Annotated in this window: 104 protein-coding genes, 2 tRNA genes and 4 pseudogenes (2 of these 110 cut by a window edge); 56 read left to right on the forward strand and 54 right to left on the reverse strand. The window is 59.6% G+C overall.

The genetic code is table 11. The features are described 5' to 3' along the window. The 4 genes from C7U61_RS09290 to C7U61_RS09305 form a co-directional block, all read left to right on the forward strand. On the forward strand, positions 1-116 hold the 3' end of the coding sequence (locus tag C7U61_RS09290) for a DUF2849 domain-containing protein (RefSeq protein WP_106997815.1). Its footprint begins 199 nt before the window's first position; the window shows 116 of its 315 coding nt (coding positions 200-315); its start codon lies beyond the left edge, outside the window; the stop codon is at positions 114-116. Between the two features lie 17 nt (positions 117-133). Continuing rightward, a complete protein-coding gene (locus C7U61_RS09295) occupies positions 134-1,813 on the forward strand; it encodes a nitrite/sulfite reductase (protein ID WP_106997816.1) in 1,680 nt (559 codons plus the stop codon). Between the two features lie 11 nt (positions 1,814-1,824). Beyond that, complete coding sequence (locus tag C7U61_RS09300; protein WP_106997817.1) at positions 1,825-2,337, forward strand: DUF934 domain-containing protein; 513 nt, start codon at positions 1,825-1,827, stop codon at positions 2,335-2,337. 245 nt (positions 2,338-2,582) lie between these two features. Next, complete coding sequence (locus C7U61_RS09305) at positions 2,583-3,395, forward strand: ferredoxin--NADP reductase (RefSeq protein ID WP_106997818.1); 813 nt, start codon at positions 2,583-2,585, stop codon at positions 3,393-3,395. 54 nt (positions 3,396-3,449) lie between these two features. Here C7U61_RS09305 and C7U61_RS09310 read toward each other — a convergent pair. From C7U61_RS09310 to C7U61_RS09320, 3 genes and pseudogenes are all read right to left on the reverse strand, one after another. Continuing rightward, positions 3,450-4,065, reverse strand: a pseudogene (locus C7U61_RS09310) (GntR family transcriptional regulator). Between the two features lie 191 nt (positions 4,066-4,256). Then, complete coding sequence (locus C7U61_RS09315) at positions 4,257-4,463, reverse strand: hypothetical protein (protein WP_106997819.1); 207 nt, start codon at positions 4,461-4,463, stop codon at positions 4,257-4,259. A 258-nt stretch (positions 4,464-4,721) separates the two neighbouring features. Then, positions 4,722-4,979 carry a GlsB/YeaQ/YmgE family stress response membrane protein gene (locus tag C7U61_RS09320; protein WP_106997820.1) on the reverse strand — a complete coding sequence of 86 codons (258 nt, stop codon included), beginning with the start codon at positions 4,977-4,979 and terminating at the stop codon, positions 4,722-4,724. 372 nt (positions 4,980-5,351) lie between these two features. On the opposite strand from C7U61_RS09320, the gene C7U61_RS09325 reads away from it, so the two are divergent. Further along, a tRNA-Lys gene (locus C7U61_RS09325) sits at positions 5,352-5,427 on the forward strand. A gap of 43 nt (positions 5,428-5,470) precedes the next feature. On the opposite strand, the gene C7U61_RS09330 is transcribed toward C7U61_RS09325, so the two are convergent. Then, entirely contained in the window at positions 5,471-6,658 is a 1,188-nt protein-coding gene (locus C7U61_RS09330) for an IS481 family transposase (RefSeq protein WP_106997723.1), read from the reverse strand. Positions 6,659-7,578: 920 nt separating this feature from the next. On the opposite strand from C7U61_RS09330, the gene C7U61_RS09335 reads away from it, so the two are divergent. Together C7U61_RS09335 and C7U61_RS09340 are read left to right on the forward strand one after the other, a co-directional pair. Further along, positions 7,579-8,055, forward strand: a complete 477-nt coding sequence (locus tag C7U61_RS09335; protein WP_106997821.1) for a hypothetical protein — start codon at positions 7,579-7,581, stop codon at positions 8,053-8,055. A 426-nt stretch (positions 8,056-8,481) separates the two neighbouring features. Then, the gene (locus C7U61_RS09340; protein WP_106997822.1) at positions 8,482-8,685 is read left to right on the forward strand and encodes a hypothetical protein; all 204 of its coding nucleotides are present in this window, start codon (positions 8,482-8,484) and stop codon (positions 8,683-8,685) included. Between the two features lie 409 nt (positions 8,686-9,094). Here C7U61_RS09340 and C7U61_RS09345 read toward each other — a convergent pair whose 3' ends face one another. Beyond that, positions 9,095-9,376, reverse strand: a complete 282-nt coding sequence (locus C7U61_RS09345) for a PsiF family protein (RefSeq protein ID WP_106997823.1) — start codon at positions 9,374-9,376, stop codon at positions 9,095-9,097. 281 nt (positions 9,377-9,657) lie between these two features. Between C7U61_RS09345 and C7U61_RS09350 the strand changes: the two genes are divergently transcribed. Both C7U61_RS09350 and C7U61_RS09355 read left to right on the forward strand, forming a co-directional pair. Beyond that, a complete protein-coding gene (locus C7U61_RS09350) occupies positions 9,658-10,410 on the forward strand; it encodes a cytochrome c biogenesis CcdA family protein (RefSeq protein WP_106997824.1) in 753 nt (250 codons plus the stop codon). A 64-nt stretch (positions 10,411-10,474) separates the two neighbouring features. Then, positions 10,475-11,436, forward strand: a pseudogene (locus C7U61_RS09355) (AEC family transporter). On the opposite strand, the gene C7U61_RS09360 reads toward C7U61_RS09355, so the two are convergent. Together C7U61_RS09360 and C7U61_RS19365 are read right to left on the reverse strand one after the other, a co-directional pair. Next, positions 11,413-12,615 (reverse strand): UbiH/UbiF family hydroxylase, encoded by a 1,203-nt coding sequence (locus tag C7U61_RS09360; protein WP_106997825.1) that lies wholly within the window; start codon positions 12,613-12,615, stop codon positions 11,413-11,415. The pseudogene C7U61_RS09355 and the gene C7U61_RS09360 overlap by 24 nt on opposite strands. Further along, complete coding sequence (locus C7U61_RS19365; protein WP_146143949.1) at positions 12,602-12,841, reverse strand: hypothetical protein; 240 nt, start codon at positions 12,839-12,841, stop codon at positions 12,602-12,604. Before C7U61_RS19365 ends, C7U61_RS09360 begins: the two co-directional genes overlap by 14 nt. Here C7U61_RS19365 and pcsA point away from each other — a divergent pair. The 15 genes from pcsA to C7U61_RS09435 all read left to right on the forward strand — a co-directional run bounded on the left by pcsA (position 12,828) and on the right by C7U61_RS09435 (position 30,829). Then, entirely contained in the window at positions 12,828-13,553 is a 726-nt protein-coding gene (gene pcsA, locus C7U61_RS09365) for a phosphatidylcholine synthase (protein WP_106997826.1), read from the forward strand. The two genes, C7U61_RS19365 and pcsA, sit on opposite strands and share 14 nt — an antisense overlap. A 36-nt stretch (positions 13,554-13,589) precedes the next feature. Next, positions 13,590-14,573 carry a quinone oxidoreductase gene (locus C7U61_RS09370; protein WP_106997827.1) on the forward strand — a complete coding sequence of 328 codons (984 nt, stop codon included), beginning with the start codon at positions 13,590-13,592 and terminating at the stop codon, positions 14,571-14,573. A gap of 41 nt (positions 14,574-14,614) precedes the next feature. Then, positions 14,615-16,189 (forward strand): ABC transporter ATP-binding protein, encoded by a 1,575-nt coding sequence (locus tag C7U61_RS09375; protein ID WP_106997828.1) that lies wholly within the window; start codon positions 14,615-14,617, stop codon positions 16,187-16,189. Next, positions 16,179-17,264: an ABC transporter permease gene (locus C7U61_RS09380; protein WP_106997829.1), complete on the forward strand. Its 1,086-nt coding sequence runs from the start codon at positions 16,179-16,181 to the stop codon at positions 17,262-17,264. Before C7U61_RS09375 ends, C7U61_RS09380 begins: the two co-directional genes overlap by 11 nt. Continuing rightward, positions 17,261-18,181, forward strand: a complete 921-nt coding sequence (locus tag C7U61_RS09385; protein WP_106997830.1) for an ABC transporter permease — start codon at positions 17,261-17,263, stop codon at positions 18,179-18,181. The genes C7U61_RS09380 and C7U61_RS09385 overlap by 4 nt, the downstream gene beginning before the upstream one ends. A gap of 53 nt (positions 18,182-18,234) precedes the next feature. Next, the gene (locus tag C7U61_RS09390) at positions 18,235-19,311 is read left to right on the forward strand and encodes a BMP family ABC transporter substrate-binding protein (RefSeq protein WP_106997831.1); all 1,077 of its coding nucleotides are present in this window, start codon (positions 18,235-18,237) and stop codon (positions 19,309-19,311) included. A 142-nt stretch (positions 19,312-19,453) separates the two neighbouring features. Then, positions 19,454-20,416: a galactofuranose ABC transporter, galactofuranose-binding protein YtfQ gene (gene ytfQ / locus C7U61_RS09395; RefSeq protein ID WP_106997832.1), complete on the forward strand. Its 963-nt coding sequence runs from the start codon at positions 19,454-19,456 to the stop codon at positions 20,414-20,416. 130 nt (positions 20,417-20,546) lie between these two features. Further along, entirely contained in the window at positions 20,547-22,070 is a 1,524-nt protein-coding gene (ytfR, locus tag C7U61_RS09400; protein ID WP_106997833.1) for a galactofuranose ABC transporter, ATP-binding protein YtfR, read from the forward strand. Further along, on the forward strand, positions 22,067-23,095 hold the full coding sequence (locus C7U61_RS09405) for an ABC transporter permease (protein ID WP_106997834.1): 1,029 nt from the start codon (positions 22,067-22,069) through the stop codon (positions 23,093-23,095). Before ytfR ends, C7U61_RS09405 begins: the two co-directional genes overlap by 4 nt. After that, positions 23,092-24,060: a galactofuranose ABC transporter, permease protein YjfF gene (yjfF, locus tag C7U61_RS09410; RefSeq protein ID WP_106997835.1), complete on the forward strand. Its 969-nt coding sequence runs from the start codon at positions 23,092-23,094 to the stop codon at positions 24,058-24,060. The genes C7U61_RS09405 and yjfF overlap by 4 nt, the downstream gene beginning before the upstream one ends. A gap of 16 nt (positions 24,061-24,076) precedes the next feature. Next, positions 24,077-24,823: a FadR/GntR family transcriptional regulator gene (locus C7U61_RS09415; RefSeq protein ID WP_106997836.1), complete on the forward strand. Its 747-nt coding sequence runs from the start codon at positions 24,077-24,079 to the stop codon at positions 24,821-24,823. Positions 24,824-24,926: 103 nt separating this feature from the next. After that, positions 24,927-26,288 carry a bifunctional UDP-N-acetylglucosamine diphosphorylase/glucosamine-1-phosphate N-acetyltransferase GlmU gene (gene glmU, locus C7U61_RS09420; protein WP_106997837.1) on the forward strand — a complete coding sequence of 454 codons (1,362 nt, stop codon included), beginning with the start codon at positions 24,927-24,929 and terminating at the stop codon, positions 26,286-26,288. A 114-nt stretch (positions 26,289-26,402) separates the two neighbouring features. After that, positions 26,403-28,229, forward strand: coding sequence for a glutamine--fructose-6-phosphate transaminase (isomerizing) (gene glmS, locus C7U61_RS09425; protein ID WP_106997838.1), 1,827 nt, complete (start codon positions 26,403-26,405; stop codon positions 28,227-28,229). Positions 28,230-28,405: 176 nt separating this feature from the next. Then, positions 28,406-29,104 (forward strand): DUF502 domain-containing protein, encoded by a 699-nt coding sequence (locus C7U61_RS09430; RefSeq protein ID WP_106997839.1) that lies wholly within the window; start codon positions 28,406-28,408, stop codon positions 29,102-29,104. A 237-nt stretch (positions 29,105-29,341) separates the two neighbouring features. Continuing rightward, the gene (locus tag C7U61_RS09435; protein WP_181315830.1) at positions 29,342-30,829 is read left to right on the forward strand and encodes an esterase-like activity of phytase family protein; all 1,488 of its coding nucleotides are present in this window, start codon (positions 29,342-29,344) and stop codon (positions 30,827-30,829) included. Between the two features lie 40 nt (positions 30,830-30,869). Here C7U61_RS09435 and recG read toward each other — a convergent pair whose 3' ends face one another. Continuing rightward, on the reverse strand, positions 30,870-32,975 hold the full coding sequence (gene recG / locus C7U61_RS09440) for an ATP-dependent DNA helicase RecG (RefSeq protein ID WP_106997944.1): 2,106 nt from the start codon (positions 32,973-32,975) through the stop codon (positions 30,870-30,872). 173 nt (positions 32,976-33,148) lie between these two features. Between recG and C7U61_RS09445 the strand changes: the two genes are divergently transcribed. Continuing rightward, a complete protein-coding gene (locus tag C7U61_RS09445; protein WP_106997841.1) occupies positions 33,149-33,463 on the forward strand; it encodes a succinate dehydrogenase assembly factor 2 in 315 nt (104 codons plus the stop codon). Then, a complete protein-coding gene (gene mfd / locus C7U61_RS09450; protein ID WP_106997842.1) occupies positions 33,460-36,960 on the forward strand; it encodes a transcription-repair coupling factor in 3,501 nt (1,166 codons plus the stop codon). The genes C7U61_RS09445 and mfd overlap by 4 nt, the downstream gene beginning before the upstream one ends. Before the next feature lie 48 nt (positions 36,961-37,008). Here mfd and ubiA read toward each other — a convergent pair whose 3' ends face one another. Both ubiA and C7U61_RS09460 read right to left on the reverse strand, forming a co-directional pair. Further along, a complete protein-coding gene (gene ubiA, locus C7U61_RS09455) occupies positions 37,009-37,923 on the reverse strand; it encodes a 4-hydroxybenzoate octaprenyltransferase (protein WP_106997843.1) in 915 nt (304 codons plus the stop codon). A gap of 147 nt (positions 37,924-38,070) precedes the next feature. Beyond that, on the reverse strand, positions 38,071-38,493 hold the full coding sequence (locus C7U61_RS09460) for a RidA family protein (protein WP_106997844.1): 423 nt from the start codon (positions 38,491-38,493) through the stop codon (positions 38,071-38,073). A 171-nt stretch (positions 38,494-38,664) separates the two neighbouring features. On the opposite strand from C7U61_RS09460, the pseudogene C7U61_RS19640 reads away from it, so the two are divergent. After that, positions 38,665-38,849, forward strand: a pseudogene (locus C7U61_RS19640) (TetR/AcrR family transcriptional regulator); the annotation flags it as partial. A 97-nt stretch (positions 38,850-38,946) separates the two neighbouring features. Here C7U61_RS19640 and C7U61_RS09470 read toward each other — a convergent pair. Both C7U61_RS09470 and C7U61_RS09475 read right to left on the reverse strand, forming a co-directional pair. Further along, positions 38,947-39,618: a DsbA family oxidoreductase gene (locus C7U61_RS09470; protein ID WP_106997845.1), complete on the reverse strand. Its 672-nt coding sequence runs from the start codon at positions 39,616-39,618 to the stop codon at positions 38,947-38,949. Positions 39,619-39,711: 93 nt separating this feature from the next. Next, complete coding sequence (locus C7U61_RS09475; protein ID WP_106997846.1) at positions 39,712-41,523, reverse strand: extracellular solute-binding protein; 1,812 nt, start codon at positions 41,521-41,523, stop codon at positions 39,712-39,714. 264 nt (positions 41,524-41,787) lie between these two features. Here C7U61_RS09475 and C7U61_RS09480 point away from each other — a divergent pair, with 264 nt between their 5' ends. Beyond that, positions 41,788-42,447 (forward strand): invasion associated locus B family protein, encoded by a 660-nt coding sequence (locus C7U61_RS09480; RefSeq protein WP_069612158.1) that lies wholly within the window; start codon positions 41,788-41,790, stop codon positions 42,445-42,447. 148 nt (positions 42,448-42,595) lie between these two features. Here the strand turns inward: C7U61_RS09480 and hspQ are convergent, their stop codons facing one another. The 3 genes from hspQ to C7U61_RS09495 form a co-directional block, all read right to left on the reverse strand. Next, on the reverse strand, positions 42,596-42,925 hold the full coding sequence (gene hspQ / locus C7U61_RS09485) for a heat shock protein HspQ (protein WP_106997847.1): 330 nt from the start codon (positions 42,923-42,925) through the stop codon (positions 42,596-42,598). A 201-nt stretch (positions 42,926-43,126) separates the two neighbouring features. After that, positions 43,127-44,536, reverse strand: coding sequence for a type I glutamate--ammonia ligase (gene glnA / locus C7U61_RS09490; protein WP_106997848.1), 1,410 nt, complete (start codon positions 44,534-44,536; stop codon positions 43,127-43,129). Positions 44,537-44,598: 62 nt separating this feature from the next. Next, entirely contained in the window at positions 44,599-44,937 is a 339-nt protein-coding gene (locus C7U61_RS09495; RefSeq protein WP_015339877.1) for a P-II family nitrogen regulator, read from the reverse strand. 347 nt (positions 44,938-45,284) lie between these two features. Here C7U61_RS09495 and C7U61_RS09500 point away from each other — a divergent pair, with 347 nt between their 5' ends. Next, positions 45,285-46,760, forward strand: coding sequence for an NAD(P)H-hydrate dehydratase (locus C7U61_RS09500; protein ID WP_106997849.1), 1,476 nt, complete (start codon positions 45,285-45,287; stop codon positions 46,758-46,760). A gap of 2 nt (positions 46,761-46,762) precedes the next feature. On the opposite strand, the gene C7U61_RS09505 is transcribed toward C7U61_RS09500, so the two are convergent. Both C7U61_RS09505 and uvrA read right to left on the reverse strand, forming a co-directional pair. Continuing rightward, complete coding sequence (locus tag C7U61_RS09505; RefSeq protein WP_106997850.1) at positions 46,763-47,569, reverse strand: DUF72 domain-containing protein; 807 nt, start codon at positions 47,567-47,569, stop codon at positions 46,763-46,765. 33 nt (positions 47,570-47,602) lie between these two features. Continuing rightward, a complete protein-coding gene (gene uvrA, locus C7U61_RS09510) occupies positions 47,603-50,524 on the reverse strand; it encodes an excinuclease ABC subunit UvrA (RefSeq protein ID WP_106997851.1) in 2,922 nt (973 codons plus the stop codon). A 271-nt stretch (positions 50,525-50,795) separates the two neighbouring features. Here uvrA and C7U61_RS09515 point away from each other — a divergent pair, with 271 nt between their 5' ends. After that, complete coding sequence (locus C7U61_RS09515; RefSeq protein WP_106997945.1) at positions 50,796-51,362, forward strand: single-stranded DNA-binding protein; 567 nt, start codon at positions 50,796-50,798, stop codon at positions 51,360-51,362. Positions 51,363-51,398: 36 nt separating this feature from the next. Here the strand turns inward: C7U61_RS09515 and C7U61_RS09520 are convergent, their stop codons facing one another. Continuing rightward, positions 51,399-52,031: a MarC family protein gene (locus C7U61_RS09520; RefSeq protein ID WP_106997852.1), complete on the reverse strand. Its 633-nt coding sequence runs from the start codon at positions 52,029-52,031 to the stop codon at positions 51,399-51,401. 224 nt (positions 52,032-52,255) lie between these two features. Here C7U61_RS09520 and gyrA point away from each other — a divergent pair, with 224 nt between their 5' ends. Next, positions 52,256-55,051, forward strand: a complete 2,796-nt coding sequence (gyrA, locus tag C7U61_RS09525) for a DNA gyrase subunit A (RefSeq protein ID WP_106997853.1) — start codon at positions 52,256-52,258, stop codon at positions 55,049-55,051. A gap of 146 nt (positions 55,052-55,197) precedes the next feature. Here gyrA and C7U61_RS09530 read toward each other — a convergent pair whose 3' ends face one another. The 3 genes from C7U61_RS09530 to C7U61_RS09535 form a co-directional block, all read right to left on the reverse strand. Beyond that, on the reverse strand, positions 55,198-56,091 hold the full coding sequence (locus tag C7U61_RS09530) for an NAD(P)-dependent oxidoreductase (protein WP_106997854.1): 894 nt from the start codon (positions 56,089-56,091) through the stop codon (positions 55,198-55,200). Between the two features lie 357 nt (positions 56,092-56,448). Then, entirely contained in the window at positions 56,449-56,607 is a 159-nt protein-coding gene (locus tag C7U61_RS19505) for a hypothetical protein (RefSeq protein WP_181315826.1), read from the reverse strand. 91 nt (positions 56,608-56,698) lie between these two features. Next, positions 56,699-57,088 carry a hypothetical protein gene (locus tag C7U61_RS09535; RefSeq protein WP_245410778.1) on the reverse strand — a complete coding sequence of 130 codons (390 nt, stop codon included), beginning with the start codon at positions 57,086-57,088 and terminating at the stop codon, positions 56,699-56,701. Positions 57,089-57,122: 34 nt separating this feature from the next. Here C7U61_RS09535 and coaD point away from each other — a divergent pair, with 34 nt between their 5' ends. The 7 genes from coaD (at position 57,123) to C7U61_RS09570 (ending at position 62,977) form a co-directional block, all read left to right on the forward strand. Continuing rightward, complete coding sequence (gene coaD, locus C7U61_RS09540) at positions 57,123-57,635, forward strand: pantetheine-phosphate adenylyltransferase (protein WP_106997946.1); 513 nt, start codon at positions 57,123-57,125, stop codon at positions 57,633-57,635. A gap of 29 nt (positions 57,636-57,664) precedes the next feature. Beyond that, positions 57,665-58,237, forward strand: coding sequence for a peptidylprolyl isomerase (locus C7U61_RS09545; protein WP_106997855.1), 573 nt, complete (start codon positions 57,665-57,667; stop codon positions 58,235-58,237). 114 nt (positions 58,238-58,351) lie between these two features. Then, entirely contained in the window at positions 58,352-58,852 is a 501-nt protein-coding gene (locus C7U61_RS09550; RefSeq protein WP_106997856.1) for a peptidylprolyl isomerase, read from the forward strand. A gap of 88 nt (positions 58,853-58,940) precedes the next feature. Next, complete coding sequence (gene queA, locus C7U61_RS09555; RefSeq protein WP_106997857.1) at positions 58,941-60,026, forward strand: tRNA preQ1(34) S-adenosylmethionine ribosyltransferase-isomerase QueA; 1,086 nt, start codon at positions 58,941-58,943, stop codon at positions 60,024-60,026. Between the two features lie 6 nt (positions 60,027-60,032). Beyond that, a complete protein-coding gene (gene tgt / locus C7U61_RS09560) occupies positions 60,033-61,163 on the forward strand; it encodes a tRNA guanosine(34) transglycosylase Tgt (protein WP_106997858.1) in 1,131 nt (376 codons plus the stop codon). A gap of 244 nt (positions 61,164-61,407) precedes the next feature. Continuing rightward, on the forward strand, positions 61,408-61,833 hold the full coding sequence (locus C7U61_RS09565; RefSeq protein WP_106997859.1) for a VOC family protein: 426 nt from the start codon (positions 61,408-61,410) through the stop codon (positions 61,831-61,833). A gap of 253 nt (positions 61,834-62,086) precedes the next feature. Next, on the forward strand, positions 62,087-62,977 hold the full coding sequence (locus C7U61_RS09570; protein WP_106997860.1) for a cell wall hydrolase: 891 nt from the start codon (positions 62,087-62,089) through the stop codon (positions 62,975-62,977). Positions 62,978-63,076: 99 nt separating this feature from the next. Here the strand turns inward: C7U61_RS09570 and C7U61_RS09575 are convergent. The 6 genes and pseudogenes from C7U61_RS09575 to C7U61_RS09600 form a co-directional block, all read right to left on the reverse strand. Beyond that, positions 63,077-63,472: pseudogene (locus tag C7U61_RS09575) on the reverse strand (DUF4864 domain-containing protein); the annotation flags it as partial. A 56-nt stretch (positions 63,473-63,528) separates the two neighbouring features. Next, the gene (fabF, locus tag C7U61_RS09580) at positions 63,529-64,794 is read right to left on the reverse strand and encodes a beta-ketoacyl-ACP synthase II (protein ID WP_106997861.1); all 1,266 of its coding nucleotides are present in this window, start codon (positions 64,792-64,794) and stop codon (positions 63,529-63,531) included. Positions 64,795-64,811: 17 nt separating this feature from the next. Next, positions 64,812-65,318: a helix-turn-helix domain-containing protein gene (locus C7U61_RS09585; protein ID WP_106997862.1), complete on the reverse strand. Its 507-nt coding sequence runs from the start codon at positions 65,316-65,318 to the stop codon at positions 64,812-64,814. Between the two features lie 184 nt (positions 65,319-65,502). Then, positions 65,503-66,093, reverse strand: coding sequence for an NADPH-dependent FMN reductase (locus C7U61_RS09590; protein ID WP_106997863.1), 591 nt, complete (start codon positions 66,091-66,093; stop codon positions 65,503-65,505). A gap of 35 nt (positions 66,094-66,128) precedes the next feature. Further along, complete coding sequence (locus C7U61_RS09595; RefSeq protein ID WP_106997864.1) at positions 66,129-68,030, reverse strand: ABC transporter ATP-binding protein; 1,902 nt, start codon at positions 68,028-68,030, stop codon at positions 66,129-66,131. A gap of 3 nt (positions 68,031-68,033) precedes the next feature. Continuing rightward, positions 68,034-69,923 carry an ABC transporter ATP-binding protein gene (locus tag C7U61_RS09600; RefSeq protein ID WP_106997865.1) on the reverse strand — a complete coding sequence of 630 codons (1,890 nt, stop codon included), beginning with the start codon at positions 69,921-69,923 and terminating at the stop codon, positions 68,034-68,036. 228 nt (positions 69,924-70,151) lie between these two features. Here C7U61_RS09600 and C7U61_RS09605 point away from each other — a divergent pair, with 228 nt between their 5' ends. Then, positions 70,152-70,808 (forward strand): dihydrofolate reductase family protein, encoded by a 657-nt coding sequence (locus tag C7U61_RS09605; RefSeq protein WP_106997947.1) that lies wholly within the window; start codon positions 70,152-70,154, stop codon positions 70,806-70,808. A 47-nt stretch (positions 70,809-70,855) separates the two neighbouring features. On the opposite strand, the gene C7U61_RS09610 is transcribed toward C7U61_RS09605, so the two are convergent. Next, positions 70,856-71,749, reverse strand: coding sequence for a LysR family transcriptional regulator (locus C7U61_RS09610; RefSeq protein WP_106997866.1), 894 nt, complete (start codon positions 71,747-71,749; stop codon positions 70,856-70,858). A gap of 99 nt (positions 71,750-71,848) precedes the next feature. Here C7U61_RS09610 and C7U61_RS09615 point away from each other — a divergent pair, with 99 nt between their 5' ends. Together C7U61_RS09615 and C7U61_RS09620 are read left to right on the forward strand one after the other, a co-directional pair. Then, positions 71,849-72,076, forward strand: a complete 228-nt coding sequence (locus C7U61_RS09615) for a DUF1127 domain-containing protein (protein ID WP_181315827.1) — start codon at positions 71,849-71,851, stop codon at positions 72,074-72,076. Positions 72,077-72,343: 267 nt separating this feature from the next. Continuing rightward, entirely contained in the window at positions 72,344-73,183 is an 840-nt protein-coding gene (locus tag C7U61_RS09620; RefSeq protein WP_106997867.1) for a D-alanyl-D-alanine carboxypeptidase family protein, read from the forward strand. 220 nt (positions 73,184-73,403) lie between these two features. Here the strand turns inward: C7U61_RS09620 and C7U61_RS09625 are convergent, their stop codons facing one another. The 4 genes from C7U61_RS09625 to metG are packed head-to-tail and all read right to left on the reverse strand — an operon-like array spanning position 73,404 to position 77,068. Then, a complete protein-coding gene (locus tag C7U61_RS09625) occupies positions 73,404-73,895 on the reverse strand; it encodes a YbaK/EbsC family protein (RefSeq protein WP_106997868.1) in 492 nt (163 codons plus the stop codon). Next, positions 73,892-74,719 carry an MBL fold metallo-hydrolase gene (locus C7U61_RS09630; RefSeq protein WP_106997869.1) on the reverse strand — a complete coding sequence of 276 codons (828 nt, stop codon included), beginning with the start codon at positions 74,717-74,719 and terminating at the stop codon, positions 73,892-73,894. Before C7U61_RS09630 ends, C7U61_RS09625 begins: the two co-directional genes overlap by 4 nt. Positions 74,720-74,723: 4 nt before the next feature. Further along, the gene (locus C7U61_RS09635) at positions 74,724-75,506 is read right to left on the reverse strand and encodes a TatD family hydrolase (RefSeq protein ID WP_106997870.1); all 783 of its coding nucleotides are present in this window, start codon (positions 75,504-75,506) and stop codon (positions 74,724-74,726) included. Between the two features lie 8 nt (positions 75,507-75,514). Beyond that, positions 75,515-77,068, reverse strand: coding sequence for a methionine--tRNA ligase (gene metG, locus C7U61_RS09640; protein ID WP_106997871.1), 1,554 nt, complete (start codon positions 77,066-77,068; stop codon positions 75,515-75,517). Between the two features lie 249 nt (positions 77,069-77,317). Here metG and C7U61_RS09645 point away from each other — a divergent pair, with 249 nt between their 5' ends. After that, complete coding sequence (locus tag C7U61_RS09645) at positions 77,318-78,118, forward strand: sulfite exporter TauE/SafE family protein (RefSeq protein WP_106997872.1); 801 nt, start codon at positions 77,318-77,320, stop codon at positions 78,116-78,118. A 126-nt stretch (positions 78,119-78,244) separates the two neighbouring features. Then, on the forward strand, positions 78,245-79,165 hold the full coding sequence (locus C7U61_RS09650) for a LysR family transcriptional regulator (protein ID WP_106997873.1): 921 nt from the start codon (positions 78,245-78,247) through the stop codon (positions 79,163-79,165). Positions 79,166-79,182: 17 nt separating this feature from the next. Here the strand turns inward: C7U61_RS09650 and C7U61_RS09655 are convergent, their stop codons facing one another. The 8 genes from C7U61_RS09655 to C7U61_RS09690 form a co-directional block, all read right to left on the reverse strand. Then, the gene (locus C7U61_RS09655; RefSeq protein ID WP_106997874.1) at positions 79,183-80,136 is read right to left on the reverse strand and encodes an NmrA/HSCARG family protein; all 954 of its coding nucleotides are present in this window, start codon (positions 80,134-80,136) and stop codon (positions 79,183-79,185) included. A gap of 240 nt (positions 80,137-80,376) precedes the next feature. Beyond that, positions 80,377-81,411, reverse strand: a complete 1,035-nt coding sequence (locus C7U61_RS09660) for a DNA polymerase III subunit delta' (protein ID WP_106997875.1) — start codon at positions 81,409-81,411, stop codon at positions 80,377-80,379. After that, on the reverse strand, positions 81,408-82,085 hold the full coding sequence (gene tmk / locus C7U61_RS09665; protein ID WP_106997876.1) for a dTMP kinase: 678 nt from the start codon (positions 82,083-82,085) through the stop codon (positions 81,408-81,410). Before tmk ends, C7U61_RS09660 begins: the two co-directional genes overlap by 4 nt. Positions 82,086-82,238: 153 nt before the next feature. Next, on the reverse strand, positions 82,239-83,450 hold the full coding sequence (locus C7U61_RS09670; RefSeq protein ID WP_106997877.1) for a D-alanyl-D-alanine carboxypeptidase family protein: 1,212 nt from the start codon (positions 83,448-83,450) through the stop codon (positions 82,239-82,241). A 70-nt stretch (positions 83,451-83,520) separates the two neighbouring features. Beyond that, entirely contained in the window at positions 83,521-84,690 is a 1,170-nt protein-coding gene (locus C7U61_RS09675) for a septal ring lytic transglycosylase RlpA family protein (RefSeq protein ID WP_106997878.1), read from the reverse strand. A 344-nt stretch (positions 84,691-85,034) separates the two neighbouring features. Continuing rightward, positions 85,035-85,937 (reverse strand): sigma-70 family RNA polymerase sigma factor, encoded by a 903-nt coding sequence (locus tag C7U61_RS09680; protein ID WP_106997879.1) that lies wholly within the window; start codon positions 85,935-85,937, stop codon positions 85,035-85,037. Continuing rightward, entirely contained in the window at positions 85,930-86,553 is a 624-nt protein-coding gene (locus C7U61_RS09685) for a flavodoxin family protein (RefSeq protein WP_106997880.1), read from the reverse strand. The genes C7U61_RS09680 and C7U61_RS09685 overlap by 8 nt, the downstream gene beginning before the upstream one ends. A gap of 104 nt (positions 86,554-86,657) precedes the next feature. Beyond that, a tRNA-Ser gene (locus C7U61_RS09690) sits at positions 86,658-86,747 on the reverse strand. A gap of 411 nt (positions 86,748-87,158) precedes the next feature. Here C7U61_RS09690 and C7U61_RS09695 point away from each other — a divergent pair. Beyond that, positions 87,159-87,755 (forward strand): DNA-3-methyladenine glycosylase, encoded by a 597-nt coding sequence (locus C7U61_RS09695; protein ID WP_106997881.1) that lies wholly within the window; start codon positions 87,159-87,161, stop codon positions 87,753-87,755. 78 nt (positions 87,756-87,833) lie between these two features. Here the strand turns inward: C7U61_RS09695 and C7U61_RS09700 are convergent, their stop codons facing one another. The 4 genes from C7U61_RS09700 to C7U61_RS09715 form a co-directional block, all read right to left on the reverse strand. Continuing rightward, positions 87,834-89,378: a DHA2 family efflux MFS transporter permease subunit gene (locus tag C7U61_RS09700; protein WP_106997882.1), complete on the reverse strand. Its 1,545-nt coding sequence runs from the start codon at positions 89,376-89,378 to the stop codon at positions 87,834-87,836. After that, positions 89,371-90,597 (reverse strand): HlyD family secretion protein, encoded by a 1,227-nt coding sequence (locus C7U61_RS09705; RefSeq protein WP_106997883.1) that lies wholly within the window; start codon positions 90,595-90,597, stop codon positions 89,371-89,373. The genes C7U61_RS09700 and C7U61_RS09705 overlap by 8 nt, the downstream gene beginning before the upstream one ends. Beyond that, positions 90,590-91,054: a MarR family transcriptional regulator gene (locus C7U61_RS09710; RefSeq protein ID WP_106997884.1), complete on the reverse strand. Its 465-nt coding sequence runs from the start codon at positions 91,052-91,054 to the stop codon at positions 90,590-90,592. The genes C7U61_RS09705 and C7U61_RS09710 overlap by 8 nt, the downstream gene beginning before the upstream one ends. Before the next feature lie 268 nt (positions 91,055-91,322). Continuing rightward, positions 91,323-91,604 carry a hypothetical protein gene (locus tag C7U61_RS09715; RefSeq protein WP_106997885.1) on the reverse strand — a complete coding sequence of 94 codons (282 nt, stop codon included), beginning with the start codon at positions 91,602-91,604 and terminating at the stop codon, positions 91,323-91,325. Between the two features lie 178 nt (positions 91,605-91,782). Between C7U61_RS09715 and C7U61_RS09720 the strand changes: the two genes are divergently transcribed. From C7U61_RS09720 to glp, 5 genes are read left to right on the forward strand one after another with little or no spacing between them, the layout of a single operon-like run. Beyond that, positions 91,783-93,675 (forward strand): peptidylprolyl isomerase, encoded by a 1,893-nt coding sequence (locus tag C7U61_RS09720; RefSeq protein WP_106997949.1) that lies wholly within the window; start codon positions 91,783-91,785, stop codon positions 93,673-93,675. A gap of 25 nt (positions 93,676-93,700) precedes the next feature. Next, entirely contained in the window at positions 93,701-94,720 is a 1,020-nt protein-coding gene (gene trpD / locus C7U61_RS09725; RefSeq protein WP_106997886.1) for an anthranilate phosphoribosyltransferase, read from the forward strand. Positions 94,721-94,726: 6 nt separating this feature from the next. Next, entirely contained in the window at positions 94,727-95,542 is an 816-nt protein-coding gene (gene trpC / locus C7U61_RS09730) for an indole-3-glycerol phosphate synthase TrpC (RefSeq protein ID WP_106997887.1), read from the forward strand. Between the two features lies 1 nt (position 95,543). Continuing rightward, positions 95,544-96,038: a cyclic pyranopterin monophosphate synthase MoaC gene (gene moaC, locus C7U61_RS09735; RefSeq protein WP_106997888.1), complete on the forward strand. Its 495-nt coding sequence runs from the start codon at positions 95,544-95,546 to the stop codon at positions 96,036-96,038. A 3-nt stretch (positions 96,039-96,041) separates the two neighbouring features. Beyond that, the gene (gene glp / locus C7U61_RS09740) at positions 96,042-97,268 is read left to right on the forward strand and encodes a gephyrin-like molybdotransferase Glp (protein WP_106997889.1); all 1,227 of its coding nucleotides are present in this window, start codon (positions 96,042-96,044) and stop codon (positions 97,266-97,268) included. A gap of 124 nt (positions 97,269-97,392) precedes the next feature. Here the strand turns inward: glp and gnd are convergent, their stop codons facing one another. Further along, entirely contained in the window at positions 97,393-98,418 is a 1,026-nt protein-coding gene (gene gnd, locus C7U61_RS09745; protein ID WP_106997890.1) for a phosphogluconate dehydrogenase (NAD(+)-dependent, decarboxylating), read from the reverse strand. 306 nt (positions 98,419-98,724) lie between these two features. Here gnd and tehA point away from each other — a divergent pair, with 306 nt between their 5' ends. Continuing rightward, positions 98,725-99,726 (forward strand): dicarboxylate transporter/tellurite-resistance protein TehA, encoded by a 1,002-nt coding sequence (gene tehA / locus C7U61_RS09750; RefSeq protein ID WP_106997891.1) that lies wholly within the window; start codon positions 98,725-98,727, stop codon positions 99,724-99,726. 26 nt (positions 99,727-99,752) lie between these two features. Next, entirely contained in the window at positions 99,753-100,124 is a 372-nt protein-coding gene (locus tag C7U61_RS09755) for a VOC family protein (RefSeq protein ID WP_106997892.1), read from the forward strand. A 32-nt stretch (positions 100,125-100,156) separates the two neighbouring features. Here the strand turns inward: C7U61_RS09755 and C7U61_RS09760 are convergent, their stop codons facing one another. Further along, on the reverse strand, positions 100,157-101,290 hold the full coding sequence (locus C7U61_RS09760; RefSeq protein WP_106997893.1) for a citrate synthase: 1,134 nt from the start codon (positions 101,288-101,290) through the stop codon (positions 100,157-100,159). Between the two features lie 84 nt (positions 101,291-101,374). On the opposite strand from C7U61_RS09760, the gene C7U61_RS09765 reads away from it, so the two are divergent. Then, complete coding sequence (locus C7U61_RS09765; RefSeq protein ID WP_106997894.1) at positions 101,375-102,463, forward strand: citrate synthase/methylcitrate synthase; 1,089 nt, start codon at positions 101,375-101,377, stop codon at positions 102,461-102,463. A gap of 23 nt (positions 102,464-102,486) precedes the next feature. Here the strand turns inward: C7U61_RS09765 and C7U61_RS09770 are convergent, their stop codons facing one another. Beyond that, positions 102,487-103,362, reverse strand: coding sequence for a LysR family transcriptional regulator (locus C7U61_RS09770; protein WP_106997895.1), 876 nt, complete (start codon positions 103,360-103,362; stop codon positions 102,487-102,489). Positions 103,363-103,462: 100 nt separating this feature from the next. Between C7U61_RS09770 and C7U61_RS09775 the strand changes: the two genes are divergently transcribed. Continuing rightward, positions 103,463-104,062 carry a LysE family translocator gene (locus C7U61_RS09775; protein ID WP_106997896.1) on the forward strand — a complete coding sequence of 200 codons (600 nt, stop codon included), beginning with the start codon at positions 103,463-103,465 and terminating at the stop codon, positions 104,060-104,062. Between the two features lie 2 nt (positions 104,063-104,064). Here C7U61_RS09775 and C7U61_RS09780 read toward each other — a convergent pair whose 3' ends face one another. Next, the gene (locus C7U61_RS09780; RefSeq protein WP_106997897.1) at positions 104,065-105,114 is read right to left on the reverse strand and encodes a HoxN/HupN/NixA family nickel/cobalt transporter; all 1,050 of its coding nucleotides are present in this window, start codon (positions 105,112-105,114) and stop codon (positions 104,065-104,067) included. Between the two features lie 139 nt (positions 105,115-105,253). Further along, positions 105,254-105,646 (reverse strand): rhodanese-like domain-containing protein, encoded by a 393-nt coding sequence (locus tag C7U61_RS09785; RefSeq protein ID WP_106997898.1) that lies wholly within the window; start codon positions 105,644-105,646, stop codon positions 105,254-105,256. Between the two features lie 65 nt (positions 105,647-105,711). Between C7U61_RS09785 and ftrA the strand changes: the two genes are divergently transcribed. Further along, positions 105,712-106,749, forward strand: coding sequence for a transcriptional regulator FtrA (gene ftrA, locus C7U61_RS09790; protein ID WP_106997899.1), 1,038 nt, complete (start codon positions 105,712-105,714; stop codon positions 106,747-106,749). Here the strand turns inward: ftrA and C7U61_RS09795 are convergent. The 4 genes from C7U61_RS09795 to C7U61_RS09810 all read right to left on the reverse strand — a co-directional run bounded on the left by C7U61_RS09795 (position 106,712) and on the right by C7U61_RS09810 (position 110,920). Further along, complete coding sequence (locus C7U61_RS09795; RefSeq protein WP_162703344.1) at positions 106,712-108,340, reverse strand: CTP synthase; 1,629 nt, start codon at positions 108,338-108,340, stop codon at positions 106,712-106,714. The two genes, ftrA and C7U61_RS09795, sit on opposite strands and share 38 nt — an antisense overlap. A gap of 143 nt (positions 108,341-108,483) precedes the next feature. Next, positions 108,484-109,002 (reverse strand): preprotein translocase subunit SecG, encoded by a 519-nt coding sequence (secG, locus tag C7U61_RS09800; protein ID WP_106997900.1) that lies wholly within the window; start codon positions 109,000-109,002, stop codon positions 108,484-108,486. A 113-nt stretch (positions 109,003-109,115) separates the two neighbouring features. Then, positions 109,116-109,886 (reverse strand): triose-phosphate isomerase, encoded by a 771-nt coding sequence (gene tpiA / locus C7U61_RS09805; protein ID WP_106997901.1) that lies wholly within the window; start codon positions 109,884-109,886, stop codon positions 109,116-109,118. A 137-nt stretch (positions 109,887-110,023) separates the two neighbouring features. Further along, on the reverse strand, positions 110,024-110,920 hold the full coding sequence (locus tag C7U61_RS09810; protein ID WP_106997902.1) for an alpha/beta fold hydrolase: 897 nt from the start codon (positions 110,918-110,920) through the stop codon (positions 110,024-110,026). A 206-nt stretch (positions 110,921-111,126) separates the two neighbouring features. On the opposite strand from C7U61_RS09810, the gene parE reads away from it, so the two are divergent. After that, a complete protein-coding gene (gene parE, locus C7U61_RS09815) occupies positions 111,127-113,190 on the forward strand; it encodes a DNA topoisomerase IV subunit B (protein WP_106997903.1) in 2,064 nt (687 codons plus the stop codon). 221 nt (positions 113,191-113,411) lie between these two features. Next, complete coding sequence (locus C7U61_RS09820) at positions 113,412-114,590, forward strand: AI-2E family transporter (RefSeq protein WP_106997904.1); 1,179 nt, start codon at positions 113,412-113,414, stop codon at positions 114,588-114,590. A 4-nt stretch (positions 114,591-114,594) separates the two neighbouring features. On the opposite strand, the gene C7U61_RS09825 is transcribed toward C7U61_RS09820, so the two are convergent. Next, a protein-coding gene (locus tag C7U61_RS09825; RefSeq protein WP_181315828.1) for a GNAT family N-acetyltransferase crosses the window boundary here: on the reverse strand, positions 114,595-114,599 show its final stretch. Its footprint extends 463 nt past the window's final position; 5 of the gene's 468 nt are visible here — the last part of the coding sequence; its start codon lies beyond the right edge, outside the window; its stop codon occupies positions 114,595-114,597.

Consider the following 114,599-nt stretch of genomic DNA (forward strand, 5'->3'; position numbering starts at 1 on the left):
AGACGGGCGGCAAGCTCTGGCCGCTGCGCCTGCGCGAGCGCATCCGCGCCGAAGGCCCCACTATGGAATATGCGCCGGGCTATGCCGCGGCCGATCCCGATTTCATTGCAGTCTGAGAAGTCCCGAGGAAATCATGTATCGTTACGATGAATTCGACCACGCCTTCGTTGCGGAACGGGTTGCCCAGTTTCGCGATCAGGTGGAGCGGCGGCTCTCGGGTGAGCTTTCGGAAGATGCCTTCAAGCCGCTGCGGCTGATGAACGGTGTCTATCTTCAGCTGCATGCCTATATGCTGCGCATTGCCATTCCTTATGGCACGCTGAGCTCGCGCCAGATGCGCATGCTCGCCCATGTTGCGCGCACCTATGACCGCGGCTATGGCCACTTCACCACGCGCCAGAATCTGCAGTTCAACTGGCCGAAACTGTCTGAAATGCCCAATGCCCTGGCCGATCTCGCCTCCGTCGAGATGCACGCGATCCAGACCTCCGGCAATTGCATTCGCAACGTAACGGCCGATCATTTTGCCGGCGCAGCTGCCGACGAAGTCGCCGATCCCCGGCCCTATGCCGAAATCCTGCGCCAATGGTCGTCGGTTCATCCGGAATTCTCCTTCCTGCCGCGCAAGTTCAAGATTGCCGTCACCGGCGCCGAGCGCGATCGCGCTGCCATTCAGGTGCATGATATCGGCCTGCATCTGAAGAAGAATGAGAAGGGCGAGATCGGCTTTGCCGTCTACGTCGGTGGCGGGCAGGGCCGTACGCCGCTGGTTGCCAAGCTCATCCGCGACTTCCTGCCGGAAGAGGATCTCCTGTCCTACACGACGGCGATCATGCGCGTTTACAATCTGCATGGCCGCCGCGACAACAAGTTCAAGGCGCGCATCAAGATCCTCGTGCATGAAACCGGTGCGGAGGAACTGGCGCGCCAGGTCGAGGTCGAGTTCGACAAGCTGCGAGACACCGAACTGAAGCTGCCGGAAGCCGATGTCCAGGCGATCTCGGCCTATTTCGCGCCGCCGGCACTGCCTGAGCGCCCGGAAGGTTGGGAAAGCCTGGCACGCTGGAAGAAGGCCGATCCGGCCTTTGCGCGCTGGGTGCAGCAGAATGTCCAGCCGCACAAGAACCCCGATTACGGCATGGTGACGATTTCGCTGAAGCCGATCGGCGGCATTCCCGGCGATGCGACGGATGTCCAGATGGAGGCCGTGGCCGATCTTGCCGAGGAATATGCCTTCGATGAAATCCGTGTCAGCCATGAGCAGAACCTCATTCTGCCTCATGTCGCCCTGGCAGATCTCGAAGCCGTCTATCGCGGCCTCGTCGCTATCGGGCTCGAAACGGCGAATGCCGGCCTAATCACGGATATCATCGCTTGCCCCGGTCTCGACTATTGCGCGCTTGCCAATGCGCGCTCCATCCCGGTCGCGCAGGAGATCTCCAGACGCTTCGGCTCGGCCGAGCGCCAGGCTGAGATCGGCGAGCTGAAGATCAAGATTTCCGGCTGCATCAATGCCTGCGGCCACCACCATGTCGGCCATATCGGCCTGCTCGGCGTCGAGAAGAAGGGTGCCGAACTCTATCAGATCACGCTCGGCGGCTCCGGTGACGAGAACACCTCGATCGGCGAGATCATCGGCCGCGGCTTCGAGCCCGACAAGGTGACCGACGCCATCGAGACCATTGTCGACACCTATCTGGGCCTTCGCCTGGATCCTTCCGAAACCTTCCTCGCAGCTTATCGCCGCGTCGGGCCGCAGCCGTTCAAGACCGCGCTCTACGGCGCGTCCTCATCGGCAGCCGAAGCGGCGTAAGGAGATTGACCATGACAAAGATCTGGCGGGAAACGGGTTTCGTGGACCATGATCCGTGGGTCATCGAGACCGACGAGATCAAGGCAGGCGAGGCGCAGAAGCCGCTGCTCGGCCTCGATGCCTTGATCGCAAAGGCGGAAGAGAGCAATGAGTCCGGCCTCGGCGTCCTCATCAAGCCGGCCGACGACGTGATCCGGCTGCAGCCCTATCTCGATCGTCTCGATATCGTCGCGGTCGCCTTTCCGGCATTCAGCGATGGCCGTTCCTTCAGTCATGCCTCGCTGCTGCGTCAGCGGCTCGCCTACGCTGGCGAATTGCGGGCCGTCGGCGACGTGCTCATCGACCAGATTCCGTTGATGCTGCGCGTCGGTATCGATAGTTTCGCCGTGACGAACGAGACCGCACTGAAGAGATTGGCGGAGAACCGCCTGCCGGGCATTCCGCACTATTATCAGCCGGCCGCGCGTCGCGCAGAAGGGGGGCAGGCCTATAGCTGGCGGCGTTTGCCGGCGAAATCGGCCTGAAGTCGAAAGACATGCTGTTGCGGCAATTCGGTGTCGGATTGTCATATTCCAATCCGTCAGCATGTGTCATGTCGGTGAGTTGGAATCTTGACTGAAATTTGCATATTTCAGTCCTATGTCGTCGGTTGGAATGGAATGCCTTTCAAAACCGGCTATATTGTAATATTAGCGTCGCGAAAATGAGCCTGCCGGGAAAGACGTGCCCAGGAAAAAACGCGTAAGATTAATACGGGATCCGAAACAGAATGAACGCCCCCGCCAAATCAGAAGAGTTTGCTTCAGCAGTCCCAGCCGGCGTCTTCGCCGAGAAGGTGCTGAGCGTCACGCACTATACCGACCGGCTCTTTCGTTTCACCATGACCAGGCCGCAAGGCTTCCGCTTCCGCTCCGGCGAATTCGCCATGATCGGTCTCATGGTTGATGGCAAGCCGCTTTATCGCGCCTATTCGATCGCGAGCCCCGCCTGGGCCGACGAACTCGAGTTCTTTTCCATCAAGGTGCCGGACGGCCCCTTGACCTCGCATCTGCAGAACATTAAGCCGGGCGACGAAGTCCTGATGCGCAAGAAGCCGACTGGCACGCTGGTTCTGGACGCGCTGACGCCCGGGCGTCGGCTCTATATGTTCTCGACCGGCACCGGCATCGCGCCGTTTGCGAGCCTCATCCGCGATCCCGAAACCTATGAAAAGTTCGAGGAGGTCATCCTCACCCACACGACGCGCGATGCCGCCGAGCTGAAATACGGCTTCGATCTCGTCGAGGAAATCCGCAACGACGAGATTCTCAGCGAAGTTGTCGGCGACAAGCTGCGCCACTATGCGACCGTCACCCGTGAGGAATTCCCCTTCAAGGGCCGCATCACCGATCTTATCGAAAACGGCAAGCTTTTCAGCGATCTCGGCGTGCCGCCACTGGATCCCGCCATCGACCGTGGCATGATCTGCGGCTCCTCCGCCATGCTGAAGGACACCAAGGGCCTGCTCGAAAGGGCTGGCCTGAACGAAGGCGCCAACAACAAGCCGGCCGAGTTCGTCATTGAACGCGCGTTCGTCGGGTAAGCGAATTATTCCAAGGTTAAATGAAAGGCGGTTCCAGCAACGAAGCCGCCTTTTTCATGCATTGTTGAGATAATCGACGAGTGCGGCCATGGCAGTGCGTGCCTTGTCGGCATCGCCGCGGCGGATGGCGTCTATCGCCTGAACATGCATGGTGATTGCGCCTCCCATGCGCTCATGCGTTCCAGCCGAATACCACAGCCGGCGTGCATGTGTTTGCACCGGGGCGAGGGCGGCTGTTATGAAGTTGTCGGGACAAGCTGCTTCCAGTACCTCGTCGAAGGCCTTGTCGGTCGCAAAAAAGCCGGGCAGGTCGCCGTTTTCGGCGCATTCCGCCATTAGGCCGGCGCATTCCCGCAATTGCTCGCCCTGGCGCGGTTCGGCATGGGTGGCGGCGAGCGCAGCTGCAATCGATTCCAGTTCGCGCCGTACCTGCATGACATATTGATGATCTTCAGGACGAATTTCCGCGATTTGCAGGCCGACGCGGGCCTGCACGTGGATCAGTCCCTGCCAGGCAAGCTTCTGGACGGCCTCGCGCACCGGCGTCCGCCCCATGTACCGCGATCTCGATCAGCTGTTTTTCGGTGACGAGGGCGGCCGGCTTCAACTCGAGCGTCGCGATCGCGTATTCCAGCGTGAGATAGGCGAGATGGCTAAGCGAATTCTGCATCCGAGCTCATGTCCACTTATGCCAGACGGCACACAATGTCGTCCGGCATCATCGAAGGCAATCGATGTGATATATCATTGCGCTGCGTCGCGCATGGCCATGCACAGCGCTTGTATATCGCTTTGCGCATGCTCGCCTTGAAGCCGACGGTGTCGGCACCATGTCGCAAGTCTAGCTGAAAGAGCCGCGCCTCATTGGCCGATTGCGGTTGTAAGGGAGGGCGGCCGTCGTTTGGCGGCCATGAGCAGATCGAGTTCCGTCGATGAGGGCCCGAACTTGTAGAAGAGGCGTTTCGCCTCCGCGTCGTCGAGGCGATATTTCCGCGCAAATTCGGCAATACTGTAGGGGCGGCCGCGAATGACTTTGCGTGTGGTTGTCGGATTGGCGTTTTCCGTCATGTTTCCAACCTCCTTTCGGGTCCATTTTGATAGATAGCGCCGAGGTCGGGCTTGGAAAGGCCTGAAAACGTATCGTGGCATTTCAATTCAGTATGCTGCGATTCAAGCGCTTGATGGCTGGCATGTCGTCGCGACCTGCTGGACGTTTCTTGCGCGAGATTCTTTTTTATTGCCGCGCAATAAAAAAGGGGAAGGCGGTTTTTTCCGCCTTCCCCTTTTCCTCTTCCCGATTCGGGCTCGTCCAGCCCGATGCGCCGCTCAACGCCTGATCATGCGGCCGACGAAGATCAGGATGCAGGCCCCGATGAAGCCCGTGATCAGGTAGTTCAGCCATGCGTGGAAGGGTAGTCCAATATGGAGCACGCCCAGCAGCCAACTGGCGACGAGTGCGCCTACGATGCCGAGGACGATGTTCATGATAATGCCCGTGTTGCTTTTCATGATCATCTCGGCGAACCAGCCAGCCAGGCCGCCGATGATAATTGCTGCAATCCAACCGACGTGTGCGTCATCCATAAAAGAACCTCCTGAGGGCCCGACGGGTTGTTAACAATAACTGATATACACCAAAAACGATTCGGACCCCAACTGTTGCGGATGGCGAGCCGATCGATCCGTTCATTGCAACCCCGATTATTAAGGGGAATTGTTACGGTTGTTTGGGTCTTGAGGAACGATTGCCTTGCCGGTGATTGTCGGTCGCTGGCATCATTCTGATTCCCGCTGGGAGCGGTGGTTTCTTCGGCCCGATGGCGGCCTTTCGTGATAGTGAGGTGAGGAAAAGCATACTCGGCCGCCGACAACCGCAATTTTATGGGTTGACCACGATAGGGCGTCTGCATATGTTCCGCGCACTTCCAGCCGGGGCAGGCTCTGCCAGCGGAGAGGGAGAGCGTAGCTCAGTCGGTAGAGCAACTGACTTTTAATCAGTAGGTCATGGGTTCGAATCCCATCGCTCTCACCATAGACATCTTGTCCAGCCCGGAGACATAGGTAACAAAACGTACCTAAGACATGGGTGACAATCTCGTGCCGAACGGATTGTCGATGGTTTGCAAAGTCCTCTGTTCCAAGTCGATATATCCCAAATCATAGTGCATGAAGCTTATGAGCCAAATGCCGTCGTCGACTTCCTTGATTCCCAGTTTCTGTCCTGCCATGACGGTCGAGATGTTGATCTTCTTGCGATGCATGCAGATGCGGCCGCAATTGGTCACCAGTGCCTCGCGATCGTGAAAGGGGTAATCGATCTGCGGCAGCCCCTGATAGGAACGTGCCGATGCGGTGTAGATGTCCGCAGGCGCTTTCATCGCCAGCGCTTCATGTGGCCGCTCCTCATTGAATTCGCTCAAGAAAGCGTCGAAGCGGGCCTGCTGCTGCAGGATATTTCTGCCAGGCGGACGGGTCGCCTCTTTCTTGAGCGTCAGGTGCATGCGCTCGTGCCGGCCATTCTCTTGCGGATGGCCCGGCCGGATGCGCTCGAGCGCAATACCGAGCCTGAGCCACCAAACGGATAGCTTCGAGAGATTGTAGAGCCCGTTGGGACTGGCGAACGGCAAGCCGTTGTCGCTTCTGATCGCGGTGGGCAGTCCGCGCTCGGCAAACAGCCGCCGGAAGGCGTCGAAGACACCTTGTTCGCGCGTCGATTCGAAGGCTTCGCAGGCGAGCAGGAAACGCGAGGCCTGGTCGGTGACCGTCAGCGGGTAACAGTATCGACCGTCGCCGAGCTTGAACTCGCCCTTGAAATCGGCGCACCACAGATCGTTCGGCGTCAGCGCCTGAGACAGAGGCGTTCCCTCGGCGCGGTGGCGGTGCCGCTTGCGGGCATGCGCGACCAGCCCATGCCGGTCGAGAACCGCATGCACCGTGCTTTTGGCCGGTATGCGCACGTCGCCGGCAAGCTTGCGCACCAGCAGTTCGCGGATCTTGCGCGCACCCCAATGCGGCTTGTCCGTCTTCAGCCGCACGATCATCGCTTCGACCGGCTCGGGCAGCTGGTTGGCATAACGCACCGGCCTTCGAGACCGATCGGTCAGCGCCTCCAGACCGTCGTCCTTGTAGCGGTTGAAGATCTTGTAGCCGGTCTTGCGCGAGATCCCGAACGACCGGCACACCTCGCTCATGCCTTCGCCCTCAAGCAAGCGGGCGACAAATCGTAGACGTTCCTCCATCACCGAAGTCTCTCTCCACGGCATCAACACCTCCCGCCAAAAAGCGGAAAGTGTTACCCATCTCTCCGGTACAATTCGTCACCTATCTCTCAAGTCGGGCATCTGTGTCCAGCCCGGAGACATAGGTAACGAAACGTACCTAGGCCACGGGTTCCGGGCTTTTCATTGCTAAATGATATCGACATTACTCGGACAAAGCAGGAATCTGGCCGGGATGTCGCATGCTCGCGGCGACGGCCTTTTTTACCGAGCAAGCCAGCCGCAAGAAAAACCCGGTATTCGCTGCCTGCAAGGGAGATGCGCGAATCGAGATATTTATCAGACCTCGCTGATCCACTAAATGATCGCTCTTCAATACCAAAGGATCAAGATGTCTGACCATCCGCGTTCATTAGAGTCGACAAGGCGTTGCTTATCGGACCGAAGGCCTAAAGGAGCCATGATTTACCTAATGGTCGCAGTAGTTGCTGTTATCATCGGATTGACTTCGGGACGGCATGAGAGCGCGATACAAACTGTCCCCCAGGTGGCGAAGCTGGTTCATTAGATAGAAGATTGCCCGAGCCGAAGGCCACACGGCCGGGCATAATGGCCGCAACCTTCGCCTTGATGCATGGCTGGTCGTGTCCGCTGCCCATCCGAAAGCGACGGACTTCCCAAGAGCCCAATTTGAGATCGCTTCGTTCGGTTCTGAGGCCCATGTGGCTCGGAACAGGTGATGGCTCCTCCGCAGTCTCGAAGGAAACAATAAAGATAGAGCCTTCGCGGTCGCTTCTGTATTGCTCGCTCTTACTGTCTGTCTGGCCGGCTCCCATCGCGCTTTCGTCCGCCACCCCATAACGCACAGGTTGTTGATGGTTTTGATCCGAATGGGCTGGTGAAGAACGTTCATTTGGTAGTACCATAGATCCATCAATAAGATTGTCAGTGAATACGACGGGCGAATGATGGAATTCGTGGCAGAGCTGTCACTATGGGAGATTTATGCAATCGTTTGCGGGTTGCTGGTATCCTTGGGACTTTGGGCCGGGCTAATCGTGGGCAGGAGGTTTTCGATAGCCTTGAGGGTGTTGCCGCTTCTCGGTATCGCGGTCACGACGCCGGTGACCGAGCGGTTTGTGATCCCCTACCTTTCGGAGCGCTATCCGGTGATCTTCGCCAACAAGGATCTGCCTAAGAAGATCGATCAAAAGACCACGCTGACGAAGATAGATCTCACCGATCACATCTACAGCTATTTCTACGATCTCGACGACGATGATGACTTCGATCCGCCTCTCGTCAAGTCCGCGCAACTCACGGACCTCTGCGACTTCCTGCTGCCGAAATTCAGTTCCGGCGAAGCATCTTTGGCGAATTACATCTATCAACTGAAGGGCAGGGACTATTCGTTTTCGGTCGACAGCACCGACTGCTCCTGACGGCTGGACAGGCGAAACATCAGGGGCGCCGTGATTCAAAATCCCCCGCCACCTTCCCAGCTGCGCAGGGCGCAGACGAGGCTTATGCCATTGTCGAGAGCGCGACGGCTGCGACCGCTGTCAGGCCACCGAAGATCGGCAGCATTTGAGCATAACGAGCCGCGCGAGCTTCTTTCTTTCGATCGATGTCATGATCGGCTTCCTCACATGCAGTGAGGCCTAAACGCATGGAACTCATGCTTCGTTTCACGTCCGTCGCCGCATTGTAATATTATACATCGCTAAAAATACAGGGAGGCGGTACTTTGCCGGTTCGAAAACGGCAAATCCGCTCGGTAGGGATTACCGAACATTATGGTGTCGCGACTTCTATCGGAACCTAATCCAGTCAGGTGAGTTCCATTTTCAACTGAAAGGAGGCACGCCTTGGCACAGGAACGACAAGATGAATCGAAGGGCGGACGTGAGAAGAAGCAAGCGCTCGCGGAGATACAACACAGCAAGGCGCATGAGAACGATCGGATGAATAGGGAAAAGGACGGAGCTTCCGTCGTTGCAGATCCCCGAAACAGGTTGGTGGATGGCAAAATCGATCCGGTTACAAAGGAGCGCAAGCCCAGCGGTGCATGAGCGCTAGCACTATGGGCCTGCTCGCGGGTTGATGCGCCGTTTCCTTATCGTACAAAGATAGCCGCGCAGCCCGGCTGAGCGGCGCACGGACGATCACATTACGGCCGCAGGGCGATTTGATTTTCCATCGTTCACGAGTGCAATCCCAGCGAGGACGGTTCGCTGGGATTCCGTTGCGGAACTTTGCCGTGACTAGCGGGCAAATGTTTGCCGTGACGATATCAACTTTTGTCCGTCCCCATCTGAAGCGATCGAACGGAATCTCCAGTGGGACTGACGGCGATGTTGCGCCGCAGCCTGGTGTTCCCATTTGAATTTTTGTGTGGGAATGACGAACTCATTCTCGCGATCAACTTTACCGCCAGCTGAACGGTAAAGTTGACCGTGATATTTGAGAGTGAAAAGGTCTCTAGGCCTTGCCGCCGTTCTTCTTGCAATCGCTTCGGAATTTGGCGCGGGCCTTTCCATGCAGGCCCTTGGCATCGGCCTGGGCTGAACATGCCTTGGAAACGGCAGTTTGAGCGGGCTTCGTTGCCTTCGGCTTCATCGTATTGGTGGTCGATGGCGTCGACGTCGTTGCACTCGGCGTGGTCGTTGTCGTGGTGCTAGGGGTAGTTGCCGTTTGTGCCATCGCGCTTACGCCGAAGAGTGCCACAAAGGCTGCAGTCGTGAACATAGTAGCAATTCTCATGGGGCTTTCCTCTGCTGATTAGCTTGAGCGGAATATGCGTTGTTCGACGAACATCAGCAGCTTGAACCAATATTTTTACAAAAGCAATTCGTTCATCAGGCAGTCTCGCGACTCTTGGCTGCGCCTGGAAAACCGGGGAATATCGGGGTTTTGCAATAGGCTGCAGGGTTCCCAATTCCGTCAACTTTAAGGCAGGATGCCAAGCCCGCTCGAAAAGGTGATTGGCTTTCCGATACCCGCGCCTTTAGGAAAGAATCGGAATGACATAGCCGGAGTCCATCGTGTCGCTTGCCGATATCTCGCTTCTGAGTGCCTTGCTCGCCGGAGCGCTTTCGTTTCTTTCACCTTGCGTGCTGCCGCTCGTACCGCCCTATCTCTGCTACATGGCGGGAATTTCGGTCGAGCAGTTTCGTGGCGGAGGAGCGGCGGTTGCCGAAACACCGAGCGTTCGCGGCAATGTGCTGATGTCGGCGCTGTTCTTCACCTTGGGATTTGCCACCGTATTCGTTGCGCTCGGCGCCGGCGCGTCCTCGATCGGCATGCTCCTGCGCCAGCACCTCGATATTCTCGCCAAGATCGGCGGCCTGATCATCGTCGTCATGGGGCTGAACTTTCTCGGTGTCTTCCGCATCGGCCTTCTGGCCCGTGAGGCGCGCTTTCAAAGCGGCGGCAAGCCGGCGACGCTGACGGGAGCCTATGTCATGGGTCTTGCCTTCGCCTTTGGCTGGACGCCCTGTATCGGCCCGGTGCTCGGCGCCATCCTGGGCATTGCCGCCTCGCGCGAAACGGTCGGTGCCGGCGCCGGACTGCTCGCTATCTATTCGCTCGGGCTTGCCATTCCCTTTTGGATCGCCGCCGGCTTTTCCGGGGCCTTCATGCGCTTTCTCTCCCGTTTTCGCCGCCATCTCGGGACGGTCGAGAAGATCATGGGCGGGCTTCTGGTCCTGACGGGCCTCGCCTTCATCTTCGGCTATATCAGCGATATGGCGATCTGGTTTCAGCAGACCTTTCCAATCCTGATGAAAATCGGCTAAGCCGGGCGATATTTTCGCCTCCCGTTTTTCCCGGCAGATGGAACATGCCCGATGGCTTACCCCCATGGCTGATATTGTTGGTCTGTTGCTGCCATTTTTCGGGCTGATCCTGTCGGCTATGCCGCCGCACGCATCACCAAGCAGCCGGCGGATGCGCTCGGCTGGCTGAACACGTTCATCATCTATGCCGCATTGCCGGCACTGTTCTTCAAGCTCGTGGCCCAGACGCCGATCGAACAGCTGACGCGAGTCGATTTTATCGCCACCGATATCGCCGTGACTTACTCGATTTTCCTGCTGCTGTTTCTGATCGGTCGTTTCCTGCGCCGCAATTCGCTTGCCGACAGCACCATCCAGGGCTTTGCGGGAGCCTATGGCAATATAGGCTACATGGGGCCGGGACTTGCACTCCTGGCGCTCGGCGAAAAGGCGGCTGTTCCGGTGGCGCTGATCGTCTGCTTCGAAAATGCGCTGCACTTCATCGTCGCGCCCGCTCTGATGGCACTGGAAGGTGCCGACAGGCGTTCTCCCTCGCGGCTTGCTGCGGATATCGCCTGCAAGGTGCTGCTGCACCCGTTCATCCTGTCGACCGCGCTCGGCTTCCTCGTGGCGGCGCTTTCGTTCCATCAGCCCGTCGCCTTCGAGCGATTTATCAATTATCTCGCGCAAGCTGCTGCTCCTTGCGCGCTATTTGCCATGGGTGTGACGCTTGCGCTGCGTCCGCTCAAGCGGATTCCGGTCGAGATCGGCTATATCGTGCCGGCAAAGCTCATCCTGCATCCGCTTGTCGTCTATATCGTTCTGCAAGCTGTCGGCGGTTTCGATCCGATCTGGATCGAGGCCGCCACGTTGCTGGCGGCACTGCCGACGGCAACGAATGTCTTTGTCATCGGTCAGCAATATGGTGTCTGGCAGGAGCGGGCCTCAGCCACGATCCTGATTACTACGGCCTGTTCCGTGGTGACGGTTTCACTGGTGCTTTATCTGATAAAATCCGGCGCCCTACCGGCGCAGCTTTTCCCGTAATGCCGAGGAAAAATTGCGCAGGCCGCCGCCGGGTTCGATTCCCTCGCGCATGACGATGTTGCGCAGCGGAGCAATGGCGGAAAGCACATGCAAGCCTGCCGCCCGCAGCATCTGCACAGGCAGGAAATCCGACAGAAGCGAGCGGTTGAGGAGATCGACACTCACCGTGCGGCTGACGATGTCGGCGCGTCTCTTGCGATCGAAACTGTCGCCCGCCGTTGCTAAGATCGGAAGGTCGGCGCGTGAGCAGAGAATGTCCGACAAGGCCAGGATATCGCGAAGGCTGAGATTGAGGCCTTGCGCGCCGATTGGCGGGAAGACGTGGGCCGCTTCGCCGATCAGCGCTGCCCGGCCCTTGCCGAAGCGGTAGGCCGTCATGCCGGAGAGCGGCCAGACCTGCACGCTGTCCTCGATGGTTATTTTACCGAGCATCGACTGCATGCGTTCCTCGACCAGCAGGCCGAGTTCTTCTAGCGATTTTTCGGCATTGGCGGCGGCTTCAGCCGGCCTTTGCACCCAGACGAGGCTGGAGCGTCCCCCAGGCAGCGGCACTTGCGTAAACGGACCGCTTTCGGTGTGGAATTCCGTGGAGATGTTCTGGTGCGGCAGGCTATGCGCAAAATTCAGAACCATCGCCGATTGCGGATAGGACCAGCCCTTGGTCTTGATCCCAAGGACTTCGCGCACCATCGAATTGCGACCGTCCGCGCCGACGACGAATGCGGCTTCGACCGAATCACCGTTGTCGAGGGTGATCGAGACACCATCGTCACGGAAGGTGACCTGAGACGCCGTAGCGTCCATGCGGCTGACATTGCCTTCCGCTTCGATGGCTTGGCTTAGCTTGTCGAGCAGCACGGCATTCGGAATATTGTAGCCGAAGGCATCCAGCCCGATTTCGGATGACCGGAACGAGACCGTCGGCGCCCGCAGCAGCCGTGACGTGCCGTCGATAATGCGCATCGTGGTCAGCGCTGCCGCCGAAGGCGCGATACTGTCCCATAGCGTCAGTCGCTCCAGAAAGCGGATCGATTGATCCATCAGCGCCGTGGTCCGCTTGTCGGCTTTGTTGTGCGGCGAGGCCACGAGGGCGACGGATCTTCCGCCGCGCGCCAGCGCGAACGCCGTGATCATGCCGGCGAGCCCTCCGCCGATAACGGCCACTTCAATTTGCTTCATATCGATGCCTCAATTGCCTTTGGTTCTGAAAATAAGCGCTTAGCCTGTTGAAATCCATGGGATGAAACATCGCAACGGGTGAAAATGACAGCAAGTCGCGATAGCGTGCCGCAATAAACGCTTTTGCGCTGGCGATGCCGACCAAAGGATGCATATTAGCAAGAAAAACCGCCTGCCGGGGCAGGTGAATAAGCTGACGAGTCGTGGGGCGGATGAAAATCTTCAATTACAAGCGGGTGCCTTATGCGGAGATGCGTGCCTTCTCCGTTCATATATTGACGGCATCCGGATCCTTTCTCGCCTTTCTCGGCGTCGTTGCGGCGTCGGAACATCGCTTTGTCGATATGTTCTGGTGGCTTGGCCTGGCGCTGCTGGTCGACGGCATAGACGGGCCGATCGCGCGCAAGGTTCGCGTCAAGGAGGTGCTGCCCAACTGGTCCGGCGACACGCTCGACAATATCATCGATTACGTGACCTATGTGCTGTTGCCGGCCTTCGCGCTCTATGAAAGCGGCATGATCGGCGAGCCCTGGTCCTTTGTCGCTGCTGGCATGATCGTCGTTTCCAGCGCCATCTATTATGCCGATACCGGCATGAAGACGGATGAGTATTTCTTCTCCGGTTTCCCGGTGGTTTGGAATATGGTGATTTTCACGCTTTTCGTCATCGGCGCCAGCGCCACGACCGCCATGATCCTCGTCGGCGTTTCCGTCGTCCTGACCTTTCTGCCGATCAATTTTTTGCATCCCGTGCGCGTCAAACGCTTGCGGCCGCTGAACCTTGGCATATTTCTCTTCTGGTCGGCGCTCGGCATCTATTCGCTGCTGATGTATTTCGTCATGCCGCAATGGGCCGTTGTCCTCTTCATTATCAGTGGTATTTATCTTTATTGCATCGGTGCCGTGCTGCAGTTTTTCCCGTCCCTTGGCCGTCGGTAAGGCCCGTCCTCAGGACGTCAGTAAGGATTGAGCATCATGAAGAAGGCCAAGGTCATCCGTATTCATGAAAATGGCGGTCCGGAGGTCATGAAGCTGGAGGAGGTGGATCTGCCGCCGCCCGGCGCGGGCGAGGTGCAGCTTCGGCACGCGGCGATCGGCCTCAACTTCATCGATGTCTATTTTCGCTCCGGCCTCTACAAGGCGCCTCAATTTCCATTGCCTCTCGGCAAGGAAGCTGCGGGCACGATCACCGAAGTCGGGCCTGGCGTAACCGATTTTGCCGTCGGCGATCGTGTTGCCTATGTCGGCAGCGATGGCGCCTACAGCGTCGAACGCAACATCGAGGCCCGCCATCTGGTCAAAGTACCTGACGATATCCCGCTTGAAACCGCAGCATCGATGATGCTGAAGGGCATGACGGCGGAATATCTGCTGAACCGCACTTTCAGGGTCGGCCCCGGAACGACGCTGCTGTTTCATGCGGCTGCGGGCGGTGTCGGACTGATCGCCGGCCAATGGGCCAAGGCCCTCGGCGCCGAAACCGTCATCGGCACCGCCGGTTCCGCCGAAAAGGTCGAACTGGCGCTGGCGCATGGCTATGACCATGTTATCGACTACGGCAAAGAGAATTTTGCCGAACGCGTCCGCGAGATCACCGCAGGCAAGGGCGTTGACGTCGTCTATGACTCGGTGGGGAAGGATACGTTCCCGCAGTCGCTCGATTGCCTGAAGCCGCGCGGCATGTGGGTCACCTTCGGCCAGTCTTCCGGTCCGATCGAGAATTTCAATCTCGCCATCCTCAACCAGAAGGGCTCGCTCTTTGCCACCCGGCCGAGCCTTTTTGCCTATGTCGGCACAGCTGAGGAGTTGAGAGCCAGTGCAAAGGCGTTATTTGCTGTTGTGCAAAGCAACAAAGTGCGTATCAATATTCATCAGACCTATCCGTTAAGCGATGCAGGGCGCGCGCATGCGGATCTGGAAGCCAGGAAAACGAGTGGAACTACACTACTGATCCCATAGATCCGTAAAGGGCAGGACGGTGGGAAGGAAATGAGGGGAACGTGTCGTCATCTGATGCGCCGGCAGCCGGTGCACTATTGTCCGTTCGCAAACTGACGAAACTCTTCGGCAGTTTTGCAGCCTGCAACGAAATCGATCTCGAAATCCAGCCAGGCGAAATTCACGCCCTTCTAGGCGAAAACGGCGCCGGCAAATCCACGCTGGTAAAAATGCTGTTCGGCGTGCTCGAACCGTCGCATGGGCAGATCGTCTGGCAGGGGCAGCCTGTGGCGATCGATGCGCCGGGCACGGCGCGCAAGCTCGGCATCGGCATGGTGTTTCAGCATTTTTCCTTGTTCGAAGCGCTGACTGTCGCGGAGAATATAGCGCTCTCGCTGGACAGCAATATCCCGCTCGCAAAAATTTCCGAGGAAGCTGCAAAGCTATCCCGTGCCTATGGCTTGCCGCTCGATCCGAATGCGCACGTGGCCGATCTCTCGGTCGGCGAACGTCAGCGCATCGAGATCGTCCGGGCGCTTCTGCAGAACCCTGGGCTGATTATTCTCGACGAGCCCACCTCCGTTTTGACGCCGCAGGAAGCCGACCGCCTGTTCGAAACCCTGTTTAAGCTGAGGGACGAGGGGCGCTCGGTGCTTTATATCAGCCATCGGCTGGAGGAAGTGCAGCGCATCTGTTCGCGCGCCACGGTTCTTCGTCATGGCAAAGTAACGGGTGCTTGCGATCCACGGCGGGAAACGACCGGTTCGCTCGCCCGCATGATGGTCGGCAACGACGTCGCCAGCGTCCAGCACGAGGGCCTCGGCGCGAAGGGAGACATTCTCCTCGAAATTGCGGGCCTTTCGGCGCCGGCCCGCACTCCGTTTGCCATGGCGCTGAAGGATGTTTCCCTGCGTGTACGGGCCGGCGAGGTGCTGGCGATCGCCGGCGTTGCCGGTAACGGCCAGGGCGAATTGTTCGATGTCATTTCCGGCGAATACACGGTCGCCGCGGATGATCTCGTCCAGCTGCGCGGCAAGACTGTCGGCACCAAGGGCATTAATCCGCGCCGGTTGATCGGCGCTGGTTTTGTGCCCGAGGAGCGTCATGGCCACGCCGCGGTATCCGCTTTGAAGTTGTCGGATAACCTCGTGCTCGCCCGGCATCAGTCGGACCGCAAGTCGTTCCTTGGCGGTAGCTTCTTCAATGTCATCAGGCATGGCGCGGTCAAGCAGGCGACGAAGCGCATCTGCGAGGCAATGGATGTGCGCAAGAGCGGCGATGATCCGGCAGCCGGCGCGCTGTCCGGCGGCAATCTGCAGAAGTTCATCGTCGGCCGCGAACTCGATCGCCGGCCGAGCGTGCTCGTCGTCAACCAGCCGACCTGGGGTGTCGACGCAGGGGCGGCAAGCCGCATCCGCCAGGCGCTGGTCGATCTTGCCCGCGACGGCTCGGCCGTGCTCGTCATCAGCCAGGACCTTGACGAGATTTTCGAAGTCGCGACCGACATTGCCGTCATCTCGGAAGGACGGCTTTCGCCGTCCTATCCCGCCGGTGACCTGACCCGCGAAAAGATCGGCCTGCTGATGGGCGGCTCGCATGAATCGAAGACGCATTCGGAGCCTGCACATGCGCATTGAACTCGAAAAGCGCCCGCAGGTCTCCAAGCTGTTCGGCCTGCTCTCGCCACTGCTTGCGCTCGCCTTGGCGCTGATTGCCGGCACCATCATGTTCGCTATCATGGGCAAGGATCCCGTCGAGGCGCTCGACGCCTTCTTTGTCGAGCCTCTCCTGGAGGTCTGGTCGCTGCACGAACTGGCGATCAAGGCCGGACCGTTGATCCTGATCGCCGTCGGCCTATGCCTCTGCTACCGCTCCAACAACTGGAATATCGGGGCCGAAGGCCAGTTCACCATGGGAGCGATCGCCGGATCATTCATCCCGATCGTCTTCACCGATTGGCATTCGCCGATAATGCTGCCTTTGATGCTGATCGCTGGCGCCGTCGGCGGCGCTCTCTATGCCGCAATTCCCGCGCTTCTGAAGGCGCATTTCAATACGAACGAGATTCTGACGAGCCTGATGCTTGTCTATATCGCGCAGCTCTTCCTCGATTGGCTGTCGCGCGGGCCATGGCGCGATCCGCAGGGCCATAACTTCCCGCAGAGCATCGACTTTCCGCCGGAAGGGGTTCTGCCGGCGATCTGGGCGGATTCCGGGCGTGCGCATTGGGGCATTGTCTTTGCCGTGATCGCGGCGATCCTTGCCTGGTTCGTCATGAAATATACGCTGAAAGGTTTTGAGATAAGCGTGCTCGGCCAGTCGGCCCGGGCAGGGCGCTTTGCCGGTTTTTCCTCGCGGAAAATGGTCTGGTTCGCATTCCTCGTCTCCGGCGCGCTTTCGGGATTGGCCGGCATATCCGAAGTTTCGGGATCTATCGGCCACCTGCAGCCGGCGATCTCGCCGGGTTACGGTTTCACCGCCATCATCGTCGCCTTTCTTGCCCGCCTCAATCCCCTTGGAGCCATTCTCTCCGGTCTCGTATTGGCGCTGACCTATCTAGGCGGCGAAGCCGCGCAATTGTCGCCGGGAATATCTGCCAAGGCGGCCAGCGTTTTCCAGGGCCTGCTGCTGTTCTTCGTGCTCTCCTGCGACACGCTGATTTATTACAAAATCCGTGTGGTCTGGTCGCGAGTCCGTGGAGGTGCGGCATGAGTGTGTTTGAAGCCATCCTGCTCACGATCATCACCGCGTCGACGCCGCTCGTCATTGCCGGCCTCGGTGAACTGGTGGTGGAACGCTCCGGCGTCCTGAACCTCGGTGTCGAAGGCATGATGATCATTGGCGCGGTCGCCGCTTTCGTCGGGGCGCAGATGAGCGGATCGCCCTATGTCGGCCTATTGACCGGCATCGCCGCGGGTGCTCTGTTTTCGCTGCTGTTCGGCTTTCTCACGCTGACACTGGTTACGAACCAGGTCGCGACCGGCCTGGCGCTGACCATTCTCGGACTCGGCCTTTCCGGCATGATCGGCGAGGGCTATGTCAGCGTGCCCGGCGTGCAGTTGCGCGAAATCGTCTTTCCATTGCTGTCGGACATACCGTTCCTAGGTCCGGTGCTGTTCAAGCAGGACCTGACCTTCTACCTCTCGATTGCGCTGCTGATCGGCGTCAATTGGTTCCTCTTCCGCAGCCGTGCGGGCCTGAAGCTGCGCGCTGTCGGCGATAGCCATGGCTCGGCCCATGCGCTCGGCATCGACGTCATCCGCACCCGTTACCTCGCCGTCATGTTCGGCGGCGCCTGCGCCGGGCTTGCGGGCGCGCAGCTGTCGCTGGTCTATACGCCGCAATGGGTCGAGAACATGTCGGCCGGCCGCGGTTGGGTGACGCTGGCGTTGGTGGTCTTCGCCTCCTGGCGGCCGATGCGTGTCTTGGCCGGGGGATATCTCTTTGGCGCCGTGACGATCCTGCAATTCCATGCGCAGGGCTTCGGCGTCGGCATACCCTCGCAATTCCTGTCGATGCTGCCTTATGCGTCGACTATTGTAGTTCTCGTCATCATCTCTCAAAATCGCCGCGCGACCTTGATCAACACGCCAGCGTCGCTGGGCAAGGCCTTCGTTCCGGAGCGCTGATAGCAACAGCCGGACCGATTTCTGCAAAACATGTCAAACCAACAGGGGTAACCATGAAAAAACTAGCACTCGCCCTCACAACGACAGCCGCCGCCATCGTTGGTTTCGCCGCCGCCGCCGAAGCAGCACCGACCAAGGTCTGTTTCGTCTATGTCGGCTCGCACACGGACGGCGGTTATTCGCAGGCGCATGATCTCGGCCGGCAGCAGATCCAGAAGGAATTCGGCGACAAGATCGAAACGCCTTACCTCGAAAACGTTCCGGAAGGCCCGGACGCCGAGCGTGCCATCGAGCGTCTTGCCCGCTCCGGCTGCTCGCTGATCTTCTCCACCTCGTTCGGCTTCATGGACGCGACCGTTAAGGTTGCCGCCAAGTTCCCGAAAGTGAAGTTCGAGCATGCGACCGGTTTCAAGAGCGGCCCGAATCTCGCGACCTACAACTCGCGCTTCTATGAAGGCCGTTACATCCTGGGCCAGATCGCGGCCAAGATGTCGAAGAACCATGGTGCCGCCTACATCGCTTCCTTCCCAATTCCGGAAGTCGTGATGGGTATCAATTCCTTCGAGCAGGGCGCCCGCTCGATCGATCCGAGCTTCAAGCTGAAGGTCGTCTGGGTCAACACCTGGTTCGATCCCGGCAAGGAAGCCGATGCCGCCAAGGCTATGGTTGACCAGGGCGTCGATATCCTGACGCAGCACACCGACACGACGGCGCCGATGCAGGTGGCTGAGGAACGCGGCATTCACGCTTTCGGCCAGGCTTCCGACATGATCAACGCCGGCCCGAAGGCGCAGTTGACGGCGATCGTCGACACCTGGGGCAACTACTACTCCAAGCGCGTTCATGCGCTGCTCGACGGCAAGTGGAAGTCCGAGCAGAGCTGGGACGGCCTGAAGGACGGCATCCTCAAGATGGCGGACTACACGAACATGCCTGACGACGTGAAGAAGATGGCTCAGGAAACCGAAGCCAAGATCAAGTCCGGCGAGCTCGCTCCCTTCACCGGTCCGATCAACAAGCAGGATGGCACGCCTTGGCTCAAGGCCGGCGAAAAGGCCGACGACGGCACCCTGCTTGGCATGAACTTCTACATCGAAGGCGTGGACGACAAGCTGCCGGCTTCGAAGTAATCGCGGCCAACAGGCAAAGTTGAAAAGGGCGTTTCGAACGCCCTTTTTTGTTGCGCTGCATCATCGAATATCGATTTACAAAAGTATTACTATATGATTTTTTGACTGCGGGCCTAAGGAGATAGGCCATTGGGAGATAATCATGAAGTTTAAGACCGCACTCGTTAGTGCTACGATTCTTGCTGCCTGCATGTTTACGTCGGCATCGGCAAAGCAGCTTGTCGTCGGCTTCTCGCAAATCGGTTCGGAGTCGGGCTGGCGCGCGGCTGAGACGACGCTGACCAAGCAGGAAGCTTCAAAGCGTGGCATCGACCTCAAGTTTGCCGATGCTCAGCAGAAGCAGGAAAACCAGATCAAGGCGATCCGGTCCTTCATCGCGCAGGGCGTCGATGCGATCCTGCTGGCGCCCGTCGTCGAAACCGGCTGGGATGCCGTTCTGAAGGAAGCCAAGGAAGCGAAGATCCCGGTCATTCTGCTTGACCGCACGGTCAACGCGCCGAAGGATCTCTATCTGACCGCTGTTACGTCCGACCTGGTTCATGAGGGCAAGGTTGCCGGCGACTGGCTTGTAAAGACAGTCGGCGACAAGAAGTGCAATATCGTCGAGCTGCAGGGCACGACCGGCTCCTCGCCGGCTATCGGCCGCAAGAAGGGCTTCGAGGAAGCCATCAAGGGTCACGATAACCTGAAGATCGTTCGCAGCCAGACCGGCGACTTCACGCGCGCCAAGGGCAAGGAAGTCATGGAAAGCTTCCTGAAGGCGGAGAACGGCGGCAAGGACATCTGTGCGCTCTATGCTCACAATGACGATATGGCAGTCGGCGCCATCCAGGCCATCAAGGAAGCCGGCCTGAAGCCCGGCAAGGACATCCTGACCGTGTCGGTCGATTCGGTTCCGGATCTCTTCAAGGCCATGGCTGCCGGTGAAGCGAATGCGACCGTGGAGCTGACGCCGAACATGGCAGGTCCGGCCTTCGATGCGCTCGATGCCTACCTGAAGACCAAGAAAGAGCCGCCGAAGTGGATCCAGACGGAATCCAAGCTCTACACCCAGGCCGATGATCCGCAGAAGGTCTACGAGCAGAAGAAGGACCTCGGCTACTAAGACGAAAGCCTTTCGCACTGGATCGGCAATGCCGTGCCGGTGCGATATCCTGTGCAAGATGCCGGCGCATCCACGGAATGCGCCGGCTATCGCTTTCGCAATTTGATTATTCCAAGGAAATTCGCGCTTCATGGCTCACGACGTAGAGCGACTTCTGACAGCGACAGGTTTTTGTAAATATTTCCCCGGTTCGACCGCTCTCGATCACGTCGATTTCACATTGATGCGCGGCGAGGTCCATGCGCTTCTCGGCGAGAACGGTGCCGGAAAATCGACCTTGATCAAATGCATGACCGGCGCTTATCGTCGCGATGCGGGTACTCTGGTCCTCGATGGTGCCGAGATCGATCCGCACGATACGCTTGCCGCCCAGAAGCTCGGTATCGGAACCGTCTACCAGGAAGTGAACCTGCTGCCCAATCTGAGCGTCGCGGAAAACTTGTTTCTGGGCCGCCAGCCACGGCGGTTCGGCATGGTCAGCAGCCGCGTCATGAATAGGATGGCCAGAGATCTGCTGTCGCAATATGGGCTCGATATCGATGTCAGCCACCAGCTCGACCGCTTTTCTGTCGCCATTCAGCAGGTGATCGCCATCGCCCGCGCCGTGGACCTGTCCGGTAAGGTTCTCATTCTCGATGAGCCCACTGCGAGTCTGGATACGCATGAAGTCGAAATGCTGTTCGGTATCGTCAGGCGATTGAAGCAGCGTGGGCTGGGAATTGTCTTCATCACGCATTTCCTGGAACAGGTTTACGAAATCTGCGACCGCATCACCGTTCTCCGCAACGGTCGCCTGGTCGGCACGCGCGATGCGGCCGGTCTTCCGCGGCAGACGCTGATCGCCATGATGCTCGGCCGCGAACTCGCCGAGACCGAAAGCACGATAAAGCAGAGTGAGACGGAAAGCGGCCCGGTCAAATATCACTTCACGAACTTCGGCAAGCGCGGCAAGATCAAGCCTTTCGATATGGAGGTGCGCGTCGGCGAAGTGGTCGGCATTGCCGGCCTGCTTGGCTCGGGACGTACGGAAACCGCCGAAGTACTTTTCGGCGTCGAGCGCGCCGACAGTGGCGAGGCAAAGATCGAAGGCAAGACCATTGCGCTTTCCAGCCCGCGCGCCGCGATCAAGAGCGGTTTCGGCTTCTGCCCGGAAGACCGCAAGACCGATGGGATCATCGGTGATCTCTCTATTCGCGAAAATATCGTCATGGCGCTGCAGGCAAGGCGCGGCTGGGCAAGGCCCTTGCCGCGCGGCGAGCAGAACGCCATCGCCGATCGCTATATCAAGGCGCTGGATATCCGCACGACCGATCGGGAAAAGCCGATCAGGCTTCTTTCGGGCGGTAACCAGCAGAAGGCGATCCTTGCGCGATGGCTGGCGACCAATCCGAGTTTACTCATCCTGGATGAGCCGACGCGCGGCATCGATGTCGGTGCGCACGCGGAAATCATCCGGTTGATCGAGGATCTTTGCCGGCAGGGAATGTCCCTGGTGGTCATTTCATCCGAACTCGAGGAGCTTGTCGCCTATAGTTCGCGCGTCATCGTCCTGCGTGATCGCGAACATATCGCCGAGTTGACCGGCAGTGAGATAACGGCCGGAAATATCGTCGAGGCTATTGCCACGGCTCAAAAGACGCGGGAGGACGCATGAGCTCGCCAATCGGAACCTCCTTGCTTCGGCTGATGCCGCAGCTGATCGCGCTCGCTGTTATTCTTCTGTTGAATTTCATTATGTTCCCGCATTTCTTTCATCTGGAAGTTCAGAATGGAAGGCTATACGGAAGCTTGATAGACGTACTCAATCGTGGTGCACCGGTAGCATTGCTCGCCATCGGCATGACGTTGGTCATCGCGACCAAGGGGATCGATCTGTCCGTCGGCGCGGTCATTGCGATCTGCGGTGCTGTCGCGGCGTCGTCGATCGTTGCCGGCTACTCGCTTTCCTATACGCTGCTGTTGACGATCGGCATCGGTCTGGCATGTGGGCTCTGGAACGGCTTTCTCGTCGCCGCGCTCGATATCCAGCCGATCATCGCGACGCTGGTGCTGATGGTGGCAGGCCGCGGCATCGCGCAATTGATCACCGAGGGCACGATCCTCACTTTCAACAATGACGGGCTGATCTTTCTTGGCAGCGGCTCGTTTGCCGCCTTGCCGATGCCTGTCGTGATCTGGCTCGTCGCCGCGCTCGTGGTGATCGCTTTGGTTCGGCGCACGGCTCTTGGAATGCTGGTCGAAGCCATAGGCATCAACCGCCGCGCAAGCACGCTGTCCGGTATCCGGACGCCGGTCCTCCTGATCGCGGTCTATGCATTGAGCGGCCTGTGCGCCTCCATTGCCGGTATCATTGTTACGGCCGACATCAAGGGCGCGGACGCCAACAATGCCGGTCTTTGGCTTGAGCTGGACGCGATCCTTGCTGTCGTGGTCGGCGGCAATTCGCTGCTCGGCGGCCGTTTCAGCATCGTCGGTTCGCTGATCGGCGCGATGATCATTCAATCGGTCAATACAGGCATCCTGCTCTCCGGCTTCCCGCCGGAATTCAATCTGGTAATCAAGGCGCTCATCGTCATCGTCATTCTGGTCATCCAGTCGCCGGCAATGCAATCCGCCACGTCGTTCTTCTGGCGCCGCAGAGGCGAAGGGCAGATGGTGCAGAAGGAGCAGGCAAAGTGAATTCGAAATATCTTCCGCTCCTGGCGACCATCCTGATCTTCATCCTGGCTTACGTCGCCTGCGTGACGCAGTATCCGAACATGCTGTCGACGCGGGTTGTAAGCAACCTATTAACGGATAATGCCTTTTTGGGAATCGCCGCCGTCGGTATGACCTTCGTGATCATCTCTGGTGGCATAGACCTCTCCATCGGCTCGATCATTGCCTTTACCGGCGTTTTCCTGGCCGTCATTCTGCGCGACACGGCGATCCATCCGTTGATCGCTTTCGTACTCGTCCTTGTCATCACGACGATTTTCGGCGCCGGCATGGGAGCCATCATTCACTATCTCAGCATGCCGCCTTTCATCGTGACGCTGGCCGGCATGTTTCTGGCACGCGGCTTTGCTTTCGTGCTCTCGATCGACAGTATCCCGATCGAACATGATTTCTATTCACAGCTCAACGACCTCTATTGGCTGATGCCTGGCGGCGGCCGGCTGACATTGATCGGCGGCCTCATGCTGCTCGTCTTTGCCGGTGGCATTGTGCTGGCGCAGCGCACCCGCTTCGGTGCCAATGTCTATGCTCTCGGCGGTGGCGCTCAGACCGCGGTGCTGATGGGCGTGCCGGTCGGAAAAACGACGATCCAGATCTACGCCCTGTCCGGCTTTCTTGCTGGTCTATCCGGAATCGTTTTTTCCATTTATACCTCGGCGGGATATTCGCTTGCCACGGTCGGTGTCGAACTCGACGCGATCGCTGCCGTGGTCATAGGCGGAACACTGCTGACGGGAGGAGCGGGGTTCGTCGGAGGAACACTCATCGGAATTCTCATACAGGGCTTGATTCAGACCTACATCACCTTCGATGGAACGCTTTCCAGCTGGTGGACGAAGATATTGATCGGCTTGTTGCTGTTTGCGTTTATTCTGATGCAGAAGGGACTTCTGTTGCTTTCCCGCTTGAACCGACGATATGTCTGAGGGAGGGACGGAACGCTTGCGAGACCGATTGCTTGAGACTGGAAAATCCGAAGGAAAATCGCGCACGAGCCACGCTCAGGTGGTCGATGAGTTGGGTAAGGCGATCGTCTCGGGCGCATTTCCGATTGGAAGCATTCTTCCCGGCGACAGCGAGCTTCTGCAACGATTCAAGGTATCCCGCACGGTCCTGCGTGAAAGCATGAAGACTTTGGCCGCGAAGGGACTGGTGGTGCCGCGCGCGCGTGTCGGCACGCGCGTCACCGAGAAGATCCATTGGAACATGTTCGACAACGAGGTGCTGAACTGGCATTTCGAGAGCGGGGTCAACAAGGAATTCCTTCTCCATCTTTACGACATACGCATGGCGTTCGAGCCCTTTGCCGCAAGTCTCGTGGCGGAAAGGGCCAGCCGGGAAGATATCGAACTGCTTCGCAACCTTGCCGCCGCCATGGCTGAGCCTCAACACACCTCGGACAGTCTTGCTATCGCCGATCTGCATTTCCATCTTGCCGTGACCGAGGCATCGCAGAATCCGTTCATGCGATCGCTGGGTGGGCTTATCGAAGCCGCGCTCGTTGGCATGTTCCGCATGAGCGCCCCTCCGTCTGCCAATGGCTTTGCCAATATTGCGGATACGCATATGGCCATAGTGGACGCGATAGCGGCGCGTGACAGCCTTTCCGCCCATAAGGCGATGGAATTTGTGATCATCGATGGACGTCAACACGTCCTTGAAGCCTTCGAGGCTCTCGCCGAGGCCTGAAGATCACCTTGAATTTCGCCGTGGTTCATCGCTCGACTTGTTGATAAGAGGGGAGTCGCCTGGCCTCATAGGCCACGCTTGACCGTATATCTCGGAGCTTTAAATGGAACGCAGCTGTCTCGCCATCATCCTCGCTGCCGGCGACAGTACCCGCATGAAGTCGTCGATGTCGAAGGTCCTGCATCCGATTGCCGGGCGCCCGATGATCGCCCATGTCATGGATGCGATCGCCAAGACCGGGATTTCGGCGGCGGCTCTGGTTGTCGGGCGCAATGCGGATGAGGTCAGCGCCGCAGCGTCGATCGGCGGCATCGCCATCGAATCCTATCTTCAGAAGGAACGCCTCGGCACCGGTCATGCGGTGCTGGCCGCGCGCGAGGCGATTGCTCGCGGATATGACGATATCATCGTTGCTTACGGAGACGTTCCTCTGCTGACCGATGCGCCGCTTCGTGCAGCCCGCCAGGGGCTGGCTGACGGCAACGACATCGTCGTCATCGGTTTTCATACGGATCATCCCAACGCCTATGGCCGATTGCTGGTCAAGGATGGCGAGCTGATCGCCATTCGGGAAGCGAAGGACGCAACCGATGCCGAGCTTGCGATAAAGTGGTGCAATAGCGGACTGATGGCGATCAATGGCCGCAAGGCGCTGGAGTTTCTCGATCGCATCGGCAACAACAATGCCAAGGGTGAATATTACCTTACCGATCTCGTCGAGATCGCCCGCTCGCTGGGCGGCCGCGCCGTTGCTGTCGATGCGCCCGAGGTCGAAATGACCGGCTGCAACAACCGCGCCGAACTCGCCTTCATCGAGCGCCTCTGGCAGGAGCGCCGCCGGCATGAGCTCATGCTGTCTGGGGTGACCATGGTCGCGCCGGAAACCGTATTCCTGGCCTATGACACCGTGATCGGCCAGGACGCGCTGATCGAGCCGAATGTTGTCTTCGGTCCGGGCGCCTTGATCGAGGGCGGTGCGGTCATTCATGGCTTCTCCCACATCGAGGGCGCGCGTGTCAGCGCCGGCGCTACCGTCGGTCCCTTTGCAAGGTTGCGCCCTGGTACGGATCTCGCCAGCGGCGCCAAGGTCGGCAATTTCTGCGAGGTCAAGAACGGCAAGATCGGCGAGGGCGCCAAGGTCAATCACCTGACCTATATCGGCGATGCGACGATCGGGGCCGGCAGCAATATCGGCGCCGGTACGATCACCTGCAACTATGATGGCGTCAACAAGCATGAAACGCATGTCGGTACCAACGCCTTCGTCGGTTCCAATTCGTCGCTGGTTGCGCCCATCCGCATAGGCGACGGCGCATATATAGCCTCCGGCAGCGTCATCACCGAGGATGTTCCGGCCGATGCGCTGGCCTTCGGTCGGGCTCGCCAGGAAATAAAGCCGGAGCGGGCCAAGGCGATCCGCGAACGAGCTCTTGCGATCAAGGCAGCGAAGAAGGGCGGCCACTAGACCTTCGCGCATTGACGTAACGGTCCGAAATCGAAAGTGACCGTCATGCCAATTGAGAAAATTGCAGGAATGATTAGGAACTGCCCTCATATCTGAGGCCGGACGGAGAGCTGTATGTGCGGTATTGTTGGGATCGTCGGAACGAAGCCTGTGGCGGAGCGCCTGGTGGACGCGCTGCGGCGGCTCGAGTACCGCGGCTATGATTCGGCGGGTGTTGCCACGATCCATGACGGCGTGATGGATCGTCGTCGTGCCGAGGGAAAGCTCTTCAACCTGGAAAAGCGTCTCGAGACGGATCCGTTGCCCGGCACAACGGGCATTGCGCACACGCGCTGGGCAACCCACGGTGTTCCGAATGAAACCAACGCCCATCCGCATTTCGTCGAAGGCGTTGCCGTCGTCCACAATGGCATCATCGAGAACTTCTCCGAGCTGCGTGAAGAGCTGAAGGCCGAAGGGCAGGAGTTTGCTTCGCAGACCGATACGGAAGTCGTCGCCCATCTTCTGGCCAAATATGTCCGCGAGGGCATGGACGCACGGGCGGCCATGCTGAAAATGCTGAATCGCGTGACCGGCGCCTATGCATTGGCCGTTATGTTTCAGAACGATCCCGGCACGCTGATGGCGGCGCGTTCCGGCCCGCCGCTTGCCGTCGGTCACGGTAAGGGCGAAATGTTCCTCGGCTCGGATGCGATTGCGCTTGCGCCTTTCACCAACGAGATCACCTATCTCGTCGACGGTGACTGCGCCATCGTCAACCATGCCGGCGCGACCATCCTCGATTTCAACGGCAACGAGGTGAGCCGGCCGCGGCAGATTTCCCAGGCGACCGCCTATGTGGTCGACAAGGGCAATCATCGCCATTTCATGGAAAAGGAAATCTACGAGCAGCCGGAAGTCATTTCCCACGCGCTCAGCCACTATGTCGATTTCGCCAGCAATCGGGTGCGCCCGGATGTCTCGGCCATCGATTTCGGCAGTGTTTCCGGTCTTGCTATATCAGCCTGCGGCACCGCCTATCTCGCCGGCCTTGTGGGCAAATACTGGTTCGAGCGCTATGCGCGGCTACCGGTCGAGATCGATGTTGCCTCCGAGTTCCGTTATCGCGAAATGCCATTGTCGCCCTCTCAGGCGGCCCTGTTCATCTCGCAGTCCGGCGAAACGGCCGATACGCTTGCGTCTTTGCGCTACTGCCGGGATAACGGCCTCAAGATCGGCGCCGTAGTCAACGTCAGGGAATCGACCATCGCGCGCGAATCCGACGCGGTGTTTCCGATCATGGCGGGGCCGGAAATCGGTGTCGCCTCCACCAAGGCATTCACCTGCCAGCTTGCCGTTCTCGCCTCGCTGGCGATCGGAGCCGGTGTCGCTCGCGGCAAGATCAGTGCCGAGGATGAGAAGGAGCTGGTGCACCATCTCATCGAAATGCCGCGTATCATGGCCAATGTTCTCAATCTCATCCAGCCGCAGATGGAAAGCCTCTCGCGCGAGATATCGAAGTTCAAGGACGTGCTCTATCTCGGCCGCGGCACCAGCTTCCCGCTTGCCATGGAAGGCGCGCTGAAGCTCAAGGAGATTTCCTACATTCACGCAGAGGGCTATGCGGCCGGCGAATTGAAGCATGGGCCGATCGCGCTGATCGACGAGAACATGCCGGTCATCGTCATCGCCCCGCATGACCGCTTCTTCGACAAGACCGTTTCCAACATGCAGGAAGTCGCGGCGCGCGGCGGTCGAATCATCTTCATCACGGATGAAATTGGCGCTGCCGCTTCGACGCTGCCGACCATGGCGACAATCACCTTGCCGGTCGTGGACGAGATCATAGCACCGATCATTTTTTCCCTGCCGATTCAACTGCTTGCCTATCATACGGCCGTGTTCATGGGCACGGACGTCGATCAGCCGCGCAATCTCGCCAAATCGGTTACCGTGGAATAGGATCCCTTCCGTCGCGCGCTTGCCGTCACGTCGTCGTGAGCCGGTCGCCTGTTCGGCTCGCGGACGTGGCAAGCGGGTTGTATGCCGCGCCGATTTCTGGCACGATTCGCTCACGGAGATGGTGGGGAGGATTTGCCGGGGAGCGGTAGCGACGGAACGGAGTTTTCGAGCGGCGAATGACTGAAAAACTCATCAAGATGTCCGTGACTACGCGGATTAGAAACAATTTCCTGGCCGGCCTGATCATATGTGCCCCGATTGCCATCACGCTATGGCTGACCTGGTCCGTCGTCCACTGGGCCGATAGCTGGGTTCGCCCCTATATTCCCGCGCGCTACGATCCCGAAAGCTATCTGAACTTCGCCGTACCCGGCACCGGCCTGGTGATCGCGATGATCTTCATCACGATCGTCGGCTTTCTGGCCAAGAACCTGATCGGCCAGAGCATCGTCCGCTTCGGTGAGTCGATCGTCAATCGCGTGCCGCTGGTGCGGACCATCTATAAGAGCGTCAAGCAGATCTTCGAGACTGTGCTGAAGGAGCAGGGCACCTCGTTCAAGAAGGTGGGGCTGATCGAATATCCAAGCCCAGGCCTTTGGTCTATGGTCTTCATATCGACAGATGCCAAAGGCGAGATCGCCTCGAAATTCAATGCCATGGGTCAGGACATGGTGGCGGTCTTCCTGCCGCCGACGCCCGTGCCGACTGCTGGCTTCCTTGTCTTCGTTCCGCGCGAAAAGATCACGGTACTCGATATGAGCCCTGAAGATGGCGCCAAACTGCTGATCTCGGGGGGCCTCGTGGCGCCGGAATATAAGGAGCTGGTCGCGGCCAAGGAATTGCGGCAGCCGGTTCCTATGAATTCTTTGAGCTAGAATTGCTCATCTTCCAATAGTTGGATCAATAGCTTCGCGTTTTGCGCGAATTGTCATGCCTCTATCATATTGACGCCTTAGATCGTCGGTCGGGGCAGATAATGGCATGTATCTCAGCATCGAATGTTCGGGGCACGGGCACCGAACTGCGGTTCTTCAACGCGGTCCGAAACAGGCCGGAGATGGATGTCGTTGCCTCCACAACAGTTTTATCAGGAGGATATTGTCTTGAGATATATGTGTTCGAAGAGCTTGCCGCTGCTAACGGCGGCGCTTGCCACATTTGTTTTCGCGGCGCCGGTGATGGCGCTGGCGGATAATTCCGTGACGCTCGAAGGCGTGACGCTGGTCAACAAGGGCCGCGTCGCCGTCGGCCGCATCCCGGCCAATCTGCGCGACAAGTTCGGTGAAACATTCGGTTCCGGCTCGGGCATGTCGATCGATACCGGGAGTTGGGTTCGCAATGCCGATGGCACCTATAAGGGTTCTCTGTGGCTGCTGCCGGACCGCGGTTACAATGTCGCCGGCACTACCGATTACCGGGCGCGTCTCAACACGATCGATATCAAGCTGACGCCGGTTGTTCCCGGTGCAACGCCTCCAGCCGGCAAGGAACAGGCTGGCGTCGAAGCCAAGCTCGCGGATACGCTGCTGTTGAAGGATAGCAAGGGCAACGAAACCACTGGCCTTGACCCCGCCAACGGCGTTCGGCCAGCGGAAGGCGGCATGCCGCTTTTGCCACAGGCGCCGAACGGCAAGATTTCGCTCGACAACGAAGCCATTGCCCGGCTGCCCGATGGTTCGATGTTCATCAGCGATGAATACGGTCCCTACATCTACCGTTTCTCGGCGGATGGGCGCATGATCTCGGCCACGGCACCGCCCGCCGCGCTTCTGCCGATGCGCAAGGGCACCGTGAATTTTTCCTCGAACAATCCCGGCCCCGGCGAAGCCGCGCCCGATCCGAAGGATCCGACCAGCGGGCGCCAAAATAATCAGGGCTTCGAGGGGATGTCCCTCACTCCGGACGGCAAGTTCCTGATCGCGGTGCTCCAGTCCGCGACGCGCCAGGATGGCGGTGATTCCGGCTCGACCAGGCAGAACACGCGCGCGCTGGTTTACGATGCTGCCGATCTCGATCATCTGAAACTGGTGCATGAATATGTCGTGCCTCTGCCTGTCTTCACCAACGACAAAGGCAAGACGACTGTCGCCGCCCAGAGCGAAATCGTGGCGCTCTCGCCGACGAGTTTCCTGATGCTCGCTCGCGACAGCAACAATGGCTATGGCCAGAAGGGCGACAAGTCCCTCTATCGCAGCATCGTTGCTGTCGACGTGTCCGCTGCCACCGATATTGCCGGCAGCAAGTTCGACGGCGATACGGCTGTCGCTCCGAAGGGCGCTCTCGATCCCTCCGTCAAGCCGGCTGTCCTCAGCCAGTTCATCGACATCAACGACAGCGCGGATCTTGCGCGCTTCGGTCTGCACAATGGCGCACCGAACGACCGCAACAACCTCTCGGAAAAATGGGAGGCCATGTCGCTCGTCAGCGTTCAGGATCCGAAGCTGCCGGACGACTATTTCCTGTTCGTCGCCAATGACAACGACTTCATCACCCAGGACGGTTTCCAGGTCGGAGCCGCCTACAAGGATGATAGTGGCGCCGATGTCGATACCATGTTCCAGTTATTCCAGGTCACCATTCCCGGCCTTGCCGCCAAGTAATATCAAGACGTGGATGGGCGCGGCAATCGCGTCCATCCACTCAGCCTGCCCGCAGAAAGCGGATCGCCTCGTCGCGGCGGAAAAGATAGAGCAGGGTGCGAACCGCAGTGCCGCGCTCGCTCGTAAGCTCCGGATCGCGCTCGATCAGGTAGGCTGCGTCCTTGCGGGCGATTTCCAGAAGATCGGCGTGAGCCTCGAGACTGGCGATGCGGAAGCCTGGTGTGCCGGACTGGCGCGTGCCCAGAAGCTCGCCTTCGCCGCGCAGCTTCAAATCCTCTTCGGCAATCCGGAATCCGTCCTCGGTCTCGCGCATGATCGACAGCCGCGCATGCCCGATTTCGCCGAGCGGTCCCTTGTAGAGAAGGATGCAGGTCGAGGCTTCGTCACCGCGACCGACGCGTCCGCGCAACTGGTGAAGCTGCGCCAGACCGAAGCGCTCGGCATGTTCGATGACCATGATCGTCGCATCCGGCACGTCGACGCCCACTTCGACAACGGTCGTAGCCACCAGCAGACGGATCTCGCCATTCTTGAAGGCCAACATCACGGCGTCTTTCTCCGGGCCGCTCATTCGCCCATGGATGAGGCCGATGCCGGGGCCGAGCGCCTTGGTCAAGGTCTCATGCCGTTCCTCCACCGACACTAAATCGGATTCTTCGGATTCCTCCACAAGGGGGCATATCCAATAGGCTTTTTTGCCTTCTGATAGCGCGTTTCTCAGGCGCGCGACGATATCGCCAGTTCGTTCGTTCGGAATGGTGATCGTCTGGATTGGCTTGCGACCCGCCGGCTTCTCGCTGAGCTTGGAAACGTCCATGTCGCCAAAGGCGGCCAGAACCAGCGTTCGCGGAATCGGCGTCGCGGTCATGACGAGCATGTGGGGCGAGATGCCCTTCGCGGTCAGGCGCAGACGCTGGTGAACGCCGAAGCGATGCTGCTCGTCGACGACCGCCAGCATGAGGTTGGTATAGGTGACGCTGTCCTGGAACAAAGCGTGGGTGCCGATGATGATCTGCGCTTGGCCGGAGGCAATGCGCTCCAGGATCGCATCTCGCTCGCGACCCTTCGTGCGGCCCGTTAGAACTTCAACGGAAAGGTTTGCACTTGCTACGAATTTTGAGATCGTGGCATGGTGCTGTCGTGCCAAAATCTCGGTCGGCGCCATCAGCACGGCCTGGCCGCCGCTTTCGATCACGGCGGCGATCGCCATCAGTGCCACCAAAGTTTTGCCCGCGCCGACGTCGCCCTGCAGCAGCCGAAGCATACGCTCGGTGCCCGCCATATCCTTGAGAATATCCGCAACTGCATCACGCTGACTGCTCGTCATCGAGAAAGGAAGGGATGCCAATATCTTGCCGCTGATTTCTCCAGTTGCATGCACCGGCTGTCCCGCAACCTTGCGCAGCCTTTGGCGCACCAGCGAGAGCGACAATTGCCCGGCCAGGAATTCGTCATAGGCCAGGCGGCGACGCGCGGGAGATTGCGCATCGATATCGGCCGCATCCCTTGGCGCATGCAGCATGTGGAAGGCATCGGAGATCGAGGGAAAACCCTGCTTTTGAGTAAGGGCGATATCATCCCACTCGGGCAACTGCGGAATGCGCGGCAGCGCCGCCTCGATGGTCTTGCGCAGGAACTTCGGTGTAAGCCCGGCGGTTAGCGGATAGACGGGTTCGACCAGCGGCAGATTTTCCGCCTCGCTCTCGCGCATGATGTAATCCGGGTGCACCATGGACGGTCGGCCGTTGAACCAGTCGACCTTGCCGCTGACGGTGACGGTCTCATCGATCGGCAACTGCTTTTCGAGCCATTGCGCCTTGCCGCGAAAGAAGACCAGCGCCAGCTCCCCCGTTTCGTCATGCAGATAGACGCGATAGGGCACGTTGCTGCGCGGATTGGGCGGCGGCTGATGGCGATCGACGCGGCCGGTAATGGTGACGATAGCACCCTGCGGCGCTCTCGCGATGCCGGGCTGTTCGCGCCGATCGATGATGGAATGCGGCGCATGGAAAATCAGGTCGATGACGCGGCAATCGTCGAGGGTTTCGCGATCGAGCAGCTTAACCAGCAGTTCGGATACCTTCGGCCCAACACCGGGTAGCGAAGAGATGGAGGCAAACAGCGGGTCGAGGATCGCGGGACGCATGGCCGGCAAAATGCGACGGGCAGGGCGCATTTGGCAAGGGGCAGCGGAGAACTCGATCCCTTTGAGGTCAACACTCCCCGGAAAATTGCATCGTAGGTGCTTTTTTCTGAAAAACCGGTTCCCACCTTTGAGCGCTGGTTTTATAGAGACGCATCAACATAAAGGTGTTTTTGATGACTGGGCTGACCCTCAGCAGTGCCGATCTCGATCCTCGCCGTCGGCGCATCCTTTTCCGTTGCTGGCATCGCGGCATCCGCGAGATGGATCTCGTCTTCGGCCAGTTTGCCGATAACGAACTGCCGGGCCTCGCTGAAGCCGATCTTGATGAGCTCGAGCGCATCATGGCCGAAGAGGACAATGATCTCCTGAAGTGGATCCTCGGTAGTGAACCCACGCCGCAGCATCTGCAGACGCCGCTCTTTGAGCGTCTGGCCTCCTACAAGCCCGATTTCGAAGAGATCGCCGAAAGGTTCGGATTAACGAAATGATCCCCGGTTTCGACGCGAAGAAGCTGCTCGCCGCAAGCGAGCCGATGACGATCGGTCATGTCCCCGCCGGCCTGGAGCCGTTTCTGATTGCCGAGATAGCAAAGGCCGGCCAGCCGGTCGCCTATGTCATGTCCGACGGCCAGCACATGGCCGATGTCGAGCAGATGCTGGGCTTCATCGCGCCCGAAATTCCGGTCCTCACCTTGCCGGCTTGGGATTGCCTTCCCTATGACCGCGTTTCCCCAAGCTCCGACACCTCGGCCCGGCGCCTGGCGGCTTTGTCCGGCCTGATCGCGCATCATCGCAAGCCGCATGCGGCAATCGTGCTGGTGACCGTCAATGCCATGCTGCAGAAGGTGGCGCCGCAAGACGTCATCGAAAGCCTCGCCTTTTCTGCCCGGCCCGGCAACCAGGTGCGGATGGACGATATCGCAACCCGCCTGGAGCGCAACGGTTTCGATCGTGTCGCGACCGTGCGCGAGGTCGGTGAATACGCCGTGCGCGGCGGTATTCTCGATGTCTTTGTGCCGGGCACGGAAGAGCCGGTGCGCCTGGATTTCTTCGGCGATACGCTGGAGAGCATTCGCAGCTTCGATCCGGCGAGCCAACGTACGACAGGACAGGTGCGTTCGCTCGACCTCAATCCGATGAGCGAAGTGACGCTGACGCCGGATACGATCAGCCGCTTCCGCAAGAATTATCTCTCCGCCTTCGGCGCCGCCACGCGTGACGACGCGCTCTATCTCGCCGTGTCCGAAGGCCGCCGCTATGCCGGTATGGAACATTGGCTACCGCTGTTCTACGAGAAGCTGGAGACGGTCTTTGACTATCTCAAGGGCTTCCAGCTGGTGACGGATCACACCGTGCGCGAGGCGGCCGAGGAGCGTTCCAAGCTCGTGTTCGACTATTACGACGCCCGCCTCCAATCCGGCCAGCCCGCCAAGGGACAGATGGCACAGGGCACGCCCTATAAGCCCGTGACCCCGGGCCAGCTCTATCTCGACGGCAAGGCTTTCGGCAATGCGCTCGATGCCTTCGGGGCCATCCGCATCTCACCCTTCAATGAGCACGAGGGCGAGGCGCGTCGCGTCATCGGGCTTGATGCCCGCCAGGGGCCGCGCTGGGCGCGTTCCGCCACCGATAACGCCGACAGCGAGCGCATCAACGTCTTCGACGCCGTCGTGAAGCATATCGCCGACAAGCGGGCTGCGGGCGGCAAGGTGCTGATTTCCGCCTGGACCGAAGGCTCGCTCGATCGCCTCCTGCAAGTGCTTTCCGAACACGGCCTTGCGCGCATCAAGACGATCGAAGCCTTTAAGGAACTCAGCGGCCTGGCGAAAGGCGAGGCGGCCGCGGCCGTGCTCAGCCTCGAGGCAGGCTTCGAGGCCGGCGATCTCGTCATCATCGGCGAACAGGATATTCTTGGCGACCGTATGGTGCGCCGCTCCAAACGCCGCAAGCGCGCCGCCGATTTCATCTCGGAAGTGGCCGGCTTGGATGAAGGCTCGATCGTCGTTCATGCCGAGCACGGCATTGGCCGTTTCGTTGGCCTCAAGACCATCGAGGCTGCCGGCGCGCCGCATGCCTGTCTTGAACTGCAATATGCAGACGACGCCAAGCTGTTCCTGCCGGTTGAAAATATCGATCTGCTCTCGCGCTTTGGCGGCGAGGGCACCGATGCGCAGCTCGACAAGCTCGGCGGCGGCGCATGGCAGATGCGCAAGGCGAAGCTCAAGAAGCGCCTCCTCGACATCGCTGGCGACTTGATCCGCGTTGCGGCCGAACGCCTGACGCGCCATGCGCCGGTGCTGACTTCGCCCGAGGGACTCTATGACGAATTCGCCGCGCGCTTCCCATATGACGAAACCGACGACCAGATGAACGCCATCGAGGCGGTGCGCGAGGATCTTGGCGCTGGCCGGCCGATGGATCGCCTCGTCTGCGGCGACGTCGGTTTCGGCAAGACGGAAGTGGCGCTCCGCGCCGCCTTCGTGGCCGCCATGAATGGCGTGCAGGTCGCGGTGGTCGTGCCGACGACCTTGCTTGCCCGCCAGCATTTCAAGACTTTCTCCGAGCGTTTCCGCGGCCTGCCGATCCGCGTGCAGCAGGCATCGCGCCTTGTGGGCGCCAAGGATCTGGCGCTGACCAAGAAGGAAGTCGCCGAGGGCAAGACGGATATCGTCGTGGGCACGCATGCGCTGCTCGGCGCCGGCATCAAGTTCGCCAATCTCGGCCTGCTCATCATCGATGAGGAGCAGCATTTCGGCGTCAAGCACAAGGAGCGCCTCAAGGAGCTGAAGAGCGACGTGCATGTGCTGACGCTGTCGGCGACGCCGATCCCGCGCACCTTGCAGCTGGCGATGACCGGTGTGCGCGAACTGTCGCTCATCACCACCCCGCCGGTCGACCGCATGGCGGTGCGCACCTTTATTTCGCCCTTCGATTCCCTCGTGATCCGCGAAACGCTGATGCGCGAGCACTATCGCGGTGGCCAGAGCTTCTATGTCTGCCCGCGTCTTGCCGACCTTGCCGATATCCATGCGTTCCTGCAGTCGGATGTGCCGGAACTGAAGGTGGCCGTCGCGCATGGCCAGATGCCGGCCGGCGAGCTGGAAGACATCATGAATGCCTTCTATGAGGGCCGTTATGACGTGCTGCTGTCGACGACTATCGTCGAATCCGGCCTGGACGTGCCGACGGCCAACACCCTGATTGTCCATCGCGCCGATATGTTCGGCCTGGCGCAGCTCTATCAGCTCCGCGGCCGTGTCGGTCGGTCGAAAGTGCGCGCCTTCGCGCTCTTCACCCTGCCGGTCAACAAGGTGCTGACCACGACGGCGGAACGCCGGCTCAAAGTACTGCAGTCGCTGGATACACTCGGCGCCGGTTTCCAGCTCGCAAGCCACGATCTCGATATTCGCGGCGCCGGCAATCTCCTCGGTGAGGAACAGTCCGGCCACATCAAGGAGGTCGGTTTCGAGCTTTACCAGCAGATGCTCGAGGAGGCCGTCGCCGAGGTTAAGGGCGTCGACGAAATCCAGGATACCGGCTGGTCACCGCAGATTTCTGTCGGCACGCCGGTCATGATCCCGGATGATTACGTGCCCGATCTGCATCTGCGCATGGCGCTCTATCGTCGTCTCGGCGAGATTACCGAGCTGAAGGAGATCGACGGTTTCGGAGCCGAGATGATCGACCGGTTTGGCCCCCTTCCGATCGAGGTGCAGCATCTGCTCAAGATCGTCTACATCAAGTCGCTCTGCCGCATCGCCAATGTCGAGAAGCTGGATGCCGGCCCGAAGGGCGTCGTCGTGCAGTTCCGCAACAAGGAATTCCCCAACCCGGCAAACCTCGTCGGTTACATCGCCAAGCAAGGCACGATGGCCAAGATCCGCCCCGACCAAAGCGTATTCCTGACCCGTGACCTGCCGACGCCGGAAAAGCGGCTGCAGGGTGCGGCTGTGGTCATGACGCAGTTGGCGGAGCTGGCGAAATAGAAGGTGAGCTCTCAGCCTTAAATCCGCATCTCTTCCTTTTGGCGCAGGCTACACCGTTCCAGCAAAGGCTGCCGCAGCCAATAATATGCCAGTAAGAATATTCGCCAGAAACAACCGATAACTGATCTCGGGACGTGAGAGATCGAGGCGCCAGATCTGCCAGCCGAGATAAGCGGCTATGACGAGCATCCCGACTGCATAGGGCAATGACATGCCCGTCAGCCACCCACCGGTGGACCATGCCGCAATGGCAACGGCATAGAATAGGCCGATGCACGCCTTGCCGTGCTGGCCGAACAGGATGGCGGTCGATTTCAAACCCAGTCTTGCATCGTCGCGGACGTCGACATAGGCGTAAACCGTATCGTAGCCGATCTGCCATGCGATAGCTCCGAGCCACATCAGAAGCGCACCGGCAGGGATCTCGCCTGTGATCTCCGACCATGCCATCAACATTCCCCAATTGAATGCCGCGCCGAGCACGGCCTGGGGCCAATATGTAAAGCGTTTGCAGAGCGGATAGACGAAGACGAGCGGCATGACGCAGACGGCGACGAGGCGTGTGTAAGGCGTCAGAAAGAGAAGAAGCGAAGCTGCTAATACGAGTTCCCCTGTCAGGAACATGACTGCCTGTGGCACACCGATTTGGCCGGTTGCCAAGGGGCGGAAGCGGGTCCGCTCGACATGGCGGTCGAATTTCCGATCTGCAAGGTCGTTGACCGTCGAGCCCGCACTTCTCATTAGCAACGCGCCGAGCGAGAAAATGATGAGTGGACGAAGATCGGGAAAACCGTGCGAAGCTTGGATCAGTGCTGCCCAGCAGGGAAAAAGCGTCAGCCAGATTCCGGCCGGCCGATCCAGACGTGCGAGCCGCATATAGGGCCGCAAGGTGAGGGGCAAAAAGCGATCCACCCAGTCCCCAAGTTTAATATCGCTCAGATCAGGTCGGGTAGAAGTGTTCATTTGTGGCGATCCGTCGGTTCAATCGGCAATGAAAAATAGCGACTTTCCCGAACGCTGCAATGATGGTGGACCGGACCGCGCCAATTGTCTCGGCATGACTTTGGCCCGCTGTGGCTTGTTTTCCGCTGCGGCCCATATTTGAAATTCTCAAGCGGCTTGAGGCTTCTCAGCTTCTGTGATGTTCGGAATGCGCGCAATGACCTTGATTTCGAAATCGAAACCCGCCAGCCAATTGACGCCGATCGCGGTCCAGTTCGGATAGGGCTCTTCCTTGAAGATGCTATTCTTGACAGCCATGATCGCGCCGAACTGCCGCTCGGGATCGGTGTGGAACGTAGTGACATCGACGATGTCATCGAAGGTGCAGCCCGCGGCTTCCAACGTTGCCTGCAGATTGTCGAAGGCAAGCTGGACCTGCTTTTCGAAATCCGGTTCCGGGCTTCCATCTGACCGGCTGCCGACCTGACCGGAGACGAACAGCAGATCGCCGGAACGGATTGCGGCGGAATAGCCATGCTCCTGGTAAAGCGCATGCCTATTCTTCGGGAAGATTGCGTCACGTGTCGTCATGGTATTCGGCTCCATTCGGGTTGATGTAAAAGATGGTAAGATGCAAGCTCGCGCTAGGCCTCCAAGCCGGGGGCTTCATTTGATATACGGCGCGTATGTAAATATGGATATACGCGACGTATGTCAATATTACAAATACGAAGCGTATGTGAAATTTAAAAGTGACATGGCCGGGGGAAGGAGATGGGCACACAGGCGCGCGGCGGCTGGCAAGGCCTGCTTGCGGAAGCCGAGGCCTATATCAAGATGGCGCTGGATCCCGAGGCGGCAGTCCGGCTCCTGTGCGGCGCGGCGCTGAATACTGCCCTCTGGTTGCTGCCAGCGATAATCCGACCGACGTGCTGCCAAGGCGATAGAGGCCTTTCGGGGCGATGGCGTCGGGATTGCTGGCAAAGACCTGGAGCCCGCCAAGCTTGTCTGCGCCTCTGCAATAGGCGATTCGCAGAATCCCGCTTAGTTCATTCCGGCGCGCGCTTCCGCCTTTATCTTGGCGATATCCCGCAATGCACCGGCGAGCACATCCGGCGTCTGCGCGCCGCTGACGGCATATTGCTGATCGAAGATGAAGAAGGGCACACCGTTGACGCCGATCTTCTGGGCGGCGTCGATTTCGCCGATGATGAGATCGCGGTCCGCATCCGAGGCCAGCAGGGTTGATATGACGGAGCGATCAAGGCCGGCCTTTTCAGCGATATCGAGCAGCACGGCATGATCGCCGACATTGCGGCCCTCTTCGAAATTGGCCTTGAAGAGCGCGTCCACCACCTTGTCCTGCTTTTCGCGGCTTTCTGTAACCGCCCAATGGATGAGGCGATGGGCATCGAGCGTGTTCGGGCCGATCTTGATGGCGTCAAAATCGAACTTGATGCCCACTTCGCGGCCGAGCTCGGTCAGCATCTTGTGCCCCTGCGCCACGCGTTCGGCGCCGCCAAGCTTTTGCTCGAGCGCCTTCTTCTGGTCGACGCCTTCGGGCGGATAGTCGGGGTTCAGGCGATAAGGCCGCCAGTTGAGGTCGACACCCACTTCATCCTGTATTTCGGCGATGGCGAGCTCCAGGCGAGCCTTGCCGAGATAGCACCATGGGCAGACGACATCCGAGACGATGTCGATCGTGATGCGTTCCATGGTTCCGTCCTTTCGGTTTTTCGGGCTGTTCCCTCCATCTAGGGCTTTGTGGCGATGGCTTCAACCGGTTACCGAAAGGGAACCATTGCGATACTATTGTACCGAAGCATCCCACCACGCAGGCAAATAGTAGCCGTAAAGCGGCAGAACATCGGGATGGCTGATGCGGCTGCGCCGCGCCGCCCACTGCTGATCGATATGATAGAGCGGCACTAGATAATATCCCGAAATCAGCATCCGATCGAAAGAACGCACGGCGTCGCGGAAATCCTCGGCCGAACGCGCCATGAGAAAATGCGATATCAGCGTATCGACATCAGGGTCGGCGACGCCGACGAAATTGAGACTGCCTTCAGTCTTGGCGGCAGCGGAGCTCCAGCGCCCCATTTGCTCGATGCCCGGCGATAGCGACGAAGGGTACGACTTGATGATCATGTCGTAGTCGTAGTTGATCGTCCGGAGCTGATATTGCGAATCGTCGACCGTACGAATCGTTACCGCAATGCCTAGCAGTTCCAGTGACCGGCGATAGGGAATTGCCATGCGCTCCTGATCTGCATTTTGGGTCAATATTTCGAAGCTGAGCTGGCGGCCGTTCTTATCGACCATCTTCTCACCGCGGATCGTATAGCCACCCTCCTTGAGCAGGGCTACCACCTTGCGTAGGATATTGCGGTCGCGCCCGGAACCGTCGCTGACGGGCAGCTTATAGGTGCCATCAAGGACATCCGGATCGATGCGGTCCTTGATTGGCCCCAGCATGGCGAGTTCGTGCGCATCCGCGGGAATGCCGAAGGACGAAAGATCGGAATTCTGCCAATAGCTCTGCGTGCGCGCATAGGCGCCCGAATAGAGATTGCGGTTCATCCATTCGAAGTCGAAGGCAAGCGTCAGTCCCTTGCGCACGTTCTTGTCGGCAAACATCGGCCGCCGCGTATTGAACACGAAACCGAGCATGCCGCTCGGTGTTTTTGGCGTAAAGGTGTCCTTGATGATAGCGCCGGAAGTTACTGCAGGAAAATTGTAAGCCTGCCGCCAATGGCCTGGGCTGCCGTCGGGATAGATATCGACATCGCCTTTCTTGAAAGCTTCGAACAGCGTCGTGTCCTGCAGGAAGTAATTGACGGTGATTTCGTCATAATTGTCGATACCGATCTTTGACGGGAGGTTCCTGCCCCAATAGTCGCGACGGCGCTCGAAGACGATGCGCTGGCCGGGATCGATGCTCTTGATCCGGTAGGGAGCGGAGCCGATAGGAATGCGAAGGGAGGTCTGATCGAAACTATCCGTGTCGATCGCGTGCTTCGGCAGAATCGGCAGCGAAGAGGCGATAATGAGCGGCGTTTCGCGATTCGCCTTCTCGTTGAAGCGGATCAGTACGCTATGCTCGCCGACCTTCTCCATGCTGGCGACGGTCTCAAGCCAGGATGAAAACGGGACGCGACCTTTGTCGCGGAGAAGCTGGAAGGTAAAGATCACGTCTTCCGGCGTCACGGACTGCCCATCCGACCACTTGGCATCGGGATTGAGGTTGAACTGAATATAGCTTCGGCTCTCGTCCCATTCGACGGTCTGTGCCAACAGCCCATAAAGCGTGAAAGGCTCGTCGCGCGAGCGCACCATCAGCGGTTCATAGACGAGATTGCCGTATTCCGGGTCCCACATGCCCCGCGCCGTCGTGCGCATGCTCTTCAGAATGAAGGGATTGAGATTGTCGAATGTGCCGACGACGCCGTAGCTGATGCGGCCGCCCTTTTTGACGTCCGGATTGACGTAAGGGAAATGCTTGAAGTCCGCCGGCAACGCCGGATCTCCGTGCATGGCGATGCCATAAAGCGGCTGAGCCGCCGCGGCGTTGCACAAGGTTGCGAAGAGCAGGAAGACAGCGATCCGGAGCGCTTGCATGGCATCCTTTCCGGTAAGGGTACGATTCGGCCGAACATTATCATGAGCGTGCCGAATTCAACACGCGACTGCGGAAATCTTAGGACTCAACAGAAAAGACCAAAGAAAAGCTGGATATCCGTGCCAGTGCGATGTAACAGGGGTGCCGGGTTTCTCGGGTCATGTATTTGCCTTATTCATTCGACAGGTGGACGACGGTTTGACCCGAATAGCATGGGACGGCACGCTGTCGTCCCGCAGCGGATTTCAGGAGGCGGTTTCGCTATGATGTTCAAGACTGACAACAAAATGCGGGCAGGTCTTTCTGCTCTGGCTCTCATGATCGGCGCGGCCATGCCGGCTGCCGCCTTTGCTCAGGACGCGTCCAATGCAGCTCCTGCCGATGGCGGTGGTGATCCTAACCAGCCGCGTCTCGGCTGGTACAAGACCTGCACCAAGCAGGACGATGCCGACATCTGCATCGTGCAGAACCTGATCATGGCAAACAACGGCCAGCTCGTCACGGCTGTGGGCCTCATCTCGGTCGACGGCAAGGTCAACCGCAAGATTCTGCAGATCTCCGTTCCGACGGCCCGCCTCATTCCGCCCGGCATCACCATGCAGGTCGATGGCGGCAAGGGTCAGAAGCTCGATTACGCCGTCTGCCTTCCCGACAAGTGCACCGCGGAAGTTCCGGTAACGGATGCGATGGTCGCTTCGTTGAAGAAGGGCACCGACGTCACCTTCACCTCGGTAAACTTCCGCCGCGCTCCGAACCCGATCAAGATTTCCCTGACCGGTTTCGGCGCTGCCTATGACGGCCCGGCGATTTCCGACAGCAAGCTTGCCGAAAGCCAGAAAAGCCTGCAGGACAGCATGCAGAAAAAGGCCGAGGAAGCCCGCAAGAAGCTGGAAGACGCTCAGAAGGCTGCCAAGCAGCAGTAATCCTGCAAAATTTATACCCATTGAAGAAAAAGCCCGGAGCGATCCGGGCTTTTTCTTTGCGGCCATTTATGGTCGCATGCAAATACCGTTCAAACGAAAGGGAAGGCGTTGGGAGCGCCTTCCCTTGAAAAATCTGTCTTATCCGGCTTTAGTGGGCGAAGCTCATCTTGGGTTTGAGCTGCCCGGTCGGAGCCTGGTCGAATATCTGGGCGACTTGCGGATTGCGCAAGGGAACACCGCTTTCGTCGTTCACGAGATTCTGTTCCGAGACATATGCGACATATTCGGTCTCATCGTTTTCGGCGAGAAGATGATAGAAGGGCTGGTCCTTATCGGGTCGCACCTCTACCGGAATGGAATTCCACCATTCCTCTGTATTTGCGAATTCCGGATCGACATCGAAGACGACACCGCGGAAGGGGAACATCCGGTGTCGAACCACATCGCCAATATTGAATTTTGCGTTGCGTTGTTTCATGGCACGACTTCCTTTCAAGCAATCATGTGGTGATTTTCACCACTGATATCAAGGATTTTGCCCTCATTCCTTCATTGAACTGTCACATTCGGCCGGTTCGCCCCTACGGCCAGTATTCTAGCAATAAGCGGATATCGTCTGCGATAAGATATGCCACCCGAGGGAAAAAGCCCCGGCTTGCCGGGGCTTTCACGCATGATCTCAAACCGAATAGTACATGTCGTATTCGACCGGATGCGGGGTCATCTCGAAGCGCATGACTTCCTGCATCTTCAGTTCGATGAAAGCATCGATCTGATCGTCGTCGAAGACGCCGCCGGCGGTCAGGAACTTGCGGTCCTTGTCGAGGCTTTCCAGAGCTTCGCGCAGCGAACCGCAGACCGTGGGGATCTTCTTCAGTTCCTTCGGCGGCAGGTCGTAGAGATCCTTGTCCATCGCCTTGCCGGGATGGATCTTGTTCTTGATGCCGTCGAGACCGGCCATCAGCATGGCGGCAAAACCGAGATAGGGGTTGGCGGTCGGGTCAGGGAAGCGGACTTCGACGCGCTTTGCCTTCGGGTTCGAGCCGAAGGGGATACGGCAGGAAGCGGAACGGTTGCGCGCCGAATAGGCGAGCAGGACCGGAGCTTCATAGCCCGGAACGAGGCGCTTGTAGGAGTTCGTCGACGGGTTCGTGAAGGCGTTGATCGCCTTGGCGTGCTTGATGATGCCGCCGATGTAATAGAGGCAGGTTTCCGAAAGGCCTGCATATTCGTCGCCGGCAAACGTCGGCTTGCCACCCTTCCAGATCGACTGGTGAACGTGCATGCCCGAGCCGTTGTCGCCGAAGATCGGCTTCGGCATGAAGGTTGCCGTCTTGCCGTAGGCGTTGGCGACCTGGTGGACGACATACTTGTAGATCTGCATGCCGTCGGCGCTGCGTACCAGCGTGTCGAACTTGATGCCGAGCTCGTGCTGGGCGGCAGCGACTTCATGGTGGTGCTTTTCGACTGTTACGCCCATTTCGGTCAGAACCGTCAGCATTTCGGAGCGCATGTCCTGGCAGCTGTCGATCGGCGGAACCGGGAAGTAGCCGCCCTTGACGCGCGGACGGTGGCCGAGATTGCCGGTCTCATAATCGGTGTCGTCGTTGGACGGCAGTTCGCTGGAATCGAGCTTGAAACCGGTATTGTAGGGGTCTGCCTTGTACTTGACGTCGTCGAAGACGAAGAATTCGGCTTCCGGACCGAAGAAGGCGGTATCGCCGATGCCCGAGGCCTTGAGATAGGCTTCGGCCTTCTTGGCGGTGCCGCGCGGATCGCGGTTATAGGATTCGCCGGAGATCGGATCGAGGATGTCACAAAGAATGACCATGGTGGACTGCGCGAAGAAGGGATCCATGTGGACCGTGTCCGGATCGGGCATCAGCACCATGTCGGATTCGTTGATGGCCTTCCAGCCCGCAATCGAGGAGCCGTCGAACATGACGCCATCGGCGAACATATCTTCGTCGACACAGACCACATCCATGGTGAGATGCTGCAGCTTGCCCTTGGGATCGGTGAAGCGCAGGTCGACGAACTTGACGTCGTTGTCCTTGATTTGCTTCAAAATTTCGCTTGCAGTCGTCATGAAATTACTTCCCTTGACATAGATGACGATTGAACGAGCCGCGGCCGGAAGGGCCGGGCAGATTAGATGGCGTCGATGCCCGTTTCGCCGGTACGAATTCGAATGACTTCTTCCACGTTGGAAACGAAAATCTTTCCGTCGCCGATACGGCCTGTTTGCGCGGCCTTGCGGATGGCCTCGATCACCGCCTCCGCATTTTCGTCCGCCAATACAACTTCGACCTTCACCTTCGGCAGGAAGTCGACGACGTATTCGGCGCCACGGTAAAGCTCCGTGTGGCCCTTCTGACGACCGAAGCCCTTCGCTTCCGTGACGGTGATGCCCTGCAGGCCGACTTCCTGAAGGGCTTCCTTCACTTCGTCGAGCTTGAAGGGCTTAATGATCGCTTCGATCTTTTTCATGAGAAAATATCTCTCCGCTTCTCCTGTTACAGCAGGCCTATTTCCCGCTCGGCCAACGTAATGCACGTATCATGCCAGTTGAAAACAAGCTGCCGTAAAAAATCCCGGCGAATTCGCACCGAGACGATGAATTGATGAGGATTTTTCGGAAAAATGGAAGCGATTTCGCGCGGAAATGCGTGGGATAAGCAAAATTTCGCAAAAAAGAGCCATGCGCGGCAGGTTTGTGCTTCGGCAAAACCTGGAACGTTATTGTTTAATTATTGTGCAAATGCATATTTATCGACCAAAATAGAGGTGGGAATAGCGGTTGTTTTTAAGGCAGATTTCGCATCTATAATGCTTCGATGACGTTGCCGCTCGCCGATCTGCTCCTCACCCCTGACGCCATGGCCGCCGTCGACCGCGCTGCGGCCGCATCCGGCATCAACTCCTATGGGCTTATGGAGAGGGCAGGGCAGGCGGTTGCTGCCGTCGCGCTCCGGCACTTTCCCGAAGCGCGTCGATATATCGTGCTTTGCGGACCGGGCAACAATGGCGGCGACGGGTATGTGGCAGCGCGCGCGCTGAAAGAGACCGGCGCCGAAGTGCGGCTTTTCCATCTTGGCGATCCTCGGCGGCTCAAAGGCGATGCGGCCCTCGCCTTTGCTGATTGCCCGGTCGAGGGCGAGACGATCGAGGGCTTTATTCCACTGGCTGGCGATATCGTGATTGATGCGATTTTCGGCGCGGGTCTCTCGCGGTCTGTTCCGGATGATCTAGCCGCCGTTATCGCTCTCGTTGCGGAGGTGGGTATTCCCGTGATTTCAGTGGATCTCCCGTCCGGCCTCGATGGGCGCAGTGGCCAGATTCTCGGCACCGCCTTCCGCGCCGTGCGGACAGTGACCTTCATGACGCGCAAGCCGGGGCATCTTCTCCTTCCCGGTCGTGACCTTTGCGGAGAGCTGGAGGTTTTCGACATCGGCATTCCCGGCCGCATCGTCCGCACCCACGCCGATCGCTCGCTCGGCGAAAACGAGCCGGCACAGTGGCATGCCGCCATACCTTCGGCAGGCGTCGAGACGCACAAATACAAGCGCGGCCATCTCGTCGTCTTCTCAGGCGGTCCCGACGCGACAGGGGCAGCGCGCATGTCGGCGATGGCCGGGCTAAAGGCCGGGGCAGGGCTCGTCACCATTGCTTCACCCTCGGAGGCTATGGGCGTCAATGCGGGGCTGCTGACGGCAGTCATGCTGCATGCAGTCGACGACGAAGCTGCTTTACGGAAATGGCTCACCGACCAGCGTCTTTCGACCTTCATTCTCGGGCCGGGCTTCGGCGCCGGCGAAAAGGCGCGGCAATTCTGCCTCGCCCTTGCGGATCGCCATCTGGTGTTGGATGCGGACGGCATCACCTCGTTTCGCGACGACCCGCGGCCACTGTTCGATGCCTTTGCCGAAGGGCCGACACGATTGGTGCTGACGCCACATGAGGGTGAGTTTGGCCGCCTCTTTCCCGATATTGCCGCCGACGAGAGGTCGAGCAAGATCGACAAGGCGAGGGCGGCGGCAAAGAGAGCCAATGCTGCCATCATCTACAAGGGCGCCGACACAGTGATCGCGGCCCCCGACGGCAGGGCTGTGATAAATGCGAACGCGCCGCCCTGGCTCGCGACCGCCGGTTCCGGCGATGTGCTCGCCGGCATTGTCGGCGGCCTTCTGGCGCAGGGGGCGCCCGCCTTTGAAGCCGCCGCGGCCGGTGTCTGGCTGCATGGTCTGGCGGGCCAGCATGCCGGCAAAGGACTGACGGCTGAAGATCTCGTCGCCGCCATCAAGCCACTATAGAGCTACTTCGCAACCTCTTCCTGCAAGGCAATCGCACCTTGGGGTGCGTTCACCTTGCCTTCGTGAATCATGAAGGCAAAGACGTCGCGCGGCTCGACCTTGACCTTCCGCTTCGCATCGATCAGCGGCAGGTCATCCGGCACCTTGCCTTCCGCCCATGTTTTCAGCCGGCCAGCCCAGGCTTTGAGATCCTTCGGTGGATAGCATGTCTTGATATCGTCCGACCCTTTCTGCAGGCGAGCATAGACGAAATCCGCAGTTACGTCGGCAATCATCGGATATTCGAAATGCTCGGCGCAAACGGGCGCCACATTGTATTTTTCGAGCAGCGCAATGAATTCGGGCACCTTGAAGGAATCGTGCCGGACTTCGACCACGTGTCTGAGAGCAAGCCCATCCTGCTTGGCGGGCAGGAGCTTCAAAAAGGCTTCGAAATCATCCGGATCGAACTTCTTGGTGGGTGCAAACTGCCAGAGCAGGGGGCCGAGATGGTCGCCGAGCTCACTGATGCCCGACTCCAGAAACTTCTGCATGGATTCACCAGCTTCGGAAAGGACACGGCGATTGGTGACGAAACGGGTCGCTTTCAGGGAGAAGATGAACCCGTCTGGTACGTCAGCCGCCCATTTGGCAAAGACTTCGGGCTTCTGCGTACTGTAATAGGTGCCGTTGACCTCGATCACTTTCAGCTGGCGGCTGGCGTAGTTCAGCTCATCCTTCTGCTTCAGCGTGTCGGGATAGAAGGTCCCACGCCACGGCTCGAAGGTCCATCCGCCTATGCCTGTGCGGATTTCGCCTGCTTTGGTCATTCTCTCCTCCTTGGCCATTCGGCCGGGTGAACCTCACTCCGCCGCCGCAACCTTCTTCACCGGCCGCCGTTCCAGCAACTCCTTCAGGAACTGCCCCGTATAGGAGCGCTTCTCCTTGACGATCGCCTCCGGCGTTCCCACGGCTACGATCTCGCCGCCGCCATCACCGCCTTCGGGGCCGAAGTCGAGAATCCAGTCGGCAGTCTTGATGACTTCGAGATTGTGCTCGATGACCACGACCGAATTGCCCTGATTGACTAGCTCATGCAGCATTTCCAGAAGCTTGGCGACATCGTGGAAGTGCAACCCGGTGGTTGGTTCGTCGAGAATGTAGAGCGTGCGGCCCGTCGATCGCTTCGACAGTTCCTTGGCTAGCTTGACGCGCTGCGCCTCGCCACCCGAAAGCGTATTGGCCTGCTGCCCGACCTTGATATAGCCGAGGCCGACATCCTTGAGGCTCTGGAGCTTGTCGCGCACGGCGGGAACGGCCGCAAAGAAATCGACGCCTTCCTCGACTGTCATGTCGAGTACGTCGGCGATCGACTTGCCCTTGAAGGTGACATCAAGCGTCTCGCGATTGTAACGCTTGCCATGGCAGACGTCGCAGGTGACGTAGACGTCTGGCAGGAAGTGCATCTCGATCTTGATGACGCCGTCGCCCTGGCAAGCCTCGCAGCGGCCGCCCTTGACGTTGAAGGAGAAGCGGCCCGGCTGATAGCCGCGCGCCTTGGCTTCCGGCAGGCCGGCAAACCAGTCGCGGATCGGCGTGAAGGCACCGGTATAGGTCGCCGGGTTCGAGCGCGGCGTGCGGCCGATGGGCGACTGGTCGATATCGATGACCTTGTCGATATGCTCGAAACCGTCAATGCGGTCATGATCGGCAGGGATTTCGCGGGCGCCCATGACGCGCCGCGCTGCCGATTTATAAAGCGTCTCGATCAGGAAGGTAGACTTGCCGCCGCCGGACACGCCAGTCACCGCGGTGAAGACGCCGAGCGGAATGGAAGCGGTGACGTTCTTGAGATTGTTGCCCCTGGCGCCGACGACCTTGATTTCCTTACCCTTCTTCGGCTTGCGCCGCTCTTCAGGTACCGGAACGCCGAGCTCGCCGGAGAGATATTTACCGGTCAGTGACTTCGGGTTCGCCATGATCTCTTGCGGCGTGCCGTGCGCCACCACCTGGCCGCCATGCACGCCGGCGGCGGGGCCGATATCGACGACATCGTCGGCTGTCAGGATGGCGTCCTCGTCATGCTCGACGACGATGACGGTATTGCCGATATCCCGCAGATGCTTGAGCGTCTCCAGCAGCCGGGCATTGTCGCGCTGATGCAGGCCGATCGACGGCTCGTCGAGAACGTAGAGAACGCCGGTCAGGCCCGAGCCGATCTGCGATGCCAGCCGGATGCGCTGGCTCTCGCCGCCGGACAGCGTGCCCGAATTGCGCGACAGGCTCAGATATTCGAGTCCGACATCATTGAGGAAACGCAGGCGATCGCGGATTTCCTTGAGGATGCGGACAGCAATCTCGTTTTGCTTTTCGGTGAACGTGCCCGGCAGCGCATCGAACCAGTCGCGGGCAACGCGGATCGACATCTCCGCCACCTGGCTGATGTGCAGCTTGTTGATCTTGACCGCGAGAGCCTCTGGTTTCAGGCGATAGCCGTTGCAGGCCGGGCAGGGAGCTGCCGACATGAAGCGCTCGATCTCCTCGCGCGCCCAGGCGGAATCCGTTTCCTTCCAGCGTCGCTCGAGGTTCGGCACGATGCCTTCGAAATTCTTGTGCGTGGTGTAGGAGCGCGCGCCGTCGGCATAGTGGAATTCGATCTTGTCTTCGGTGCCGTTCAGAATAACATCCTTGGCCTTGTCGGACAGCTCGTTCCAGCGGTTGCCGAGCTTGAAGCCGTAATGCTTGCCGAGCGCCTCCAGTGTCTGATTGTAATAGGGCGAGGTCGACTTGGCCCAGGGCGCGATCGCCCCGTCGCGCAGCGTGCGTTCGGGCTCCGGCACGATCAGTTCCGGATCGATCTTCTGCTGTGAGCCGAGGCCGTCGCAGGACGGGCAGGCGCCGAAAGGATTGTTGAAGGAGAACAGGCGCGGTTCGATCTCCGGAATGGTGAAGCCGGAAACCGGGCAGGCGAATTTCTCCGAGAAGAGCACGCGCTCATGCGTCTCGTTCAGCGACTTGTTGGCGGAACCACCGGCAGCGGTCTCCTCCGGCGGCAGCGGCTTGTCGGCAAATTCCGCGACGGCAAGACCATCTGCAAGCCGCAATGACGTCTCGAAGCTGTCGGCAAGACGCGCCGCCATGTCGGGGCGCACGACGATGCGGTCGACCACAACGTCGATGTCGTGCTTGTATTTCTTGTCGAGCGCGGGCACATCGGCGATCTCGTAGAACTGGCCGTCGACTTTGACGCGCTGGAAGCCCTTTTTCATGAGCTCCGCCAGTTCCTTCTTGTATTCGCCCTTACGCCCGCGCACGAGCGGCGCGAGGATATAGAGCCTCGTGCCTTCCTCGTAGGCGAGCACGCGATCGACCATCTGGCTGACGGTCTGGCTTTCGATCGGCAGTCCGGTGACGGGCGAATAGGGGATGCCGACGCGGGCAAACAGCAAGCGCATATAGTCGTAGATTTCGGTGACCGTTCCGACCGTCGAGCGCGGATTGCGCGAGGTGGTCTTCTGCTCGATCGAAATCGCCGGTGACAGACCGTCGATTTGGTCCACGTCCGGCTTCTGCATCATTTCGAGGAACTGGCGCGCATAGGCCGAAAGGCTTTCGACATAGCGGCGCTGCCCCTCGGCATAGATGGTGTCGAAGGCGAGCGACGACTTGCCGGAGCCGGAGAGGCCGGTCATGACGATCAGCTTGTTGCGTGGCAGGTCGAGATCGATGCCCTTGAGATTGTGCTCGCGCGCACCACGTATCGAAATAGTCTTCAGTTCGCTCATCGTCGTCTGCAGGTCCTTTGGAGTCTGCCTTTATTTAGTGATGTCAGCCCGCGAGTCGAGGCTGAAATGAAGGGGTGGCGCCGGTTTTCGATTCCGTTGACATCATCATAAGGATAAATTAGAACAAAGAAAGAACAAAATTATCGCGGCGATTTCTTTGTGGATGAACGGAGCTGGAAAGGCCGCATAAATAGCACGCGACGCCCGCTATGGGTTAAGGTGCTTCGATAGAATTTCAAAGCCGTCGATGGGCGGCAAGCAGGGTGGTATCATGGCCGGTAGTGTGAACAAGGTAATTCTGGTTGGAAATCTCGGGGCGGACCCGGAAATCCGCCGCACGCAGGACGGCCGTCCGATTGCCAACCTCAATATTGCCACCTCGGAAACCTGGCGCGACCGCAATTCGGGCGAGCGCAAGGAAAAGACCGAATGGCACCGCGTCGTCATCTTCAATGAAGGTCTTTGCAAGGTCGCCGAGCAATATCTGAAGAAGGGTGCCAAGGTTTACATCGAAGGTGCGCTGCAGACCCGCAAGTGGCAGGATCAGAACGGTCAGGATCGCTACTCAACGGAAGTCGTGCTGCAGGGCTTCAATTCGACGCTGACCATGCTCGACGGCCGCGGCGAAGGCGGCGGTTCCATCGAAGGCGGTAGCCGTGGTGGCCGCGGCGGCGGTGATTTCGGTGGCGGTTATGGCGGCGGCGATTACGGTGGTGACGACTATGGCCAGTCCTCGTCGCAGGGCTCCTCCCGCAGTGGTGGTGGCAATCGTGGCGGTGGCAGCCAGGGCGGCGGCGGGAATTTCTCGCGCGATCTGGATGATGACATCCCGTTCTGAGACAGGCCTGCGCATTCGATTTTGAAAGGCCTAGTTTTATGAATGGGCGAGCGCCGCTTTTGCCCCATCAACGACGAACTGTGCAGCCAGCGCCGCCAGAATAACCCCGAGCAGCCGGGTGAGAATGGCGCGGCCGGTGGCGCCGAGCATGCGGTCGAGCCGGTCCGAAATGGCAAGGGCCGCAAAGACCAGGGCGAGGTTGACGGCGATGACGCCGATGAGTTGCGCCCGGTCGAGCGTCGTCTGCAGCGATCCCGCCAAAAGGATCGTCGCCGAGATCGCGCCGGGTCCGGCGATCAAGGGCAGGGCGAGAGGAAAAACGGCGATATTGCGGATATGATCCTGGGTAATCGCGACTTCGGTCGTCTTCTCCTTCCTGTCCTGCCGCCGCTCGAACACCATCTCGAAGGCGATCCAGAAGAGCAACAAGCCCCCGGCAATGCGGAAGGCACCGATGGAGATGCCAAGCACACCAAGCACGCTCGCTCCGAACAGGGCGAAGGCTGCCAGGATGAAGAAGGCGATGAGCGAGCCGCGCAGCGCCACCTGCTTGCGCTCCGAACGGTTCATGCCTGCCGTAAGCCCGATGAAGAGCGGCGCGAGCCCCGGCGGATCGACAGTGACGAGCAGAGTCGTGAAGGCATTGATCAGCGTATCGGCGCTCGCCATATAGTCCCCGAAGCTTATTCTGTCGTTGTTATCGTGCATTGTTATGCGAGGAATGGGCTTTCGCAAAGGGTCGTGCGTCGGCGTCGATGGGTTTCGCCATGGAAATGTTCGATTCAATGGCTTTAAGGGCCAAAACCTGTTCAAAAACACCGGCCCAAATTGGCGCTCGCTGGGCCTTTCGGCTATAAATTTCGCAGTGATTCTAAAAGAGATCGTGATCTGTTTTGACTGAGCAAACACCACCCGGCGGCGGGAAGCTCCCGCCAGGCATCGAGCCGATTTCCATCATGGAGGAAATGCAGCGGTCGTATCTCGATTACGCCATGAGCGTGATCGTCAGCCGCGCGCTTCCCGACGTTCGCGATGGTTTGAAGCCCGTTCATCGGCGCATCCTCTATGCGGCGCATCAGAGCGGCTATCACTGGAACCGCAAATACGTGAAGTCGGCCCGTCCCGTCGCCGACGTCATGGGTAGCTACCACCCGCATGGCGACGCTTCGATCTATGACGCCTTGGTCCGCATGGCACAGGACTGGTCGATGCGCGTGCCGCTCATCGACGGGCAGGGTAATTTCGGCTCGATCGACGGCGACCCGCCGGCGGCGATGCGCTACACAGAGTCCCGCCTGACGAAGGTAGCCCATGAGCTTCTCGAGGATATCGACAAGGAAACGGTCGATTTCCAGGAAAACTACGACGCGACGACCGAAGAGCCAAAGGTTCTGCCGGCGCGCTTCCCGAACCTGCTCGTCAATGGCTCCGGTGGCATCGCCGTCGGCATGGCGACGAACATACCGCCGCACAACCTTTCCGAAGTCATCAACGGCTGTATCGCGTTGATCGATAACCCGGCGATCGAGCTGCCCGAGATGATGGAGATCATCCCCGGTCCGGATTTCCCGACCGGTGCGAAGATCCTGGGCCGCGCCGGCATCCGCTCCGCCTATGAGACGGGGCGCGGCTCCGTGGTCATGCGCGGTGTCGCGACCATCGAGCCGATGCGCGGCGATCGCGAGCAGATCATCATCACCGAGGTTCCCTATCAGGTGAACAAGGCGTCGATGATCGAGAAGATGGCCGAACTCGTGCGCGAGAAGCGCATTGAGGGCATCTCGGACCTGCGCGACGAATCGGACCGTCAGGGCTATCGCGTCGTCGTCGAACTCAAGCGCGACGCCAATGCCGATGTCATCCTGAACCAGCTCTATCGTTATACGCCGCTGCAAACCTCCTTCGGCTGCAACATGGTGGCGCTGAACGGTGGCAAGCCCGAGCTGATGAACCTGATGGACATGCTGCGCGCTTTCGTGGCGTTCCGCGAGGAAGTCATCAGCCGCCGCACGAAGTACCTCCTGCGCAAGGCGCGCGATCGCGCTCACGTCTTGGTCGGCCTGGCGATTGCCGTTGCCAATATCGACGAAGTCATCCGCGTCATTCGCCAGGCGCCGGATCCGCAAACGGCCCGTGAAGAGCTGATGACGCGCCGCTGGAATGCGGCAGACGTCGAATCTCTTATCCGGCTAATTGATGATCCGCGTCATCGCATCAACGAGGATGGCACTTACAATCTTTCCGAAGAACAGGCGCGCGCCATTCTCGAACTTCGCCTGGCACGCCTGACCGCTCTCGGCCGCGACGAAATCGATGAAGAGCTCAATCAGATCGGCGCTGAGATCAAGGACTACCTTGATATTCTCTCGTCGCGTGCCCGCATCCAAACCATTGTAAAAGAAGAGCTTGCCGCGGTTCGCGACGAGTTCGGAACGCCGCGCCGCACCGAGATCGTCGATGGCGGTCTCGAGATGGACGACGAGGATCTGATCGCCCGCGAGGACATGGTCGTCACCGTGTCCCATCTCGGCTACATCAAGCGCGTGCCGCTGACCACCTATCGTGCGCAGCGCCGCGGCGGCAAGGGCCGCTCCGGAATGACTACCCGGGACGAGGATTTCGTTACTCGGCTATTCGTTTTGAATACGCATACGCCGGTCCTGTTCTTCTCGTCTCACGGCATTGTCTACAAGGAAAAGGTCTGGCGTCTGCCGATCGGCACGCCGCAGTCGCGGGGCAAGGCACTGATCAACATGCTGCCGCTGGAGCCAGGTGAGCGCATCACCACGATCATGCCTCTGCCGGAAGACGAGAGCACCTGGGACAATCTCGACGTCATGTTCACGACGACACGCGGAACGGTGCGTCGCAACAAGCTGTCGGATTTCGTGCAGGTGAACCGCAACGGCAAGATCGCCATGAAACTCGAGGAGGAGGGCGATGAAATCCTCTCCGTCGAGACCTGCACGGAACATGACGACGTGCTGATGACGACGGCACTCGGCCAATGCATCCGCTTCTCAGTATCGGATGTGCGCGTCTTTGCCGGCCGCAATTCGATCGGCGTTCGCGGCATCACACTTGCACCAGGCGATCGCATCATTTCGATGACCATCGTCCGCCATGTGGATGCCGAGCCCTGGGAGCGTGCCGCCTATCTCAAGCGCTCCGTCAACGAGCGTCGCTCCGCGACGGGCGACGACGAGGAGATTGCACTGGTTGGCGAAGAAGTCACCGAAGAGGGACAGCTTAGCGACGAGCGGTATGAAGAGCTCAAGGCTCTCGAGCAGTTCGTTCTGACAGTCTCGGAAAAGGGGTTCGGCAAACGTTCGTCTTCCTACGATTTCCGTATTTCCGGCCGCGGCGGCAAGGGTATCCGCGCCACCGACACGTCGAAAACGGGCGAGATCGGCGAGCTTGTTGCTGCCTTCCCGGTCGAGGACGGCGATCAGATCATGCTTGTCTCGGACGGCGGTCAGCTGATCCGCGTTCCCGTCGGCGGTATCCGCATCGCCAGCCGCGCCACCAAGGGCGTCACCATCTTCTCCACCGCCAAGGATGAGAAGGTCGTCTCCGTCGAACGCATCAGCGAGCCGGAAAGCGATGAGGACGATGCCTCGGCGGTCGAAGATGACGCCGCTGCTGGCGACGCGGGAGAGGCTGGCGACGAGGGCGGCAGCGAGGAATAAAATTCGCTGAACCGGCCGCACAAATGCGGCGGCTGACCGGTTGCCGCACGACTGAAGATTTCAATCGCATGAGCTTGGCAACAGGCTCATGCGATTGTTTTTTGCGTAGCCCGATCTGCGGGTTCGACGTCGATTGCACGGTCGTTTTATTCTTCCGCTTGTTCGTCGCTCTCAGAAGAGGGCGGCAGAACCTCCAGACTTTCCCGATCCAACTGCGCGAGAACTTCGTCATAACCGAAGCGGAAGTGCCATCCGAGAACGGAACCCGCAGATTTCGAGGCGTAGATGCGGTCGATATTTTGGGGCAAAGGCCAGTTTCGCTGCGCAAATTTCGCTGCGAGACCGGGGGCGCGCAATCGGATGACGGAAGCGGCATCGACGGCCAGCGCCTCACAATCCTCCGGTTTGAACAGCGTTCCCGCAGAAATGATATGCCGTTGAAAGTGGTGGCCTCCGTTGGTCAGTGCGGCGGCATGGGCGTCGGCAACGTCTCTTATGTCGATGCCGCGATGCAATCGATAAGCGGCCATGAGGTTGGCGGGCTCCGGAAAGCTGCGAGACATGCGCAAAACGCGTAGCTGGAAATCCGGTCCCGCAATGTCCTCAAGCATTCGCTCGGCCTCCAGCTTCGTGCTGTGATAAATGCTTCCGGGCTGCGGGATGGTGTCTTCATCGATCCATGTGCAGTGGCCTGGCGTGACGGCATGGCCGTAAAGGGCCGTGGTACTGGTGAATATCAGCCGGCGTACGCCGGCAGCCAGAGCCGCCTCCGCCAACAGGCGCGTTCCCTCCACATTGATGCGGCCGAATTCAGCCGCGGAGACCGTTCCGACGTGAGGGGCATGAAGGGCGGCGCAATGGATGACCGCATCCGCCCTCTCAAGCGCCTCGCGCAGAAGTGCTGTATCGGTGAAATCTCCGACGATACGTGTCGACGAAAATGGCGAGCGATCGATCCCGATAACCGAGTGATGTCTTGCCAATACGTTGAAGATGGCGCGGCCGAGCCGCCCCGAACTGCCAGTCAGAACAATGCGCATATCGAACCCCGAACGACGCTGGAACGCAGTATAGCGGGGATTGAAAACGATGTCCCTACATCGTGATATTGCTGCAACCGCTTGAAACGACAGCAATAAAAAAACCGGACGCTGGCGGGGAGAGCGTCCGGTTCATGGTCCATCCGAGCATGTGGCGGGGGAGAGATGCTCGGTACGCGGAGATCAGAGCGTCTTATGACGCTTATGCAGTCTCTTGCTCTCTTCGCTTTCGCGGTGGAGCGCCGAAATGGTGGATGCGACTGACACGACAAACATGATGCTGATGAAAAGTGTAAGCAGCGTCAAAATTGTGAACATGATCGCTCCCTCCTTTGGTGGGACTAGCGTTCAGATCCCTTAGTACTGGCTCGAGGCAATGAAGGGACGAGCCGAAGCAAAGGGACCGTAGATCTTCGACTGGTCGGGTTTATGATCGTAAAGCGCAACGGTTGCTGCAAGCATTCCCGATATCATGGCCATCCAAACAACGTTAATAAGGGTGATCTTGTCGGGCATACTCTTCTTCCTTCTTGCCACAGGGGGCAATCTGAGTTTCGGACTGTTAACGCGGCGTTTCCTAAATGGTTCCGCCGTTATTGAGAGCTATCTAGCAATGCGCGCCTGAAGCGACCTTGAATGCCTTGTTCATCTGGCGTTCAGATTCCCGATGCGTTTTACGCATGGCGGTGGCGATTTCTTGGGCAAAGTTAATATCCTTGTCGTTTTGCGAAGCGCAATCCCATTCGATCTCATAACGATCGGCCAAAAAATGAATGAGGTATTCGACGAAAAATGAACCGATGATGGCGCCTGCGATGATGAAGACGAGCATGGTATGATTTCCCTGAAGCCAATCGACGAGCCGTTGAACCAGGCCCGTTTCGATGTTGATGTCAGTAAAGCATCGTTGAGCTGAAACGGGCTTGAACGGCGTGTTCATCCGCAGTTCAGAGGCGGCTGCCGGGTTGCAAATCACTTGCGATACGGCCTCATCCATGACAAAAGGCGTCGAAACAACGAGCCGGCTTGCTATGACGACAGCCTTCTATCCCGGGTCCTTCGACCCGATGACCAACGGACATCTGGATGTCCTCGTGCAGGCGTTGAATGTCGCCGCCAAGGTGATCGTCGCGATCGGCATTCATCCGGGCAAAAAGCCGCTTTTCTCCTTCGAGGAGCGGGCGGAGCTGATCCGCGGATCGCTTGGCGAGGCTCTGCCGCAGAAGGCGGGCGATATTTCCGTCGTCGCCTTTGACAATCTGGTCGTCGATGCCGCCCGCGCCCATGGCGCAACCTTGCTTGTGCGCGGCCTGCGCGATGGCACCGATCTCGACTATGAAATGCAGATGGCCGGCATGAACAGGCAGATGGCGCCGGATATTCAGACGTTGTTTCTGCCAGCCGGCACGGCCTCGCGGCCCATAACCGCCACATTGGTGCGGCAGATCGCATCCATGGGCGGCGATGTCAGCGCCTTCGTGCCGTCGGCGGTTCTGAAAGCGCTGAACGGCAAACTCAAAAATAAGGCCGGCGATAACAGCTGAGCCGAAATTCAATCCCGAACGGAGCATCCATGAAACTCTTTCATATTGCATTGGCAGGATTCCTGAGCCTTGCCGCCTGCGCAGGCAGTGCGTTCTCGGCCGCGGCCGCAGATCTTCTGACCATTCAGCTCAAGGACGGCCCAGTGGTCATCCAGTTGATGCCTGAGGTTGCTCCGAAGCATGTCGCCCAAATCGAAGCGCTGGCGAAGAAGGGTGCTTACGACAACGTCGTTTTTCATCGCGTCATCGACGGTTTCATGGCCCAGACGGGCGATGTTCAGTACGGTAACGCCTCCAAGGGCTATGATCCGAACAAGGCCGGCACCGGCGGTTCCGACCTGCCGAACCTTCCGGCCGAATTTTCCAAGGTTCCGTTCACGCGCGGCACCGTCGGTATGGCGCGCGCTCAGGACCCGAACTCTGCCAATTCGCAATTTTTCATCATGTTCGCCAATGGCGATTTCCTGAACGGCCAGTACACGGTCGTCGGCAAGGTCATCTCCGGCATGGAGCTTGTCGACAAGATCAAGCGCGGCGAAGGCCAAAACGGCGAAGTGAGCAACCCTGACAAGATGATCAAGGTCACCGTCACCAAGAAGTGATTTCACCGGCGTGATCTCAAAAGACGCGAAGCCGCTGTAGGGTGAGATCAAGCCAAGGCAAGGTGCATGATCCGCGTAGGGCCCTGCACAAACAGAGAGAACAAGGAAACGAACATGGCTGAGATCAAGGATCCAGAAAACACCCTCATCCTGGACACCACCAAGGGTCAGGTCGTCATTCAGCTTCTGCCGCAGGTTGCTCCGGAGCATGTCGCTCGCATCAAGGAGCTTGCGCGCGAAAAGGCCTATGACAACGTTGTTTTCCATCGCGTCATCGATGGTTTCATGGCTCAGACCGGCGACGTCGAGCATGGCAAGGTCGGCGGCAACACCGCTCGCGCCGGCACCGGCGGCTCGTCCAAGCCCGACCTGAAGGCTGAATTCTCCGCCACCCCGCACGTTCGCGGCACCTGCTCGATGGCCCGTTCGCAGAACCCGAACTCGGCCAATTCGCAGTTCTTCATCTGCTTTGCCGATGCTCCCTGGCTGAACAAGCAGTATTCCGTCTGGGGTCAGGTCATCTCCGGCATGGAATTCGTCGACCAGATCAAGCGCGGCGAGCCGGTAAAGGATCCGGATTCCATCGTATCTGCGCGGGTTGCTGCCGACGTCTGATCGTGATTATTCCTGAAACCCGCCTCTTGCGCCTTCGGCGTGAGGGGCGGGTTTCGCTTTGCCTGAATGAACTGTCTGGACCAAGTGAATGCGTGTTGATCTTTTCGATTTCGATCTGCCGGAAGAGCGTATCGCGCTCAGGCCCGCCGAGCCGCGCGACAGCGCGCGCCTGCTCGTCGTCGATCCGAACGATGGCGCAAACACGCTGATCGACCGTCAGGTGCGCGACCTGCCATCCTTCCTGCGTCCCGGCGACGCCATGGTCTTCAACGATACCAAGGTGATACCGGCGCAGCTGGAAGGCCTTCGTCACCGCGAAGGCGCGCCTGGCCAGCAGGTGTCTGCCACCCTCCATATGCGCGCCGCACCCGACCGCTGGAAGGCTTTTGCCAAGCCCGGAAAGCGCATCAAGATCGGCGACCGCATCGAGTTCGGTCATGGCGAAAATGTCTGCGTTCTGGGCTCGCTCGATGCGACTGTCGAGGAAAAAGGCGAGGGGGGTGAGATCACCTTGCGGTTCGATCTTTCCGGTCCGGCACTGGACGAAGCGATCGCCGCCGTAGGGCACATTCCCCTGCCGCCTTATATCGCGGCGAAACGTCCGGAAGACGAGCGCGATCGCGCCGATTATCAGACGATCTACGCGCGTGAAGAGGGCGCCGTCGCGGCACCCACTGCCGGCCTGCATTTCACGCCAGCTCTATTTGCCGCGCTCGATGCCATGGGCGTCGAGCGGCATTTCGTGACCCTGCATGTCGGCGCCGGCACCTTTCTGCCGGTCAAGGCCGATGATACTGAAGACCACAAGATGCATTTCGAGATAGGCTATGTCGATGCCGGCACCGCCGCAAAACTCAACGCCGTCAGGGCAAGGGGTGGGCGCATCGTTTGCGTCGGTACCACCTCGCTCCGATTGATCGAAAGCGCCGCCGCCGCCGATGGCACTATCCAGCCCTGGCAGGGCGCTACCGGCATTTTCATCACCCCCGGCTACCGCTTCAAGGCCGTCGACATGCTGATGACCAATTTCCACCTGCCGCGCTCGACCCTGTTCATGCTCGTGTCGGCTTTCGCCGGCCTCGATACGATGCGCGCGGCCTATACCCATGCTATCGAGACAGGCTATCGCTTCTATTCCTATGGCGATGGCAGCCTGCTCCATCGGAAAGACTAGAACGAAATGAGCGAGAGCTTTCAGTTTCAATTGAAGAAGACCGATGGTGGCGCGCGCCTCGGCGAAGTTTCCATGCCGCGCGGCACGATCCGCACGCCGGCCTTCATGCCCGTCGGCACCGTCGGCACCGTCAAGGCGATGTATCTGGACCAAGTGCGCGAAACCGGCGCCGATATCATTCTCGGCAATACCTATCACCTGATGCTGCGCCCGACGGCGGAGCGCGTCGCCCGTCTTGGCGGTCTGCACCAGCTGATCCGATGGCCGCATCCGATCCTGACCGATTCCGGCGGCTTTCAGGTGATGTCGCTGTCCGGTCTGCGCAAATTGGATGAGCAGGGCGTCACCTTCAAATCGCATGTCGACGGCAGCCTGCATCACATGTCGCCGGAGCGCTCGATTGAAATCCAGGGCCTGCTCGATTCCGATATCCAGATGCAGCTCGACGAATGCGTCGCCCTGCCGGCGACGCCCAAAGACATCGAGCGCGCCATGGAAATGTCGCTGCGCTGGGCGGAACGCTGTAAGGTGGCTTTCGGCAATCAGCCCGGCAAGGCGATGTTCGGCATCGTGCAGGGCGGCGATGTGCCGGAGCTGCGCGTCCGCTCCGCACAGGCGCTAAGCGGCATGGACCTGAAGGGCTATGCGGTCGGCGGTCTCGCCGTCGGCGAGCCGCAGGACGTCATGCTGCGCATGCTCGAAATCACCTTGCCGGAACTGCCGACGGAGAAGCCGCGCTATCTGATGGGTGTCGGCACGCCGGACGATATTCTGAAATCCGTCGCCCGCGGCATCGATATGTTCGACTGCGTGATGCCGACTCGCTCCGGCCGTCATGGGTTGGCATTTACCCGCCGCGGCAAGGTCAACATCCGCAACGCGCGCCACGCCGAAGATATGCGGCCTCTGGACGAGCAGTCCAATTGCCCGGCCTCGCGGGACTACTCGCGCGCCTACCTGCACCATCTCGTCCGCGCCAACGAAGCGCTCGGCGGCATGCTGCTGTCCTGGCACAACCTCGCCTATTACCAGGAACTGATGCAGGGCATCCGTCAGGCGATCGCCGAAGGCCGCTTTGCCGATTTCATGGCCGAAACGATGGAAAACTGGGCGAGGGGCGATCTCGAGCCGGTTTGATTCAGCTATGCTGAGGATGCGCCACTCGATCTTGCTCCTGTGGCGGTTTCGCGCTAACAGAAGCGTGTCGAAAAAGGCAGGGTTGGTTTCGGTAGGCCCAACCCCTTCCAGTCTGGAAGTTCTGCTCCTTGCCATTGGTGATGAGAGCCCGCGACGCGGAACTTGACCATTGTGGTCGAGTGTCTCGCGTTGGCGTGGGCCGGATCGACCGACATGTCTCCGCGGGAAAGCCTTTGGAGCTGTCATGAGACTGAATCACCTGGATCTGCATGTTCCCGATGTCGCCGCGACGCGGGATTTTTTCGTTTCCGTTTTCGGCCTGACGGAGGTGGAAACGCGCGGCGCAAATGGCCTCGCCATCCTTCGCGACGATGCCGGACTTGAGCTCGTCATCAGCCGGCCGGTCGAGAAGTTCGGCGGCGCCGATGCTGTCTCCGTCGGTCGCAATACCTATCATATCGGCTTCATTCAGCCCTCTCGGGAAGCGGTCGATCTGCTGTTCGAACGAGCGAAATCGAGCGGTTGCGAGATCTGGAAACCACCTTCGGCGATACGCGGCAATTGGTCGTTTTATTGTTTTGCACCAGGGCGAATCCTCATCGAAGTCGGCTGGCGCATGGACCTTGCTTTGTTGGTAAATCATTTATTATCGATTGGCTGCTATCCTTAACGAACATCGTTTTGAGCCGGGCTGAAACGGGTTTGCAGCTAGGCAAGCTCCGTTTCGGCCACGTCTCAGAATGAGCCTTGCAACAATAAAGCATTGGGAAAAATAGCGAATCGGAATAAACAGTCCGTCCGCCTTTGAAAACGTCATTGGCTGATTTGATTGTGTGGCTGCTTGGAATTTTCAAAAAATCCGGCTAAAACGCATTCTCTTGATCGATAAGGGCTGTACTACCGAAAATAGGAGGCACTTGCCGTTGAGGGCGCAACGCAAATTCGGGGCATGTCTTTCGGGGCTGTTGGTTGTCGGTCTGGCCGCTACGAGCTGCACAACGACGCAGAAGACAACACCCACCCCCAGCAATACCACCAAACCGATTCGTGGCACGAAAGTAACGTACAATTACACGACGAAAGACAAGGATTGTCTCGAACGTGCAATGTACTTTGAATCAGAGCGTTCCGACCCGAGCGGTTACATGGCTGTCGGCACGGTCGTGATGAACCGATTGACCTCCGGTGCATATCCGCCCACGATCTGCGGCGTCGTTGCACAGGAAAAACAGTTCGCCCCGGGCGTGATGACCAGGGAAGTCAAGGAACAGGCAAAGCCCGATCTTGAAGTCGCCGCTTCCAGGCTCCTGCGTGGCGAACGGCATCCCCAGGTGAAGGATGCCATGTTCTTTCATACAGAGGGTCTGAGATTCCCTTACGATAATATGCATTATGTCGCCTATGCCGGCGGCAACGCATTTTATGAGAAGCGCAGTCGGGATGGCCAGCTTCAGACGCCTGCGCCGCTTCCGGCCTACGAGGTTGCGATGAATTATGTGCCCACGCAGGGCGCGCCGCAATCTCCGTTCGTCCTGCCGGAAACGCAGCCGGCGTCCTCGACATCCGCCGTTGCGGCCTTCACACCGGTCTCGAACCCGACCGTAACCATGCCGCAGAGCGCCATCGTCATCCCGAATGCGGTTCCGATCCCGACACCCGCACCCACGGACATGGCAATTTCAGGACCGCTTCCGAGCGGTGAGGCTACATATACGAATACGCCTATGCCGGCTTCGACGGTTGTCATTCCGCAGCCACGCCCGGAGTTGGATGGCAACACGCCGGTGGGAAATTCGCTTAGAATTCGCGGCTAGCAGCACTGGCCCAAACCCTCGATCAGCGCATCTCTCCCAGAGGTGCGCTGTTTTCATTTGGGCCAAGCGATGTTCAGATGCCCTCGCTTGCGTTTTTGCAAGAATCTGCACGCCGTTGATCTTGTAGCTGCCGTCCGGCTGACGGGTTATCTGATAGATCGCCGTCCAGTCCTTGCCGTCGGTGCCTGTGATCAGCACTTCCTGATAGACGACGGCACCATTGTCGATCGCCCGGCCCTTGCCGAAGGCATAGTTGCCCGGATGATAGACCGGCCGGTAGTTCTTCCTTACCATGGCGAAGAAGCTGTCCTTGTCAGGGAAGAGCGCCTTGATGCCGGGTGCCGCGAAGGAATACGCCGTTGCCGCGTCATTGCGTAGAAAGGCCTCGATCTGTTGTTCAATGAGGCTCTGAGCCGTCTGCACTGGATCTTCCGCGTAAGCGGCAGGTGCAAAGTAAAAGCAACCGAGAAAAGCGACGATCGAAAAGGCGCGCATGTCCGTCCCCAGCCATATAGGAAAGCTTAGCGCGCTTTGATCGCAGGCAGAAGCGATTACTGCCAGCGGCGGAAGAGAGCACTGGCGTTGACGCCACCGAAACCGAAGCCGTTGGAGATCGCATAGTTCATCGCCATCGGTCGCGCGGTGCCGCCGACAATATCGATGCCTTCCGCTGCGGGATCCGGATCCTGCAGATTGCGGGTCGGCGGCGCGATCTGGTCCCGCAATGCCATGATGGTGAAGATCGCCTCCATGCCGCCGGCTGCACCCAGAAGATGGCCGGTCGCCGCCTTCGTGCCACTGACGGCAATCGCACCCTCGCGGCCGAAGACGGTTTTAATTGCTTCCATCTCTCCGCGGTCACCGACCTGGGTCGATGTCGCATGCGCATTCAGGTGCTTGACCTCGGCCGGTGAAATTCGTGCCTGGGCGAGGGCGGCGAGCATGGCCCGGCGTGCTCCGTCGCCATCTTCCGGCCCTGCCGTCATGTGATAGGCATCGGCGGCAGTGCCATAACCGACAAGCTCGGCAAGCGGCGTTGCGCCGCGGGCAAGTGCATGCTCCAACGTCTCGATGACCAGCATTCCGGCGCCTTCACCCATGACGAAGCCGTCGCGGCCGCTGTCGAAGGGACGGGAGGCTTCCTCGGGGCGATTGCTGAAACCCGTCGAAAGCGCGCGCGCCGCGGCGAAGCCGCCAAGACTGACCTTGTCGATGCAGGCTTCGGCGCCGCCGCAGATGGCGACATCGGCCTCTCCGGAACGGATCAGCCGCGCGGCATCGCCGATCGCCTGCACGCTGGCCGCACAGGCGGTGACCGGCGCACCGAGGGGGCCCTTGAAGCCATAGCGGATACTCACCTGGCCGGCGGCGAGATTGACGAGGAAGGAAGGGATGGTGAAGGGCGACAAACGCCGCACGCCCTTTGTTTCCGCCGTGCGCACAGCATCGGCGATGGCGGGAAAGCCGCCGACGCCCGATGCGATGATTGTGGCCGTCCGTTCCAGAGCGCTGATGTCGGTCGGTTGCCAGCCGGCCTGCAGGATTGCCTCCTCGGCGGCCGCCATGGCGAACAGGATGAACCGGTCCATCTTTTTCTGATCTTTGACCGGCACATAGCGGTCGGCGTCGAAGCCGGCTTCGAGGTCCTCCGATATATCGGGAACGACGCCGCCGACCTTGGCCGCGAGATCGCCCACCATCTCCTCAGGCAGCTGCCGGAGACCGGAGCGGCCCTCGACGAGCCGCTTCCAGCTTGCATTGACACCCACGCCCAGGGGAGAAACCAGTCCCATGCCGGTGACGACGATACGATCCATGTCTTGCTCCTATTATCTCAGGCGTCGAAGCCCAGAAACCATGCTTTCATCTGGGCAATGCGTTCGTGAACCGCGTCGTCGGCTGCCGGTCCCGGCACGAGGATCGTGTCTTCGGGCTGGAAGGCGCGGCCGGTGACACGGTCGATAAGCAGCGGGTCGCGATCTTCACCTGTGTTAGCGTCGGCTAGCCGCACGGCGACTTCTTCGGCGGGCAAGTGCCGATTGCCCCAGGTGAAGAGCGCCATCAGCACAGGGAAGAAATCCCGGCCCTTGCCGGTCAGGACATATTCGTAGCGGGGCGGCCGCTCCTGATAGAGTCGCCGCTCGAACAGGCCTTCATCGGTCAGATGCTTGAGCCGCCGCGTCAGAATATTGGGTGCAATTCCAAGGCTTTTCTGGAATTCATCGAACCGGCTCAACCCCTGAAGGGCATCACGCAGGATCAGGATGCTCCACCAGTCGCCAACGCTTTCCAGCGCACGGGCCGCGGGGCATTTGAAGGTGCTGAAGCTCGTTCTTTGCATGGACAGGGCAGATAGCACAAGTAACTATCATTATGCAAGTTACTGGCGCAAAACTGAATTTGCTGGAGCGAATGCGCGATCTGCGAGCGCGAAATCCGATTGTTTTGGAGGGGTTTGCTATAAATTGAAAAAGGCGACCTTTGCATCAAGGTGTCGATGACCAAGACGAGAGGGTTCCGGACTTTCAATAGGGAGGCGCCCTGCGAGCGCGCTGGTGTTTTGCTGCCTCGGTCCACCAGGCGAGATCGTCGGCAAAACGGGGAAAGGCTTTCGCAAGAGCATCGCCTCCGCTCCCCGTCGGTTTGCCCTCGACGTCCAATGCCGCCGAAATATTGGCGACGGCAAGCGTGCTTGAGATGACGATCATTCCCATCTCGGAAAGGGTGCCATGCCAGGAGACCGCCGCATGTGCGCCGGAAAGGCGGCCGCCGGAGTAGCTGGCAATCGCCGCCGGGCGCCAAAACCACTCCTCAAGGTAATGGTCGGTCAGGTTTTTCAGGCCAGGCTGCATGCCCCAATTATATTCGCCGGTAACGAAAACGAAGGCATCGGCAGCGCGAATTTTCTCGGCAAGCTGCTCCATTGCCGAGGGCGCGGAACCTTTGGGATATTCCTTGTACATCCGATCGAGCATCGGCAGGCCAACCGCCTTGGCGTCAATGAGCTCCACATCGTTTCCGCGCTGACGCAGGCTGGTTACGAGATAATTCGCGAGACGGATGCCGGCGCGATCCGATCGGTAGGAACCGTAGAGAACGAGAATACTGTCGGTCATTGTTGATTATGCCCCCACAGTTTGCGCGGAATACTCTACGTCTGTGACTCCGCCGGCACGGACGCGGAGACTTCCTCCTCCGGAATATCGTCGAAGGAAGCATAGTTGAGATTATAGAGCTTCGAGTAGAGTTTGCCATTCGCCATCAGCTGATTGTGGTTGCCGCTTTCAAGCAGCTGGCCGTTCTGCAGCACGATGATGCGGTCGGCCTCGCGGATCGTTGCCAGACGATGGGCGATGACGAGGCCGGTGCGCCCCTCCAGCAGTTTCACCAATGCTTTCTGGATCAGCATTTCGGTGTAGCTGTCGATATTCGCCGTCGCTTCGTCCAGTACGAGGATCTTGGCATCGGCCACGAGTGCACGGGCGAAGCTGACAAGCTGACGCTGGCCGAGCGAAAGACCGCCGCCGCGTTCGCCGAGAACGGAATCGTAGCCATCCGGAAGACGCATGATGAACTCATGCGCACCAACGGTCTTGGCAGCTTCTATGACTTCCTCGCGCGTCGCCTCTGCCTTGTTATAGCGGATATTCTCCAGCACCGTTCCGGTGAAGAGGAACGGTTCCTGCAGCACCATGGCGATCTGGCGGCCGAGCGAATTCTGAGTGAGGGAGCGCACGTCATGACCGCCGACCAGCACCTGGCCTTGCTGCACGTCGTAAAAGCGGTGGATAAGCGCCATCGAACTGGATTTGCCCGAGCCCGTCGGCCCGATCAAGGCCACCGTTTCTCCCGGATTGACCTTAAAACTGACATTCTTCAGCACGGGGTGTTTCGGATTGTAGCCGAAGACGACGTTGCGGAACTCCACCGAGCCGTCCATATCTGGCGAGAGCTCCTTTGCATCGGGCGCATCCTTGATGTCGATCGGAACATCAAGCACCTCGGTCAGGCGCTGACCGGAGGCCATGGCGCGCTGCATCACCGAATATTGCATGGTGAGCGAGCGGATCGGATCGAAGAAACGCTGGATGTAGAACAGGAAGGCGACCATGATGCCGACATCGAGCCTGTGGTTCAGAACCATCGAGCCGCCAACGATGATGACGATCGCCATCGCCATGCCCGTCAGCGTATCGACGATCGGCACCATGATCTGGGCATAGCGCGCCGCCGTCAGATGCGACTGAAGATTGGTATGCGCCTTGTCGTCGAAAAGTGCGAAATTGACGGCCTGCCGATGCATGCCCTGGACAGCGCGCACGCCATGGATAGCCTCTGCCAGCGCCCCACTGGTGACGGAGTTGGTCTCATGCGCGTTCATGAAGGCGACACGCGCCTTCGGCAGCCAGAATAGCCGCACGATGAAGAGGATCGGCATGACGGAGAGCGTCAGCAGGCCGAGCCGGAAATCCAGCGACAGCATGACGATGACGATGCCAAAGAGCAGGACTATGTCACCCACGGAAAGCACCGAAGTTTCAAGGAATTCCTGCATGGAGTTGACGTCGCCCTGCAGGCGCGACATCAAGCGTCCGACTTCCGTCTTGTCCATAAAGGACAGTGAGACGCGCTGCAGATGCGCAAACATTGCCCGTCGAATGTCGAACAGCACTTCTTCAGCGACTTGGCCGACAAAGGTCTCCTGCACGTAGCTCGCGCCGTAGTTGACGAGGATTGCCGCAGCAAAAATCGCTAGCGACAGCCAGAGCGCTGAGTAATCAATGGCGCCAGGTGCCATCGCCTTGTCGATCGCATGACGGATCACCAGCGGTATGACGATCTGCGATCCCGTGAACAGCAGAACGGCGACGACGGAAATGTAGATTTTCCGGCGATAGGGGCTGACGAAGGCCCATATGCGGCGGACGATCTTGCTGTCGAAGACCTTGCCGAAGATTTCTTCTTCGACGCGGTGCGAGCCAACGACTGCGCGGGGAGGGCGGCGCCCATCGTCGCGCACATCATTGCGCTCGGTTTCGGCGATTTCCGACATTTGTCATACCTCCCTTTTCGCTCTTTCGAGCACGTCGCCCGGTGTCTTGACGACATCGTCCTCCGGGCGGACCTGAAGATCGTAAAGCGCCTTGTAGCGGCCGCCGGCGGCCAAGAGCTGCTCATGCGTACCGCGTTCGACGATCACACCATCCTCGATGAAGAGGATCTGGTCGGCATGCATCAGCGAGCTCAGCCGATGGGCGACGATCAGGGTCACGCGGTCGCGGGCAAAGCGTTTCATGGCGCTGCGGATGCGCTGCTCGGTCGCGGCGTCGATCGCGGCGGTAGAATCGTCGAAGACCATCACGGCAGGCTTCAGCATCAAGGTGCGGGCGATCGTCAGGCGCTGGCGTTGACCTCCGGAAAGCGATACGCCCCGCTCGCCGACGACCGTGGTATAGCCGGCGGGCAGGCCGAGAATGTAATTATGCAGCTGTGCCGACTCGGCAGCCCGCTCGATGCGGGTTTCCTTCGCCCAAGGGTCGCCATAGGCGATGTTGTTCTCGATGCTCGTCGTGAACAGGAAGGAATCCTGCTGCACGACGGCAACGTTCTGCCGCAGCGATTGCAGCGTCGCCTTGCGAATATCCTGACCGTCGAGCGTGATCTTTCCGGCCGTGACGTCGTAGAAGCGCGGAATGAGATGCGCGATGGTGGATTTGCCGCTGCCAGGCGGGCCGACAATGCCGATCGTCTCGCCGCGTCTTGCCTCGAAAGAGATATTCTTCAACACCGGGCGCTCCTCGGCGCCCGGATAGCTGAAATCGACATTCTCGAACCGGAGCGTGCCGTCGGTTACGACGAGCGGCTTGGCGTCCGGAGCATCCTTGATGGGAATATCGAGATCGAGCAGGGCGAACAGGCGCGAACCGCAGGTCGATGCGCGTGCGAAGGCATTCACCATCAGGCCGAGCTGACGCACGGGCATCTGCAGGATGGTCATGAAGGTGAGGAACGAGGCCAGCGTGCCGACGCTAATCTCGCCGTTGATGACCTTGAGACCACCCATCCAGAGCACCAGCCACATCGACACGAAGAAGGAAAGGTTCATGGCGCTGGTATTGACGACACGGATGCCGACGCGCCTATGCGCCAGCGAAAGCGCATTATGCGATGCGCGGTCGAACTTCAGGATTTCATGCGCCTGTGCGGCAAAGGCGCGGACGACGCGGATGCCGCCCAGATTTTCCTCCATGACGCGCGTCAGTACCGAGAGCCGTTCCTGCAGATCGAGCCACGTCGAACGCAGTCGCAACTGCGTGACGGAGGAGCGCCAGGCGACGAAGGGCACGAAGCTTAGAGCCAGCAGTCCGAGTGCCACATCGGTCGTCAGCAGCATGTAGGCGCCGACACCGATCAGCATGGTGAGCAGCACCATGCGCACGAGTGCGGTCGAGAAATACATGCGCACGCCTTCGAGATCGAGCAGGCCGACCGTGATGAGATCGCCGGAATGGACCTTGTCGTGAAAACTGAAGGAGAGCTGCTGAATCTTCTCGTAGCAGGCCAGTCGGAGCTCATAGCCCATATGGTGGCCGACGGATTCGCTGTAATAATTCTGCACCATCGTGAACAGGCCGCGCAGAATGCTGACGACAAGCAGCAGCAAAGCGGTCGTCGTCAAAGCATTTTCGGCGATCTGGCCGGCGGCACCGCCTGCGACCGCCGTTTGCGTCTGGTCCACCGCGCGACCCAGCAGCCGCGGGATCGTCAGCTGCAACGTTGCAGCCACGAATGTTGCCCCTATGGCGAAGCTCGTCTGCCATGGGTGGCGCAGCGTCATATGGGTGATCCGGATGATCGTCGACAGACCTTGGCCCCACCCGACCGCATTGATATGCGCGCGCGAGGCCAATGGCTTCGCCGCGCTTCCTATTGAATCGCTGCTCACGCTTTTATCCAGGCATAATTGAACGAGGCGGGCCCGCTGAGGGGTTCGTATCTCAGGAAAACTATTGATAGGATGAATTTTGCCGATTCCATGGCGACGTTCAAGAGTCAATCGGTCACAAGTCCCACGCGAACGTTAGATTGCGTGTTCAAGAAAATTGCCGATGGCATGTCGGGGTTGAATTCAATGAGGCGTCCTTTGGGTACCATGCCAGAAAAGGAGGGCATCATGCGCAAGGTTATCGCAGCAACATTCATCAGCCTCGACGGCGTCATGCAGGCGCCCGGTGGTCCGGACGAGGATCCGACCGGCGGTTTCAAATATGGCGGCTGGGTTTTCCCGCACTCGGACGAAGATACCGGTAAGACGCTCTTCGAACTGTTCGAAAAGCCGTTCGATCTGCTGCTCGGCCGCAAGACATACGATATTTTCGCCGCCTATTGGCCTTATATCGACGACGACAATCCGATTGCCAATAAATTCAACAGCGTCACCAAATATGTCGCGACGCGTGGCGATGCCGAATTGAAATGGAACAAGAGCCGCTCGCTTGGCAAGGATGTCGTTGCTGCGATCAAAGAGCTGAAGGCGGGTGAGGGGCCGGATCTGCTGATCCAGGGCAGCGGCGATTTTATCCAGACCCTGCTCCGTCATGGGCTGATTGACGAATATAAGCTGGTGATCTTTCCGCTGGTGCTGGGCGGCGGCAAAAAGCTGTTCGCCGATGGCGCAGTGCCTGGAGCAATGAAGCTGCTGCGTAGCAAAACCTCTCCGAGCGGTGTCATCTTTGCGACCTACGAGCCCGATGGAACGGTGAAGACGGGCTCCTTCGTTGGTCCGAATCCCTCAGAAGAGGAGATGGAGCGCCGCAGGCGGCTCGAATAAGCAGCCAAGGCCCGCGGCGGGACGCCCTTTAGGTGTTCCGCTAAGGCTCACATCGAATGTTCCGGCGTTTGAAAATCACGCAGCGCTTTCATGACTTCGCGAAGACCTCTTGTGAGATGCTTGTCCCGGCGCAACACCATGCCGAGTTGCCGAACGAGCCTCGGCTTGAGCGGCGAGGTAACCAGCCGGTCCGACCTTTCCCGTCTCAGAGCCATCTCCGGAAGGATGGACCATCCGAGGCCGGCGGCGACCAGCTCCTTGATCGCCTCGACGCTGCCGAACTCCATGGCCGGCTCGGGGTGAGTCCCGCCGGTCTCGAACCATTCGTTCGTGGCCCGACGCGTGTTGCCGCCTTCGTAAAGCAGCAACGTCCTGGTTTTCATGAATTCCACATCCGGTCCGCCCTTAGGCATCACGCTTCCCTTCGGAGCCACGGCCAGAAGCTCATCCTCATGGAATGGCTCGACCTCAAGCGAACGGCCGGAGGCGGGCAGGGCAACGACCGCAAGATCCAGCGCATTGGCTTCGAGATCGCGCAAAATCTCGTCGATATTGCCGACACGAACGATGATCTCGAGATCGGGCATGCGCGTCTTTGCCATGGCGATGGCGCGCGGCAGCAGATGAATCGAGGCGGTGCCGCCGCTGCCGATCCGTACGCGCCCCACCGATCCCTCCCGAAATGGCGTCATCGCCTCCTCTGCGATCGAACAGGCTTGGATGATTCGGCGGGCATGCGGAAGCAGATCAAGTCCGGCCGGTGAGGGCTGCGCCCGCCGGCCGACGCGCTCGATCAGCTTTACGCCGAGACGCTGCTCCAGCAGTTTCACTTGCAGGCTGACGGCCGGTTGTGTCAGCCCGGCCTTGTCGGCGGCGGCCGTAAAGCTGCCGAGATCGACGACACTCACAAAGGCGGCTAGCTGATCCAGGTTGAGCAACAGAAGAATTCCTTATGGTTTGTATAAATATCATAAACTTCATTCGTTATCGCGGCTAGTGCATCCTGACGCCATGTTCATACGAGCCTCGGGAGCAGGGAAATGACGACCGATACCGACAGACCGATGCTGGCAGCGATCGCCGTCGCAGGCAGAGGCCGGCGAAAGCGGGGATTTTGGCAAAAGGCGCTGGAGAGATTCCTGACCTATCTTGAAAAGCGCGAGACAAGATGGAACCTGCGCGAGCTGAGCGATGATCAGCTTCGAGACATTGGCATGACGCGCGCCGAAGCCCGGACCGAGGTCAATAAATCGTGGTTCTGGGGATAGTGCTCAAAGGCGTCCCATGAATCGGCCCGACGCCGTAAGCAGGGGTATTATTGACCCGATTGCCCACTGCGCGGGTTGAAGGCTCGGCATTTGGGCGAGGGGGACAACATTAGTCTGGGGACTGTTGTCCAATCGTCCTTTTTTCATTCCCTTGTTCTTTTTTCCGCCACAGATTTGCCCGATCCCTTCCGCTCGAAAGCAATAGCCGGTTTGCTCGGTGATCTGCTGTTTTCGCACCGAACATCAAAATACGAGACCGCAAAATCCATGCCCAAGACAAAGTCCCTGCTCCTCGCCGCGGCGATTTCGACCCTATCGCTTCTCGGCGCAGCTTCGGCAGCGGAGGCCGGGCAGGCGAGTTATCTCGTGGACGCGCATAGCGGCGAGGTGTTGGAAGCATCGAATGAAAATGAACTGAATTATCCGGCCTCGCTCACCAAGATGATGACGCTCTATCTCGCTTTCGAAGCGCTGCATGACGGCCGCTTGAAATGGGATCAGAAGCTCGTCATGTCGGAGAATGCCGAGAGTAAGGAGCCTTTCAAATTCGCGATCGGAGCAGGCCGCAAGGTCACGGTGCGCGAAGCGGTCGAAGGTATCGTCGTCCTGTCGGCCAACGATGCGGCCGTCGCGATTGCCGAGCAGCTTGGCGGCTCCGAGGAGAGCTTCGGCAAGATCATGACCGCGAAGGCGCATCAGCTTGGCATGAGCAAGACCGTCTTCAAGAATCCCTCCGGCCTGCCGGATCCTGAACAGGTCACGACCGCGCATGACATGGCAATGCTCGGCATCGCGCTGATGCGCGACTTTCCAGAAGAGTTCAAGCTCTTCTCGCTGCGCGGCATGAAGTTCCGCGGCATGAAGCTGCGGGGCCATAACAATCTGATGTATCGCTACGCGGGCGCCGACGGCATCAAAACCGGCTATACCGACGCCTCCGGCTATAATCTCGTGACGTCAGCCGCGAAGAACGGCCGCCGCGTCGTTGGCGTCGTGATGGGCGAGAAGACCGCGCAGATTCGCGACGACAAGATGGCGAGCCTTCTTGATGCCCATGTGCCGCCAGCCGCCGTTGCGACGACGGTCAAGCAGAGTACCGCCAACTGATCGTCGCATCGAGGGTAGAGGCGATGCACTTCGTTCTAGAACTCACCCGGTTACATACGGATATCAGATAAGATAGATTATGGAACAAATTCAGGCGGTGCTTAGATCGGGAAAATGAAGTTTTCCATTTTGTTTCAGCCAGTTACGATATCGGGATATGCTGATCTTAGCCTGACTCGACAATTGCACGACCCGCGCAAGCCGAACCGTTTCCGCTATCTCAGCTCGCCTTGATGCGGATTGCCTTGGCTGCGATCTTCTCGGCCAATATCGTCGGATTGCATGCGAAGATACTGTCGGGCCGCCCGGCTGCGCACCAGACCTGATCATAAGCCAACAGGCTCTCGTCCATGAAGACAGGCAGATCGACCAGGTGGCCGATCGGTGCGACGCCGCCGATGGCAAAGCCGGTCTCGTCGCGGACGCGATCGATATCAGCGCGCTTCAGCCGAACTCCGTAAGCCGCTGCGATATAAGCGGTGTCAGCATTGTGTGCGCCGGAAACCAGAAGCAGCGTCAATGCATGTGTATCGGCATTGACGAAGACCAGCGATTTCACGATCTGGCCCACGGCGCATGCCGCGGCCTTGGCAGCTTCTTCCGCGGTCCGCGTCGATTGCTCCATGCGCTTGATCGAGATGTCGAGCCCCAGCGCTCGCGCCGCAAGCTCGACGCGTTCCAGGCTGGAAAGCTTCTTGATATCTTCGCTCATAGATCGTCGTCCTCCACGTCGAGTTCGATCTGCATCTGATCGTAGGCCGGCTCGACATGGTCGGGCGTTTCAGCCAGCACTGTTTCATAATCGAGCGGCGTATGCATGTGGGTCAAGATGGCGTGTTTCGGCGCCAGGCGTTCGATCCATTCGAGCGATTGCTCCAATGATAGATGGCTTGGATGCGGCCGATACTGTAATGCGTCGATGATCAGGATATCGAGGTTTTGAACCTTTTCTATCGATTCCGGAGGGAAGTCACTGATATCGCTGCAATAAGCGAGTTTGCCGATACGGAAACCCAGCGAATGGATATCGCCGTGTACCTGCTTGTGCGGCCAGAAGCGGATTGGACCGCCTGCCCCGTCGATTACAAAACTTGTCTCAAGGCTCTCGATTAGCACCGGGCGCACGATCGGCGGATAGCTGCTGCCGGCAGGCGTTTCCAGGCAATAGCGGAAGCCCTCGCGAATGCGGTCCATCGTCGGCGGATCGGCATAAATCGGGATACGCTGGTTTGAAATATGGAAGTATCCACGCAGGTCATCGATGCCGTGAATATGATCGGCATGGGCGTGTGTATAGAGTACGGCGTCGATGGAGCTGACGCCGGCATGGATCATCTGCTCGCGGAAATCCGGACCCGTATCGATAACGACGGTGGTAATGCCGCCATTCGGTGCGATCTGCTCGATGAGAAAGGCAGCGCGTGTCCGGCGGTTTTTTGCGTTTTTCGGATCGCAGGCGCCCCAATCGCCGGTAATACGGGGAACGCCCGGCGACGATGAACAGCCCAAAATGGTGAAGCGTCGCCGGTATGTCACGACGTCAGACCCTCGTCATCTTGGAGAAGCAGCGGAAGGCGTTTTCCGTCGTGATGTCGGCGATCTCGTCCATGCTGATGCCGATCGTATCGGCCAGAACTTCGGCCGTGTTGACGACATAGGACGGTTCGTTGCGTTTTCCCCGCCAGCGTTTCGGCGCGAGATACGGCGCATCGGTTTCGACCAGCAGACGATCGTGGGGAATCGTCCTGGCGATCTGGCGCAGCTCTTCCGATTTCGGGAAGGTCAGGATGCCGGAAAAGGAGATGTAGCCGCCGAGCTCGACGCCGGTGCGGGCAAGGGCAGGGCCGGCGGAGAAGCAGTGCAGGATGAAGGGGAAAGCCCCCTTCCCCGTCTCTTCCGTCAGAATCGCCGCCATATCCTCATCGGCGCTGCGGCTGTGAATGACGAGCGGCAGCTTCGTTTCGCGCGCGGCAGCGATATGGCGCAGGAAGCCGGTCTTCTGATCCTCCGGCTTGACGGTATCGTAGAAGTAATCGAGACCCGCCTCGCCGATCGCTACGATCTTCTCGTGCTTGTTTGCCAGCCGCACAAGATCTTCCGTCTGGATATCGAGCTCCTGGTCGGCGCTGTTCGGATGGGTGCCGACCGAGCAGAAAACCGACGGATAACGCTGGGTGAGAGCGAGCAATCCGTCGAGCTTCCTGACCTTGGTCGAGATGGTGACCATCTGCTTGACGCCAACCTCGTGAGCGCGGGCGACTATCGCGTCGCGCTCCTCTTCGAAATCGGCAAAATCCAGATGGCAATGCGTATCGATCAGCATGGAAAACCTTATTCGGCGGTCGGCGCGACATAGCGCGGGAAGACCGGTTTCGGGGCTTCCAGCGGCGTTCCGGCAACGAGGCGGCCGGCCTCGCCGAGGGCTGCGAAATCGCGCTTGTCGGCAGGGATTGCGATAAGATCCAGCAGCTTCGCGGAGGATTCCGGCATGAAGGGCTGCAGCAGAATGCCGATCTGACGCACCACGTCGGCCGTGACATAGAGCACGGTTGCCATGCGCGCCGGGTCGGTCTTCTTCAGCGCCCAGGGCTCCTGGCTCGCGAAATAGCGGTCGGTTTCGGAAACAACCGCGATGATGGAAGCGAGCGCGCGATGGATCAGCTGCTTGCCCATGTCTTCGCGGGTCGAGGCAAGCAAGGCGTCGGCTTGGGCCAGAAGCACCTTGTCCTCATCCGTCAGCGGACCGCATTCCGGGATCTGGCCGTCACAGTTCTTGACGATCATCGACAGCGAGCGGCTGGCGAGATTGCCGATGCCGTTGGCGAGGTCGGAATTGATGCGCGTGCCGATCGCCTCCTCGCTGTAGCTGCCATCCTGGCCGAAGGAGACTTCGCGCAGGAAGAAATAGCGCACCTGATCGAGGCCGAAATGGTTCACAAGATTGACCGGATCGACGACGTTGCCGAGCGACTTCGACATCTTCTCGCCCTTGTTAAGCAGGAAGCCATGCGCATAGACGCGCTTCGGCAGCGGCAGCTTCGCCGACATCAGGAAGGCCGGCCAGTAGACGGCATGAAAGCGAATAATGTCCTTGCCGATGATATGAAGATCGGCAGGCCAGTATTTTGCCCGCGGATTGTTGCGGTCTTCGATATAGCCGGTCGCCGTGATGTAGTTCGTCAGAGCGTCGACCCAGACATACATGACATGGGCCGGATCGTTGGGCACCTTGATGCCCCAGTCGAAGGTCGTACGCGAGATCGACAGATCCTTGAGCCCGGACTTCACGAAGGAAATGACTTCGTTGCGGCGCTCGGCCGGACCGATGAAATCCGGATTCTCTTCGTAGAGCTTCAGCAGCCGATCCTGATATTCGGAGAGCTTGAAGAAGTAGCTTTCCTCTTGCACCCACTCGACCGGTGTGCCCTGCGGGCCGTAGCGCACGCCGTCGGCGCGCAGCTCGGTTTCGTTTTCCTGGTAATAGGCTTCGTCGCGCACGGAATACCAGCCGGCGTAGGAATCCTTGTAGATGTCGCCGGCATCGGCCATCAGGTTCCAGATGTTCTGCGATGTCTCATGGTGGCGCGGCTGCGTCGTACGGATGAAGTCGTCGTTCGACGCATTCAGCAGCTTGCCCATCGCCTGGAATTCATCGGAATTGCGGTTGGCGAGCTGCTGCGGTTCCATGCCTTCGGCTCGCGCCGTCTGCTGCATCTTCTGGCCATGCTCGTCCGTGCCCGTCAGAAAGAAGACATCGCGGCCATCGAGGCGCTGGAATCGCGCCAGCGCATCGGTGGCGATCAACTCATAGGCATGGCCGATATGCGGCTTGCCGTTGGGATAGGCAATCGCGGTGGTGATGTAGAACGGAGTTTTTTCGGTCATGTGAGGCAGGGGCCCGCTTTTACTGTTACGTCGCTGTTATTCTTGCTCCGCTCGCTTTAGCGCATGTTTGCCAGGAGCGAAACACCAAGTTTCGCGCGCGCAGCATTCGGAACTTCAGGACGGCGCTTTGCTTGACTCAACTCCGCCTCGCCTTTACCCCTTCCGGAGAGTGGAACGCAGGACAGACGTGGCCGTGGATTTCGTCGTTTTATGTATTGGTCTGCCTAGCGGCTTCAAGAGGCCGTGAATTTGAGTTTGATCAATTCCTTTCAACCGCTTTATTCCTTTTCCGGCTTTTTCGTCGGCATGCTTGTGGGCATTACAGGGGTAGGCGGCGGCTCGCTGATGACCCCCCTGCTCGTGCTTCTCTTCGGCGTGCATCCGGCCACGGCCGTGGGCACGGATTTGCTCTATGCCGCCATCACCAAGACGGCGGGAACGGCCGTGCACGGGATGCACGGACGCGTCAACTGGAAGGTTGTGAGCCTTCTGGCGTCAGGCAGTGTTCCGGCGGCGCTCGCTATGCTTTGGATCATGGCCGGCGTCAATCGCGAGAGCCCCGCCGTTGCTCATGCCATTACCCTGTCATTGGGCTGTCTTTTGCTTTTGACGGCGCTGATGCTGATTTTCCGAGGCCAGATCATCGAGGCCATCCGCAAATGGCGGGGCGAGCGCGGCACGATCTCGCCGCGCAACATTGCTTTGTTGACGGTCATCCTGGGTCTTATGCTCGGCATTCTCGTCACCATGACGTCGGTCGGTGCGGGCGCACTCGGCGTCACCGTCCTGCTTGTGCTCTATCCGCAGACCGACGTCCGCGAAATTGTCGGCTCCGATATCGTCCATGCCGTGCCGCTGACCCTGATCGGCGGCATGGGCTATTGGTTCATCGGCGAGATCAACTGGACGATGCTGTTCGCCCTGTTGGTGGGATCAATTCCGGGTATCGTCACCGGCAGCCTGCTCGCCCCTCGCCTGCACGAGCGCTCCGTGCGCATCATCCTTGCCGTGACGCTGGCGATCGTTGCCTGGAAGCTGATCTTTCCTTAGGCCAGTCTGAACATAATGCCTAATTTTGGCAGCGGATGGAATCACGCTGCCACCGTTGGACGTGTTGCTGTAGCCAAAGGCGATTGATCGCCTTATAAGGGGTAATGAAGCTGATTTCGCCAAAAAATGGATGAGCAAGGCCTATCCCTGGATCGGATGCGAACCTTCGTCCGTGTTGTCGAACACGGTAGTCTGTCGGCTGCCGCACGAGAACTTGGCCTCGGTCAATCAACGGTAACCCGCCATATCAACGAGCTTGAGGAGGCCGTCGGAGTTCCCCTTCTCGGACGAACCACACGCCGCGTCACACTCACCGAGGAAGGCAGTCGCTATTATGCGAATTGCCTGCAGATCCTGCGGCTCGTCGAGCAGGCTGCCGAAGAAGCGAGAAATGCGCGGCGGTCGCCGGCAGGTGCCGTTCGCCTGTCCTGCACTGCCGCTCTCGGCGTCATGCACGTCACACGGATGATTTTCGATTTCCAGGACCGATATCCGGAGATCAGGATAGATCTCAATCTCACGGATGAGCGCATCGATCTCGCTCGGGAGGGGATTGATATTGCTTTGCGGCTGGGGCCGATCGCCGATGACGCCATGAAGCTCGTTTCCATCGGAAAAAGCCATCGAAGGCTCGTGGGTTCGCCCGATTATTTTCGTCGCAAGGGACGCCCCGCACGTCCCGCGGACCTCTCGCAGCACGACAGCGTGGTAATGTCCAACATTGCCGGAAGCAATCAGCTTATTCTGTTCGCTCCGGATGGAGTGCGTCTGGCGGTTCCAGTGAGCGGAAATCTGCGGGTCGACCACGGCCTCGCCGCCAGAGCCGCTCTCGCGGCCGGCCGTGGAATCGGTCCCGCTCACCTCTGGCTCGTTCAGGATCTGCTGGATGCCGGTACGCTCGAAGTCCTGTTTGATGATTACGACCTCGATACGGTTCCCCTCAGCCTGCTCGTCGTTCCGGAGCGAGCAGGCGTGGCTCGCGTGCGGCTACTGGTCGATTTCCTCGTCAATGAGTTAAAGAACCTGCCGGGCATTGCCCCCAGCTGAGAGATAAGCAATCGGCCTCAAAGTCCGAACGCTCGCTTTTCGCCGCGCCAGCCTGTCGTCCGCAAAAATTGCTCCCAGCTGAATGTCTCTGGATCTAAGCGGCGATTCCAGCCGAGATCGTGTTCTCCACTGAAATAGCCGTATTCGACGGCGTATTCGACCATCCCCAAAATCTCGCGGACGAGCAGCTCATTGGCGGCGAATTCCGGAAAATACCGCAGGAGGCCGTCCTTGGAAAAGGCGCTCCGATATTCGGCTTTCAGACCCGTTACGCGCCGGAAGGTATCGACTATTTCACGCGGTGAAATGATATCGCCGACGATCGGAAGCGTCTTTCCGTTGTAGCGTTCGGGGTGGGCGAAGATCTCCTCGACGACGGGACCGGTAGCTGTCAACGGATCGACGAAGGGTGCTGCGAAGTCTTCCGGCAGATAGATCGGCAGCAGAAGCGTGTCACCGTCATAACGAGGAACATAATATTCCATCAGATTGGTGTAGAAGAACGCGAGCATGACGAAGGAGTGCGAGACAGGGAGTCCGCGGATATAGTCGGCAACCTTCGCCTTGTCGGTGAAATGCGGCGCATACTTCGTTCCGCCTGTGATCTTTTCGACATTCTCCAGCGTGCTGAAGACCACATGGCCAACCCCGGCCTCCACGGCGGCATCCGCCAATTGCCGGCCAAGCGGCGCCTCGCTCGTGTCCGGCGGCGCTATGGGAGGCGTCATCAGGAAGGCGCCGGCAGCGCCTTGGAAGGCATCCACAAGTTCCTTCGTCCGGCCGAGTTCGAGCGGCACCGTTACGATTTCGGCTCCCAACGACTGAAGGGCACGCGCTGCGGGTGACTCCTTGCTGCGAGTAAGCGCACGGACCCGGAAGCGTTGACTTTGAAGCAGTGTCGTCGCCACGCTTCGCCCCTGCTTGCTTGTCGCACCCGCAATTGCGATCAACGGTTTTTCATCTAGTGTCACGGTTAGTCTCCAATCCATTTCCACAGCCGAAGAGCTGCAGCACCTTCAAACGAGACCGATCACTTCAGCTGAGATCGGCCTGCGTCATGAAGGTAGGGAACTGGATCGCGCCCCACTACACGCTGCCAATGGATTACATCATGCCGTTTTTTGGATATATCGCTTTGATGATCCGCATCCTTTCCGGCTCGCCGCAAAACTGAGGTATGCGGCGAGTTTTCATTCCGGAGAAACTGCAAGCTAGGCCGAGAGCTGCTGTTTGAGCTCGCCGAGGATGGTAATGAGCGTCTGCTTGCGATCGAGATTATAGGCTTGCGACACGTTCAGCCGCTCGGTCGTTTCCGAATGCAGCCGTGCCAGCCTCTCGGCCGTCGAAATCGAGCCGTGAAGGGCGGCGGCTCGAGCGCGCTCGATGATGTCGTCGCCGATATGCGACAGGAAGAAGCCGAAGATCGTGTCGCTGTCCTTGCCGGAAAGCGCGTCGGCGAGGCGGTGCATCGCCTTGCGGGCCGCGGGCCCATCTGCCGAAAGCACCTGCCGGTAGGCTTCGATGATTTCACCCCCGCCGTAATTCAGGAGCTTGAGTGCCTCGCTGACGCTGCCCTTGGCCGCCGAGAGCACTTCGCTCCCCTGCCCGGCGGCGGGGATCCCCAGGTTTTCGAGCGCCATGCGCAGGGCATCATCGCCGAGCGGCGCAAGCTTCAGAGGCAGGCAGCGCGAGCGGATCGTCGGTAGAAGCCGACCCGGCGCATGCGACAGCACCAGGAACAAAGCGCGCTTCGGCGGCTCCTCGAGAATCTTCAGGATGGCGTTGGCCGCACTACGGTTGAGATCGTCGGCAGGATCGATGATGACGATCCGCCAATTGCCGGTGCCCGAGGTCTGCGAAAAGAACTTTCCGGCACGCCGCACTTCGTCGACGGTGATCGCGGATTTCACCTTGCCGGTCTTGTCGTCGACCGGCCGGCTCAAGTGCAGCAGATTGTGTGATGCCCCGCCGGAAATCTGCCGCCTGACGACCGATGCAGGATCGGGATCGCCGATCGTCTCCGGCGCGCATGCCGGATCGGGATGAGAGAGGACATGATTGGCGAAGCGAAAGGCAAGGGTCGCCTTGCCGATGCCTTCAGGCCCCTCGATCAGCATGGCATGATGGCCCTTGCCCGAGCGATAGGATTGCGCGAGGAAGGCTTCGGCTTCCCGATGGCCGAAGAGCCTCGTATTGTCCTGCGGCGGAACGGCGCCGTCGAGCACACCTGGTCGTTCGTCGCTCATTGCGCCGCTTCCGATCCCGCGGCGATATTGGCAGCCCCGAGCCGCTTGTCGACGATCCCGGCGATTTCAGCGGCGATCTCATTTTCCGGCTTCTGGGCATCGATGACGTGACAACGCTCGGGCTCGCGCGCTGCGATATCGAGGAACGCCTCGCGGCGCTTCTCGTGGGTCTGCATCTCTTCCTTCTCGAAGCGATCGGGTGCGGCCACGGCGGAGGCGCGCTTGCGCGCACGCTCGAGACCCACTTCGGCAGGAATATCGAGAATCAGCGTGCAATGCGGAACGACGCCGTTGACGGCAACCCTCTGCAGGGCTTCGATATAGTCAGGCTCGAGATTGCCCGTTACGCCCTGATAGACGCGCGAGGAATCCATGAACCGATCGCAAAGCACGATGGCGCCGCGGGCGAGTGCCGGGCGAATGACGTCTTCGACATGATCGTTGCGGGCAGCAGCAAAGAGAATGGCCTCCATGCGCGTGCCGAACATTTCCGCGGCACCCGAAAGCAGGACATGCCGCACCGCCTCTGCGCCCGGCGATCCGCCGGGCTCGCGCGTCACCAGAACCTCGTGGCCCCGTTCGCGCAACCGTTCAGCCAGACGGCGAATCTGGGTGGATTTGCCGGCCCCCTCGCCGCCTTCGAAGCTTACGAATAATCCGTTTGCATCAGCCAATGATCATGTCCTGCACTTTTCGCATGCCATCGGTTCGGTACGCGATACGCCTCTTGTTTAACCCAAGACAGGTTCCGGTGGAACCGCCGATGCCTCGGTCTCCTTGACTCTATATGGGGTGTGAACGGAGATTTCGCGAACGGTGCGGCCCACTCAAGTTGGCAAAGGCTTGTCCCATAGCCAGGAGAACAGCAGCGATTCGGTCAGCTCCATCAGGGCATCGAATGCGCGCCGGCCCAATGTGCCCTGCCCGACCGATTCCTTCGTATAAAGCGGCAGCTCTCGTACCAGACGCGATCCCAGGAAGACACGAAGACTTCCTGCTTCGTAGCCCGCAGCGACCGGCGCCGTCAGCGGCCACCGATAGACGATACGAGCGGATAGCCGATCCGGCGTTTCCACGGGGACATAGACATCGACCGGTATCTTCGCCTGCAGACCCACGGTCGAGGTCGCGCCGCCATAGACGCTGGCATTGCCGATCACCTCGCCTTCGGCGAAGATGCGCTGGCTCCTGAAATTGCTGAGACCCCATTCGAGGACGCGCCGCGTCTCCTCGATGCGTTCCTTGTCGTTCTTCAGCCCGCCAAGTGCCAGGAACAGCCGGCGGCCGTCGCGCTGAATGGAGGCGACGATGGAGAAGCCCTCGCCTTCGGCGAAGCCGAGCCCTAAACCATCCACGCCGATATTGAGCAAGAGCAAGGGGTTCTTGTTGCGCTGGTAGATCTTGTTCCAGGTGAAATCGGCCTGCCCGAAATATTTGTACAGATCCGGGTGCTTCTCCTGCAGGTCCTGCGCCAGCATCACCATTTCCCGCATGGAGACCTTTCCGCCGGCGTTTGGATCGTTTGCATCTGGCAGCCCGGTCGAATTGGTGAAGGTAGACCGGGACATGCCTATCTCTCTTGCGCGCGCCGTCATGCGACGGGCAAATTCGCGTTCGCTGATCGAAATACCTTCCGCCAGAACGATGCAGGCGTCATTTGCCTGCTGCACGGCAATACCCTGGATCAGATCACCGACACGGATGCGCGATTTCAGTGCGGCGAACATGGTCGATGCGCGCGAGGGGGCGCCGCCCGTTCGCCAGGCATTTTCCGAGACGGGATATTCGGTATCGAAATTGATCTCCCCTCGCCCGATCGCATCGAAAACCACATCCAATGTCATGAGTTTCGCAAGCGATGCTGGAGAAATCAGCTGATCCTCGTTCTTGGCGAGCAGGATGGTACCCGTGGAGGCTTCGATCATGAATGCCTGGGCGGCTTTCGTGTCGAATGCGCCTGGCGTCGCCGGCTGCGCAAAGGCCGCCGGAGTGGCGATACCAAGGAGAAAAAGGAACAAAAGAATCAAGCGCTTTGGCATATCGTCCCCTTCATCCGACCACCGGCACGATTATTTTAGTGACCGGTTGAGATTCAGGCAATGACGTCGATCAATCGATCTGCGTCGGCGCCTGATGCTGGCGGCGGTACGATGAGAGAATCGATTCCTGCGTGAGGCCGTCGTTGCGAATCATCACGGCATCGAAAGCGAGATCGACATAAACGGTCTTGACGGGCGCTTCCTGATAGGCAGCGACGGCCGAGCCCGAGGATTGATCCCCAACGCTTGCAAGGCGCCGCGAGAGGTCCGGCCGCTCATAGGGGATCGGGCCGATCCGCGGCAACACGATCAGAGCCGGGTCCGCTGGCTCCGCTGCCGGCATCGGGCCGCCGTTCCATTCCATCGGGGGCGGATTGTTGCGCTTGCCGGCATTGTAGCCTGCATCCGGCGTCGAGCCGGCAAAGGCCGTGGCGGCATAGGGAGATTGACGCGGGACCGGGGCGATCGCGGGCGCGGCATCAAAGCGGCGCTGCTGGCGGCTTGCGCGGAGCGGGGTATCGGATTCAGGCAATTGATCTGCGGTCATGCGACCAGCCGAAGCGACCATCACGCCCGTCGCGATCTGGCCGCCCGGATTAATACCCGGCAGACGCGAACCCTTCGGAATATAGGAAGCCATGAGATAGGGCTCATCATGACCGTCCATGCGGGCACGGCCGACATATTGCACGCGCACGTCACCGGTGCCGCTGTGCTGGAGGTCGAGCATCTGTGCGGTCTTGTTGGAGAGGTCGATGATGCGGCCGGGATGGTATGGGCCGCGATCGTTGACGCGTACGATGATGGAGGAACCGTTTTCGATATTGGTGACACGAGCATAGCTCGGTAGCGGAAAGGTCGGATGCGCGGCAGTCAATGCCTGCTGATCGTAGACTTCGCCATTGGCCGTCAGGCGGCCGTGAAAGGCCGAGCCGTACCAGGAAGCGATGCCGACCTTGTTATAGCTAAAGTCTTCCTTGGGATAATACCACTTGCCCTTCACCTGATAGGGATTGCCCACCATGAAGCGGCCACCGCCCTTCGGTACTGGGCCGTTATTGACGACCCGAGGGCTGGCCTTCACGCCATATTCCTTCTCGGAGAAATATTCTTTTCCGTGCTGGCGCTTGGCTGGCGCTTTCTGCGTCGTTCCGCAGGCCGTGACGGTTGCGCACATCAGTGAGAGAGCAAACCAACGCATGGCCGTTGTGTATGTCACCGCACGATTTTCGAATTTCATCTGTCCCAAGCCGCTACTCATTACTTCGACGGAGGTCTGCTACCGGTGTGTCCCTCGTTCCGGTATTCCTGCTACGCTCCAATCACCTAACGGTGCTTTAATCATGATTGCAGTTTGTCGATTTTGCGATGCAAATTGAGCGCACCGAAGAATTTCCGAAGATCATAGTTAACGCTCAGTAAAGTCCTGCCCGCTGCAAGTAGTGCCGGGCACAACCATTCCGTTCCGGTGGTGATCTTTTTTCTAAACGCCCCAATCGGTCCGGATTGCGGCAGATGCATTCGGTTTGTCATGGTGCAGGGAGTTGATGGACAGATTTGGCGCAGTTCTTTCAAGTGCTTGTATCAAGACGCATCAGTAGTTCGTTGTGATGTCGCGGAGTCTAATGCGCCGATAATGTGCCGCAGTTTGTCCGGGTTGCGGGTGCAATAGACGGCGACGACTTTCTCCCGCTCGATCTGCAGCGCGGTGGTCTGCACGATGTTGCCGCCCTCTATCGTCACGAAACCGGGCAAGCCATCGATGATCGCATAGTGGATCAGTCGCGAAGGATGCGCGCGGAAAATTCGCGCCAGCTGCCTATGAAGCCGCATCGCGGCGGAAAGTCCGATATGTGGTCGCTGCGATGCCGGCACCTTGCCGCCGCCGTCGGCATTGACAATTACATCCTCTGAAAGCAGCGCCTGAAGAGAGGCCATGTCTCCTGTTCGCGACGCAGTGAAGAAGGCTGTGGCAAGCTTGAGGCCCTCTTCCTTGCCGACGGCGAAACGCGGCCGGGCATCGGTGACATGCGCCCTCGCCCGGCTGGCAAGCTTGCGACAGGCGGCCGCCTCGCGACCGATCGCCGAGGAGATCTCATCGAAATTCATGCCGAACACGTCATGCAGGAGAAAGGCGGCACGCTCCAGCGGCGAAAGGCGCTCCAGGGCCAGCATCAGTGGCATGGTGATATCGTCAGCGGCATCGCCGTCCGCCGGATCGAAGATCGGCTCGGGCAGCCAGGAACCCACATAGGACTCCCGGCGACAGCGGGCCGATTTCAGCTCGTTCAGGCAAAGCCGGGTGACGATAGTCCGCAGGAATGCCGCCGGCTCGCGAACGGAAGCGCGATCGGTTGATAGCCAGCGCAGCCAGCTATCCTGCACGATATCCTCGGCATCGGCGACCGATCCCAGCATTCTATAGGCGAGCCTGACAAGGCGCGGGCGTAGCTCGGAGAAGATCGGATCGGACGGCGTCTCACTCACTGGCGGCAAACTCGCGTGCGAATGGATTGACGTCGCGGCCGCGGGCAAACTGCAGCGCCGTCAGCGCCACCCGCCGGCCAAGATGTCGGGCTGTGGCGAGATCGGATGCCGGCGGCGCAGTCTCCGGGCCTTCGTCCGTGTTCGCCTGCGCTGCGGCGCCAAGCCAGAAGCCGAGGCGGTTCATGTCCTCTTCCGAGCCTGTCGAAGAGCAGTTGGCCGGCGGCAGATCGAGACCGACCCAATGCATTCCATGCTGCGCGGCAAAGATCACCATCTGCATCAGCGTCGAAAGCTTGTCACCGGATCGTGACCCCGAGGTGGTGAAACCGGCCGCGATCTTGTCCTTCCACAAATAACCTCTGGCAAGAACGGCATGCGATGTCGCCTCCTGGAACGCTTTGAACGGCGCGGAGACCGCGCCCATATAGGTCGGCGAGCCGAATATGATCGCCTGTGCCGCATTGAGATCATCCCAATGGCAATCCACCCTTTCCACGGTCAACAGCATCGCCTCCGCGCCATCGACCTCTTCCACCCCTGCCCTGACGGCCTCGGCCTGTCGGCCGGTATGTCCATAGCCGCTATGATACACGATTGCGATGCTCTGCCGGATCATTGTCATCTCCTTCGAAACTGGTTTTGCGAAGGACATGACAAGGCATGGGCGAGGATTGTGACATGCCGCGATTTTACGGGAAGGCAAAAATTGGGGAAGCCTATTGGCGGAAGAGGTGGGATTCGAACCCACGGTACGGTTTCCCGCACGCCGGTTTTCAAGACCGGTTCCTTAAACCACTCGGACACTCTTCCCAAGCAACTGAAAAGGCCTGAAAAATCCATATAGTGCTGATTTTTCGAAACCGGATGTGGCTACCGGTTTCTACCCAATCACTCGACGGCTGGCTTTTTAGCAGCTTTGGTCGCCGCGTCAACTTGTTCCACCGAACTCCCTTGCATTCTCGATATCGGCTGGAACGGCGGTTGAGGAATATTGATCGAGCCGGGTGGCGCTGCGGGAACTTCATGTCGTCAGCGCGCTAAAAATAAGGTGGCTCGGCCGCTGGAAAGGGCCGGGCCACCTTCGCCAGGTCAGGGGTCAAATCTGACTGAAGCAAGCTATTGATAAGTGATACTTAGCTTTTGTCAATTATCAGTACGCCGGACCAAGCACTTGGTCGGCGCCGTGTTGATGGTTTCGGCTATCCGGGATAGTTTCCTTCCATGGCTTCTGACGATCATTCCCTATCTCTTGGTATTAAACCCCTTGCCGGCTCTGTCCTCGCCGCCTTTTTCAGCCGAGATGCCGTCGCGGTCGCGTCCGATCTGATCGGGATGCGTTTCACGGTTGCAGGGATAGGCGGTCGTATCGTCGAGACGGAGGCCTACAGGCCCGATGACGAGGCCTCCCATGCATATCGCGGTCCGACCCCACGCAATGCGGCCATGTTCGGACCGGCCGGCCATGTCTATGTCTACCGCTCCTACGGCATTCACTGGTGTCTGAATTTCGTCTGCACCAAGGGGAGCGCCGCGCTCATTCGGGCGATCGAGCCCGAAAACGGCATCGAGGAGATGATAAGCCGGCGAGGACTGGCCGACATCGTCTCGCTGTGCAACGGACCGGGTAAGCTCTCGCAGGCGCTTGCCATCGATATAAGCCTCGACGGCCGCTCGCTGGATGCGGCGCCATTTTCGTTGTCTCGCGCGGAACCGGTCGCGGTCGTTTCGGGCAAGCGCATTGGCATCACGAAAAACGTCGATCCGCTCTGGCGTTTCGGCGCTGCCGGTTCGCGCTTCGTCAGCCGCCGTTTCCCATGAGGAAGCAAAAGAGCGGCCGCCGAGGTGGTGCCCGGCAGCCGCTGAGCCACGCAGTGAAACTGGAAAGGCTGCGTAGCATTATTCCATCGCGACGCTGTGGTCGACCGCAGGCGGCGCCTTCGGTTTGCGCAAAAGCATCAGCAGCGGCATGGCGCAGATCGACATCAGCATCAGCAGCTTGAAGTCGTCCATATAGGCGATGATGGTCGCCTGCGTCGTGATCATGCCGTCGAGCGTCGCCCGGCCGACTGCCGTCATAGGGCTCACGCCCTGCGCGGCCGTGAGGTCGAAATAACGGTTGAACGGTGTCACATAGGCGGCGATGTTGGCATGGTTGACCTGCGTGTTCTCGGTAATCAGCATGGAGACGACCGAAATGCCGACGCTGGAGCCGATGTTGCGCGAAAGATTGTAGAGGCCCGTCCCCTCGCCGCGCATCTGCGCCGGCAGCGTTGCAAAGGCAATCGTCGTCAGCGGCACAAAGAGGAAGCCGAGCCCCGCGCCCTGGACGAAGCCGACCGAAATCAATGTCCATTGCGAAACGTCCGGCGTCCAGCCCGTCATGTCGTACATGGCCCAGGCCGTCAGCGCGAGGCCGATGAACAATAGCCAGCGCGTGTCGATCTTGCCGATCAGTCGCCCCACAAGGAACATGCAGAACATGGTGCCGAGACCGCGCGGCCCCATGACGATGCCGGCAGTCACGACCGGATAGCCCATCAGCGTCTGCAGATAGGGCGTCATCAGCGCCAGCGAGGCCAGATAGGTCACGCCGACGATGAAGATGAACAGGATGCTGACGGCGAAATTCTGGTCCATGAACAGGCGTGGATTGACGAAACTTCGCTCGGCCGTGAACATGTGCACGAGAAAGAGATAGAAGGTGCCGACGCAGACGAGCGCCTCGATGATGATCTCGCTCGAATAGAACCAGTCGAGCTGCTCGCCGCGGTCGAGAAACAGCTGCAGGCCGGCAATCGCAATCGAAAGCATGCCGAAGCCGAACCAATCGAGTTTGGCGAGTGCGTCGAGCTTCGTCTCGGTCACGTAGACGACGATGCCGAAGAAGGCGAGCGCGCCGATCGGCACGTTGATGTAGAACACCCAGCGCCAGCTGATATTGTCGGTCAACCAGCCGCCGATGACCGGCCCCAGCACCGGACCGACCATGACCGAGACGCCGAACAGCGCCATGGCGCGGCCGCGCTCCTCGACATTGTAGATGTCGAGCAGAATGCCCTGCGACAGCGGTACGAGCGATGCGCCGAACAGGCCCTGCAGAAGGCGGAAGCCGACGATCTGTACCAGTGATTCCGACAGGCCGCAAAGAACGGAAGCGGCGACGAAGCCGGCGATCGCCACCAGCAGCACCCGCTTGCGGCCGAATTTCGCCGAAAGAAAGCCGGAGGGCGGCGTCATGATGGCGGCGGCGACGATGTAGGACGTCAGCACCCAATTGATCTGGTCCGCGCTTGCGGAAACGTCGCCCTGAATGTGCGGCAAAGCGACGTTGGCGATGGTGGTGTCCAGCGCCTGCATGATAACCGAGAGGATGACGCAGGCGGTGATCGCGCCGCGATTGGCGACGGGTGCCGCGGGCGATGAAGCGGTAGCGTTACTCATGATCCTGACCGCGGGATTGGCCCAGCAGATTGGTAATGAAATCAGGCAGGCCGCGGGCATGGCCAGTGTAGACATCGGCGACGACGCTCATCCCGACGCGCAGCGGAGGCTTGCCCGCCGTGTCGTCGATATTGATGATCATCGGTATGCGCTGCACGACCTTGACCCAGTTGCCGGTCGTGTTCTGTGCCGGCAGAAGCGAGAAACTGGAGCCCGATGCCGGTGAAATGCTGGCGACCGTGCCCTTCCAGGTCACGCCCGGATAGGCATCGACGGAGATATCGACCTTCTGGCCAGGCCGCACATAGGTCAGCTCGGTTTCCTTGGGGCTGGCATTGATCCACATATGCGTGGTCGAAACCAGCGAAAAGCCCGGCTGCGAGGCGGTCAGATACGCCCCGACCTGCAGAGAGGGAACATTGGCGGTCACTCCGTCAAAGGGAGCCCGCACCACGGTATCGTCAAGTTCGCGCTGCGCATTGTCGACTGCGGCCTTGGCCTGCAGATAGAGCGGGTTCTGTTCGGCCGGCAGATCGGCGGCGCCTTCGCCGCCCAACTGGGCGAGGGTCGCGGCGGCCGTGGCCTTTGCTACCAATACTTTCTGCTGCGCGGCTTCCAGATTGTGTCTGGCCTGGTCCAGAGCTGCCTTGGAAGCGACCGAATTGGTGATCAGGTTCTGCTGGCGGTCCAATTCCGTCTGATAATAGGGAATATCGGCCTGTGCCTGGGCGATTTCCGCCAGGGACTGCTTGTAGCTCGCCTGCAGGTTCAGGATCTGGTTCCTGGCGTTGCCGAGCTGCGCTTTCGCGCCTTCGAGTGCGATCCGGAACGAATCGGGCTTCAAGCGGAAGAGCACCTGCCCTTTCTTCACGACCTCGTTTTCATGCACATCCACGGATATCACCGTGCCGGAGACATCGGTGGAAACACCGACCATGTCGGCCTGGATATAGGCATTGTCCGTGGACATCACCTGTCCGCCGGTGACGTAGTAGTAGCCGCCGATGACGAGGGCTACCGGAAGCAGCGCAAACAAGATGGGCCGCGTCAGCTTGCGGCGCTTGCGTGGCGTCTCAGGGGGCGCTGCTGGCGTGGCCGGAGCGGCTGTTGGTGGGTGTTGCGATGGGTTGGAGGACGGTGCCTCTGCGACGGGAGTTTGACTTTGTTCGGAGGAGTTTGCGTTCGCAGGTACGCGAAGTGGGGAGGATGCTTCAGCCATGTTGTAACTCTTTGTCGCCTGCCTTCGAGCGGCAGGCGCTGACCAGGTTCGATTTCATAAGGGTAAGCAATTCATAGAGGCGTTCTTGATCTTCCGCGGAGGCGCCTTGGAGGGCTTCTCTGCGCGTCAGGTCGCCCATACTGCGCATCGTGTCCATCAATGGTCGGGCTTCGTCGCGCATATAAAGCAGCCAGCTTCTTCGATCCTTCGGATGCTGCCGACGCTCCACCAGCCCACGTTCGCTCAGCTTGTCGAGGATGCGAACCAGGGTGATCGGTTCGATCTCCAGGATTTCCGCCAGGCCGGCCTGGTGAATGCCCTCGTTGTTGGCGAGATAGGCGAGCGTCTGCCATTGCGAACGCGTCAGGCCCAGATCTTTTGCGCGCTGCTCGAATCGCTTCCGGAGAAGCCGGGCAACGTCATGGAGAAGAAAGCCGAGAGTAGGTGTCGAACTCATCTATAAGAAGCCTGCTATTCATAAGCAACCTTATAATGATGCTTACGTATAGTAAGCGCCCATGTGATACAAGGGGGTATGTGATCAACAAATGGCGATAGTCGAAGATGTCGCACGCTGTGTCGCGAGGACACAGCAGCGGGAAATCGGTGCTTGCGCAGCGCACGAACGAAACGGCAGCAAAATGCCTGTACCGTTCAATCGAAAAAGGCGCAGCTCACTCGCCTGCGCCTTGAAACAGTTCACAAATTGTGAGAGCCAGCCCGATCTACCGGCGATTCAGCAGGCCGATGAGATAGCCGAGCCCCGCTGCGGCAGCGACCATGAAGATCGGCTCCTCGCGAACTTTCTCGCGCAGTTGCTCTGTGATTTCCTGGGCTTCCTCCGTGACGACAGATTTGGCTCCCTGCCCCACGGCCGCTACGCTTTGCGACAACTTTGCCAGATCGTCACGCAGCGCTGCGACCTGGGCGGCAAGATCCTCCATCGCCGTTTCCGTCTGCGCTCGCGCCGAAGACGAGGGAGTGGAAGCTGATTTCATCTCTGCCATCGGATGCTCCTTATGTTTCCTCGCTGCTAGAACGCTGCTGCCTGTCAAAGGTTCCGGCATGGGTATGCCTCCCCGGCGATTTCCCCACTGGCTCTTCAATTCCGGTTCGGATTGTTCTAAGGAACTCCGATTGTTTCGCCTGCGGGCGAAGAGTTACGATGACGAGGTTTGCTTTCCGATGTTCGAAGTGCTGAGAAAAATCGCCCAGACCTGGGTTGCCAAGGGCTTGCTGCTCCTTCTTGCGGCAGCCTTCGGCGTGTGGGGCGTCGAGCGGTCCCTCATCACGGGCGGCGGCAGCAATACCGTTGTCACCGTCGGCGATCAGCATATCGATACCAACGAGTTTCGTCTCGCCTATCGTCGGCAGCTCCAGGCGATCAGCCAACAATTGCGCATGCAGATCACGCCGGAGCAGGCTCGGGCCTTCGGGATTGGGCAGCAGACGGTGGCGCAGCTCGTCGCCGGGGCTTCACTCGATCAGCTTGCCGCCGATATGAACCTCGGTCTTTCCCAGGACCGTCTTGCGAAGCTTATCGGCGACGATCCGGCGTTCAAGGCTGCGAATGGCTCCTTCGATCGTCAAAAATTCGATATGCTTCTGCGCAACAGCAACATATCGCCCGACGACTATATCAAGGAACGCAGCAAGGTCGCGATTCGCGGCCAGATCGTCGAGGCTGTGTCGAACGGCTTTAGCGCACCGGCGGTTCTCGTCGACGCCGTTAAACAATATCATAACGAGACCCGCAGCATCGATTACCTGCTGCTGACCAATGCCAATATCGATCCGGTCAAGGCACCGGCCGACGACGTGCTGCAGAAGTGGTTCGATGGCGTGAAGGCGAAATATCGTGCGCCCGAATACCGCAAGTTCGCTTATGTGAAGTTGCAGGCCGAGGATATCGCCGACACCGCGAGTGTTACGGATGACGAAGTGCGCGCGCAGTTCGACAAGCGCAAGGACAGCTTCACCACGCCCGCAACCCGTACCATCGAGCAGCTGACCTTCGCCAACAAGGATCTCGCCAATGCCGCAGCCGAGGCGCTGAAGACGGGAACCACCTTCGATCAGCTCGTCTCCGACCAGGGCAAGAAGCCGTCCGACGTGCTGCTCGGCACCTTCACCAAGGACCAGGTCCCAGACAAGACCGTTGCCGAAGCAGCTTTTGCCGTCTCCAAGGAAGGCGGCACCACCCCCGTCGTCGAAGGTTCGTTCGGTCCGGTGATCTTGCGCGTGACCAATGTGAAGAACGAAACGGCGAAGAATTTCGACGAGGTCAAGGAAGATATCCGCAAGCAGATCGCGCTCAGCAACGCCGCCAACGAGATCACCAGCGTTCACGACAAGTTCGAAGACCTGCGCGGCTCCGGCGCATCGCTGCAGGATGCGGCATCGCAGCTCAAGCTGAAGCTCGTCACCGTCGATGCGATCGATCAGACCGGCCTCGATCAGAACGGCAATGAGATAAAGGACCTTCCGGCCCGCCAGCAACTGCTTTCGGAAGTCTTCAAGGCCGATCAGGGCGGCAACCCCGCTCCGCTGACGGTCGGCAATGACGGCTATATCTGGTACGACGTGATGAACATCACGCCCGATCACGATCGCCCGCTTGCGGAAGTGCGTGAAAAGGCGGTCGCTGATTGGACTGCCGAACAGCAGAAGATCGCGCTCGCCGCCAAGGCGACTGAGCTGAAGCAGGAGGCTCAGAAGGGCAAGTCGCTTGCCGATATCGCCGCGCCGCTCGGCATCGCGGTCGAAAACAAGACTGGCATCACGCGCTCGACCGATGATCCTGTCCTGGGGCGCGGCGGCGTTGCGGCCGCTTTCTCCGGTCCCGTCGATACGGTAGCAAGTGCCGTCGGCGCTGATGACACCACGCAGATCCTGCTCAAGGTTACCGATGTCAACGACAATCCGACGACCGATGCTCTGAGCAACGACGATCAGCAGGTCGCCCAGATCGCCAATGCCGCGGGCGATGACATTCTCGACCAGATGGTCAGCCAGCTGCAGTCCAAATACACCGTCACGGTCAACCAGAATCTCGCTGAACAGGCGATGTCGCGCTAGGCTCGTTCGGGAGGATGGATAGCCAATGACCGAATTGAAGCCTTTCCTCGCCAAGGTCGCCAATCATGAGGCGCTGACGCGGGATGAAGCCCGGCAGGCTTTCGAAATCCTGATGTCTGGCGAGGCCACGCCGTCGCAGATCGGCGGCTTTCTCATGGCGTTGCGCGTTCGCGGCGAGACGGTGGATGAAATCGTCGGCGCCGTAACCACGATGCGTGCCAAGATGCTGCCGGTAGTGGCGCCTGCCGATGCGATGGATATCGTCGGGACGGGCGGCGACGGTGTCGGAACCTATAATATTTCGACGCTGGCGGCATTCATCGTCGCCGGGGCCGGCGTGCCCGTCGCCAAACACGGCAACCGCGCCCAGAGCTCCAAGGCCGGTACTGCCGACACACAATCCGTATTGGGAATCAAGCTGGATATCGGACCGGAGACGATTGCCCGCTGCATTCGGGAAGCCGGCATCGGCTTCATGTTCGCGCAGCTGCATCATTCCTCCATGCGCCATGTCGGTCCCTCGCGCGTCGAACTCGGCACGCGGACGATCTTCAATCTGCTTGGACCTCTCTCCAACCCTGCTGGCGCCCGTCGTCAGCTGCTGGGCGTCTTTGCGCCGCAATGGGTATTGCCGCTGGCCGAGGTCCTCAAGGATCTGAACGCCGAGAGCGTCTGGGTCGTGCACGGCGACGGCCTGGACGAGATCACCACGACGGGCAAGACCTCCGTCGCGGCCTTGGAAGATGGCAAGATCCGTACCTTCGAGCTCACGCCATCGGATTTCGGCCTGCCGCATGCCCGGCTTGAGGACATCAAGGGGGGCGACGGCGTTGCCAATGCTGCAGCCCTTCGTGCGGTGTTAAGCGGCGAAAGGAATGCCTATCGTGACATCGCTCTTGCCAATGCGGCGGCCTCGCTGGTCATTGCCGGCAAGGCGGAAACGCTGCATGATGGCATGAAGCTCGCGGCCCATTCGCTCGATAGCGGCGCTACCGCAGTAGCATTGGAAAAGCTCGTTGCTGTTTCCAACGAGGAGCAGGACTAGGACCTCATGACCGATATCCTCAGAAAGATCGAAGCCTATAAGCGGGAAGAGATCGCCGTCGCCAAGGCCAAGCTCTCTCTTGCCGATCTCAAGGCGATGCAGGCTGAGCACTCCGCACCACGCGGTTTCCACAAGGCTCTGCTTGCCAGGAAGAGCGCCGGAACGTTCGGCCTGATCGCCGAGATCAAGAAGGCTAGCCCGTCGAAAGGCCTCATCCGCCCTGATTTCGATCCGCCTGCCCTCGCAATGGCCTACGAAGCCGGCGGCGCAGCCTGCCTTTCGGTGCTGACCGATACGCCGAGCTTCCAGGGCGCTCCGGAATTCCTGACGGCTGCCCGCGCCGCCTGCTCGTTGCCGGCGCTGCGCAAGGACTTCATGTTCGACACCTATCAGGTGCAGGAAGCCCGTGCCTGGGGTGCCGATTGCATCCTTCTCATCATGGCATCGCTCTCTGACGACGATGCCGAGCGTCTTCAGGACGAAGCGTTCGGTCTCGGCATGGATGTGCTGATCGAGGTGCACGATGCCGAAGAGATGGAGCGGGCACTTAGGCTCTCCTCCCCGCTGATCGGCATCAACAACCGCAACCTGCGCACCTTCGAAGTCAGCCTCACGGTCAGCGAGAAGCTGGCACCCATGGTGCCGGAGGACCGGCTCCTGGTCGGCGAAAGTGGCGTCTTCAACCATGCTGACTGCAAGCGCCTCGAGGCCGTGGGCATTACCACCTTCCTCGTAGGTGAAAGCCTGATGCGCAAAGATGACGTCACTGCGGCGACGAAACTGCTGTTGAACGGTGAAACCGGCATTCTGGCGGCCGAGTGAGATGAGCACCGAGAAGGCCGGTCTCACGCATATAGACGCTTCGGGCGAAGCCCATATGGTCGATGTCGGCGACAAGGCCGAGACGGCACGCAGCGCCACGGCTACCGGCTACGTCAGGATGAAACCCGAGACCCTGGCGTTGATCCGCGACGGCAATGCCAAGAAAGGCGATGTGATCGGCACGGCACGGCTTGCCGGCATCATGGCTGCCAAGCAGACGAGCAATCTCATTCCGCTCTGTCATCCCCTTATGCTGACGAAGGTTGCCGTCGATATCGCAGAGGATGCCAGCCTGCCCGGCCTCCGCGTCACGGCGACGGCAAAGCTCACGGGCCGCACGGGCGTCGAGATGGAAGCGCTGACCGCGGTTTCCGTCGCCTGTCTGACGATCTATGACATGGCCAAGGCCGCCGATCGCGGCATGGAAATCGGGGGCATCACTCTATTGGAGAAATCCGGCGGTAAATCGGGAGATTTCCGCAATCCGGGGGCCTGACACATGAGCCTGTTGCCTGTTGCCGAAGCGCAAGCGCGCCTGTTGGGCAGCGCCGCGCCGATCCATCGCGTTGAAAGCGTTTCCCTCGATATGGCGGAAGGCCGGGTTCTGGCCAAAGATCTGGCCGCCCGCCTGACGCAGCCGCCTTTCGACGCTTCGGCGATGGATGGTTACGCGCTGCGCTTCGAGGATGCGGCGACGCCATGTTCGGAACTGCAGGTCATCGGTGCCGCCGCCGCCGGTTACGCGTTTGAGGGAACCATCGGCAAGGGCGAAGCAGTTCGCATCTTCACCGGCGCTCCCGTTCCTGTAGGAGCCGATTCGGTGCTCCTGCAGGAAGACGCTGTACGGCTGGACGGCGATCGCATCAAAACCAGCTACCCCTTGCGCAGGGGCCAGCATATTCGTCCGCGCGGACAGGATTTCCTGGAAGGCGAATTGGTGCTTCCCGCCGGCTCCGTCATGGATTTTTCGCGCCTTACGGTGGCCGCCGCCATGAACCATCCGTCCCTCGATGTTTATCGCCGGCCGCTGGTAGCGATTCTCGCGACCGGAGACGAGCTTGTGGCGCCAGGCAATGAACCGGGGTCATCGCAGATCATCGCGTCGAACACGTTCGGCATCGCGGCGCTGGCGCGCAATGCCGGCGCCCATGTGCTCGATCTCGGCATCGTCGCCGACGACAGCGACGAGATTACCGCCGCCATCGGCCGTGCGCAGGTTGCCAAGGCCGATATCATCGTCACGCTCGGCGGCGCTTCGGTCGGCGATCACGATCTGGTGCAGGCGACGATGGTAGCCGCCGGCATGAAGCTGGATTTCTGGCGCATCGCCATGCGTCCCGGCAAGCCGCTGATGGTCGGCAGCCTCGGCGACATGCATGTTCTTGGCCTTCCCGGCAATCCCGTCTCCAGCCTCGTCTGCGGCCTGCTCTTTCTCGAGCCATTGATCAGAAAGCTCGCATCCCTGCCTCCGGTAAAGCGTGAAGGCATTGCGCGCGCTGCCGTGACCTTTGCGGCGAACGATCAGCGGCAGGACTATGTGCGGGCGACGCTGACGAAAGCTGCCGACGGCGGCTGGCTCGCGGAACCTTTCTCGAAGCAGGATTCGTCGATGATGAAAGTCTTTTCGCGCGCCGATTGCCTGGTCGTCCGCCCGCCGCATGCGCCGCAATTGGAAGTCGGCTCACCGACTCCGGTCATAGTCCTCCGGCCCGATTTGCTTGATTAGCGCCGCTCTCAGGGCGGAGTCGATATCGCTTCCATCCGAAGTCGCAGCATAGCAATATCGGGCAAGCAAAAGCCGGGAGGTTTGATCCACCCGGCTCGCAATCATCAGATGATAGGCGAACCAATTACTTCGCCGGCTTCTCATGGTGGCCGCCGAAGCCGGCGCGCATGGCAGAGAGAACCTTGTTGGCGTAGTCGTCATTGCCGCGCGAAGCGAAACGACCGTAAAGCGCGGCACTAAGCACCGGAGTCGGAACGCCTTCGTCGATGGCAGCCGAGATCGTCCAGCGGCCTTCGCCCGAGTCGGACACGCGGCCGGCATATTGCGAAAGCGCTGCATCGCCGTGTAGGGCGTCGGCCGTGAGGTCGAGCAGCCAGGAGGTGATCACGCTGCCGCGGCGCCAGACTTCAGAGATTTCCGCGATGTCGAGATCATACTGATAATACTGCGGATGGGAGAGCGGCGCGGTTTCTGCGTCCTTCTCGGCGTCCTGCTTGCCGATATTGGCATGACGCAGAACGTTGAAGCCCTCGGCATAGGCGGCCATCAGGCCGTATTCGATGCCGTTATGGACCATCTTGACGAAATGGCCGGCCCCGGATGGGCCGCAATGCAGATAGCCCTGCTCTGCCGTGCTGTTTTTGGCAGCTTCTTCCGAGCGCATCGGCGACGGAGGTACGTCGCCGACACCAGGCGCAAGCGTCGCAAAGATCGGCGATAGATGCTGGACGATTTCCTTTTCGCCGCCGATCATCAGACAATAACCGCGTTCGAGGCCGAAAACGCCGCCGCTGGTGCCGACGTCGACATAGTGGATGCCCTTCGGCTTCAGCTCTTCGGCACGGCGGATATCGTCGTGATAATAGGAATTTCCGCCGTCGATGACGATGTCGCCTTCGTCGAGAAGCGGAACGATCGCCGCCAGTTCCTGATCGACGATTGCCGCCGGCAGCATCAGCCAGACGACGCGCGGCTTCGCAAGTTTCGATACGAAATCCGCGAGAGACTTGCTGCCGGTCGCGCCGAGTTGCTCAAGCCCGGCGATGCTTTCCGGGCGCGCATCGAAAACAACGGCGCTCTGACCGCCTCGCATCAGGCGCTGCACCATGTTGTTGCCCATACGGCCAAGGCCAATCATTCCGATTTGCATGTTTCAGTCTCCTAGGACGGTTTCAATCGTTTGAATGTTCAATAGAGATATTTCGCAATATTTTCCAATGAACAAATGACGGGAGAGCTATGCAGGGGTCAGGCAGCGGAGAAAAATGCTTCTGCTCACGCATCCGTGATATCGCATGCCGAACCTCCCGCTTTTCTCCATGATCGCGCTTTGCCGGCTTTGAGGAAAGCTGTATTTTGCGCTTCCGATCGCGTTGACAGACTTAGCATCGATTTCGGTATCTTCGGACGATCCTGTTTAAGGTGGCTCTCACATAAGGGAGTCAAAGGGGGGCACATGGCTGCGTCTTTGAAACTGCCGCTGGTTCCAGCTTCATTCTTTGGCATGGTCCTGGGGCTTTCCGGTCTCGCCAACGCTTGGCGCGTGGGTGCACGCATCTGGCATCTACCGGCACTTGTCGGAGAAGTTCTTACCTTTATTGCGCTAGCCGTCTGGCTGGTGCTGATCGTGCTCTACGCGCTGAAGTGGATGGTGGCGCGCGAGGAGGCCTTCAGGGAAGTGGCCCACCCAGTCCAGTGCTGCTTCATTGGCCTTATCGGCGTCGCAACGATGCTGGCGGCCGGCGGCCTGCTGCCCTATTCGCGCATCGGTGCCGAAACCATATTCCTGATCGGCGCCGCCTACACCCTGGCATTCTCCGTCTGGCGTACCGGAGGGCTCTGGCAGGGCGAGCGTGATATTGCGACGACGACCGCCGTGCTCTATCTGCCAAGCGTCGCCGGCAGCTTCGTGACCGCCATCGTCGGCGCCGCGCTCGGCTTTCCGCAATGGGCGCAGCTTTTCTTCGGCGCCGGCTTCTTCGCCTGGCTTGCCATCGAATCCGCCCTGCTGCATCGCCTGCTGACGGGGCCGGCGTTGGCGGCACCGCTGCGACCGACCCTCGGAATCCAATTGGCGCCGCCGGCCGTCGGTGCGCTTGCCTATATCAGCGTTACGCAAAGCCCTCCCGACATGCTCGTCCATGCAATGATCGGCTATGGCTTGCTGCAGGCTTTGATCATGTTGCGCCTTCTGCTCTGGATCATGAAGGAAGGCTTCAGTCCCGCCTATTGGGCCTTCACCTTCGGTGCAACGGCGCTGGCAACGGCTCCGATGCGCCTTGTCGAACGCGGCGATGTCGGTCCAGTGGCGCAGCTTGCCCCTATTCTTTTCGTTGCCGCCAATGTCGTCGTCGGGCTGATCGCTCTTGCGACGATTCGGCTGATTGCCAACCGGAAACTCGTCATCGGCTGGGCCGAACTTGCTGACCGCGACGCTGGCGCCGTTGGTCAGCGGTAATTCAATATCGCCGTCGGGAGAATGATGTGCTTGATCATGTGACGATCGGAGTTCGTGACCTCGAACAATCGACGATCTTCTACGACACGATATTGCGCTCCCTGGGCATAGAACGTCTTTATGCCGAAGGCGGGAGCTTTGCCGGTTACGGTATTGGCCGAAAGGCCTTCTTCTGGATCGGTGAGCGCGATGTTCTGCAAACGGGCGCTCATGTCGCCTTTGCAGCTCCAAACAGGAAAATCGTGGATGAGTTCCATCGGACCGGGATCATCGCCGGCGGTTTCGACAACGGCGCCCCGGGTCTACGCCCCCACTACCATCAGAACTATTACGGCGCTTTCATCCTCCACCCCGATGGACACAATATCGAAGCCGTTTGTCACCTGTCGGTGAGTTGAGTGGAAGGCGCCTATGTCCGGCAAGAATGAGATTATGGCACCGGCGGCCCAACATAGCGCGCACGCGGGCGAATGAGCCTACCGCTGGTGGCCTGCTCCATGGCATGCGCAAGCCAGCCAACTGTGCGAGCGAGCGCGAAAATGATCAGCGGCGCATCCTGCGGAAGATGATAGGCGTCGGTCATCGCCGTCAAGGCAAAGTCAACGTTGACGCGTTCTCCGACCAGCTGCTCCCCGACATCGCGAACCCTCGCGAAGAGCGGAGGCGGCGTGAAGCAGCCCAGCAACGCCTCTCCGCGGATATCGACATCAGGATAAAGCTGATGCCCGAAAGCAGGCAATGGCCGCCCTTCCGCGAGATAGCTGCGCACCGCTTCATCCACACCGGTTGTAGCCGCGCGCGCGATCAGCATGCGCACGCTCTGCCATGCACCGCCATGCAGCGGACCCGTCAGCGTCGAAAGCCCGGATAGAGTGGCAGCAGATAATGTCGCGCCAGCGGATGCCGTGATCCGCGCGGTGAAGGTCGAAGCGTTCAGCTCATGATCTGCAAGCAGGACGAGGCTACGGCGGATCACATCCTCGGCATCCGAGCGGTTCCAGGCAGCGGCGAGACGTCGATGCAGCGGCTGATCCCATGGGCCGGGCGCCAGTGCTTCAGCCACCGTACCGAATACGCTTTCAGCTTCGTTCTGCAGGGCCGGAAGCGAACGCCCGAGTGACGGCAGGTCGCCCGTTATGCGCTCGGCAAGCATGGAGAATGCGCTGTTCAGGGAAGGCGGCTTCCGCAGCGTCTCGTTTTGCTCGAATCGCAATGGCCGCTTCATATCCCACAACAGCAGCGCGACATCCTCCAGAGATGCGCTTTCGGCAAGCACCGCCGCATCCTTGCCGCGATAGAAAAGCCTGCCGTTCGAAACCGTCGACAGCGCCGATGGCAATACCGGATCGCCCCATTGAATAGCCTCGGCCGCCACCGCCTCGGTCTTGCGCCTTCCGGCGTGGCGGGTAGCCAATCGCTTGACGTCATCGGCGAAATAGAGGCTGCGCCGCGTATCCGCGGGATCGGCCTTCGCACGAATGCGCCCGCGGCTGACATTGGCGTAGAGCGTCTGTGATTTCGTTCCCAGCAGGTTCAGCGCCTGCTCTGCCGTCAGCCAGCTCATCGGTCCTCATATTGATCAATTGCATCAAGATTGACGTCAATAGGAATAGAGCCGATCTAGTCGGATAGTCAAAGGAGAACCGAAATGAAGAGTGGTCTTGAAGATGTCATTGCCGCGGAAACCAAGCTGTCCGACGTCGACGGCGCTGCTGGTCGGCTGATCATCCGCGGCGTGTCGCTCGATGAGCTGGTGGCGACCAGCCGCTTCGAGGATGTTGCGGCGCTGCTGCTGGATGGCCTGTTTGATGAACATATCGACGCAGCTTCCATACGAACACGGCTCGGCGCGGCTCGGGTTGCGCTTTTTGCGCATGTAGAAGCGGCCGATGCCGCCCTGCTCTCGCTGCCGCCGGTGGATGCCGTGCGGGCCTTGCTGGCGCGCGTTGCTGACGGTGAGGATTTCGCCACCGCGATCCGCCTGATGGCGGCACCGGCCGTTTTCCTGCCCGCGGTCTTACGGCTGCAGAAGAGCGACGCGCCGATCAAGCCGGATCCATCCTTGTCCCAGGCCGGTGATATCCTGCGCATGCTGACGGGCCGGGCGCCGACGGCAGAGCAGACGGCAGGCCTCGATGCCTATCTGGTCACGATTTCCGATCACGGCTTGAACGCATCCACATTCGCCTCCCGCGTCATCGCCTCCACCCAGGCTGGCCTGACCTCCTCCGTGCTTGCAGCAATCAGCGCCCTCAAAGGCCCTCTGCACGGCGGCGCCCCCGGCCCTGTCCTCGATATGTTTGACGGTGTCGGCAAACCGGAAAATGCGCGCGCATGGTTGTCTGACGCGCTCGATCGTGGCGAGCGGCTGATGGGTTTCGGCCATCGCATCTACCGTGTCCGCGATCCGCGCGCCGATGCCCTGAAGACGGCGCTTGAGCCGATCTTTGCCAGCCGACAGGCGGATCCCGGGCGCATTGCCCTGGCGGAAGCGATCGAGTCTGCGGCGCTGGCGTTGCTGAAGGAGCGCAAGCCGGATCGGCCGTTGGATGTCAATGTCGAATACTACACCGCCCTGCTGCTCGACGCCCTCGGCTTCCCGCGCAGCTCCTTCACCGGCGTTTTCGCGATCGGCCGCACGGTCGGCTGGATCGCCCACGCCCGCGAGCAGACGCTCGATGGACATCTGATCCGCCCGCAGTCGCGCTATGTCGGTCCGCTGCCGAAGGCGGCATAGAAGGATCTGCCAAAAGACGGAACTCAGGCGGCCGCCGATTGGCGCGGCCGCATCATGCCCTCGCGGATATGGCGGGCCAGTTCCAGCGCCTGTGGCGCCGCGCCACTCTTCGGCAAATGCAGGTTGATTGCAAAGACCGGCAGTTCGGGAAGGCCCTGCTCGACGGTGAGGATATCGAGATCGGCCGGAACGGTCGAAGCGAGCCAGGCAGTGACAGCCAGATCCGTGCGCACCGTCGCCGTGGTCGCCTCGATATTGCCGTTCTCAAAGACCGTCCGCCAGCGCAGCCCATTCTTGCTGAGGGCCGCAAAGACGGACGACCGGAAAGCACAGGTGTCGGCGACCATCGAGATCGGCAGCGGCACCTTGCGATGGGCACTGCCGGATTTCGCACCGACCCAGACGAGCCGCTCGACGGCAAGGCATTCGCCCTGCGACGTGCCGTAGGGCTCCTCCGCCACACAGAGATCTATGGTTCCCTTCCCCAGCTCTTCCAGCAGCTCCGGCGAGGACGCACAGACCAGCGAAATCTCGACTTGCGAATGGCGCTCGGCATAGGATTTGAGCACGGGCGCCAGGGTTGCTCCGACAAGATCGTAGGGAACGCCAAGCCGGACCCTGCCGCGGATCGTCCTTTCCGTCATGTCGTCCCAGATCTCGTCATTCAACGTCAGTAAGCGGCGGGCATTGCCTCGTAGCCGTTCGCCGGCTTCGGTCAGCCGCAATCCGCGCCTGTCACGCTCGAACAGAGTGCAGCCGAGCATATCCTCCAGCCGCTTGATCTGCTGGCTGACGGCGCCCTGCGTCATATGCAGCATATTGGCGGCAATGGTCATGCTGCCTTGGTCGGCAACCGCGGCGAAGGTTCTGATGAGGGCAATATCGAAGTTTCGGATCATCTCATCATTATAAATGCTAATGCATTAAACCTTCAATATTCGATTTCTTGATGCGCGAACGCTCTCTATGCCCTTTCCTCCATACGGAGAAAGGCTGGACATGACGATAGAATCCCTGCTGCCGCTGATCCTCTTTGCATTGGTTTCCACCATAACGCCGGGCGGTGCGACCACGCTTGCGACAGCATCCGGTGCCAATTTCGGTTTTCGCCGGTCCATACCGGTCATCGGCGGCTTTGCCTTCGGCCTGGGCTCGATGGCCGGTGCGGCGGCTGCCGGGCTGGGTGGTGTTTTGATGGCCTTGCCGATGTTGCAAATCGCCATGAAGACGCTGGGCTCCCTCTATTTGATCTGGCTTGCCGTTCGGATCGGCAGAAGCGGTCAGCCGCGTGGAGCGGGGCAGATGGCGAGACCGACAGGCTTCATCGCCGGCGTCTGGATGCTCTGGCACAATCCCAAGGGCTGGGCCATGACGATGGGCGCGGCTGCGTCCTTCGCTGCACTCGCAGATAGTCCGCTGACGCTGGCTATGCTGCTCGGCCTAACCTTCTGCGTGATGGCGGCGCTTTCACTGGCATTGTGGTGCGCTCTAGGTCAACTGTTTGCCCGTCTGCTGAACGCGCCATGGCAGTGGCGCGTCCTCAATCTCATGCTAGCCTGCCTTCTTGTGCTCTCGATCATTCCGATGTGGCGGGATTGACCTTAGGAATGCTCGATCTGCAGGCTGTCATATCCCTTGGTTTTATAGAGCACCGTCGAAACCAGCCAGCTCAGCAGGAATATGCCGACAACGGCGAAGCCGAAATTGGCAAGATTGTCATTGAGTTCACCGACGAAGCTCCAGAAGGCACCTTCGAGGCCGAGCTTGTCGGCGATGAGCCCCAAAGCCTCGATGCCGCCGACAAAGACGGCGACGACGACCGACGCCGCGGTGATGGTCAGATTGTACCAGAGCTTGCGCACCGGCTTGACGAAGGCCCAGCCATAGGCTCCCGTCATCAGCGTACTGTCGAGCGTATCCATTAGCGACATGCCGGCCGTGAACAGCGCCGGGAAAACAAGGATGATCCAGAAAGACATGCCCTGTGGGGCCTGAGCCGCCGAAATGCCGAGAAGCCCAATCTCCGTGGCGGTGTCGAAGCCGAGGCCGAAAAGGAAGCCGATCGGATACATATGCCAGGAGCGGGTCACGACCTTGAATATCGGACGGAAGACACGCGCCAGCAAGCCGCCCCCGGCAAGCAATGTATCGAGCTCCTCTTCCGCGATCCTTTCACCCCTCTGCGCCCTTCTGAAGGCCGACCAAACGCCCTGCAGTGCGAAGAGATTGGCGATGCCGATCAGCAGCAGAAAGGCCGCAGAAACCGTCGTCCCGATGACGCTGCCGACATCGTGGAAGGAATCGAGCCGGTTCTGCATGGCGGCCGCGGTCGCGGCAATCAGGATCGAGGCGATCACGACGATCGAGGAATGACCGAGCGAGAAGAAGAAGCCAACCGCATAGGGCTGCTTCTTTTCCTGAATGAGCTTGCGCACCACATTATCGATGGCGGCAATGTGATCGGCACCGAAGGCGTGGCGTAGGCCGAACATATAGGCAAGAAGCGCAATACCAAGCAAAGACGGGCGGTCTGCAAAGGCGACCGAGGCCCAGGTCCAAGCGGCAATATTGAAAGCGATCAGCAGCGCGAAGGTGAAGGCGATCTTCGCCCCGGGCCTTTCGGCGCGATCGTCAAATGAATTGAGTATCATACTTTTGTTCCCGTTATGCTTACTCGCACAGTGTCACGGAAACGAAAGCGGCGCGATAGTCGAATGACGTAGATGCCGAAGTTTTTCGCAGTGTCGGAAAAATGGGCAGGCCAGGTATAGGCCAGCTCTGCCCTCGCGCTCAGCTCTTTTCGAATGGATAACCCTCATCGGCCCAGCCGGTCATGCCACCGATCATCACCTTCACGCGCTTGCCGAGCGTGCCCAGGCGCCAAGCCGCCTTGTCGGTGCCATTGCAATGCGGCCCGGCGCAATAGACGACGAAGAGTGTATCGTCAGGCCATTCTGCCATTTTTCGCGCCGTCATCTTCCCGTGCGGCAGGTTGATCGCACCCGGAATATGCTTCTCCTGGAACATGGCCGGGCCACGGACATCGAGCAGGACGAAATCGACATTGTCTGATGTCATGGATTGGTGGACGTCTGAGCAATCGGTTTCGAAGCCGAGCCTTCTGGCATAGTGCTCGGCGACGCGACTGGGATCTGCGGCGGGGGTTTCACTGACTAGCGACATGGAACGCTCCTTCTTTGGTTCGGTGCATTCATGCCTGAGCCATCCCGTGGTTGAAATTGGCCGAAATGCCATATAGCGTCAATATCATGCCAAACTCAGCTAATCCCGATCTCCGCGGCCCGCACGTTGTCGCCCTCGTCTATGACGGGCTGTGCACCTTCGAATTCGGCGTCGCCTACGAAATCTTCGGCTTGCCTCGCCCGGAAATGGGCGACGACTGGTACAGGTTTTCCGCCTGCGCCATCGAGGATGGCCCGCTTCGCGCCGCCGGCGGGTTGACCGTGGAGGTGGATCACGGGCTGGAAGTCATTGCCGATGCCGACCTGATCGTCGTGCCTGGCTGGCGCGGCATCGGGACGCCGGTCCCTGCCCGGCTGATCATCGATCTGCAGGCGGCCAGCCGTCGCGGCGTTCGCATCATGTCGCTTTGCTCGGGCGTGGCCGTCCTTGCCGCTGCGGGATTGCTCGCCGGCCGCAAGGCGACCACGCATTGGCGCTACGTCGAGTCCATTGCGGCGCGCTATCCGGATATATCAGTGGATGCAGATGTTCTCTATGTCGATGAAGATAAGGTGCTGACCGCCGCCGGCAGTGCGGCTGCGATCGATCTCTGCCTGCATGTCGTGCGCCGCGATTTTGGAGCCGATGTCGCCAACAGCGTCGCGCGTCGTCTCGTGGTGCCGCCGCATCGCGAAGGCGGTCAGGCACAATATATCGAGACCCCGGTTCTGAGACAGCGCGAAGGCGCGCGCCTGGGGCCTTTACTTGAATGGATGCGCGAGCGTTTGCAGGAAGATCAGCCCATTGCCGCGCTGGCAGCGCGGGCCGGAATGAGCGTGCGAACCTTCCAGCGCCGTTTCGAGGCCACCACCGGCATGGCACCCGGCGAATGGTTGCTCAGTGAACGGCTGCGGCGTGCGCGTGATCTGCTGGAAAAGCAGACCGCCATTTCGCTTGACGATGTGGCGCTGGCGAGTGGTTTTGGATCGCTCGCCACCATGCGCCATCATTTTCGGGAGAGGCTTGCGGTGAGCCCGAGCGACTACCGCAAGCGATTTGCTATTCTTAAACCAGACGGCTCTGTTCCGTCGCCGCTTCGATGAAGCTCGAGAACAGCGGATGCGGTTCCAGCGGACGGGACTTCAGTTCCGGATGATATTGGACGCCGATGAACCACGGATGGTCCGCATATTCGATCGTCTCGGGCAGGACACCGTCGGGTGACATGCCGGAGAAGGTCAAGCCGCAGTCTTCCAGCCTGTCCTTGTAATCGACATTGACCTCGTAACGGTGACGATGGCGCTCCGAAATATCGGTCGAGCCATAGATCTCCGAGATTTTGGTGCCCTTCTTTAAGGCCGCCTTGTAGGCGCCGAGGCGCATCGTACCGCCGAGATCACCGGATGCCGTGCGCTTCTGCAGCTCATTGCCCTTCAGCCATTCGGTCATCAGACCGACGACTGGCTCCTTGGTGGGCCCAAATTCGGTCGATGAGGCATGTTCGACACCGGCCAGATTGCGGGCCGCTTCGATGACGGCCATCTGCATGCCGAAGCAGATGCCGAAATACGGCACCTTGCGCTCGCGCGCGAAACGGGCTGCCAGGATCTTGCCTTCCGAACCGCGTTCGCCGAAACCGCCGGGCACGAGAATGCCGTGAACCTTCTCGAGATACGGTGCCGGATCTTCCTTTTCGAAGACCTCGGACTCGATCCATTCCAGCTTGACCTTGACCCGGTTGGCAATGCCGCCGTGATGCAGCGCTTCGATCAGCGACTTATAGGCATCCTTGAGTCCGGTATACTTGCCGACGATGGCGATGGTCACCTCGCCTTCCGGCGTGCGGATCCGATTGCAGACCTCTTCCCATTGCTCGAGACGCGGCTTCGGAGCCGGCTCGATGCCGAAGGCGGCCAGAACTTCATTGTCGAGGCCTTCCTTATGATAGGCCATCGGCACGTCGTAGATGTTGGCGACATCAAGTGCCTGAATGACGGCAGATTCCCGCACATTGCAGAACAGCGAAAGCTTGCGGCGTTCGGCTTCGGGAATTTCCCGGTCCGCACGGACGAGCAGAATGTCGGGATGAATACCGAGCGCCTGCAGTTCCTTGACCGAATGCTGCGTCGGCTTGGTCTTCAGCTCGCCGGCAGCCGGAATATAGGGCATCAGCGTCAGGTGAACGTAGACTGCCGTACCGCGCGGCAGGTCGTTGCCGAGCTGGCGGATCGCTTCCATGAAGGGCATGGCTTCGATGTCGCCGACCGTGCCGCCGATCTCACAGATGACGAAATCATAGTCGTCATTGCCTTCGGTGATGAAATCCTTGATCTCGTTGGTGACGTGCGGAATGACCTGAACAGTCGCGCCCAGATAATCGCCGCGGCGTTCCTTGTCGATGATGTTCTTGTAGATGCGACCGGTGGTGATGTTATCGGTCTTGGTGGCCGAGCGGCCGGTGAAGCGCTCATAATGGCCGAGATCGAGGTCGGTTTCCGCACCGTCGTCAGTGACGAAGACCTCGCCGTGCTGGGTCGGGCTCATGGTGCCCGGATCCACGTTCAGATAGGGGTCGAGTTTGCGCAGGCGGACTCGATAACCACGAGCCTGCAACAACGCTCCGAGAGCCGCAGCCGCAATTCCTTTTCCGAGGGAAGAAACCACGCCGCCAGTGATGAATACATATCGCGCCATGGGAGTCACCGGATACCTTTTCACAAATGATTCCGCTAGCCCTAAAATTCGTTTCCGGAATTTTGGCTATAGAACGCGGAATATGGACAAAACAAAACCGGCAGATCCGAGGACCTGCCGGGGATGATCTTCGGCGACCGGAATTACTTACCGGTCGGGACGCCGCCGTTGTCGGCTGGCGCGGGAGCGGTTGCCGCCGGCGCGGTCTGCTGACCGGTCGCGGCCGGCGCCTGCTGCGCAGGTGCTGCCTGATTCGTCGTTGCCGGCGGGGTTGCCTGCGATTGCGGAGCAACGGCGCCACTGTTCGGAACGCCGCTATTGTCGGCAGGCTTCGGCTGGGTGGTTGCCGGAGAAGCGCCCTTCTGGCCGCCAAGCGAATCGAGAATGCCGTTGCCCTGACCCGCCGTGCTCGGAATGCGGTTGAGAATGTCGGTCGGGCGCGCTTCGAAGCGGGACAGCACGTTCATGCCGAGCGCAAGCGCGAAAAACAGCGTGGCCAGAATGGCCGTGGTGCGCGTCAGCGCGTTGGCCGTACCGCGCGCAGACATGAAGCCCGATCCGCCGCCGATGCCAAGGCCGCCACCTTCGGAGCGCTGAATCAGCACCACGCCGATAAGGGCGACGACAACCATGAGATAGATGACAAGCAGTACGGTTTGCATAGATCCAGTCCTGCCCGGTGCGGGCATCAAAAATAAAAGCTCGCGGCTCTTTACATGAGGCTCTCGCCTATTCCAAGCCCTTTTAAGGCTGGAACTCCGGGCAAGTTGTTGCTTCAGGCGAACTGCCGTTCGAATGCGGCATAAATGGCAAGGAAGTCGACCGCTTTCAAGCTCTGTCCGCCGACGAGCACGCCGTTGACATGCGGAATGTCGAGAAGACTGCGTGCATTCGCGCCGCTGACGGATCCGCCGTAAAGAATTCGCATGTTCGCGCCTTCCTTGCCGAAGCGTTCGATAAGCTCCGCGCGCATGAAAGCATGAGCTTCCTCGACATCTTCGCTGGTTGGAACCACGCCGGTGCCGATCGCCCAGACAGGCTCGTAAGCAATCACGGTCGTTGCCGCGGTCGCACCATCGGGAACGGAGCCGATCAACTCCCGTTTCAAAACGTCGAGCGTCTGGCCGCTATTGCGCTCATAGGCGGTCTCGCCGATGCAGATGATGGCGATCAGCCCGGCATCGTGGGCGGCCTGCGCTTTGGCGCGCACGAGCATATCGCTTTCGGCATGATTTCTACGACGCTCGGAATGGCCGACGATGACATGGGTGCCGAAGCAGTCGGCAATCATTTCGGCCGAAATATCGCCCGTATAGGCGCCGCTGACCTGCTGATGGCAATCCTGGGCGCCGATGGCGAGAGGGCTGTCGTCGCAAAGCGCCGTCGCCACATAGAGCAATGTGGCCGGGGGGCACAGCAGCGTGTCGATTTTTTCCGAGAGCGGCGCCTTGACGCCATCAGCGATCGCCTTGATCTGGTCCAGGCTGGCGCGCGTGCCGTTCATCTTCCAGTTCCCGGCCAAAAGCGGCCGTATGGTCTTCGTCATTCCGATTTCTCCCCCTATTTCATCCATCGGACTAACAAAAAGGCGGGGCAAAGGAAAGTTAGCGAACACGGCCGAAACCGGTTCAAATCGTTTGAAAAAAGCTTATCCGGAAAATAAATCGAATTGCGCAATGTGTTTCACGACGCCCGCGGATCAACGAGCCAGTTTAGCACCTTGCGCCAATCGGTCATGCGCACAGGGGTTCCGTGGTTTCCGGTTTCGAAAAGCGTAAAGCGCGTGGGATAATGCGCCTTGTAGAGTTTTTCGAACAACGCCTGCTGGTCTGCCGCGGCATAGACGGGGTCCTTGCTGCCATGGGTGAACCAGAGGGGCAGCTTTGCCTTATAGAAGGCGCTCTTTGTGAAATCCGGATCGGTGACGCCGCTCAGGATCGCCATGCCCTTCAGCCGCTTGACGCTTTCGGCGTCGCGGGTGATGCCCCAGCAGATGAAGCTCCCCATGGAAGCGCAGGTGAGTATGACGGGCTTGCCGCCGGATTGCTCGTAGGAATAACGGATGAGCGCGGCGATATCGGCAACGCCGTTGCTATCGAAACCTCGGACGCTGGGGGCATAATAGGTGCCGCCGTTCCTGTAAGCCAGGTTCTTCAGCCGGTTGAAATTGCCGCCGAACGTATAGTCGTTGGAGCCGAGCCGGCGGTCGCCGCCGCGACCGTGGATGAAGATCACGGTAAAGGCCTGCTTCGATGCCGGGCCTATGCGGGTGACATCGACCTTGCGGCCGCCGATCTCAAGCGTTTCGTCCTCCTGCGCCTTCCAGCGCACGCCGGTATCGATATAGGCAGGCTTGACGCGCTTTTCCGGAATCTGGTCGCGGCCGTTGATATCCCTCATCTCCTGGTAATCGATCGTCTGGAAGGCGCCGTTATCATGGCTTTCGATGACCGTCTGGCTGGAAAACAGCTCATCCTTGAAGGGCTTGAGCATTTCGGCGGAGGCTCCAGAGGCAGCCGACAGAAGCAAAATCCCCGAGATTGCGGACAGGATGGGCAAATGAGCTGTGGACATTGGCATGCGGATACTTCCTCCGATCGGCCATCGGGCTTGCCATTCTTCACCCGGCAACGCAAATCTCTTAATAATCGGCGCCGTCGTCGGGCACCCATCGCTCTTGTGTGCCGTTTCTGGCAGAATCACGATGATTCGCGAATACCGGCGACAAATGCGATAATAAGAGGGGTCTGGCCCCACCAGAACAAATCTGAGCAGCTTGAAATTCTATGGACAATAGCAACGATCTCTTCTCCGGCCTCCCCCGTTCGCCGAAATCGGCCGCGGCGGAAAAGCCGGCCGCAAAGACAGAAAAGCCGGCTCCTGTCCCCGCACAGCGCCCGGCTGCGACGACGCAGTCGTCGGAAGAATATGGCGCGAGTTCCATCCGTGTTCTCGAAGGGCTGGAGCCCGTGCGTATGCGTCCCGGGATGTATATCGGCGGCACGGACGAGAAGGCGTTGCATCACCTTTTCGCCGAAGTCATCGACAACTCCATGGATGAGGCCGTGGCCGGCCACGCCAATTTCATCGAAGTCTATCTCGATCGGGACGGTTATCTCACCGTCACCGATAACGGCCGCGGCATTCCCGTGGAAAACCACCCGCAGGTGCCCGACAAATCGACGCTCGAAGTCATCATGACCAAGCTGCACGCCGGCGGCAAATTCGACGGCAAGGCTTATGAGACCTCGGGCGGTCTGCATGGCGTTGGCGTGTCCGTCGTCAACGCGCTGTCGGATGATCTGGAAGTCGAGGTCGCCCGCAACCGCAAGCTCTATCGCCAGCGCTTCTCGCGTGGCCTGCCGGTCGGCGGCCTGGAAGAACTGGGCGATGTGCATAACCGGCGCGGCACCCGCGTCCGCTTCCATCCCGATCCGCAGATATTCGGCGAGCACGCCCGCTTCGATCCTGCGCGCGTCTTCCGCATGGCTCGTTCCAAAGCTTATCTGTTCGGCGGCGTCGAAATCCGCTGGAGCTGCGATCCCGAGCTGGCACCCGAAGGCGCCGATGTTCCGGAAAAGGCGGTCTTTCATTTTCCGGGCGGCCTAAAGGACTATCTCAAGGCGACGATGGGCAACGAGTTCACCGTTACCCGCGAGATCTTTGCCGGCAAGTCGGAGAAGGAAAGCGGTCACGGCTCGCTCGAATGGGCGATCACCTGGTATGGCGGCGACCCGCAGATTCATTCCTATTGCAATACGATTCCGACCCCGGAAGGCGGCACGCATGAGGCGGGCCTCCGCATCGCCTTGACCAAGGGGCTGAAGAACTACGCCGATCTCACCCAAAACAAACGTGCGGCCAATATCACGACGGACGACGTGATGATTTCGGGCGTCGGCATGCTGTCGATCTTCATCCGTGAGCCCGAATTCGTCGGCCAGACGAAGGACAAGCTCGCGACGGTCGAGGCTCAGCGCATCGTCGAAAACGCGCTGCGCGATCCCTTCGACCATTATCTTGCCGACAACCCGGCCGAAGCCGAAAAGCTGCTGGAATGGGTGATCGAGCGCTCGGAAGAGCGCATGCGCCGCCGCAAGGAAAAGGAAGTCAATCGCAAGACCGCCGTGCGCAAGCTGCGGCTGCCCGGCAAGCTGGCGGATTGCTCCCAGAGTGCTGCCGAAGGCGCCGAACTCTTCCTTGTCGAGGGCGATTCGGCAGGCGGTTCGGCCAAGCAGGCGCGAAACCGAACGAACCAGGCGATCCTGCCGCTGCGCGGCAAGATCCTGAACGTCGCCAGCGCCGGCCGCGAGAAGCTTTCCGCCAACCAGCAGATCGCCGATCTCGTCCAGGCGCTTGGCTGCGGCACGCGCACGAAATATCGCGAGGAAGATCTCCGTTATCAGCGCATTGTCGTCATGACCGATGCCGACGTCGACGGCGCGCACATCGCATCGCTGCTGATCACCTTCTTCTATCAGGAGATGCCTGAGCTGATACGCCAGGGCCATCTGTTCCTGGCCGTCCCGCCCCTCTACAAGATTACCCAGGGTTCGAAATCGATCTATGCCCGCGACGATGCCCATCGGCAGGAACTGATGGCAACGGAATTCAAGGGCAAAGGCAAGGTCGAGATCAGCCGCTTCAAAGGTCTGGGGGAAATGCTGCCTGCTCAGCTCAAGGAAACGACGATGGACCCGGCCAAGCGCACACTGCTGCGCGTCGAGATCGACGAAGTGGATTTCGAAGGCACGCGGGATGCCGTCGACAATCTGATGGGCACCAAGGCCGACGCTCGCTTCCGCTTCATTCAGGAGCGCGCTGCCTTTGCCGAGGATCTGGATATCTGAGGCGGCCAGCCGCCTATAACGGTTTCAATCCCACGCGGAAAATTCAGTCTTTTGCGGTCAGGATGACTCGTCATCCTCTCCGACAGCTTCACTACGGCTTGCAGGATAGTCGTGCTATTGTCATGACGGCTGAATAAGAAGCATGGAGCCGTTGCTCTTGAAACGGCCAAGATCATACCCCATAACCGGATGATCTAGTGCAGAGGGGTGAAGTAAGTCCGGTGGGTGTATTTGAACGTCATAAGCCGAGAGAGCATCGGTGGCTGGGGCCGAGCGCGCATGCGCGCATGCCTTTGATCCCATCCATTTCCGCGGCGCGCTGGCTGCTGATTCTGATTGCCGTTGCCGGTATTTATTTCTTTTACGGCTTTCTCGTTCCGGTTCTGGCCGCCGCGGTGATCGGCTTTGCCACCTGGCCGCTCTACAGCGATATCGTTCGCCGCACTGGCGGCAATACGACGGTTGCCGCCACCATCGCAATTGCATTCATCGTGACCTTTCTGGTGCTGCCGATCGTCCTTTCCGCTCTTTATATGGCCGGAGAAGTACGCGATTGGTTCGGCTGGGCGATCCATGTGAACCGTGACGGAGCGCCGCCGCCGCAATGGATTTTGGCGTTGCCGGTCGTCGGTTCCTGGCTCGGCGAACAGTGGACGCAATATGTCGGCAGTCCGGGCTCGCTCGGTGAACTGGCACAGCTCGTAAGCGGCGCTCATATCGGCAATATCTACAGGGCAGTGCTTGCAGCCGGCGGTGGCGCCTTCCACGTCGTGTTGACCTTGCTCTTCATGCTGATCGCCCTGTTCTTCATTTATCGCGACGGCTCGACCTTCGTTCGTCAGGTCGATCTGCTCGGCGAGCGTATCCTTCCCAATCGCTGGGAACGGATTTCCCGTGTCGTGCCGGCGACGATCAGCTCTACCGTCATGGGCATGACGCTGATCGCCATCGGTGAAGGCATCGTTCTCGGCGTAGCCTATTGGATTGCCGGCGCTCCTTCTGCAATCACCCTCGGCGTTCTCACCGGCGTCATGGCCCTTGTCCCGGGCGGCGCGCCGCTTTCGATGTCGCTTGTCTCGATCTATCTCGTCGCCAGCGGCTCGCTCTGGGCCGGCATCGCCCTCTTTCTCTGGGGTACGATCGAGCTTTTCATTGTCGATAAGACGCTTCGTCCGAAGCTTGTCGGCGGTCCGATCAAGCTGCCCTTCCTTCCAACCTTTTTCGGCCTGGTGGGGGGCGTGAAGACCATGGGCTTCCTCGGGCTCTTCATCGGCCCTGTACTGATGGCTATCATCGTCGCCATCTGGCGCGAATGGATTCGCGAAGCCGAATTGATCGAGGAACAACAGGCGCAGGAACCCGAGCTACAGTTGCATGTTCGGGACGCCGCCGAGGGCTGATCGCTCAGC

Origin of the sequence: Rhizobium sp. JAB6 (genome assembly GCF_003024605.1) — a bacterium.
Lineage (GTDB): Bacteria > Pseudomonadota > Alphaproteobacteria > Rhizobiales > Rhizobiaceae > Rhizobium.

Excerpts from the sequence above, each read along its gene's own strand:
- C7U61_RS09295 (WP_106997816.1), top strand. The coding sequence starts at position 134 with ATGTATCGTTACGATGAATTCGACCACGCCTTCGTTGCGGAACGGGTT.
- C7U61_RS09300 (WP_106997817.1), top strand. The coding sequence starts at position 1,825 with ATGACAAAGATCTGGCGGGAAACGGGTTTCGTGGACCATGATCCGTGG.
- C7U61_RS09305 (WP_106997818.1), top strand. The coding sequence starts at position 2,583 with ATGAACGCCCCCGCCAAATCAGAAGAGTTTGCTTCAGCAGTCCCAGCC.
- C7U61_RS09315 (WP_106997819.1), bottom strand. The coding sequence starts at position 4,463 with ATGACGGAAAACGCCAATCCGACAACCACACGCAAAGTCATTCGCGGC.
- C7U61_RS09320 (WP_106997820.1), bottom strand. The coding sequence starts at position 4,979 with ATGGATGACGCACACGTCGGTTGGATTGCAGCAATTATCATCGGCGGC.
- C7U61_RS09330 (WP_106997723.1), bottom strand. The coding sequence starts at position 6,658 with ATGCCGTGGAGAGAGACTTCGGTGATGGAGGAACGTCTACGATTTGTC.
- C7U61_RS09335 (WP_106997821.1), top strand. The coding sequence starts at position 7,579 with ATGATGGAATTCGTGGCAGAGCTGTCACTATGGGAGATTTATGCAATC.
- C7U61_RS09345 (WP_106997823.1), bottom strand. The coding sequence starts at position 9,376 with ATGAGAATTGCTACTATGTTCACGACTGCAGCCTTTGTGGCACTCTTC.
- C7U61_RS09360 (WP_106997825.1), bottom strand. The coding sequence starts at position 12,615 with ATGAAGCAAATTGAAGTGGCCGTTATCGGCGGAGGGCTCGCCGGCATG.
- pcsA (WP_106997826.1), top strand. The coding sequence starts at position 12,828 with ATGAAAATCTTCAATTACAAGCGGGTGCCTTATGCGGAGATGCGTGCC.
- C7U61_RS09370 (WP_106997827.1), top strand. The coding sequence starts at position 13,590 with ATGAAGAAGGCCAAGGTCATCCGTATTCATGAAAATGGCGGTCCGGAG.
- C7U61_RS09380 (WP_106997829.1), top strand. The coding sequence starts at position 16,179 with ATGCGCATTGAACTCGAAAAGCGCCCGCAGGTCTCCAAGCTGTTCGGC.
- C7U61_RS09385 (WP_106997830.1), top strand. The coding sequence starts at position 17,261 with ATGAGTGTGTTTGAAGCCATCCTGCTCACGATCATCACCGCGTCGACG.
- C7U61_RS09390 (WP_106997831.1), top strand. The coding sequence starts at position 18,235 with ATGAAAAAACTAGCACTCGCCCTCACAACGACAGCCGCCGCCATCGTT.
- ytfQ (WP_106997832.1), top strand. The coding sequence starts at position 19,454 with ATGAAGTTTAAGACCGCACTCGTTAGTGCTACGATTCTTGCTGCCTGC.
- ytfR (WP_106997833.1), top strand. The coding sequence starts at position 20,547 with ATGGCTCACGACGTAGAGCGACTTCTGACAGCGACAGGTTTTTGTAAA.
- C7U61_RS09405 (WP_106997834.1), top strand. The coding sequence starts at position 22,067 with ATGAGCTCGCCAATCGGAACCTCCTTGCTTCGGCTGATGCCGCAGCTG.
- glmU (WP_106997837.1), top strand. The coding sequence starts at position 24,927 with ATGGAACGCAGCTGTCTCGCCATCATCCTCGCTGCCGGCGACAGTACC.
- glmS (WP_106997838.1), top strand. The coding sequence starts at position 26,403 with ATGTGCGGTATTGTTGGGATCGTCGGAACGAAGCCTGTGGCGGAGCGC.
- C7U61_RS09430 (WP_106997839.1), top strand. The coding sequence starts at position 28,406 with ATGACTGAAAAACTCATCAAGATGTCCGTGACTACGCGGATTAGAAAC.
- C7U61_RS09435 (WP_181315830.1), top strand. The coding sequence starts at position 29,342 with ATGTGTTCGAAGAGCTTGCCGCTGCTAACGGCGGCGCTTGCCACATTT.
- recG (WP_106997944.1), bottom strand. The coding sequence starts at position 32,975 with ATGCGTCCCGCGATCCTCGACCCGCTGTTTGCCTCCATCTCTTCGCTA.
- C7U61_RS09445 (WP_106997841.1), top strand. The coding sequence starts at position 33,149 with ATGACTGGGCTGACCCTCAGCAGTGCCGATCTCGATCCTCGCCGTCGG.
- mfd (WP_106997842.1), top strand. The coding sequence starts at position 33,460 with ATGATCCCCGGTTTCGACGCGAAGAAGCTGCTCGCCGCAAGCGAGCCG.
- ubiA (WP_106997843.1), bottom strand. The coding sequence starts at position 37,923 with ATGAACACTTCTACCCGACCTGATCTGAGCGATATTAAACTTGGGGAC.
- C7U61_RS09460 (WP_106997844.1), bottom strand. The coding sequence starts at position 38,493 with ATGACGACACGTGACGCAATCTTCCCGAAGAATAGGCATGCGCTTTAC.
- C7U61_RS09470 (WP_106997845.1), bottom strand. The coding sequence starts at position 39,618 with ATGGAACGCATCACGATCGACATCGTCTCGGATGTCGTCTGCCCATGG.
- C7U61_RS09475 (WP_106997846.1), bottom strand. The coding sequence starts at position 41,523 with ATGCAAGCGCTCCGGATCGCTGTCTTCCTGCTCTTCGCAACCTTGTGC.
- C7U61_RS09480 (WP_069612158.1), top strand. The coding sequence starts at position 41,788 with ATGATGTTCAAGACTGACAACAAAATGCGGGCAGGTCTTTCTGCTCTG.
- hspQ (WP_106997847.1), bottom strand. The coding sequence starts at position 42,925 with ATGAAACAACGCAACGCAAAATTCAATATTGGCGATGTGGTTCGACAC.
- glnA (WP_106997848.1), bottom strand. The coding sequence starts at position 44,536 with ATGACGACTGCAAGCGAAATTTTGAAGCAAATCAAGGACAACGACGTC.
- C7U61_RS09495 (WP_015339877.1), bottom strand. The coding sequence starts at position 44,937 with ATGAAAAAGATCGAAGCGATCATTAAGCCCTTCAAGCTCGACGAAGTG.
- C7U61_RS09500 (WP_106997849.1), top strand. The coding sequence starts at position 45,285 with ATGACGTTGCCGCTCGCCGATCTGCTCCTCACCCCTGACGCCATGGCC.
- C7U61_RS09505 (WP_106997850.1), bottom strand. The coding sequence starts at position 47,569 with ATGACCAAAGCAGGCGAAATCCGCACAGGCATAGGCGGATGGACCTTC.
- uvrA (WP_106997851.1), bottom strand. The coding sequence starts at position 50,524 with ATGAGCGAACTGAAGACTATTTCGATACGTGGTGCGCGCGAGCACAAT.
- C7U61_RS09515 (WP_106997945.1), top strand. The coding sequence starts at position 50,796 with ATGGCCGGTAGTGTGAACAAGGTAATTCTGGTTGGAAATCTCGGGGCG.
- C7U61_RS09520 (WP_106997852.1), bottom strand. The coding sequence starts at position 52,031 with ATGGCGAGCGCCGATACGCTGATCAATGCCTTCACGACTCTGCTCGTC.
- C7U61_RS09530 (WP_106997854.1), bottom strand. The coding sequence starts at position 56,091 with ATGCGCATTGTTCTGACTGGCAGTTCGGGGCGGCTCGGCCGCGCCATC.
- C7U61_RS19505 (WP_181315826.1), bottom strand. The coding sequence starts at position 56,607 with ATGCCCGACAAGATCACCCTTATTAACGTTGTTTGGATGGCCATGATA.
- C7U61_RS09535 (WP_245410778.1), bottom strand. The coding sequence starts at position 57,088 with ATGGATGAGGCCGTATCGCAAGTGATTTGCAACCCGGCAGCCGCCTCT.
- coaD (WP_106997946.1), top strand. The coding sequence starts at position 57,123 with ATGACGACAGCCTTCTATCCCGGGTCCTTCGACCCGATGACCAACGGA.
- C7U61_RS09545 (WP_106997855.1), top strand. The coding sequence starts at position 57,665 with ATGAAACTCTTTCATATTGCATTGGCAGGATTCCTGAGCCTTGCCGCC.
- C7U61_RS09550 (WP_106997856.1), top strand. The coding sequence starts at position 58,352 with ATGGCTGAGATCAAGGATCCAGAAAACACCCTCATCCTGGACACCACC.
- queA (WP_106997857.1), top strand. The coding sequence starts at position 58,941 with ATGCGTGTTGATCTTTTCGATTTCGATCTGCCGGAAGAGCGTATCGCG.
- tgt (WP_106997858.1), top strand. The coding sequence starts at position 60,033 with ATGAGCGAGAGCTTTCAGTTTCAATTGAAGAAGACCGATGGTGGCGCG.
- C7U61_RS09565 (WP_106997859.1), top strand. The coding sequence starts at position 61,408 with ATGAGACTGAATCACCTGGATCTGCATGTTCCCGATGTCGCCGCGACG.
- fabF (WP_106997861.1), bottom strand. The coding sequence starts at position 64,794 with ATGGATCGTATCGTCGTCACCGGCATGGGACTGGTTTCTCCCCTGGGC.
- C7U61_RS09585 (WP_106997862.1), bottom strand. The coding sequence starts at position 65,318 with ATGCAAAGAACGAGCTTCAGCACCTTCAAATGCCCCGCGGCCCGTGCG.
- C7U61_RS09590 (WP_106997863.1), bottom strand. The coding sequence starts at position 66,093 with ATGACCGACAGTATTCTCGTTCTCTACGGTTCCTACCGATCGGATCGC.
- C7U61_RS09595 (WP_106997864.1), bottom strand. The coding sequence starts at position 68,030 with ATGTCGGAAATCGCCGAAACCGAGCGCAATGATGTGCGCGACGATGGG.
- C7U61_RS09605 (WP_106997947.1), top strand. The coding sequence starts at position 70,152 with ATGCGCAAGGTTATCGCAGCAACATTCATCAGCCTCGACGGCGTCATG.
- C7U61_RS09615 (WP_181315827.1), top strand. The coding sequence starts at position 71,849 with ATGACGACCGATACCGACAGACCGATGCTGGCAGCGATCGCCGTCGCA.
- C7U61_RS09620 (WP_106997867.1), top strand. The coding sequence starts at position 72,344 with ATGCCCAAGACAAAGTCCCTGCTCCTCGCCGCGGCGATTTCGACCCTA.
- C7U61_RS09625 (WP_106997868.1), bottom strand. The coding sequence starts at position 73,895 with ATGAGCGAAGATATCAAGAAGCTTTCCAGCCTGGAACGCGTCGAGCTT.
- C7U61_RS09635 (WP_106997870.1), bottom strand. The coding sequence starts at position 75,506 with ATGCTGATCGATACGCATTGCCATCTGGATTTTGCCGATTTCGAAGAG.
- metG (WP_106997871.1), bottom strand. The coding sequence starts at position 77,068 with ATGACCGAAAAAACTCCGTTCTACATCACCACCGCGATTGCCTATCCC.
- C7U61_RS09650 (WP_106997873.1), top strand. The coding sequence starts at position 78,245 with ATGGATGAGCAAGGCCTATCCCTGGATCGGATGCGAACCTTCGTCCGT.
- C7U61_RS09660 (WP_106997875.1), bottom strand. The coding sequence starts at position 81,411 with ATGAGCGACGAACGACCAGGTGTGCTCGACGGCGCCGTTCCGCCGCAG.
- C7U61_RS09670 (WP_106997877.1), bottom strand. The coding sequence starts at position 83,450 with ATGCCAAAGCGCTTGATTCTTTTGTTCCTTTTTCTCCTTGGTATCGCC.
- C7U61_RS09675 (WP_106997878.1), bottom strand. The coding sequence starts at position 84,690 with ATGAAATTCGAAAATCGTGCGGTGACATACACAACGGCCATGCGTTGG.
- C7U61_RS09685 (WP_106997880.1), bottom strand. The coding sequence starts at position 86,553 with ATGATCCGGCAGAGCATCGCAATCGTGTATCATAGCGGCTATGGACAT.
- C7U61_RS09695 (WP_106997881.1), top strand. The coding sequence starts at position 87,159 with ATGGCTTCTGACGATCATTCCCTATCTCTTGGTATTAAACCCCTTGCC.
- C7U61_RS09700 (WP_106997882.1), bottom strand. The coding sequence starts at position 89,378 with ATGAGTAACGCTACCGCTTCATCGCCCGCGGCACCCGTCGCCAATCGC.
- C7U61_RS09705 (WP_106997883.1), bottom strand. The coding sequence starts at position 90,597 with ATGGCTGAAGCATCCTCCCCACTTCGCGTACCTGCGAACGCAAACTCC.
- C7U61_RS09710 (WP_106997884.1), bottom strand. The coding sequence starts at position 91,054 with ATGAGTTCGACACCTACTCTCGGCTTTCTTCTCCATGACGTTGCCCGG.
- C7U61_RS09715 (WP_106997885.1), bottom strand. The coding sequence starts at position 91,604 with ATGGCAGAGATGAAATCAGCTTCCACTCCCTCGTCTTCGGCGCGAGCG.
- C7U61_RS09720 (WP_106997949.1), top strand. The coding sequence starts at position 91,783 with ATGTTCGAAGTGCTGAGAAAAATCGCCCAGACCTGGGTTGCCAAGGGC.
- trpD (WP_106997886.1), top strand. The coding sequence starts at position 93,701 with ATGACCGAATTGAAGCCTTTCCTCGCCAAGGTCGCCAATCATGAGGCG.
- trpC (WP_106997887.1), top strand. The coding sequence starts at position 94,727 with ATGACCGATATCCTCAGAAAGATCGAAGCCTATAAGCGGGAAGAGATC.
- moaC (WP_106997888.1), top strand. The coding sequence starts at position 95,544 with ATGAGCACCGAGAAGGCCGGTCTCACGCATATAGACGCTTCGGGCGAA.
- glp (WP_106997889.1), top strand. The coding sequence starts at position 96,042 with ATGAGCCTGTTGCCTGTTGCCGAAGCGCAAGCGCGCCTGTTGGGCAGC.
- gnd (WP_106997890.1), bottom strand. The coding sequence starts at position 98,418 with ATGCAAATCGGAATGATTGGCCTTGGCCGTATGGGCAACAACATGGTG.
- tehA (WP_106997891.1), top strand. The coding sequence starts at position 98,725 with ATGGCTGCGTCTTTGAAACTGCCGCTGGTTCCAGCTTCATTCTTTGGC.
- C7U61_RS09760 (WP_106997893.1), bottom strand. The coding sequence starts at position 101,290 with ATGAGCTGGCTGACGGCAGAGCAGGCGCTGAACCTGCTGGGAACGAAA.
- C7U61_RS09765 (WP_106997894.1), top strand. The coding sequence starts at position 101,375 with ATGAAGAGTGGTCTTGAAGATGTCATTGCCGCGGAAACCAAGCTGTCC.
- C7U61_RS09770 (WP_106997895.1), bottom strand. The coding sequence starts at position 103,362 with ATGATCCGAAACTTCGATATTGCCCTCATCAGAACCTTCGCCGCGGTT.
- C7U61_RS09775 (WP_106997896.1), top strand. The coding sequence starts at position 103,463 with ATGACGATAGAATCCCTGCTGCCGCTGATCCTCTTTGCATTGGTTTCC.
- C7U61_RS09780 (WP_106997897.1), bottom strand. The coding sequence starts at position 105,114 with ATGATACTCAATTCATTTGACGATCGCGCCGAAAGGCCCGGGGCGAAG.
- C7U61_RS09785 (WP_106997898.1), bottom strand. The coding sequence starts at position 105,646 with ATGTCGCTAGTCAGTGAAACCCCCGCCGCAGATCCCAGTCGCGTCGCC.
- ftrA (WP_106997899.1), top strand. The coding sequence starts at position 105,712 with ATGCCATATAGCGTCAATATCATGCCAAACTCAGCTAATCCCGATCTC.
- C7U61_RS09795 (WP_162703344.1), bottom strand. The coding sequence starts at position 108,340 with ATGGCGCGATATGTATTCATCACTGGCGGCGTGGTTTCTTCCCTCGGA.
- secG (WP_106997900.1), bottom strand. The coding sequence starts at position 109,002 with ATGCAAACCGTACTGCTTGTCATCTATCTCATGGTTGTCGTCGCCCTT.
- tpiA (WP_106997901.1), bottom strand. The coding sequence starts at position 109,886 with ATGACGAAGACCATACGGCCGCTTTTGGCCGGGAACTGGAAGATGAAC.
- C7U61_RS09810 (WP_106997902.1), bottom strand. The coding sequence starts at position 110,920 with ATGCCAATGTCCACAGCTCATTTGCCCATCCTGTCCGCAATCTCGGGG.
- parE (WP_106997903.1), top strand. The coding sequence starts at position 111,127 with ATGGACAATAGCAACGATCTCTTCTCCGGCCTCCCCCGTTCGCCGAAA.